The sequence below is a fragment of the Mycobacterium sp. 29Ha genome (assembly GCF_032883055.1).
GTDB lineage: Bacteria > Actinomycetota > Actinomycetes > Mycobacteriales > Mycobacteriaceae > Mycobacterium > Mycobacterium gallinarum.
In genome coordinates this window covers 1-114,143 of record NZ_JAMQTI010000023.1, presented here as the reverse complement: position 1 = coordinate 114,143, position 114,143 = coordinate 1, and the positions used below count along the sequence as shown (strand labels likewise).

The 114,143-nt window shown below is 64.6% G+C and carries 100 protein-coding genes, 1 other RNA gene and 2 pseudogenes; 49 read left to right on the top strand and 54 right to left on the bottom strand.

Features of this window, described 5'->3' with window-relative positions; genetic code table 11:
* The 9 genes and pseudogenes from M1248_RS25375 to M1248_RS25335 form a co-directional block, all read right to left on the bottom strand.
* A pseudogene (locus M1248_RS25375) lies at positions 1–133 on the bottom strand (glyoxalase); the annotation flags it as partial.
* 18 nt (positions 134–151) lie between these two features.
* Positions 152–1,156, bottom strand: a complete 1,005-nt coding sequence (locus M1248_RS25370; RefSeq protein ID WP_317150077.1) for a dihydrodipicolinate synthase family protein — start codon at positions 1,154–1,156, stop codon at positions 152–154.
* 18 nt (positions 1,157–1,174) lie between these two features.
* Positions 1,175–2,260, bottom strand: a complete 1,086-nt coding sequence (locus M1248_RS25365) for a cupin domain-containing protein (RefSeq protein ID WP_014211441.1) — start codon at positions 2,258–2,260, stop codon at positions 1,175–1,177.
* 551 nt (positions 2,261–2,811) lie between these two features.
* Positions 2,812–4,053, bottom strand: a complete 1,242-nt coding sequence (locus M1248_RS25360; RefSeq protein WP_317150076.1) for an NAD(P)/FAD-dependent oxidoreductase — start codon at positions 4,051–4,053, stop codon at positions 2,812–2,814.
* Positions 4,050–4,250: a ferredoxin gene (locus M1248_RS25355; protein WP_014211439.1), complete on the bottom strand. Its 201-nt coding sequence runs from the start codon at positions 4,248–4,250 to the stop codon at positions 4,050–4,052. The genes M1248_RS25360 and M1248_RS25355 overlap by 4 nt, the downstream gene beginning before the upstream one ends.
* A gap of 28 nt (positions 4,251–4,278) precedes the next feature.
* Positions 4,279–5,082, bottom strand: coding sequence for a 3-(cis-5,6-dihydroxycyclohexa-1,3-dien-1-yl)propanoate dehydrogenase (hcaB, locus tag M1248_RS25350; protein WP_083128707.1), 804 nt, complete (start codon positions 5,080–5,082; stop codon positions 4,279–4,281).
* The gene (locus M1248_RS25345; protein ID WP_083128705.1) at positions 5,079–5,384 is read right to left on the bottom strand and encodes a hypothetical protein; all 306 of its coding nucleotides are present in this window, start codon (positions 5,382–5,384) and stop codon (positions 5,079–5,081) included. The genes hcaB and M1248_RS25345 overlap by 4 nt, the downstream gene beginning before the upstream one ends.
* The gene (locus tag M1248_RS25340; protein ID WP_317150075.1) at positions 5,381–5,977 is read right to left on the bottom strand and encodes a 3-phenylpropionate/cinnamic acid dioxygenase subunit beta; all 597 of its coding nucleotides are present in this window, start codon (positions 5,975–5,977) and stop codon (positions 5,381–5,383) included. Before M1248_RS25340 ends, M1248_RS25345 begins: the two co-directional genes overlap by 4 nt.
* Positions 5,974–7,428 (bottom strand): aromatic ring-hydroxylating dioxygenase subunit alpha, encoded by a 1,455-nt coding sequence (locus M1248_RS25335; RefSeq protein WP_083128740.1) that lies wholly within the window; start codon positions 7,426–7,428, stop codon positions 5,974–5,976. The genes M1248_RS25340 and M1248_RS25335 overlap by 4 nt, the downstream gene beginning before the upstream one ends.
* Before the next feature lie 532 nt (positions 7,429–7,960).
* Here M1248_RS25335 and M1248_RS25330 point away from each other — a divergent pair.
* Positions 7,961–8,761, top strand: a complete 801-nt coding sequence (locus tag M1248_RS25330; protein WP_163687432.1) for an IclR family transcriptional regulator — start codon at positions 7,961–7,963, stop codon at positions 8,759–8,761.
* Positions 8,761–9,264, top strand: coding sequence for a hypothetical protein (locus M1248_RS25325; protein ID WP_083128701.1), 504 nt, complete (start codon positions 8,761–8,763; stop codon positions 9,262–9,264). Before M1248_RS25330 ends, M1248_RS25325 begins: the two co-directional genes overlap by 1 nt.
* A 288-nt stretch (positions 9,265–9,552) precedes the next feature.
* On the opposite strand, the gene M1248_RS25320 is transcribed toward M1248_RS25325, so the two are convergent.
* The 6 genes from M1248_RS25320 to M1248_RS25295 form a co-directional block, all read right to left on the bottom strand.
* Positions 9,553–10,356 carry a 2-keto-4-pentenoate hydratase gene (locus M1248_RS25320; RefSeq protein WP_317150081.1) on the bottom strand — a complete coding sequence of 268 codons (804 nt, stop codon included), beginning with the start codon at positions 10,354–10,356 and terminating at the stop codon, positions 9,553–9,555.
* Between the two features lie 88 nt (positions 10,357–10,444).
* On the bottom strand, positions 10,445–11,896 hold the full coding sequence (locus M1248_RS25315) for an aldehyde dehydrogenase family protein (RefSeq protein ID WP_317150074.1): 1,452 nt from the start codon (positions 11,894–11,896) through the stop codon (positions 10,445–10,447).
* On the bottom strand, positions 11,893–13,104 hold the full coding sequence (locus M1248_RS25310; protein WP_317150073.1) for a cytochrome P450: 1,212 nt from the start codon (positions 13,102–13,104) through the stop codon (positions 11,893–11,895). Before M1248_RS25310 ends, M1248_RS25315 begins: the two co-directional genes overlap by 4 nt.
* A gap of 78 nt (positions 13,105–13,182) precedes the next feature.
* Positions 13,183–14,238, bottom strand: coding sequence for an amidohydrolase family protein (locus M1248_RS25305; protein ID WP_317150072.1), 1,056 nt, complete (start codon positions 14,236–14,238; stop codon positions 13,183–13,185).
* Positions 14,235–14,927: a 4-carboxy-4-hydroxy-2-oxoadipate aldolase/oxaloacetate decarboxylase gene (locus M1248_RS25300; RefSeq protein ID WP_317150071.1), complete on the bottom strand. Its 693-nt coding sequence runs from the start codon at positions 14,925–14,927 to the stop codon at positions 14,235–14,237. The genes M1248_RS25305 and M1248_RS25300 overlap by 4 nt, the downstream gene beginning before the upstream one ends.
* A gap of 2 nt (positions 14,928–14,929) precedes the next feature.
* Complete coding sequence (locus M1248_RS25295; protein WP_163736683.1) at positions 14,930–16,054, bottom strand: zinc-dependent alcohol dehydrogenase; 1,125 nt, start codon at positions 16,052–16,054, stop codon at positions 14,930–14,932.
* Between the two features lie 372 nt (positions 16,055–16,426).
* On the opposite strand from M1248_RS25295, the gene M1248_RS25290 reads away from it, so the two are divergent.
* On the top strand, positions 16,427–17,350 hold the full coding sequence (locus M1248_RS25290) for an ABC transporter substrate-binding protein (RefSeq protein WP_163736680.1): 924 nt from the start codon (positions 16,427–16,429) through the stop codon (positions 17,348–17,350).
* Here M1248_RS25290 and M1248_RS25285 read toward each other — a convergent pair.
* Together M1248_RS25285 and M1248_RS25280 are read right to left on the bottom strand one after the other, a co-directional pair.
* Positions 17,325–18,584, bottom strand: a complete 1,260-nt coding sequence (locus M1248_RS25285; RefSeq protein ID WP_317150070.1) for an NAD(P)/FAD-dependent oxidoreductase — start codon at positions 18,582–18,584, stop codon at positions 17,325–17,327. The genes M1248_RS25290 and M1248_RS25285 overlap by 26 nt on opposite strands.
* 17 nt (positions 18,585–18,601) lie before the next feature.
* Positions 18,602–18,925, bottom strand: a complete 324-nt coding sequence (locus M1248_RS25280) for a 2Fe-2S iron-sulfur cluster-binding protein (protein ID WP_083128677.1) — start codon at positions 18,923–18,925, stop codon at positions 18,602–18,604.
* A gap of 470 nt (positions 18,926–19,395) precedes the next feature.
* Here M1248_RS25280 and M1248_RS25275 point away from each other — a divergent pair, with 470 nt between their 5' ends.
* On the top strand, positions 19,396–20,142 hold the full coding sequence (locus M1248_RS25275; RefSeq protein WP_083128675.1) for a FadR/GntR family transcriptional regulator: 747 nt from the start codon (positions 19,396–19,398) through the stop codon (positions 20,140–20,142).
* On the opposite strand, the gene M1248_RS25270 is transcribed toward M1248_RS25275, so the two are convergent.
* The 6 genes from M1248_RS25270 to M1248_RS25245 form a co-directional block, all read right to left on the bottom strand.
* Complete coding sequence (locus M1248_RS25270; protein ID WP_232076430.1) at positions 20,128–20,994, bottom strand: alpha/beta fold hydrolase; 867 nt, start codon at positions 20,992–20,994, stop codon at positions 20,128–20,130. The genes M1248_RS25275 and M1248_RS25270 overlap by 15 nt on opposite strands.
* Positions 20,991–21,806, bottom strand: a complete 816-nt coding sequence (locus M1248_RS25265) for a 3-methyl-2-oxobutanoate hydroxymethyltransferase (protein ID WP_163736672.1) — start codon at positions 21,804–21,806, stop codon at positions 20,991–20,993. Before M1248_RS25265 ends, M1248_RS25270 begins: the two co-directional genes overlap by 4 nt.
* A gap of 142 nt (positions 21,807–21,948) precedes the next feature.
* Positions 21,949–22,263, bottom strand: coding sequence for a hypothetical protein (locus M1248_RS25260; protein ID WP_232076427.1), 315 nt, complete (start codon positions 22,261–22,263; stop codon positions 21,949–21,951).
* A gap of 59 nt (positions 22,264–22,322) precedes the next feature.
* Positions 22,323–23,609, bottom strand: coding sequence for a Rieske 2Fe-2S domain-containing protein (locus M1248_RS25255; RefSeq protein WP_163736669.1), 1,287 nt, complete (start codon positions 23,607–23,609; stop codon positions 22,323–22,325).
* 287 nt (positions 23,610–23,896) lie between these two features.
* Positions 23,897–24,616: an SDR family NAD(P)-dependent oxidoreductase gene (locus M1248_RS25250; protein WP_317150069.1), complete on the bottom strand. Its 720-nt coding sequence runs from the start codon at positions 24,614–24,616 to the stop codon at positions 23,897–23,899.
* A 16-nt stretch (positions 24,617–24,632) separates the two neighbouring features.
* Entirely contained in the window at positions 24,633–25,037 is a 405-nt protein-coding gene (locus tag M1248_RS25245) for a ferredoxin (RefSeq protein WP_317150068.1), read from the bottom strand.
* A gap of 245 nt (positions 25,038–25,282) precedes the next feature.
* Here M1248_RS25245 and M1248_RS25240 point away from each other — a divergent pair, with 245 nt between their 5' ends.
* A complete protein-coding gene (locus tag M1248_RS25240) occupies positions 25,283–26,473 on the top strand; it encodes a site-specific integrase (protein WP_317150067.1) in 1,191 nt (396 codons plus the stop codon).
* Positions 26,474–26,632: 159 nt separating this feature from the next.
* On the opposite strand, the gene ssrA is transcribed toward M1248_RS25240, so the two are convergent.
* The 4 genes from ssrA to M1248_RS25220 all read right to left on the bottom strand — a co-directional run bounded on the left by ssrA (position 26,633) and on the right by M1248_RS25220 (position 30,360).
* Positions 26,633–27,001: a transfer-messenger RNA gene (gene ssrA, locus M1248_RS25235) on the bottom strand.
* 79 nt (positions 27,002–27,080) lie between these two features.
* Positions 27,081–27,932, bottom strand: a complete 852-nt coding sequence (locus M1248_RS25230) for a maleylpyruvate isomerase family mycothiol-dependent enzyme (protein ID WP_317150066.1) — start codon at positions 27,930–27,932, stop codon at positions 27,081–27,083.
* A gap of 54 nt (positions 27,933–27,986) precedes the next feature.
* Positions 27,987–29,174: an acyl-CoA dehydrogenase family protein gene (locus M1248_RS25225; protein WP_163736663.1), complete on the bottom strand. Its 1,188-nt coding sequence runs from the start codon at positions 29,172–29,174 to the stop codon at positions 27,987–27,989.
* Positions 29,167–30,360 carry an acyl-CoA dehydrogenase family protein gene (locus M1248_RS25220; protein ID WP_163736660.1) on the bottom strand — a complete coding sequence of 398 codons (1,194 nt, stop codon included), beginning with the start codon at positions 30,358–30,360 and terminating at the stop codon, positions 29,167–29,169. Before M1248_RS25220 ends, M1248_RS25225 begins: the two co-directional genes overlap by 8 nt.
* A gap of 208 nt (positions 30,361–30,568) precedes the next feature.
* Here M1248_RS25220 and M1248_RS25215 point away from each other — a divergent pair, with 208 nt between their 5' ends.
* The gene (locus M1248_RS25215) at positions 30,569–31,036 is read left to right on the top strand and encodes a hypothetical protein (protein WP_317150065.1); all 468 of its coding nucleotides are present in this window, start codon (positions 30,569–30,571) and stop codon (positions 31,034–31,036) included.
* 147 nt (positions 31,037–31,183) lie between these two features.
* On the top strand, positions 31,184–31,630 hold the full coding sequence (locus M1248_RS25210; protein WP_197905570.1) for an ester cyclase: 447 nt from the start codon (positions 31,184–31,186) through the stop codon (positions 31,628–31,630).
* Positions 31,631–31,634: 4 nt separating this feature from the next.
* Here the strand turns inward: M1248_RS25210 and M1248_RS25205 are convergent, their stop codons facing one another.
* From M1248_RS25205 to M1248_RS25190, 4 genes are read right to left on the bottom strand one after another with little or no spacing between them, the layout of a single operon-like run.
* Positions 31,635–32,447, bottom strand: a complete 813-nt coding sequence (locus M1248_RS25205) for a thioesterase family protein (protein ID WP_317150064.1) — start codon at positions 32,445–32,447, stop codon at positions 31,635–31,637.
* Between the two features lie 50 nt (positions 32,448–32,497).
* On the bottom strand, positions 32,498–33,646 hold the full coding sequence (locus M1248_RS25200) for an SGNH/GDSL hydrolase family protein (RefSeq protein ID WP_163736654.1): 1,149 nt from the start codon (positions 33,644–33,646) through the stop codon (positions 32,498–32,500).
* Positions 33,643–34,296, bottom strand: coding sequence for a DUF3159 domain-containing protein (locus M1248_RS25195; protein WP_163736651.1), 654 nt, complete (start codon positions 34,294–34,296; stop codon positions 33,643–33,645). Before M1248_RS25195 ends, M1248_RS25200 begins: the two co-directional genes overlap by 4 nt.
* Entirely contained in the window at positions 34,293–36,185 is a 1,893-nt protein-coding gene (locus tag M1248_RS25190; protein ID WP_317150063.1) for a S9 family peptidase, read from the bottom strand. Before M1248_RS25190 ends, M1248_RS25195 begins: the two co-directional genes overlap by 4 nt.
* Positions 36,186–36,241: 56 nt before the next feature.
* Here M1248_RS25190 and M1248_RS25185 point away from each other — a divergent pair, with 56 nt between their 5' ends.
* Complete coding sequence (locus M1248_RS25185; protein ID WP_232076751.1) at positions 36,242–37,003, top strand: MerR family transcriptional regulator; 762 nt, start codon at positions 36,242–36,244, stop codon at positions 37,001–37,003.
* Positions 37,004–37,100: 97 nt separating this feature from the next.
* Here M1248_RS25185 and M1248_RS25180 read toward each other — a convergent pair whose 3' ends face one another.
* The 8 genes from M1248_RS25180 to prfB all read right to left on the bottom strand — a co-directional run bounded on the left by M1248_RS25180 (position 37,101) and on the right by prfB (position 44,993).
* On the bottom strand, positions 37,101–39,386 hold the full coding sequence (locus tag M1248_RS25180) for a putative bifunctional diguanylate cyclase/phosphodiesterase (RefSeq protein ID WP_317150062.1): 2,286 nt from the start codon (positions 39,384–39,386) through the stop codon (positions 37,101–37,103).
* Between the two features lie 66 nt (positions 39,387–39,452).
* On the bottom strand, positions 39,453–40,274 hold the full coding sequence (locus M1248_RS25175; protein ID WP_174262195.1) for an EamA family transporter: 822 nt from the start codon (positions 40,272–40,274) through the stop codon (positions 39,453–39,455).
* 53 nt (positions 40,275–40,327) lie between these two features.
* Positions 40,328–40,822, bottom strand: coding sequence for an SsrA-binding protein SmpB (gene smpB, locus M1248_RS25170; RefSeq protein ID WP_163686646.1), 495 nt, complete (start codon positions 40,820–40,822; stop codon positions 40,328–40,330).
* A 2-nt stretch (positions 40,823–40,824) separates the two neighbouring features.
* Entirely contained in the window at positions 40,825–41,721 is an 897-nt protein-coding gene (gene ftsX / locus M1248_RS25165; RefSeq protein WP_317150061.1) for a permease-like cell division protein FtsX, read from the bottom strand.
* The gene (ftsE, locus tag M1248_RS25160; protein WP_163738558.1) at positions 41,721–42,410 is read right to left on the bottom strand and encodes a cell division ATP-binding protein FtsE; all 690 of its coding nucleotides are present in this window, start codon (positions 42,408–42,410) and stop codon (positions 41,721–41,723) included. The genes ftsX and ftsE overlap by 1 nt, the downstream gene beginning before the upstream one ends.
* A 36-nt stretch (positions 42,411–42,446) precedes the next feature.
* Entirely contained in the window at positions 42,447–42,911 is a 465-nt protein-coding gene (locus M1248_RS25155; protein WP_232076422.1) for a hypothetical protein, read from the bottom strand.
* Positions 42,908–43,888, bottom strand: coding sequence for a mechanosensitive ion channel family protein (locus tag M1248_RS25150; protein WP_163736637.1), 981 nt, complete (start codon positions 43,886–43,888; stop codon positions 42,908–42,910). Before M1248_RS25150 ends, M1248_RS25155 begins: the two co-directional genes overlap by 4 nt.
* Complete coding sequence (gene prfB / locus M1248_RS25145) at positions 43,878–44,993, bottom strand: peptide chain release factor 2 (RefSeq protein WP_317150060.1); 1,116 nt, start codon at positions 44,991–44,993, stop codon at positions 43,878–43,880. The genes M1248_RS25150 and prfB overlap by 11 nt, the downstream gene beginning before the upstream one ends.
* A 162-nt stretch (positions 44,994–45,155) precedes the next feature.
* Here prfB and M1248_RS25140 point away from each other — a divergent pair, with 162 nt between their 5' ends.
* The gene (locus tag M1248_RS25140; RefSeq protein WP_317150059.1) at positions 45,156–46,532 is read left to right on the top strand and encodes an FAD-dependent oxidoreductase; all 1,377 of its coding nucleotides are present in this window, start codon (positions 45,156–45,158) and stop codon (positions 46,530–46,532) included.
* Between the two features lie 5 nt (positions 46,533–46,537).
* Here the strand turns inward: M1248_RS25140 and M1248_RS25135 are convergent, their stop codons facing one another.
* A complete protein-coding gene (locus tag M1248_RS25135) occupies positions 46,538–46,900 on the bottom strand; it encodes a hypothetical protein (RefSeq protein WP_317150058.1) in 363 nt (120 codons plus the stop codon).
* A 100-nt stretch (positions 46,901–47,000) separates the two neighbouring features.
* On the opposite strand from M1248_RS25135, the gene hisN reads away from it, so the two are divergent.
* The 4 genes from hisN to M1248_RS25115 all read left to right on the top strand — a co-directional run bounded on the left by hisN (position 47,001) and on the right by M1248_RS25115 (position 52,046).
* The gene (hisN, locus tag M1248_RS25130) at positions 47,001–47,789 is read left to right on the top strand and encodes a histidinol-phosphatase (protein ID WP_317150057.1); all 789 of its coding nucleotides are present in this window, start codon (positions 47,001–47,003) and stop codon (positions 47,787–47,789) included.
* A gap of 78 nt (positions 47,790–47,867) precedes the next feature.
* Complete coding sequence (locus M1248_RS25125; RefSeq protein ID WP_317150056.1) at positions 47,868–49,301, top strand: wax ester/triacylglycerol synthase family O-acyltransferase; 1,434 nt, start codon at positions 47,868–47,870, stop codon at positions 49,299–49,301.
* Between the two features lie 114 nt (positions 49,302–49,415).
* Positions 49,416–50,813: an acyl-CoA dehydrogenase family protein gene (locus tag M1248_RS25120; RefSeq protein ID WP_317150055.1), complete on the top strand. Its 1,398-nt coding sequence runs from the start codon at positions 49,416–49,418 to the stop codon at positions 50,811–50,813.
* 21 nt (positions 50,814–50,834) lie between these two features.
* Positions 50,835–52,046 (top strand): acyl-CoA dehydrogenase family protein, encoded by a 1,212-nt coding sequence (locus M1248_RS25115; RefSeq protein WP_083128580.1) that lies wholly within the window; start codon positions 50,835–50,837, stop codon positions 52,044–52,046.
* An 81-nt stretch (positions 52,047–52,127) separates the two neighbouring features.
* On the opposite strand, the gene M1248_RS25110 is transcribed toward M1248_RS25115, so the two are convergent.
* Positions 52,128–53,126: an acryloyl-CoA reductase gene (locus M1248_RS25110; protein ID WP_163736608.1), complete on the bottom strand. Its 999-nt coding sequence runs from the start codon at positions 53,124–53,126 to the stop codon at positions 52,128–52,130.
* A gap of 98 nt (positions 53,127–53,224) precedes the next feature.
* Positions 53,225–54,202, bottom strand: a complete 978-nt coding sequence (locus M1248_RS25105; RefSeq protein ID WP_163736605.1) for an esterase family protein — start codon at positions 54,200–54,202, stop codon at positions 53,225–53,227.
* A 273-nt stretch (positions 54,203–54,475) separates the two neighbouring features.
* Between M1248_RS25105 and M1248_RS25100 the strand changes: the two genes are divergently transcribed.
* The 11 genes from M1248_RS25100 (at position 54,476) to M1248_RS25050 (ending at position 64,388) form a co-directional block, all read left to right on the top strand.
* Positions 54,476–55,033 carry a TetR/AcrR family transcriptional regulator gene (locus tag M1248_RS25100; protein ID WP_163736602.1) on the top strand — a complete coding sequence of 186 codons (558 nt, stop codon included), beginning with the start codon at positions 54,476–54,478 and terminating at the stop codon, positions 55,031–55,033.
* Positions 55,034–55,075: 42 nt separating this feature from the next.
* Positions 55,076–56,248 (top strand): acyl-CoA dehydrogenase, encoded by a 1,173-nt coding sequence (locus M1248_RS25095; protein WP_232076420.1) that lies wholly within the window; start codon positions 55,076–55,078, stop codon positions 56,246–56,248.
* 12 nt (positions 56,249–56,260) lie between these two features.
* Positions 56,261–56,650, top strand: coding sequence for a nitroreductase/quinone reductase family protein (locus M1248_RS25090; protein ID WP_163736596.1), 390 nt, complete (start codon positions 56,261–56,263; stop codon positions 56,648–56,650).
* Between the two features lie 77 nt (positions 56,651–56,727).
* A complete protein-coding gene (locus tag M1248_RS25085) occupies positions 56,728–57,831 on the top strand; it encodes a homogentisate 1,2-dioxygenase (protein ID WP_163736593.1) in 1,104 nt (367 codons plus the stop codon).
* A complete protein-coding gene (locus M1248_RS25080; protein WP_317150054.1) occupies positions 57,832–59,013 on the top strand; it encodes an alpha/beta hydrolase family protein in 1,182 nt (393 codons plus the stop codon).
* Positions 59,010–60,215 (top strand): CaiB/BaiF CoA-transferase family protein, encoded by a 1,206-nt coding sequence (locus tag M1248_RS25075; RefSeq protein WP_317150053.1) that lies wholly within the window; start codon positions 59,010–59,012, stop codon positions 60,213–60,215. The genes M1248_RS25080 and M1248_RS25075 overlap by 4 nt, the downstream gene beginning before the upstream one ends.
* Complete coding sequence (locus M1248_RS25070; protein ID WP_317150052.1) at positions 60,212–61,120, top strand: hydroxymethylglutaryl-CoA lyase; 909 nt, start codon at positions 60,212–60,214, stop codon at positions 61,118–61,120. Before M1248_RS25075 ends, M1248_RS25070 begins: the two co-directional genes overlap by 4 nt.
* Before the next feature lie 105 nt (positions 61,121–61,225).
* Entirely contained in the window at positions 61,226–61,837 is a 612-nt protein-coding gene (locus tag M1248_RS25065; RefSeq protein WP_163736582.1) for a TetR/AcrR family transcriptional regulator, read from the top strand.
* Between the two features lie 24 nt (positions 61,838–61,861).
* Positions 61,862–63,100 (top strand): acyl-CoA dehydrogenase family protein, encoded by a 1,239-nt coding sequence (locus M1248_RS25060; protein ID WP_317150051.1) that lies wholly within the window; start codon positions 61,862–61,864, stop codon positions 63,098–63,100.
* A complete protein-coding gene (locus M1248_RS25055) occupies positions 63,097–64,056 on the top strand; it encodes a phosphotransferase family protein (RefSeq protein WP_317150050.1) in 960 nt (319 codons plus the stop codon). Before M1248_RS25060 ends, M1248_RS25055 begins: the two co-directional genes overlap by 4 nt.
* Complete coding sequence (locus M1248_RS25050) at positions 64,053–64,388, top strand: DUF6285 domain-containing protein (protein WP_317150049.1); 336 nt, start codon at positions 64,053–64,055, stop codon at positions 64,386–64,388. Before M1248_RS25055 ends, M1248_RS25050 begins: the two co-directional genes overlap by 4 nt.
* Before the next feature lie 52 nt (positions 64,389–64,440).
* Here the strand turns inward: M1248_RS25050 and M1248_RS25045 are convergent, their stop codons facing one another.
* Positions 64,441–65,070, bottom strand: coding sequence for a class I SAM-dependent methyltransferase (locus tag M1248_RS25045; RefSeq protein WP_317150048.1), 630 nt, complete (start codon positions 65,068–65,070; stop codon positions 64,441–64,443).
* Between the two features lie 52 nt (positions 65,071–65,122).
* On the opposite strand from M1248_RS25045, the gene M1248_RS25040 reads away from it, so the two are divergent.
* From M1248_RS25040 to M1248_RS24955, 18 genes and pseudogenes are all read left to right on the top strand, one after another.
* Positions 65,123–65,521: a nuclear transport factor 2 family protein gene (locus M1248_RS25040; RefSeq protein WP_163736563.1), complete on the top strand. Its 399-nt coding sequence runs from the start codon at positions 65,123–65,125 to the stop codon at positions 65,519–65,521.
* An 11-nt stretch (positions 65,522–65,532) separates the two neighbouring features.
* Positions 65,533–66,066: a YceI family protein gene (locus tag M1248_RS25035; protein WP_163736561.1), complete on the top strand. Its 534-nt coding sequence runs from the start codon at positions 65,533–65,535 to the stop codon at positions 66,064–66,066.
* Positions 66,067–66,082: 16 nt separating this feature from the next.
* Positions 66,083–66,481, top strand: coding sequence for a response regulator transcription factor (locus M1248_RS25030; RefSeq protein WP_083128525.1), 399 nt, complete (start codon positions 66,083–66,085; stop codon positions 66,479–66,481).
* Positions 66,482–66,645: 164 nt separating this feature from the next.
* Positions 66,646–67,017 carry an NADH-quinone oxidoreductase subunit A gene (locus tag M1248_RS25025; protein WP_163736558.1) on the top strand — a complete coding sequence of 124 codons (372 nt, stop codon included), beginning with the start codon at positions 66,646–66,648 and terminating at the stop codon, positions 67,015–67,017.
* A complete protein-coding gene (locus tag M1248_RS25020) occupies positions 67,008–67,562 on the top strand; it encodes a NuoB/complex I 20 kDa subunit family protein (protein ID WP_014208709.1) in 555 nt (184 codons plus the stop codon). The genes M1248_RS25025 and M1248_RS25020 overlap by 10 nt, the downstream gene beginning before the upstream one ends.
* A complete protein-coding gene (locus M1248_RS25015) occupies positions 67,559–68,266 on the top strand; it encodes an NADH-quinone oxidoreductase subunit C (protein WP_163736556.1) in 708 nt (235 codons plus the stop codon). Before M1248_RS25020 ends, M1248_RS25015 begins: the two co-directional genes overlap by 4 nt.
* Positions 68,266–69,618, top strand: a complete 1,353-nt coding sequence (gene nuoD / locus M1248_RS25010; protein ID WP_163736554.1) for an NADH dehydrogenase (quinone) subunit D — start codon at positions 68,266–68,268, stop codon at positions 69,616–69,618. The genes M1248_RS25015 and nuoD overlap by 1 nt, the downstream gene beginning before the upstream one ends.
* A gap of 61 nt (positions 69,619–69,679) precedes the next feature.
* The gene (gene nuoE, locus M1248_RS25005; RefSeq protein WP_163736551.1) at positions 69,680–70,549 is read left to right on the top strand and encodes an NADH-quinone oxidoreductase subunit NuoE; all 870 of its coding nucleotides are present in this window, start codon (positions 69,680–69,682) and stop codon (positions 70,547–70,549) included.
* Positions 70,546–71,862, top strand: a complete 1,317-nt coding sequence (gene nuoF / locus M1248_RS25000; RefSeq protein WP_163736546.1) for an NADH-quinone oxidoreductase subunit NuoF — start codon at positions 70,546–70,548, stop codon at positions 71,860–71,862. Before nuoE ends, nuoF begins: the two co-directional genes overlap by 4 nt.
* Complete coding sequence (locus tag M1248_RS24995) at positions 71,863–74,250, top strand: NADH-quinone oxidoreductase subunit G (RefSeq protein WP_317150047.1); 2,388 nt, start codon at positions 71,863–71,865, stop codon at positions 74,248–74,250.
* Positions 74,251–74,258: 8 nt separating this feature from the next.
* A complete protein-coding gene (gene nuoH / locus M1248_RS24990) occupies positions 74,259–75,497 on the top strand; it encodes an NADH-quinone oxidoreductase subunit NuoH (protein ID WP_317150080.1) in 1,239 nt (412 codons plus the stop codon).
* Positions 75,478–76,014 (top strand): annotated as a pseudogene (gene nuoI, locus M1248_RS24985) (NADH-quinone oxidoreductase subunit NuoI); the annotation flags it as partial. The gene nuoH and the pseudogene nuoI, both read left to right, overlap by 20 nt.
* Positions 76,011–76,775, top strand: a complete 765-nt coding sequence (locus M1248_RS24980; protein ID WP_317150046.1) for an NADH-quinone oxidoreductase subunit J — start codon at positions 76,011–76,013, stop codon at positions 76,773–76,775. The pseudogene nuoI and the gene M1248_RS24980, both read left to right, overlap by 4 nt.
* Complete coding sequence (gene nuoK, locus M1248_RS24975; protein WP_083128479.1) at positions 76,772–77,071, top strand: NADH-quinone oxidoreductase subunit NuoK; 300 nt, start codon at positions 76,772–76,774, stop codon at positions 77,069–77,071. Before M1248_RS24980 ends, nuoK begins: the two co-directional genes overlap by 4 nt.
* 6 nt (positions 77,072–77,077) lie before the next feature.
* Positions 77,078–78,988 carry an NADH-quinone oxidoreductase subunit L gene (gene nuoL / locus M1248_RS24970; RefSeq protein WP_317150045.1) on the top strand — a complete coding sequence of 637 codons (1,911 nt, stop codon included), beginning with the start codon at positions 77,078–77,080 and terminating at the stop codon, positions 78,986–78,988.
* Positions 78,982–80,565, top strand: coding sequence for an NADH-quinone oxidoreductase subunit M (locus M1248_RS24965; protein WP_163736534.1), 1,584 nt, complete (start codon positions 78,982–78,984; stop codon positions 80,563–80,565). Before nuoL ends, M1248_RS24965 begins: the two co-directional genes overlap by 7 nt.
* On the top strand, positions 80,562–82,139 hold the full coding sequence (gene nuoN / locus M1248_RS24960; RefSeq protein WP_163736530.1) for an NADH-quinone oxidoreductase subunit NuoN: 1,578 nt from the start codon (positions 80,562–80,564) through the stop codon (positions 82,137–82,139). Before M1248_RS24965 ends, nuoN begins: the two co-directional genes overlap by 4 nt.
* 68 nt (positions 82,140–82,207) lie before the next feature.
* Entirely contained in the window at positions 82,208–82,984 is a 777-nt protein-coding gene (locus tag M1248_RS24955) for an enoyl-CoA hydratase (protein WP_317150044.1), read from the top strand.
* Here M1248_RS24955 and M1248_RS24950 read toward each other — a convergent pair.
* Positions 82,981–83,664, bottom strand: coding sequence for a PIG-L deacetylase family protein (locus M1248_RS24950; protein WP_317150043.1), 684 nt, complete (start codon positions 83,662–83,664; stop codon positions 82,981–82,983). The genes M1248_RS24955 and M1248_RS24950 overlap by 4 nt on opposite strands.
* Before the next feature lie 5 nt (positions 83,665–83,669).
* Positions 83,670–84,272 (bottom strand): TetR/AcrR family transcriptional regulator, encoded by a 603-nt coding sequence (locus M1248_RS24945; RefSeq protein ID WP_163736513.1) that lies wholly within the window; start codon positions 84,270–84,272, stop codon positions 83,670–83,672.
* A 45-nt stretch (positions 84,273–84,317) separates the two neighbouring features.
* Between M1248_RS24945 and M1248_RS24940 the strand changes: the two genes are divergently transcribed.
* Together M1248_RS24940 and M1248_RS24935 are read left to right on the top strand one after the other, a co-directional pair.
* Positions 84,318–85,451, top strand: coding sequence for a phosphotransferase family protein (locus M1248_RS24940; protein ID WP_163736510.1), 1,134 nt, complete (start codon positions 84,318–84,320; stop codon positions 85,449–85,451).
* The gene (locus M1248_RS24935; protein ID WP_317150042.1) at positions 85,451–86,563 is read left to right on the top strand and encodes a hypothetical protein; all 1,113 of its coding nucleotides are present in this window, start codon (positions 85,451–85,453) and stop codon (positions 86,561–86,563) included. Before M1248_RS24940 ends, M1248_RS24935 begins: the two co-directional genes overlap by 1 nt.
* Before the next feature lie 43 nt (positions 86,564–86,606).
* Here the strand turns inward: M1248_RS24935 and M1248_RS24930 are convergent, their stop codons facing one another.
* Positions 86,607–86,975 (bottom strand): DUF4345 family protein, encoded by a 369-nt coding sequence (locus tag M1248_RS24930; protein WP_317150041.1) that lies wholly within the window; start codon positions 86,973–86,975, stop codon positions 86,607–86,609.
* Between the two features lie 36 nt (positions 86,976–87,011).
* On the opposite strand from M1248_RS24930, the gene M1248_RS24925 reads away from it, so the two are divergent.
* Positions 87,012–87,773 (top strand): helix-turn-helix domain-containing protein, encoded by a 762-nt coding sequence (locus M1248_RS24925; RefSeq protein ID WP_317150040.1) that lies wholly within the window; start codon positions 87,012–87,014, stop codon positions 87,771–87,773.
* Here the strand turns inward: M1248_RS24925 and M1248_RS24920 are convergent.
* The 3 genes from M1248_RS24920 to M1248_RS24910 are packed head-to-tail and all read right to left on the bottom strand — an operon-like array spanning position 87,730 to position 91,771.
* On the bottom strand, positions 87,730–89,217 hold the full coding sequence (locus M1248_RS24920) for an NAD(P)/FAD-dependent oxidoreductase (protein ID WP_317150039.1): 1,488 nt from the start codon (positions 89,215–89,217) through the stop codon (positions 87,730–87,732). The two genes, M1248_RS24925 and M1248_RS24920, sit on opposite strands and share 44 nt — an antisense overlap.
* 9 nt (positions 89,218–89,226) lie before the next feature.
* Positions 89,227–90,759 carry an NAD(P)/FAD-dependent oxidoreductase gene (locus M1248_RS24915; protein ID WP_317150038.1) on the bottom strand — a complete coding sequence of 511 codons (1,533 nt, stop codon included), beginning with the start codon at positions 90,757–90,759 and terminating at the stop codon, positions 89,227–89,229.
* A gap of 40 nt (positions 90,760–90,799) precedes the next feature.
* Positions 90,800–91,771, bottom strand: coding sequence for a TIGR03617 family F420-dependent LLM class oxidoreductase (locus tag M1248_RS24910; protein ID WP_317150079.1), 972 nt, complete (start codon positions 91,769–91,771; stop codon positions 90,800–90,802).
* Positions 91,772–91,799: 28 nt separating this feature from the next.
* On the opposite strand from M1248_RS24910, the gene M1248_RS24905 reads away from it, so the two are divergent.
* On the top strand, positions 91,800–93,167 hold the full coding sequence (locus M1248_RS24905) for a flavin monoamine oxidase family protein (protein ID WP_317150037.1): 1,368 nt from the start codon (positions 91,800–91,802) through the stop codon (positions 93,165–93,167).
* On the opposite strand, the gene M1248_RS24900 is transcribed toward M1248_RS24905, so the two are convergent.
* Positions 93,157–94,125: an alpha/beta hydrolase gene (locus M1248_RS24900; RefSeq protein WP_317150036.1), complete on the bottom strand. Its 969-nt coding sequence runs from the start codon at positions 94,123–94,125 to the stop codon at positions 93,157–93,159. The genes M1248_RS24905 and M1248_RS24900 overlap by 11 nt on opposite strands.
* Before the next feature lie 109 nt (positions 94,126–94,234).
* On the opposite strand from M1248_RS24900, the gene M1248_RS24895 reads away from it, so the two are divergent.
* Together M1248_RS24895 and M1248_RS24890 are read left to right on the top strand one after the other, a co-directional pair.
* On the top strand, positions 94,235–95,206 hold the full coding sequence (locus M1248_RS24895) for an NADPH:quinone oxidoreductase family protein (RefSeq protein ID WP_163736489.1): 972 nt from the start codon (positions 94,235–94,237) through the stop codon (positions 95,204–95,206).
* 62 nt (positions 95,207–95,268) lie between these two features.
* Positions 95,269–96,042, top strand: a complete 774-nt coding sequence (locus M1248_RS24890) for an endonuclease/exonuclease/phosphatase family protein (protein WP_232076418.1) — start codon at positions 95,269–95,271, stop codon at positions 96,040–96,042.
* Here the strand turns inward: M1248_RS24890 and M1248_RS24885 are convergent.
* From M1248_RS24885 to htpG, 3 genes are all read right to left on the bottom strand, one after another.
* The gene (locus tag M1248_RS24885) at positions 96,033–96,785 is read right to left on the bottom strand and encodes an alpha/beta hydrolase family protein (RefSeq protein ID WP_163736483.1); all 753 of its coding nucleotides are present in this window, start codon (positions 96,783–96,785) and stop codon (positions 96,033–96,035) included. The two genes, M1248_RS24890 and M1248_RS24885, sit on opposite strands and share 10 nt — an antisense overlap.
* A 13-nt stretch (positions 96,786–96,798) precedes the next feature.
* On the bottom strand, positions 96,799–98,370 hold the full coding sequence (gene mbtM, locus M1248_RS24880; protein WP_317150035.1) for a long-chain-fatty acid--ACP ligase MbtM: 1,572 nt from the start codon (positions 98,368–98,370) through the stop codon (positions 96,799–96,801).
* A gap of 122 nt (positions 98,371–98,492) precedes the next feature.
* Positions 98,493–100,430, bottom strand: coding sequence for a molecular chaperone HtpG (htpG, locus tag M1248_RS24875; protein WP_317150078.1), 1,938 nt, complete (start codon positions 100,428–100,430; stop codon positions 98,493–98,495).
* 209 nt (positions 100,431–100,639) lie between these two features.
* Between htpG and M1248_RS24870 the strand changes: the two genes are divergently transcribed.
* Positions 100,640–101,314 (top strand): isoprenylcysteine carboxylmethyltransferase family protein, encoded by a 675-nt coding sequence (locus tag M1248_RS24870; protein ID WP_317150034.1) that lies wholly within the window; start codon positions 100,640–100,642, stop codon positions 101,312–101,314.
* 17 nt (positions 101,315–101,331) lie between these two features.
* On the opposite strand, the gene M1248_RS24865 is transcribed toward M1248_RS24870, so the two are convergent.
* The coding region (locus tag M1248_RS24865; RefSeq protein WP_317150033.1) for a non-ribosomal peptide synthetase at positions 101,332–114,143 on the bottom strand (12,812 nt) is incomplete at its 5' end.

The following is a 114,143-nucleotide window of genomic DNA, read 5'->3' as shown; positions in this document are numbered from 1 at the left end:
CATCGATCCGCAACAGAACCGACCCACTGGCCGCCTCCACCGCCTCCATCCCCAATACCTCCGGACCGAACTCCAACCACTCCTTCGCATCCGGAGACTCCACACCCACATAACCCAACGCCTTCACCAACATGTGCTGTCCTCAGGCGATTCAGTGGTTCGAGACGGCAAGTGACGCATAGCGCTGCTGGAGTGCGGCCCAGTTCTTGCCGGCCTCGCGCCCGCCAGCCAAATAGGACTCCGGCACTTCGGTGTACGGCGGTCGGGTGGGCCCCGTGCGCATAAAACCGGCCGCCTGGAATTGGGCGTTGTCGATCTGGATGCTGTACTTGAGGAATTCAGCGAAGTTGCCGCCGGGGTAGAGCGTCTCGAGAGCGGCCTCGAGTTCGTCGGTGAGCGTTTGGCAGTCTTCCCAGCGGCGGGCTCGGATTAAGTCGCGCAAGTGGGTTACCGGCGCAGGACCGCAGGCCACATTGCCCGACCAGCAGGCGGTGACCTCCTCTGGGAATAGCCGGGCAAAGTAGTACCAGTCGGTCTCAAGCGGCAGTAGCCGCACACGACCGCCGACGGCGCGGAGGTCGGAGAGGAAGGCGGAGCCACTGAGCAGTCCGAGATGCTTGGCAGCGACAACCTGTGGTATCTGGCTAAGCGCCTCGTATGCGGGGGTCCCGATCTTTCCCTTGAAGGCGCCCGGGTTGTCGTAGACCACCAGTGCCAGGTTCGGCACTGCCTCGGCCACATCGCGATAGAAGCGCACAATTCCGGCGTCGTCGAGGGGCAGCCACATCGGACGACCGACGAACAAACCGTCGGCGCCGAGCTCGCCGAGCCGACGACCTCGAGTGATCGTATCGCGGGTGTTTAGCGTCGTCGCTCCAGCGAAAACCGGGATTCGCCCCGCGACGGCATCGACGACGGTGGCGACGAAGCTTTGCAACTCGTCCCATGTCAGCGAGGCACACTCGCCGAAGGTGCCTGTGGTCATAAGCACGTCGACCCCGCCGCGGACCATCGAGTCGGCAAGCGTCGCCGCCTCGTCGAGGTCCACGGAGAATGATGTGTCGGGCTGGTCGGCCGTCGGGATGGAGGGCGTAGGAATGATGCCGACGACCCCGGTGATGTCATCAACGGTCAACTTCGTGTCAGGCACAGGCATTGCCTTTCTGGTGAAACGTCAGCGGGCTCGGAGGTTGGCGGGTACTGGGGGAAACGGGTGCGCCCCCAATGACAGCTCGGGCTCTTCGTAGTACAGATCGAGTGCCTTGAGCGTGGGGATGTCGTTGACCGAGAACAGCACGGCATCTTCCGTCGACCGGTTGACGAAGTGATGGGTGCTCCAGTTAGGCACCGCGAAACTGTCGTGGGGCCCCCAGTCAAGCTCCACGTCGTCGACGACCGTCGTTCCTTCGCCACGCACGACGAAATAAACGGCACTCGACGTGTGGCGATGGGCGTCGGTCCGCTGGCCGGGCCGCAGCAATTGCACCCAACAATCGAGCGTTGGCATGGTCGATCCGCCTGTGACGGGGTTGGCATACCGCAGGACGACGCCGTCGTAGGGACTGCCCGCAAGGCCCGCCATCCGCTGGAGCTGCCGCTCGACGTCGCGCCAGGGATAGCGGAACGGAAAGTTCGCCGTCTTGACCTGCTCCCACGCAGGGCGCAGCAGGCCCCCGCGGTCGGCGAGATGCTCTCCCGGCTCGTCGCGTTGAGGTTGGCGCTTCTCGCCGTAGGACTCATAGAAGGGAACATTGAGCCCGAGCACCAATCCGATATCGAGCACGTCGAGCCAAACGACGTTCTCCGAGGTGGCGTTCTCGTGGTCGTGCCACGTCCAGCGAGGGGTTAAGACAAGGTCGTAGTCCTCCATTTGGCACGGCTCGCCGTCCACCACAGTAATCAGGCCGGGGCCGCCTTGAATAGCGAACCGCAGCGCTGCCATGGTATGGCGGTGCGCATAGGCAATCTCGCCGGGCTTGAGCATCTGCATGCCCATGTTCATGGTGTGCGTGGTTCCCCGGGCATCCGGATTGATGAACGAGAGATTGCGTCGCGCCGTCAAACTTTCGGGCATCACGTCGCACGACTTCAGAAGCTTCGCGTGAACATCGTGCCATCGCCACAGAAAGGGAACACCGGCGGGCTTGGGGCCGCCGACGACGCTTTCCAGCATTTCGTCGTATATCCATTGCCCACGTAAGTTGACAGCCTCGAGCTCGACGTCGAATTCGCGGAGCTCTGAAGTCTCGGCGGTGGACATTAGCTACCTTCTCTGGTTGGCAGAATGACACTCTGTCAATTAGAGATTATCGGCACCCGCCGGTTGCGTCAATACCGCACGGGCCGCACTGAGCTGACCTCTTGGGTCAGTACCCCTAACGGGGCGAAAGGTCGAGTTATGCAGCACGCTAGACGAATTCACCGACTCCGCCGCCATCCAGGTCATCCGGTGCCGCAATTCGTGGTGGTCGCGGGTGCTCCCGGATGGACTTGCGACCGTGTTCGTTGAGCTGCTCGCGCGCCGATCTGCGGAAAGACTATCTCTCTTCAGCCAGCACGTCGGCGGCCCCCGCGCCGACTCGCGCCAGCTCCGCTAGTCATCTCGGATCGGTACACAACGTAATGAGGACACAGTTGGCGCTGGGAGCAACTCGAGATCGGGTGAGGCGAGATAACGGCAAGGTGTTGATCTTGAGGGCCGTTTTCCCCGCTGGTGAGACGTTGTCGAATTAAGATTGCGACGCCGCAGCGAGCATCTTCGGTTCACGTCAGTGCCACGTCTGATGCGGCGGCCAACCACGTGTGGCCGCACTATGGTGATCGCGTCGCGGCGGTGTCGGGTGGGTTCGTCAACAATTCGAGCCTCCCCCGCACACTTTCGAGATCGCTGCCGGCCAGCAGTGCACGCCTGCACTCGATCAGTGCTCGAGGCCAGTTCACGACCGCGGCGCCGCTCAGACGTTGCTCGCCATCGGGGTAGAGCGCTGTGAATCGATTGTCCGACAATCGATCTCCGACGACGAGTGGCTCACTTAGGTGAGTTGTTTGGCCGCAAAACTGGATCTTCCAGTCGTACTGGTCGCTCCATACGTACTCGACGGGCTCGTAGCAGCGCAGATCGTCGGGGTGCGAGATATTGTGCGCGACGCAAGAGGCCTGGTCGACCGCGTTTGTCCAGTGTTCGATGCGCATCATCACGCCGCGGGCGCGATGAAACCAACGCGACACGTCGCCGACTGCGTAGACGTTTTCTGACGTGACGGCACGACAGAACTCGTCGCAGACCAGGCCGTCATCGACGGCCAGTCCCGACGGCATCAGCCAGCCGTCGTTCGGCACGGCGCCGATGCCCACCACCACCGTGTCGGCTTCCACGACGGTCCCGTCCGTGAGGCCGACCTCCAAGTTGCCGCGCTCCCCCTCAATATTCTCGACACCGACGCCGAATCGCGTGTGCACTCCGTGGTCTCGGTGCAAATCGACGAACCACCCACCGATCTCTTCGGTAAGCACCCGGCTCATCGGCACCGGCACCGGGTCGACAACCGTCACTTGCAGCCCCAGTGACCGCGCGGTTGACGCGACCTCGGCCCCAATAAATCCTGCCCCGATCACCACGAGGCGGGCACCGGCAACGAGGTCGGCCCTTAGCCGCAGACAGTCCTCTAGGGTGCGTAGCACATGAACGCCCGGTCCCTGGCCCCACGGGGATGGTCGCGCGCTCGCTCCGGTGGCCACCACCAGGTGGTCGTAGTGCAGGGGCTCATCATCGGCGAACTCAACCTCGCACGCTGCGACATCCACTCCGATCGCGCGGCGGCCGAGGCGAAGCTCGATGGCGTCGGCGGCGGCAGCGTCTCTGGTGAGTAACGTCGCAGCCGCGATGTCACTCGTACCCGCAAGCAACGCTTTGGATAGCGGCGGTTTGTCGTAGGGCAGTGCAGTTTCCTCGCCCACGAGGACGATGTCGCCGTCGTAGCCTTCCGATCGCAGCGCCTGGGCCGTGCGGACCCCGCCGACAGAACTGCCGACGATGACGACCCGTGACGTCATTCGTCTACGACTTCCAACGCTGCCACCGGACAGCTGCGCGCAGCCTCCTCGACCCGGGTCCTGTCCGCGGAAGGGACCTCCGTCTTCCGGACCAACACGAGTCCCCGGTCGTCGATGTCGAAGTAGTCCTCGGCGGCTACGACACAGTTCGCGTATCCCTGACATACCGCGTGGTTAGCCTTTATGACTCCGTCCATGTGCTTTCCTTCCCAATGTTCGTCGGGTTCAATTGCGCTGGGGTGCAGGTCCGAGGCCGAAACCGCCGTCGGGGCGGATCGTTTCGCCGGTAAGCCCGCGGGAGCGGTGCGAAGCGAGAAAGACGTAACTCCACGCGTGGTCGTGACCCGATAGGGCCACGTTGAGCGGTGTGCGAGCAGCCAATTCGCGGGCCCGGTCGGGTGCAGCATCCAGACGGCGGGCGCCAAGGTCGAGACTGTCGAGTCCGCGCAGGTCGGTGTTCAACGTTCCCCCTGGGGCAACACCGTTCACACGGATCCTCGGCGCGAGTTCGTGAGCCAGTGCGGTGACGAGGCCACGCACCGCGAACTTCGACGCGACATACAGCAGGCCGCCACGTCCTGGATAAAATGATGAAGCGGACTCGGTGAGGATGATCGAGGCGCCGTCCTGGCCCATCAATGCCGGCACTGCAGCCTTGACTGAGTGGATATGACTCAGGACGTTGATACGAAACATCTCGTCGAACGCCTTGTCGATTCGCTCGGGGGGGATGTCCTGAAGACGACGGTAGAAATCGAAGATCCCCACGCAGTTCACCAATGTGTCGAGTCCGCCGAACGCGTCGGCAGCGACCTGCACAGCTTCGTCGTTGGCGGTGTGGGTGGTCCCATCACCCTCGATTACCGGGATGTCGGGCAGCTGATGGCGCAGCGCCGAGCACTTATCGCTGTCGTACTCGAGCACGGCGACCTGGGCATCCTCGTTCAGGAACGCGTCGACGGTGGCCCGACCGATACCCGAACCTCCGCCGACGATCAATGCGCGTTTGCCCGCCAGCCAGCCAGTCATACCTCGTCGCCCAGAATCAAGGGAGTCCCTGCGTTCCCCACCATGGCCGCTAAGGTGGCTGGGTTCTGCCAGGTCAACGCCTCGATCTCCAAGGCATCCAGCGACACCCACTGCGCCGATTTTGGCGCCTGAATCAACAGCCGAGCTCCGTTGCGAGTGGTCACTCGGCGCACGACGACCTCTGCGAACTCGTTGGCGATGTTAAGTGCATCGCCGGTCGCCCCGGCCAGCAGCGTAGCCAGTTCCTCGCACGCCGATTGTGGTGGTGACTGCGCGCCCTCGCCGGGTCGATTCGAGCTCATAGGAATACCGCCAGATTCTGCATTCGAAGCACTGATTCATCGACGGCGATTGTGCGCCGGGCGAGTTTGAGGGCGTTGCCATCGCGACGTAGGAGATCCTCACGACCGCATGAAAGGAGCGTGGACTCATTGACGTCGCCGCGGCTGCGGAACAACAACTCAGCGCTGTCGACCGCGAGGTAGTCGGCGTCGTCGGTGAGGAATGTGCGCACGTTGGTGATGAAGTGACGCAGGCGCGACGGCGGATCCTCAGTCCAGGCGTGCTCGGTGGCGAATCGCGCAACCCGACGACTGAGTGAGTATTTGTTCTCGTCGAAATGCGCCATTCCTGCTGAGCTATCGAATCCGGCGCCGGCGGCGGTGGTGATCCGCACCGGCATGTAATAGTGAATGTCCTCGGTAAGAACACCCAGCCACCTGTCGTAGTCTTGGGCATCGAGAAGGTACGCCTCGTTGACGAGGAAGCGATGCGCCTCCAGATGGCGAGAATCGTCGAACGGCAAGGCTTCCCCCACACGTTGGGCGCGGGCTGCGTGCGCACCAAGTACCGATGGGGCCATGGGTCGACCAGTGCGCTGATCCTCGACGGTCACAGCATCACCGACGTCGGAGCCGACTCCGAGTCGATACCGGCAACGGCCCGGCCATTGGTCTGCACCATTGGCTCAATACCTTGCGGGTTGTCGGTGAGCACAGTAGCCGGGTCGACTCGCAGCGGCGGCATGTCGAGGTAGTCAGCCCAGAGCCTCAATAATTGCCGTTGATTGTTCTCGTTGTAACCGAGCTGAGCGTATCCAGGCCCGTGAAACTGAGCGCTGCTTAGGGTGTCGACCACCCGGGCATCGTCTGCGAGCAGCCCCATCCGGCTGTTCAGCCGCAGTCGGCGGGCCATCGAACCCCCCGCGGTGTTGGTCAGCGACACCCAATTCTCGACATCGTCTTGTTCGAACATTCCCGTCGAGCCGAAACACATCAAATAAGCCTTGTATGAGGCCGCCTTAAACGCTTCCGGGGCATCAGAATCCACCGCAAACCAGGACAGCACTTCAGTCTCGTTCTCGCTAATGGGCTGCCATACTCGAATCGAAATGAACGGCAAGACGTGCTCGCCGTCCTCGACTTTCGGCCAGTTGTGCACGAAGCTGATGTTCGGAAAGCACGTCGCCGCCGAGATCATGAACCCATCGGCGCCCACCACCTGTCGCTGCTGCTCGGTCCAGGTCGCCTTGGCACGACTGATCATTTCCGCCGGGTAGCCGACATAGCTCATCCGGTCTTCGAAACTCCCCTCAGGCAGCTTGTATGTGGTCCCCCCACCTCTGCCCGCCCAATAGGTTGCGCCGTCTTTGCGCTTGTGAGCCTTCGGCTCTCGGAACAGGCCGATCTCGACCACCGACGTGTGCGTCTGCGGCGTGTGGTACATGTCCCCGGCGAAATTCTCAGCTGCGATCTTCCAGTTCGCTTTTACCCGCCAACGCTGGGGACCCTGCACCTCGAGACCGTTGGGGCCCTGCTTGGTGTAGAAATCGAGATAGAACCTGAAATCACCCAGGTAATCTTCAAGCGATTCTGCGTCAGGATCCATCGACAGGAAGATCAACCCGTTGTAACTGGCCACACTCGGCGCTGGCAACAGGGTCTGACCCGCCTTGTTGAACCCCGCCTCCCCTCCGTAGGCCTCTTGGTGAAAAGGCAGTCCGATAATGCGGCCGTCGTTGCGGTAAGACCACCCGTGGTAAGGGCATCTGAAATTCGACGCGTTCCCCATCTCCGCCCGACAAATCTGCATACCGCGATGGAGGCACATATTGAACATCACCCGGACCTCGCCTGCAGAATCACGAGCGACGATGAACGAATCCTGTAGCACTTGCCTGACCACGTAGTCGCCCGGCTGCGGAATTTCGGACTCGTGCGCGACGAACAACCACGCCCGACTGAACAGCCGCTCCTTTTCGAGCGAGAAAATCTGCTTGTCGTTGTACACGTGCGCCGGAATCATGCCAGTGCGTACTGCCGCCAACACCTCACCGTGATCCTGCATCTTCAACTCCATGACTCAGCGACGGGACCCAATCCTCGACTGAGGCGCCTTCACTGTTATGTAGAACACGACTCTGTCTAGCAGAGAGTATGCCGTCAATTTGCCGGTGTAGTCAACCGGCCTCGCTGAGCTGTCGAACTGTCGCGCAGCCCGCTTCGTTGCCTTCGACGAAACGTCCACAACGGCATTCACCGCCCGAGGCAGTATGTCTTCCTTGCCCACGCGATTTGCGACGAGTGGGCACAGGGCCCGTAACGAAAACGACCGGCCCGGTACTGCTGCGCACGGGCAGGCATGCGTGGGATGCCAGCAGCTGTCAGCGGTACTGGCCGAGCAGATTTCGTCGGAGATTTTGCGCCGCCTACGGATTGGACTGGTCACCGACGACGACGCCGCGGGAAGCAAGTCTGCGGACCGCCCGGGCCGACGGCGGTGCCAGATGTTGTGCGGTGAGGCGACATTACGCCGCCGATGCCTGAGCGTCGCGATTCTTCGAGCTGCATTCGGCTTTCACCGCGGTAAGGTCTCTGTCATGCAGAAACCTCCTGTCGCGGGCATGGAGCATGACAGCACCGGAAAGCTCCCGCAATATCCGATCGAGTCTGTCGACAATGCTCTTCGCCTAATCCTCCTCCTCGGAGACCGCTCTGAGATCCGGCTCACTGACGCCAGCGAGTACCTGCAGGTCGCTTCGTCGACCGCGCATCGCCTGTTATCCATGCTTCAGTACCGCGGTTTTGTCCGCCAAGATCCGATCAGCAGGGCATACCAGCCCGGACCGTCCTTGACGAACGTGGCGTTCGCTGTGCACTCCAGGATGGACATACCGCGCACCGCCGCGCCGATTCTGCGCCACCTCGCGGAGACGTTGCAAGAAACCGTGCACGTAGGAACGTTGGACGGCAGACTCGTTCGCTTCATCGCGGCACTCGAAAGCCCTTCTGCTGTTCGAGTGATTTCGCGTTTGGGTACTACACGTGCTGCCCATTGCACGTCGACAGGTAAAGTCCTACTCGCCGGACTATCCGATGACGAGCTTGACCAGTTGTATCCCGACCCACATTTGGAGCCACTCACCGAGCATTCCGTGCGTACCCTCACCGAACTGCGCGCTCAATTGGCAGAGGTCAGAAAGAGTGGGTTTGCGACCAGCAACCAGGAAAGTGAGGAAGGCGTCGCGTCTGTTGCCGTGGCCGTACCCGTAGGAGGTTCCCAGATGAGGCTGGCACTCAATGCGTCAGCGCCCAGTTATCGATTCGGGCCCTCAGATATCCGCAAAGCTCGCACTGCCCTAACAGACGCCGCCGCCGAGCTAGCCCGCAATCTCGGCTGATGACGTCCAAAAAAGTGGAAGCCGACAGTGAAATGCTCAGCGGCGCCCCAGATTTGCCTGGCTTCATTGCCACCCTCGACGCGTTCCTAAGCATGGAGAAGCAACGGAATGCCGAACCGATGTTCGCGGCGGTCCTCACCGACGACTTTCAGATCGGTTTTCGTGGTGGTTACCAGTGGAAAGGCCGCGATGGTCTGCAGACGTACCTTGACCAACGGGCCGGGATCTTCGACGAACGCCTGGAACTGCGCCACGTACTTTCCTACATCCCGGCGAAGGAGGGTGTGGTCGAGCTGACGACCCATCTTGAGTTCTACTTTCGACGCTGGAAAGCACCCTCGTTGGTCAGCGAAGAATTCACCGGGTCGGCCTTTCGCACGTGGCTGATTCGCATAGCTGACAACGAGATGCGCGTGAAGCAGGTGATTATCGATGGATTTGCCAATCTCAACGAAAACGCACGGGCGGTGTTTGCCATCCCAGGTGAAGGGTTCGACGAATAAGCGCTACAGCGACGAAGGCGGTAGACGTCCACCGACGCCGAGGCGCACGATCAAACCTCGCTTCTCAATAGCAAGATGTCGATCTCGTCGAAATGAGACATCGCAATCAGGCGCTGTAGGGCCTCACGGGTTATTGGAACACTGACCTCTCCCCCTTGCGACGCCGGCGACCGGGATCGATGCCCACCATCCCGGCGACGTCCAAGTACCGCGGTAATGCGCATTATGTGCTGCATTAGGTCGGTGCCATGTTCCCCGCACGAATGATGGCGACTTTCGCCCTTCCCATCATGCCTCTGAGAACGTGGCGGAAACCGATCCCAGAGGCTCGATCTCCGCTTCGACATGAACGCCGGGCCTGACCGCGGCCATGGGTCCAAGCGCTCCCGAAAGAACGATCTGGCCAGCGCGAAGTGGCTGCCCGTACGCAGCAGCTGTCCTGGCCAACCACATCAATGCAAGGATCGGGTCACCCAGACAGGCCGCCCCAGAGCCCGCTGATACCGGAACGCCATCGGCCGACATTCGCATGACGACGTCCCGGGGCTCGAATTCGTCGATTTCGAGCCGGTTCTCCCCCAGAACGAACAGCCCGCTGGAGGCGTTGTCCGCCACGGTGTCAGCGATACTCAGGTCCCAATTCGCTATGCGGCTGTCCACGATCTCCAGTGCCGCAACGGCGTAGCGAATCGATCTTCGAATTTGATCTTCGCTTGACACGTCTCTGTCGATATCTTCCGCGAGTACGAAGGCGACTTCGGCTTCGACTTTGGGCTGCAACAACTTTCGATAAGGAACGAGCGTCTCGCCGGATGCGTCCATGTCCGCAAATAGGACACCGAAATCCGGTTGGTCGACGCCGAGTTGTTGCTGCACTGAAGGAGCGGTCAGGCCGATCTTTCGACCGATTACCACTCCTCCCGCCGCCACCCGGCGAGCGTTGAGCTCCTGCTGAACCGCATACGCCGAATCAATGTCCTCCGCGCCGATCAGCGTGCGCACCGGTAGTGCTGGTTGCCCTGTCACGAAAGCGGTTTGGATACGGTCTGCGGCAGCTCGGATGATGCTGATATCGCGAACTGTGGTTGTCATATGTGACCTTCCCTTTTTGGCGGCAACGTCATCGACGTTCTGGACAGGGTTGATGGGGTTCGCGCAAGTGTTGCCAGGCAAGCCCTTCTTACTGCCGAGGGCTTTTCGCATGCCGGTCGACGTCGGCCACCCCGGCAATGGACTTGAGTCGAAGATGGGAGGAGATATCGAGCGAGCCGCCGACTCCGCTGTCTTTGTATCCCTCGGCTGGGTCGGAGACACCGTGGCTCCGCGCGTTAATCGAGATGCGCCCGGTATGCATATTGCGCGCCAACGCCGTCGCACGCTCGACGTCACGACTGAACACCGCACCGCCAAGCCCATATGACGAATCATTGGCCATTCGTGTCGCGTCCTCATCTCCGTCATGAGGAACCACGACCAGCACGGGCCCGAATATCTCTTCGCGGAACACGCGCATCGTACGGTCGACGTCGACGATCACCGTGGGCTCGACATAGAAGCCGGTCGCAATGGACGGACGGCCACCTCCGAGGGTCACCCGAGCTCCTTCTGCACGAGCCGAGTCGATGTAGTCCTCGACACGTGCACGCTGCGCCGCGCTGACAAGCGGACCGAAGACTGTCCCTGGATCCAGCGGGTCACCCACCTGAGCACTGGCCAAGCCTGATGTGACGACCTCGAGTACATCGCTGAAGCGTGCGCGAGGCGCAATGACACGCGTGCACGAGTAGCAGACCTGCCCCGCATTCGGCAGGCAGGTGGTGACCAAGTTGTCGGAGAAGAGCTCGAGGTCCGCATCGTCGAGCAACACGGCCGCCGACTTCCCACCCAGCTCCGCTACGACCGGCTTTAACAAATGCCCTGCACGCGAGGCGATTACGCGACCGGCATCCGTGGAACCCGTGAAGGACACCATGTCTATGTTCGGATCGTCAACCACCGCGGACCCTGTCGTGCGGCCACCGGTGACGACGTTGATCACACCGGGAGGGAATCCGACTGCCGCAGCGAGCTCCCCGATGAGCAATGAGTCCAAAGGTGTTTCCTGCGCAGGTTTCACGACGACCGTGCACCCTGCGGCGAGAGCCGGAGCCAGCTTGTGGGCTAATAGTGACTGGGGCGCATTCCACGGGATGATGATCCCGACGACGCCCACCGGTTCACGTCTGACGATGTTCTTCCCGTCGGCACTGGCAACTTCGGGCTCGAACGATTCGGCTTCCTCGGCATAGTGACGGTAGAGAGCTATGGGACGAGTGCCATTGGTACGACGTGACCTCGAGATGACGGCTCCATTCTGGGCCGTCACGAGGTGCGCGATCTCCTCCCGTCGTTCATCGAAACGGTCGGCCAGCGCGGCGATCAGGGCTGCACGATCTTTGGATGGCGCTTCGGCCCACCCCCGCAGCGCGGCGTGCGCCGCCACCGCCGCTGACGCTACATCGGCGGGGCTCCCGTCTGGGACGCTCCCGACCCAGTCCTCGGTGGCCGGATCGGTGAGGTCGATGAAGGCATCGGAATTGGACGTCCGCCAGACACCATCGACATAGATATGGCTGTGGCGACTGCCAATCACGCCGATTCTCCGGAAAGTACTGGATTCTTGACCGCAGCGGGCGTGAAAGTCGCAGGGACACTACGGAATCCACGCAACACGTTGTTGAGCTTGCGGATGGGCTCGCCAATCGTGATCGTCTCGACGCGCTCGATCATCGATTCTAATACCGCTTGGAGCTCGATCCGGGCCAACACCTGACCCGCGCAGGCATGAAGACCGGTTCCAAACGTCAGATGACCCGCGGCGTTTCGGTGAATGTCGAATTTGTCTGGCTCCGGATATTGGCGCTCATCGCGATTGCCGCTTCCATAGATGACAGCAACCCGCTCACCCGCGGCGATCTCAATTCCGCTTACCTCGGCGTCCACCGCTGCGACACGGGAGAAGAGCTGCGCAGGTGCTTCGATCCTCAACACCTCATTCACGACGGCGTTGACCCGGTGGGGTAACCCGCGGAGTTCGTGCCACTGCTCAGGATGCGTCCCGAGCAGCCACACCATCGCCGCAAGCGCATTGACGGTCGTGTCCATCCCCGCCGTAAGGTACGCCGAAAGTAGGTGCAGGCAGTACTCCTCGGGGATGATCCCAGCGTCGGCCGCTTCGTATACCGCGGCACCCATGCTGCCCGGCGCCAGTTGGTCCCTCGTTGCGACGGTGCGGATGTACTCGAACTGCTCTGCGATGTCGGCCAGGCCTGCGGAGGTGCGATCACTTGGCGGCCCAAAGGCGTTGAACGCACCGCTGGCCCAGCGCAGCAACTCCGAGCGAGCATCAACGGGGAGGCCGATCAGCTCTCCGACGACCTCTACGGGAAAGACCTGACTGAAGTCGGTCACCGCATCGAAGGAGCCTCTTCTGGTCATCTCGTCGACAAGCGATTGAGCTCTGGGCCGAATGATCTTCTCCACATTGCGAATTGAGCGAGGCCCCAAACGATCCTGGAGAACACCGCGCAGCATCTCGTGGCGTGGCGGGTCGGACGCGATGACGCTATGTCTACGGACCTCGTTGAACTGATTGTTGAAGCCGACACCTTTGCCGGATATGAATCGCGTGTGGTCAATGAGGACTGCCCGCACGTCGGCATACCGCGCCACCGCGAGCACGCCATTAGCGGTCAGGCGGACGACCGGCCCCAGCTCACGCATGCGGGCGTACGTGGGAAACGGATCACGCAACACCTCGTCGGAGAAGATATCGACGTCGAACTCTGGGATCGTGCTCACCGACTCTCGGCTCCTTCTGTTGTATTGGGTTGCCCCCCGCTTGCCGTGCGAGACCTATCCATGTCGCCCGTCCCCTCATCAGAAGCGGACGTCGGCTACGGCGGATCCGGTGCCGGCGAGATCTTTACTGGCCAAATGCCGGTCCAGCCGGGGATACACCCTGCGCGCGTTACCCTCCACCACTGCGTGGTGTTCTCTCTCACTCAAATCGAGTTCGTTGATGTAGACCAGCGTGTCGTCCCATGCGACACCGGTGTCCGGGTCAACTCCGCGAACCGCGCCGAGCATTTCGGACGCGAAGAGCAGGTTCGCCGGACCGATCACCCGGTGCAGCAGATCGATTCCAGCCTGGTGATAGACGCAAGTGTCGAAGTACACATTTTCGAGGAGTTCGCTTGGGTCTGGTCTGCCCAGCCGAGCCGCCAAGCCGCGGTAACGGCCCCAGTGGTACGGGACGGCGCCACCTCCGTGCGGGATCACAAAGGTCAGCTTCGGAAATCGCTGGAACAAGTCCGACTGCACGAACTGCATGAAAACGCTCGTGTCAGCGTTGAGGTAGTGCGCGCCGAGCGTGTGGAAGTTTGGATTACACGAGATCGAAACATGCACCATCGCAGGCACTTCCAACTCGATCATGGCCTCGTACAGCGGGTACCAGTATTCGTCCGTCATCGGGGGCGACGTCCAGTACCCGGCCGTCGGGTCCGGGTTGACGTTGCACCCGACGAAACCGAGTTCATCCACGCAACGTCGTAGCTCGTCGACCACCGGACGCAGGTCTCCACAAGGTGTCTGTGGCAACTGAGCCACTGGCGCGAAAGCGTCGGGATAAAGTTGCGCCACACGGTGGACCAGGTCGTTGGACGCACGGGCCCACGCGGTGGCGGTGGCCTGGTCCGCTATGTGGTGCTCCATCCCGGAAGCTTTCGGCGAGAACAGCATCAGATCACCACCTCGCTCGCGAAGCACGCGCAGCTGATTGTTCTCGACGCTCTCTCGGAGCTCGTCTTCACCGATCCTCGGCGCTGCCGGTGCCGGCACGCTGGGATTTTCCAACGCCGCGAGCTGTTGGTCACGAAACGCCTGATGCGCCGGCGGTGCCGTGGTGTAGTGACCGTGGATGTCAATGATCACCGCACGGCGTCCTCGTAGTCGACATAGCGCAACCCCGCGCAGGCAAGGTCGGCACGCATGTTGTTGACGTCGAGGCTGAGTTCACCGTGCATGTAACGCTTTCGGTTCTCAGCTTCCTTGGTCTCGCGCAGCTTGGATGCCGCTGCGACGGCAGCGGCCTCTGTGCGGGGGACGACGACGACACCGTCGTCGTCGCCGACCACGACGTCACCCGGTTCGACCCATGCGCCGGCGCACGTGATCCCAATATTGACCGAACCAAGGCGTTTTTTAACCGTCCCCTGTGCTGAGACACATTTTGACCAGACCGGGAACTTCATGGCGGCGAGTTCAGCGACGTCCCGGCATCCGGCGTCGATCATCAGACCACCGACACCCCGGGCCGCGAGTGCCGTGGCCAGCAGTTCACCGAAATACCCATACTCCGAGGGCTCTTCGGGAGCGATCACCAAGACATCGCCTGCCTGACACTGCTCCACCGCCACATGGACCATCCAGTTGTCATCTGACGGGACACTGACAGTCACCGCCGATCCGCAGACCCGTGCACCGGTGTAGATCGGCCTCATGTACGCAGCGAGCAGCCCGGTGCGGCCCTGTGCTTCATGAATGGTCGCAACTCCGAACTGGGCGAGTTCATCCCGCACCGCGGGATGGGCGCGAGGCGGATTGCGGATGACGACAGACACCGTCAAGACTCCCTTCCCAGCCAAGGCATCAGCGAAATGTGGATCACGTCGGCGTCCTCTGTGTCACCAGCCAGCGCTCGGATAGCCCTGTCGACCTGATCGAGCGGGAATTTGTGCGTCGACAGCCGCTCCAGCGGAAACCTGTGCGACGCAAGCTGTTTGAGTGCAAGTTCACACGCGCGGTAACTATGGCCGCGTGCGCTTCTGATCGTGATGGCCTTCTCCGTGAGCTTTTTCACCGGGAAATCAGGGAACGCGGCAAGTTCCCCCTGGATGAGCATTGTGCCCTCACGGCGTTTCAAGGCGTCGATACCGAGCAACACCGGTTCCACACCAGCCCGCGAGGTGCAGTCGAGCACGAAGTCGACGCCGCGCCCGTTGGTCAGATCCATGATCCGGTCGTAGGGAGCTTCTGCGTCGATGTCGATGACCTCGTCTGCACCGAGCTCCAACGCGAGGTCCAGGCGAGCTTTGTCCCGAGAAGCGCCCGTAACGATGATTTGGGACGCGCCGGCTTGCTTGCAAGCCACGACTTGCGACAGTCCCTGCTGGCCCGGCCCTTGAATCAGAACAGTGTCGGCGTAACCGACACCCGCGGCGATCAGTGCCCACTCGATGCCGTTCGACAAGGGAGTAACGAGACCGGCCAGTTCAGCATCGACACTTTCGGGCACCTTGTGTACCACGGCATTCCACGGCAAGTACATGTATTCGGAGAAGCCACCCCACAGCGTTCCGGCGTTGTTGGCTGAGGTGTAACCGTATCTGCGCGCATCGGCGTTCGTTCGCCAGTCCGTTGCCTCGCAGTGGCGGTACTCGCCGATTCGGCACCATTCGCACTGATAGCAACCAACGTAATGCTCGACGAAGATTCGGTCGCCTTCGCCCACACCGTGCAACCGCGTGAACTTCTTTCCCACCGCGGCGATGATGCCGACGTTCTCGTGGCCCATAATCACCGGCTCGTCGAACGGCGGTTTGGAATACATCTTGACATCCGTGCCGCATATCCCCGCGACCTCGACCTTCAGCAGCGCGGAATCATCGGACAGTTCCGGCCGGGGCAACTCCCGCAACTCTGTGGTGTTCGGCGCCGTACGTACAGCAGCCAGAACGCGCTCGACCAACTCATCCTCGCAATCACCTTATGGCACGATGGTCATGCCAATTTACCATCTGCAGCGTCGGCCGCCCTTGCCGGTAACTGCCCGTTTTCCAAGGCGTTGCCACGCCGCCTGTCCTTCGACCCTCGGGAATGATCGTTTCGGCAACACACTCCGCGACACGATCCGGATACGGTGCCTCAGCATCAGCGCGATGTGCTCAAACCCGGCGCCTAAGACTGCCGCGCGCGCCGCAGGGCGATCCGCAAATCGCCTGTTCTGCCGCGGTGATGCTTCCGAATAATGGCATGACTTGCTACTGTCCACAGCGACCGTGACACAATGGTCATGCCAATTTACCAATTTGCTATCCAAGCCGCCAGTGCCCGGAGACTGATGCCCGAAAACCGCCGCGTGCTGACCACGCTGACGCGCTCTCAAGGAGCCAACCAAGCCGTCAAGGACGGCTCGGTAGCTCCTGCAGGATTTCAGCTGAAGTTCGAGGAAATACCCGTGTTGGTCAAGGGGTTCCGCCGAATGGTTCGGCACCTGGAGTTCGACGTCAGCGAGATGGCGCTCACGACCTACCTGACCGCACGTGAACACGGTGTCGCCTTCACCGCCTTACCAGTCTTTCTCGTGCGGGGGTTTCACCACGGGGCCATCCTGTACAACCGGGACTCGACGATCCGACACCCGAAAGACCTCGAAGGCCGGCGGGTCGGCGTCAACCGCGGGTATACCGTCACCACCGGTGTGTGGGCGCGCGGCATTCTCGCCTCGGAATACGACGTCGACCTCGACCGAGTGACTTGGCTGCTTTCCGGCGACGAACACGTGGAGTCGTACGTCCCTCCGTCCAACGTGGTCTCCGCCGGCCCCAGCGCAGACATGGCCGATATGTTGATCGCAGGCGAAATCGATGCGGTCATCGGCGTCGACGTCGACCATCCTGATATCGCGCCGTTGATCGCCGACCCCCACGGTGCCGCAATCACCGCCCTGCGTGATCGTTCGTTTTACCCCATCAATCACCTCATAGTCCTCAAGGACGAGGTGCTGCAGCGCTACCCGGACGCTGCGGCTGCAGTGTACGCAGCATTCAGTAAAGCTAAGGAGCGCTATGTCGCTCGGCTCGCCGACGGACAGGTGACCAGCCCAACCGATCGGATGTACGCCGAGGTGATGAAGACGACGGGCGCAGACCCGCTGCCCTATGGTGTCGAGCTCAACCGGCCAATGCTCGAGCAATTGTTGGACTTCGCACTGGCGCAACACATTTTGAGCCGACCGATCAAGATCGATGACGTATTCGTCTAGCTTCCGCGGGTGCGGGACGGATCAGTTCGCGAAGCGAAACCGAGACATCGCGGGCATCCTGGGCCCGGATTGTGGATCCTTGGGTGAGCACCTTTTGTACTGCCATGTAGTCACCTGGCGCGTTGACGGAGTCAACCGCCATCAAAGCGTCGTCGTGGTAATAGAGCACGGAGAATGACTCACGTTCGGGAGCGCCGCGAACCAAGTAATAGTCGTGTCCCCTCGACAGGCCGGCGATACGAAGCTTGAGATCGAACTGTTCGGACCAGAACCGCGGCACCGGCAGGTCTGACTCCACCCTGCCCGTCAATGTCGCGGCAGCCGCTTTGGCCTGAATTATGGCGTTTTGAACCGACTCCAAGCGCACTTTGCCGCTGCCGGTACGCCAATCGGGTTGAACAGTGCAATCGCCCGCCGCTACGACGTTCGGATTGCTGGTACGTGCGAAGCGGTCGACGACAATGCCACCGTCACAAACAAGATCCAGTTGGTCCGCCAGTTCGGTCCGTGGCACGACTCCGATACCGATAATTACAAGATCTGCGGGAAGGCTGCTGCCGTCTGATAATTCCACCGACTGCACGCGCGCATCCTGCCCGGTCAACGACATTACTTCCGCGTTCAGACGTATGGTGACGCCGCGGCGCGCGTGCGCATCGAGGTAGAAGTCGGAGACCACGGGTGCCACGGCTCGCCCCATCAACCGATCGGCAGCCTCAACAACGGTCACCGTTTTACCTTGGGCACGCGCAACCGCCGCGGCTTCGAGTCCGATGAACCCGCCGCCGACCACGACGACGGATTCTGCTTCGCCCTGGAGCTGTCGCAGCTTCGCGGCGTCATTCGCTGTCCGGAGATAGATCACCCCATCGAGATCGGCGCCCGGCACGGCCAGTCGTCGCGGACTGGCGCCAACAGTCAACGCCAACTTGTCGAACCACAGCGTTTCTCCTGACGCCGTAAGGGCGACTCCTGACGGCCCCTCGCCCTCGAGTTCAAGCCAATTGACAAGCTCACCCGTGAGTACCGAAATGTCCTGGTCGGCCAGATACTTCGGGGCACGGAGTAGTAGCTGTTGGAAGCCGATGCCGCCTTGCAAGTAGGACTTCGACAATGGGGGCCGTTGGTACGGCGCGTGCGGCTCCTCGCCCACTAGTGTTATTGGTCCGCCTTCTCCTGCTTCACGAAGCGAAAGGGCCAGTTGCATTCCTGCTTGACTGGCACCGACGATCAACGTCCCTGCGCTCACCCTCACTGCTCCTCAGGGATGTGAACGATCAGGCCGTCGAGCGACTCGATCATCGTGATCTGACAAGACAATCGGCTGGACTCACGCCGCTCGGCGGCAGCACCGAGTTCGAGCACGTCCTCTTCCATTTCCTCAGGCCCACCAACGTACACAGCGAACTCTTCGTCGACATAGATGTGGCAGGTGGCACAGCTGCAGTTTCCGCCACACTCGCCGACGATGCCGGGGACGCCGCTGCGTACTGCGGCGGCCATGACCGACTCGCCGGGATGCGCGTCCACCACGCGCTGCACACCGTCCAAAGCGATGAAGACAACCTTCGGCATCTAATGCTCCAGTCAAAAGATTAAGGACTGACCATAATACCTTGCGGTTGGCACCTACGGGGTACGGGACGGAAAAGGATGCCCATCGACGCGAACGGCTGTGAATCGCACGCAATCGTGGCGAGCTGCCACAGGGATTTCCGCCGCTGCTCGCGGCGGATCGACTGATGACACGGGTTCTGCCCTATTAGAATTCCGCTATAGCAGTGGAATGGCGGACCAGCCAGTCACATTAGTTGTGGCACATGGGAATCGACTGCGAATGATTCGTACGATCGTGGAACAGATGATGCCCGCGCAGGTACGTGCCCTGGACATACCGACCGGAGCGGCGCTGCGTCATGACACAGGCGATAAGCTAGTGCCACTGTTACGAGGAGGCGTCTACCTCTAAGCCCCCCGCCACGCCGGCGCTCAAGTGGCGGATGGCCGCCATACTGCCGGGGCGATCTTGGCCTTATCATTGGTCCATGCCTGCATCCGAGAGTCCCGCGACGACCCCACCGCCGGCTGATTCGATGTTCAGCCCGGTCAGTCCGGGCCGGGCCTCGGCGATGATTGTCGACCAGATACGTGTGTTGATTCGGGAAGGTCAGCTGCGGCCGGGCGACCGCCTGCCTGCCGAACGTGAACTTGGTGACAAGCTCGGGGTGAGCCGGGTTACGGTGCGCGAAGCACTGCGCGGCCTCGAGGCGAACGGCATGGTGCGCATCAAGGTCGGCGCCCACGGCGGCGCGTTTGTGACGGCGCCAACGAGCCAGCGTATTGGTGAAGGCATCGAGGATCTGCTCAGCTTGTCGGGCCTGACCGACAAAGATGTGACCGAAGCGCGGCAGGTTTTCGAGATCGGAATCATCCCGCTCGTGTGCGAGCGTGCGACTGAACAGGACATCGACGAACTGACAGAGATCTGCAACCGGGGCGACGCGGCTTTGAAAGAGGGTTTCTATCCGATGGAACTGTCAGCGGAGTTCCATACACGCGTCGCCCAGGCCAGCCATAACAAGGCAATCGCGATGCTGGCTGACTCTTTCCACGGACCCACTCTGCTCTCGATGCGCCACGTCCAGCAGTCACACCCGGAGATGGGTATCCGAGGCATTCGGGAGCACCGCCAGTTTGTGGCGGCGATCAAGAAGCGCGATGTTGACAAAGCGACTTCCGTGATGCGTACCCATATCGGCCGAACGGCAAAGCACGTCTCAAAGGGCAACTGAGCCCAGAAAACTCATGACCCGCGCCGGCGCAGTTTCGGCGGTCTGGGCTGCGACCGGAACGTCCCAATACTCGTTGATGGGAAGGCACTCCTGTAGATAACGCGCCGCCGAGGGCGCATGCGATGCATCTTCACCCGGCACGATGAGCGCGGGCACGTCCGATACCAGTAGGTCATCGGGTTCAGGGCCAGGCACGGTGTCACGGTCGAACAACAGAGCCGCCATCGCCGCGACAGTGATCTGGTATTGAAGGCTGCCGAGATCACGGTACTGCGCGGCGAAATCAGGGTCGGAGCGCAACACGCTGACCCACGGACCCAGTCTGGCGTCTGAGGTGAAGTTGCCGTCGGTCGTCGCCGCAAGGTCGGCAACACCGGCCAGCCCCTGCTCCGCGGCGTAGGCAAGGTGGGCGCGGAACCGTTCGAGCTGCTTTCGCCGGTACTGTACGCCGCCGGCCGGCGAATACAGCACCATCCCTCCAACGCGCTCGCGATGAGCGCTCGCGATGCACGCCGCGATCGAGCAACCAACGCAGGCACCCATGATATGCACTCGGCCCAGCCCGAGATGGTCCAACAGGCCGACACCCTGTCTCACGTAATGAGCCCATGAGACACGCTCGACGCGCCCCCCAGACTCACCGGCCTCACGCTTGTCGAACGTGATGCATTGGAACCGCTCCTGCAACTGTGACAGCATCCGCGTTCGACGATAGAGGCCGTGCGTCTCCCACGCGTCCATCGAGGCGGCGAAGCCGCCAGGCGAGAACATCAGCAGCGGCGGCCCCGAACCCGCTACCGCATAACGGGTTTCAATGCCATCGATCTTCGCCGAAGCCACGCTCAACGTCAAAGACCTCCCTTGATCTGGCGAGCAGCCCGCACGTCATCTGCATACGCCGTGATGGCGTCCAGCGCGATCTGGGCGACGTTGGCATAGGTATCTGGTGGGCTGTCGAGACCATCGACGCTGTAACCGATGGCGGCCGTGGCCATCCGGATCCGGCCGTCCAGCCACGGGCCGCCACCGAATCCACCGAGCACCGGGATGGACACCGCCTCGGCCACTGCCGCTCCAACGACGGGTCCCGAATTCGTGAAGTTCAGCAGCACCGCGCCCGCATCAGCGAGACGACGAGCCTCACAAACCATCTCGTCGAGAAATTCGTCTGAAACCGCATCCTTGGCGCTCGGTGTGGCGCTATACCTCGCACCGTATTTGAGAGAAGTCTGCGGTGTGATCCCGAACTGAGCAAACACGGGAATCCCTGCACGCGCCACCGCCGTCACGGCATCTAGATGATCGCATGCCCCGTCTAGCTTCACCATGTCGACGCCGGCTTCCTTGGCGAGACGAATTGCCGCCCGCACAGCACTCTTTCGCCCGTCCTGCAGCGGACCGAACGGGAAATCACAGGACAGCAAGGCGCGCCGGACACCGCGGCGCACTGCCTGACACACCACGACCATCTGATCCATGGTGATTTCAAGCGGACTCGGCTGACCCCACAGGTTGATTCCCACAGTGTCACCAACCGACACCAAGTCGACGCCGGCACGATCGACTATCCGAGCCATCTGGTAGTCCCACGCCACCACACCGACGATCTTCTGCCCTCGCAGTTTCATGTCCTGCAGGTCAGTGAGTTTAACGTTCGTGCCCACGACGGATCCTTTCAGGCTCGCAGCGATGGCAGATCGGAAACGTCTTCTTCGTAAGCGCTGACGACGAGTACGCGCGTGTGAGGCCGCAACACAGCCACGGTCTCACTCGCCGCTGCGCCTTCCCCAACGACGACGCCAGCGGTCATGATCGCGCGAACCGTGCTCGCCGCACTGATGATGTTGCTGCAGCGGCATCCCCACCGGTGGTGGAGACCATGACGACCACATCGGCGTCGGCAAGTTCCTCCGCAAGAGTGGTGACGGCGCCGTCGGTGTCGAGCAGCGAAACCCAACGCCGCTCCCCCGCATGCCCTCTCGGTTCGGCTACCGACAGGAAGCGTGCATGTGCCCGCGACTGAGGTGAAACCCGCTCGATGATCGCTCGTGCACCACCGTCGAGCGCAATGACGCGCACGCCCTTCCGCCCGGCGATCGGACGGTTGATCCGATATCTCATCTCGGCAGCAGATGTCGGCCGCGCACAACTACGACCGAGAATTGGCTGGAGCGGACTGGTCATACCGATGTCTGCCGCACGCCTTCGCGCACCCTGAGATCTTCTCGGCACGACTCGCTGAACGATGCGTCACGCGGGAGGACGACGGCGGCAGACCGAACACGATGATGCTCTGGGTCGACACCTGGTGGAGTCATACCCTTGTCGCGCAACGCTTCAGCCGCCCGCTTCAACTTCTGCCGCGCTTTGATGATGCCACTGTCGGCAGACACCAACCGCTCCTTGGTCCGATCGACGATCGGCCCCATACTCTCCTGCAGCGACGAGTCTTGGATCGCGATACCCCGCACGCCCGAGTACGTGTCTCCACGCTTCTGCGCCGCACGATCCATCAGATAGTCGTTGTCCTTATTCGCCTGCGGTCGGTACGTGCCAGGGATGTTGGCACTGTGCACCCCGTGCCCGACCTTCATCGCCTGAACTTCCTGCGAAGTCAACGGTCTCACGGGGTGATAGTCAAACGAGTACGCCCAACAGTTCTCATCGTCGATGGGAATCCAAAAGTGGCCGTGGACAGGATGATCCCCTCGTGGCGGCACCATCGTGAAGCACGGCATCACCCACGGCGTGATGCGCCAGTAGTAGTTGTCGGCGTCAGCGGTGCGGCGGGCACCAACGAACAAACCACCCTCGGACTCCGCGACCTCGAAGAACGGCTTGAGGTCCGCCATGTTGTACTCGTTAGCCTTGCTGCCTTTGAACAGCGGGTCCGACTTCAGGCCCCCGGAATGCAGGAACGACACATGACTGGAATCGATGCCACCCTCGAAGGCTTGCAGCCAATTGCACTCCTGCCATCGTTTGGACGTGAAGGTCTGATCGGCCGGCACGAGAGCAAATTCGAATTCCGGTAACGGCGGCTGCTTCGCGGGGTCGCCCATGTAGGTCCACAGCACGTCCCCGATCTTGACCAGCGGGTAGGACGTCAGTTTGACGTGCGCACAAAAGGTGGACCCCACAGGTTCGGACGGCACCTCGACGGCTTGTCCCGTGACGTCGTACTTCCAGCCATGGTAGGGACATCGAAGACCGCCCTCTTCGTTGCGGCCAAACCACAGTGAGGCGCCACGGTGCGCGCAGAACTCGTCGATCAGGCCGAAGTTGCCGTGACTGTCACGAAAAGCGATCATTCGCTCGTTCAGCAGCTTCACGCGTACCGGTGGGCAATCATCCTCCGGCAGCTCCTCGGCGAGCAAGGCTGGAATCCAGTACTGGCGGAACAACTCACCCATCGGCGTCCCCGGCCCGGTCCTCGTCAAAAGCTCGTTGATCTCTGCGCGTAGCACCGTTACCTCAGCTAGTTCTCTCCCACCATCCGGCGGTGACGCCCCGATCACACTGTCCTAATTGTAATACCATTAGGCATTCGGGAGCAACCAGACGCCAAGCTCGGCTCGAAATCATGGACGTTGGTCGAGCCTCACGCCGATGGTGCGCGGGTCGTCCCGCGACGGGCCGCCAAAGACGCCCGAACCTGAATTTGCCGTCGGCGGTGTGGGTGAGCGCAGACTTGCGCCGTGGAGGGATCATCGCCGGCGACTCACTTAGTCAAGAGCTCACGGTACGGCGGAGCTTAAACAAATACCCCCCCGCCATCGACGATCAGGACTTGACCGGTGATGAACCCGCTGCCGCCGCTGCACAGAAATCGCACCACGGACGCGACATCCCCGGGTGAAAGCGTCCGCTTGATCGACCGACGGTTGACCGCCTGCGCGACGTAGATGGGATCGTTGAGTTCGTTTGTGGCCTCGTCGTCCACGAGCCCTGGGGCGACTGCGTTGACGGTGATTCCGCGCGCGCCCAGCTCTCGGGCTGCAGCGCGGGTGAGGCCCTCGACCGCAGCCTTGGAGGCGACGTAGTGCGGAAAACCGAGTGTTCCCGTCCGCGCAGTCGTCGAGGACACGTTCACAATGCGACCGCCCCGCGCTGGCACCGCCGGCAAAATGGCTTTCATCGCTTGCCACGTACCCCGCACATTGATGCGTAGAACGTCGTCCCATTCTTGGATGGTCAACTCTTCCAAGGTCTTCTTGGCCCCAAGCGCCCTATACATCGCAGCGCAATTGACCAAGCCGTCTATCTGGCCGAAGCGCTCCACGGTGTCTTTGACGAGTCCAGCCAGGCCGTCTTCGTCGGTGACGTCGAGACGGTGATAGATCACCGTCGGCCGCCAGGGCGGTGGCGCGAGGTCGGCAACCACCACGTTGGCGCCAGCGTCCACGAGATCTGCAACCACTTCATCGCCTATGCCACTAGCGCCGCCGGTTACCACGATGACGGTGCCGGCCACGTCGAACGGGTCCCGGTCAGCCACGGCAGCGGATCAAAGGCGAACGACGGGAGGGGTCGGCATCAGTGAGGTGCGCCGAGCTAGATGCGTGGCGTCCGTTACCGAGGACAACCGCATCTGCGAACAGGGCCCTGTCTTCATTGCCACTCATGCCCTGCCGCGCGCAGGTCGCATATTTCATCAGCTTCTCTGTCTGCGCGGTGTTTTCGAGACGTGCTAGTGGTCGGCCGCGGACATCTGCTCGAGTGCGAAGCGCTGCGACCGGATAGCTGCGCGCGGACTCATCGACATGCTCACGCTCGGAGCTCTCGATCTCATCGCGTAGCAACATGACGATGCCATCATCGTCCAAATCAAACACATCCGGCGCAGCGACAAAGTATCCCTCGCGCCGTTCCTGGTCTGCATGGATCTTGATCACGGGAATCCTGGTTCAAATATCTGACGGGCTGTTTCTGCTAAACAGAGCTTTGTTCTGTAAAATAGCAGTGGATATTACCTGGGTCAATCGACAACGACTGGTCAAACCACGAGCATTCGAGGAGCCATTAAGTCCTTGTGCGCCAATTTGTTCGGCTATATTCGCGCCCTTGCGCCTCTTGGAACAGCTGGGTGGGCGCGAGCGTTTCACTTGTGTTGCGGAGGCGGGACGTTGGAGGCGAGTCAATGGCGTCGGTGACAGCGTACGAGACCAAGGCCGGCCGAAGGTGGCGCGTGCGTTACCGGACACCGGACCGACGGCAGACCGATAAGCGCGGGTTTGCGACTAAGCGAGACGCCCGGGCATTCGCCGCAACTATCGAAGTACGAAAAGCGATGGGCACGTTCGTATCCCCGGCAGCCGGACGTGTGACTGTGGACGAACTTGCGGCAGCGTGGCTGGAAAAAAAGAAGCACTCCGCGGCCTCGTCTCACTACCGCACGCTGGAGTCAGCCTGGCGGACCCATGTTCACCCGGTCTGGGCGACGCGGTCCATCGTCGAGATCACCACGATCGAGGTCGAGGGCTGGGTCACCGCGATGGCACGTCGAGGACATGGGACGACCACAGTGCGTCGCGCGCACGCCGTGCTGTCAGGAATTTTGAGCGATGCGGTGAAGTCCCACCGGCTGGCCGTCAATCCAGCTCGCGGTGTGGAGAACCTGCCGCGCCGGGTCGCGCGCCGACACCGCTACCTGACTGCGTCTGAGGTTCACGCCTTGGCTGTCGAGGCGGGAGAGCACCGAGTGTTGGTGCTGCTGTTGGCGTTTTGTGGTCTGCGATGGGGGGAGGCCATTGCACTACGGGTCGGCGACGTGGAATTCCTTCGGCACCGAATCCTGGTCTCGACCAATGCGGTGCAACTAGGAGGGGGCCATCAGATTGGGCCCACAAAGGAACGCCGTTCGCGAACGGTGCCAATTCCGCAATTCGTTCTCGACGAGCTCTCACGCCTTTGCGTGGGCAAGGCACGCGACGCCCTGATCTTCCCGGGCCCTAATTGCGGCTACCTCCCCCGTCCGCGCTCCTCTACTGGGTGGTTCGCCGCGGCGTTGCGACGAGCCGGGTTGCCGTCGATCACTCCGCACGATTTGCGACACACCTGTGCTTCGTTGGCGGTATCGGCCGGAGCCAACGTGCTCGCGCTACAGCGCATGCTTGGGCACCGCAGCGCAAAAGTGACACTCGATGTATATGCCGACTTGTTCGATTCCGATCTCGACGATGTGGCGTCGAACTTGGACGACGCATACGCGCAGAAAAATGTGGGCACGACGTGGGCAGGAAGCGCGGGAATCAGTACGAGCTTTCACGCAAAAAGCCGGTTGATCAGCGAAGACGCCGACGACATACCGCCCTCGGTGGAGGTAGGGTAACCCTCCGACCGATAAAGCACCTGCACATATGTGCTGCCGTCCTTGCGTGTGCCGGGCCTTAGAGACGCGATGCCGCCGGCGTAACCGCAACATGTTGATGAAATGTTGATGGGGAACAGAAAACAGGCCAGGGATTTTGTCCCTGACCTGCTGTTACTTCGGTGGAGCTGCCGGGAATCGAACCCGGGTCCTACGGCATTCCCTCGAGGCTTCTCCGTGCGCAGTTCGCTATGCCTCTACTCGGATCTCCTGATCACGCGAACAAGTCAGGATGACGATCCCAGTCGCTGTTTGATGTCCCCACGGATTCCGCGACCGAACCCGTGGGTGGGTCCCTCTAGCTGATGCCAGGGTCCGGGCCGAGGGCGCTCCCGGTCTGACAGACTCACAGTCGCTTAAGCAGCGAGTGCGAAGTCGCGCTGATTGGAATCGGCGCTTAATTGGTTGCAACGACGCTTACGGTGGTCTCTTGCCTGCACCGGCACGCTTCCCTTGATTCGATGCGCGAAGTCGAAACCGTTCAGCCCCTCGCACCCCTGCCGACTTTCAGCAGGACATTTCATTCTACCTTTGAGCACAACACCCGCCAGCGAATAAATAGTCCCAGCTAGATCACGTAGTTCAAGTGCTCGACGACACGCCTGCCCACGGCCTCGTCACCGCCGTACTCGATCGCATCCGCGTGCTCGGCCAGCGGCACTCGCCCGCCGGCCAGGCGGGTGAACAGCAGGCCGTCGAGCTGGATCGTCGTCGTCGGATCGTCGTCACCGAAGTCATCGACCACCTTGGCCCTGCCGTCGACCGCCAAATTGATCGTGCGGCCCAGCGGTCCCGTCAGCTCCAACGAGACCCGCGACCCGTCGGGGGCGCCGGCCAGCTTGCCGACCACGAAGCCCATGCTGGTCGCCATCTCATCCAGCGCGAGGTCGCCCGCGGGCCCGACAAGCTCCCCCGTACTCGCAGGCGCGCCGATGGCGTCGCGGATGTCGTGTTCGTGCATCCAGCAGTCGAACGTGCGCACCCGCATGAACCGCCCGTAACTGTCCGGCCCGGCCGGGGTGAAACCGACCTCGTTCCACTGGGTATTCGACAGATCCGACAACGCCTGACGCCGCTGCGCCGTCGTCGAACGGAACGTCTCGAGCAATTCCGCCCCACTGAGGTCGCGCAGCGAGCACACCCAACGCTCGTTCATTACGCCGATGTCGTTGCGCACATGATCGAGCGTCGAGACGTCGATGTCGACCACCGGGGTGTCGGCGCCCTGCAGCATCGACTCGACACCGATGACGTGGGCGATCACGTCGTGCACATTCCAACCGGGTAGCGGCGTCACCGTCTGCCACTGGCTGTCGTCGAGGTCGGCGACCAGCGCGTCGAGGTCCCTCCACACCTCGAAGAGGCCGGCGAGGACGGCCGGCTTGTCGAGCACGGTCACGGGGCGCGAGGGGCTGCTCACGGAGCCGACGCTAGCCCTCGTGGCCCACGAGCGTCCGCGAAATGCTCGGCGCCGTCAGACGGCGGTGCCATCGGCCACCCACGGCACCTTGTCCGCGGTCGAGCCGTCGAGCACGATCGACGCGACCCGGTCCCGATGCTCCTCGGCGCTACCCAGCAGCACCGCATTTGTGGTGGCGCGCTTGTAGTAGAGGTGCGCCTGATGCTCCCAGGTGAACCCGATGCCGCCGTGCACCTGGATGGTGTCGGTGGCGACGTGACTGAGGGCCGCCGAGCAGACCGCTTGCGCGATGCTCGTCGACAATTCCGCGTCGTCAGATCCGTCGCTCAGCGCCCAGATCGCGTGGTAGGCCGTCGATCTGGCGTGCTCGACGTCGACGAGCAAATTCGCGAGGCGGTGCTTCACGCCCTGGAACGACCCGATCGGCCGACCGAACTGCAGGCGCGTTTTCGCGTACTCGACCGACAGGTCGAGCAGATGCTGCGCGGCGCCGACCTGTTCGATCGCCAGCAGCGCCGCGCCGACCTGCAGTGCGTGGTCGAGGACTCGCTGAGCCGCGTCGGGCCCGGCGATCAGCGTGGCCGGTGCGTTGGCGAAGGTGACGTTGGCCGCCGAGCGCGTGAGGTCGAGTGTCGCCAGCGGGGTGCGGTCCACTCCGTCTGCCGTGGCGTCGACGGCGTACAGCGCGACCCCGTCGGGTCCGCGCGCGGCCACCAATAGCGCGTCGGCGAAACCGCCGTCGACGACCTGATTGACCGTGCCCGACACCGCGTCGCCCGCTGCGGTCACCGAAACTGCCTCAGGGTCGAAGACGCCCACACGATCCACGACCGCGACCGCGGCGGTACGGCGTCCCTCGACGAGGTCGCCGAGCAGCTCGTCGCGCGCGGCTCCGGACTCCGCCGCGACCAATGCCGGGATCGCGAGGTAGACAGTGCCGAAGAACGGGCCGCACGCCAGTCGCGCGCCGAGCTCCTCGATAGCCACCGCCTGATCGACGAGCGTGCCGCCGACTCCCCCGTCGGCTTCGGGAACCGACAGGCCGAGGACCCCAAGCTCGCCGCCGAGCCGCGCCCACACCTTCGGGTCGAACGGCGGGTCGGACTCCATCAGCGTTCGGATCTTGTCCTCGGCGAAGTGGTCGCCGCTGAACTTGCGCACCGCATCGCGCAGCTGATTCTGCTCGTCGGTGAACTTGTACTCGCGTTGGACGTCGGGCTGATCCGCAAGCTTCTCAACCACGCGGAATCTCCTTCCAGGGCATGCCGGCGTCGGCACGCATGTCGCCGGGCAGTCCGAGAATGCGCTCGCCGAGGATGTTGCGCATGACCTCCGACGTGCCGCCCTCGATGGTGTTCGCACGGGCGCGCAGATACTTCTGCTGGATCGGCCCCTGCCAGTCCCGTTCGCCAGTGGGCGTGCCCCCGTGGTAGCCGCGATACAGAAGTCCTTCTGGCCCAAGGAAATCCATGCACCACTCGTAGATGTGCTGGTTCAGCTCGGCGCCGACCAGTTTGCCGATCGACCCCTCCGGACCCGGACCGCCGACCGTGGCGGCGGCGCGCGAGCGCTCCGAGGTGAGCCGCTGCGCCTCCGAGCGCAACCACAGCTGCGTGAGCCGATCCCGCAACACCGGTGTGTGACGCTCGGGGCGCGACGCCCACAGCGCGGTGGCGTCGGAGATGGTGCCCGCGCCGCGCCGGCTGCCGCTGCCGCCCAACGCGGTGCGCTCGTTCATCAGCGTCGTCATCGCGACGTTCCAGCCGTTGCCCACCTCGCCGAGGCGATGCTTGTCCGGGATGCGCGCGTCGGTGAAGTAGACCTCGTTGAACTCGGCCTGCCCCGTGATCTGACGCAGCGGACGCGTCTCAACACCCGCGCCGTGCATGTCGATGACGAAGTAGGTCAACCCCTTGTGCTTGGGCACATCGGGGTTGGTGCGGGCCAGCAGCAGACCCCAGCGGGCGCGATGGGCCAGGCTCGTCCACACCTTCTGGCCGTTGATCACCCATTCCTCGCCGTCGGGCACAGCGGACGTGGCCAGACCCGCCAGGTCAGATCCGGCGCCGGGCTCGGAGAACAGCTGACACCACAGGTCCTCGGTGGTGGCCAGCGGACGCAGCCATTGACGCTTCACCTCCTCGGTCTGCGCGTGCTCGCGGATCGTCGGCGCGGCCATGCCGTAGCCCATCGGGTTGAGCCCGAGCGGCACCGGTCCGCCGGCGCCCTGCAGGATGCGGTCGGCGACGGCCTGCAGACCGCGGGACACCCCGAGCCCGCCGAGGCCTTCGGGAAAGTGAACCCACGACAAGCCGGCGTCGTAGCAGGCGCCCAGATACTCCTGGACCGGAGCCGTTTTGGGATCGTGGTCGGTGACCACACCCCGTGCCAGATCGGCGACCTTTTCGGCATCAGCGTCGTTGCTCATAACCAGTCACGATAGGAACTCGACACCCGTCGAGTTTCACCGGCCCCCGATAGTGCCGCCGGGAGGGTTCTGGGCCGTTGCCAGCCAAACGATCGTTTAGTATTCGTTATTAAGGTTTGTCTCAGTTGTCACACGGGTAACAGGAGTAACAAGGGAGGCGTGGCTCGCCACACTCCATAACAAAGAAAGAGTGGAATGGATTATCCGAATGCACACTGTCCTGTACTGCAGCCCCAATGGCCTCGTATATGAAACCCGCGCCTATACCAAGGCCGATATCGACCAGCTCGTTCAGACTCAGGGTTTGCACTGCTTGAGCAGTGCGGATCGACAGTTCGATTTCTGGTTCTCCGCGTCCCCGCGCAAGTGCCAACGCCAAACCAACACCATCGCCACCGAACTACTGATGGCGACGACGAACTTCTCCGCCAGAACCGTTCCGCTGCTGCGTGGCTGCGTGGTCATCGCCACCCATGACTCAGACGGCGACCTCGACGGGCTCAGCTGGCAACAACTCGACCTGCTGGCCGCGAAGAACCGCGCGATCACCAATCGTCAGGCGCGCGTTCTCGCCCGCCGCATCGCGCGGGATGCGCGCAAGCAGCGTCCTGAGGCCGACCGCATCGCGGCCCGCCCCGCTCCCGCCGCACCTGCCCAACTCGCGTCCACTCAATAGCCGCTACGAGCCGGACGACTTCGGACTCGATGCGGACGAGCTACGCGAACGCTTCGCCTTCCTCCCGCAGTTGTGACCTGGCGGTGGGTGCCCGGAATTCACGCCGGACGTCTCTGGTTGCCGTTACCGAGCACAGGGAGGAAGACGATGACTGGAACAGAGGTGTCAGGCCACGACGAGGCTGAGGCTCTCAAGTCGGTGGTCAGGCGCAACACGGAGCAGGTGCAGGGTCAAGGCGATTTCGCTCTGTTCGAGGAGTTGTTCGCCGACGACTTCGTCGATCACACTCCCCAACCCGGTACCACGCCTGACAAAGCGGGTGTATTGGTCCTGTACAAGCGGTTACGCGGCGCATTCCCCGATTTCAGACCCGAGATCCATTGGCAAACAGTCGATGCCGGAATCGTCACCACGTTCAAGACGTACCACGGAACCCATCTCGGTGAGTTTCTCGGCATCGCCGCGACCGGCAGGGTCATTCAATTCGAAACGGTCGATGCGATGCGAGTTCGCGATGGACGAATCACCGACCATTGGGGTGTAGCCAACCTCTACTCCGTCTTGCAGCAACTCGGCCAGCTTCCGAACCCCTGACCCGTCACTGCGGAGGCGGGGCAAATCCCGACTGCGCCACCGAAACGGATGTGCTGCTGCCGATCTCGCCGTCCTCGTCGAAAAGGATGGCGGATCCAGTCGCGATTCCGTCCTGTGTGGAATGACTGTGCGACGCCATACCGATATGCACACCCTCCGCGAGCCGGCTCAGCGTCAGCGTGTAGTCGGCGTTGATGAACTTCAGACCCTCTGAACTCCAATTCACCAGGGACGCCGTCACATCCGCCGCCATGGCTGCACGCGTGAAGGGTGTCAGCGGCGTGTCGTCGAGCAACGGCTGCGTCAACCGCAGCCATGTGTACTTCTGACCGCCGTCGCCCGGCCAGTCTTCGTCCGGATTTTGAATCGACAGTCCCCAGCCATAGGTGCGGACGAACAACGGATTCTCGTGTGGCTGCGCATCCGCTGGAAATGACGGCATTTCGACATGGGGTGACCAGATGGTCCCGCTCGGCTGGTCGCCACGACGCAGGAAAAGACCCGTCGCCTGGCCGACGATCTTGCCCTCCTGGCGAACGACGGCCTCCACCAGACGTAACCGCTTTCCGCCGCGAATCTCGCGGGTGTGCACCTCCACGGGTTCAATGGCGGCCGGTCTCGGCAGGTCGACGGTGAGCCGGGCTGGCAAAAAGTCCGGATCGTCAACGAATTTCTCGACCGCCCAGCCCAACAGTCCGCCGACCACGTGTCCGCTGATCAGTGCGCCCCAGCCACCCCTGGCGAAGGCACGAGGGTGGAAGGTGTCGTCACGACGCTCGAAATACGCGGTGCCCGGCGTGCTCGTCGACTCGGCCAACGGGCTGCTCCTACAATTCGGCAATCTAACTAAATCGCCACCAGTATCACCTAGAGCAGCAGCGCCCTGGCGAACCGCTCCCCGATCAGTCGATGCGTCGCCGCGTCGGGATGCAGGTTGTCGGGCAACGGATGCGCGTCGGCATCTGCCGGACCGTAGAGGGCCAGACCGTCGAGGTAGCTGATCGCAGGGTCGTCGACCTGCCTGCGCGCGACGATCGCGGCCAACTGATCGCGAATGTACGTGAGCGTCAGCCTCCCCAGCCCGCCTGGCCGATCAGCCTGCGCCGGATCACCCGTCGCGACGAAGCGGACCTCGCCGCGGGCCAGCGCGGCGACGTCGAAAGCGCCTGGCCCCGGGGTGGTTTCGTGGATCGGGCAGTACAGGGGGCCGACAACGATCAGCGGCGTATCGGAATGTCCGTCGCGGATGGTGTCCAGGAAACCGTGCACAGCGGGACCGAAGGCACGCTGGGACATCAGATCCGCGTTCACGAGGTTGATGCCCAGCTTGACGCTCACGATGTCGGCGGGCTGGTCCCGGATGGCACGGGCGACGAACGGATCGAGCAGCGCGCTTCCGGAGAATCCCAGGTTGACCAGATCCACACCCGCCGACCCGGCAGCGAGCGCAGGCCACGTCGTCGTCGGACTCGAGGCGTTCGACCCCTGGCTGATCGAACTGCCGTGGTGTACCCAGCGCCTTCGCTCCTCCGGTAGCGCGCCGATCGGGGCGTCGGCGCGCAGCGCCACCAGCTCGATGCGCTCGTAGTGCGGCAGCCAGATCTCGACGTCGTTGTCTCCGGCGGGCAGGTCGAATCGGACTGTTGCGACGGGGCCCGGGTCCACCCGGGTGTCCCCGGTGGCCGGGTCGACGCGCACCACGTCGCCACCGCTGGTCGCCGCCTGCCGGGCCAAGCGGCCATTGACGACGAGATCGACTGTGCCGTCGGGTCGTTCCGGTACGCCGACCAGCACCACGCGCGTACGGATGACGTCGAGCTCGATCGCACTCGCGGCCGTCCGGAGCGCGAAACGCACTCCGGACGGCTGTGATTCAGCACCGAGCAACTGCGGGTCGTCGCACTGCGCGCGGGCTCGAGCAGGGAGTCGGTGCGGCAGCCAGCCTCGCCCGGTGCGCTGGAGCTCGGCGAGTCCGCGCAGCAGGCCGACCTCGATCTGGTGCTGGATCAGCTTCACGCCTCCACTGTTTGGCCGACCATCCGCTCGTTGGCCTCATCGTCGACGCGCCGCCGATTGGCGCGGCGCACCGCCCAGTACACCACCAGCAACGCCAGCGCCAGCAGCGGATAGCCCATCGCGATCCGCGCGAACGCCAGCCACCCCGCGGACCCCGCGTCGTACAGCGAATCCTGGACGACGAACCGCGCGGCGAAGACCGCGGCGAACGCCAGCGTCGCCATGTCGAATGCGTGTAGCACCGTCTTGTCACTCCGCCACGCCGGATCCGGGCCTGCACTGCGCATTAGATTCCACGCCACTCCTATCAGCGGACGTCGCACGATGAGGGACGCGGTGAACACCGCGGTCATGGCCAGGCTGAGCCAAATCCCCGGCAGGAAATAGTTTTCGGCGGACCCCGTGTAGTACGCGATCAGCGCCGCGACGACGACGCCGAGCAGCCCCGACACCGCCGGCTGCAACGGCTCCTTGCGGAGCAACCTCACGACGATCAGTCCTGCGCCGGCGCCGACGGCCACCACGACGGCCGCTGTCAACCCCGCGATCGCATCCACGATCACGTAGGCGATTGTCGGCACGCTGGCGTACACCAGTCCCGACACACCGCCCATCCGCTCGAGCACCGTCGGGGTGTGGGCGTCGGTCATGCGTTTTTCCGCTTGCCGAGGTGCCTGGCCAGGAATCGGTCGACGGCGTTGAACATGTCGATCACGTTGTCCGGGTTGACGAATCCGTGGCCCTCGTCCTCCTTGACCATGTACTCGACCTCCACCCCGCGACTACGCAGCGCCTCGACCAGGTTGTCGGATTCGGCCTGCACGACACGAACGTCGTTGGCGCCCTGGACAACAAGCAGCGGCGTGCGGATCTGGTCGACCTTCGTGATCGGGGATCGAGCCAGCATGTCGGCCAACTGCTCCGGGTCGTCGGGGTTGCCGACGAACAGATGCCAGTTGTTCGCCAGGTGCGGACGCGCGATCTCGGGCAGCGTCCGCATGAAGTTGGACAGATCGGAGATGCCGACGTAGTCGATCGCTGCGGCGAACACCTCCGGGGTGAACGTGACACCGACCAGCGTCGCGTAGCCGCCGTAGGAGCCACCGAAGATGGCGACCCGATCCGGGTCCGCGTAACCCTGTTCGACGGCCCAGTTGACGCCGTCGATCAGATCGTCGTGCATCTTGCCCGCGAACTGACCGATCGCCGCCTTCTGGAAGGCCTTGCCGTATCCCGCCGACCCGCGGAAGTTGACCTGCAGCACCGCGTATCCGCGATTGGCGAGCAACTGGACGGCCGGCGCGTACATCCATCCGTCGCGCGCCCACGGTCCGCCGTGCACCACCAGGACGAGCGGCAGGTTCTTCGACGGCACCCCGACCGGCAGCGTCAGATACGAAGGCAAGTCGAGCCCGTCGCGCGAGGGAATCGTCACCGGGAGCATCGGCGCCAGCTGCGCTGGATCAAGATGCGGATAGGGACGGTACAGCTCGCGGCTTTCGCCGGTTTCGTGGTCGTAGAGGAAGGTGACGCCGGGTTCGCGGTCGTGATTGAAGCTGACTACCCAGTTGCGTCCCTTGAGGTCGGAGGACAGCGCGCCGATGTCACCGTCGGACAATTTCTCCAGACCCGAGAGCACCTCGGCGAAATGCGGGTCGAGTGCCTGAATGACCTGTCGCTCACCGAGATAGCGGACGCCGAGCAGCTTGCCGGTGGCCCGGCTCTGGATGAGCGGCTCCGGTAGGCCGGCCCACACCTGGGCCCGGGTGTCGACGTCGAACGTCGGGTGGCTGTCGACGGCGTACTGCTTGCCGTCGGCGACGTCGAGCCGCACGAGCCGGGTGCGGTCGGTGCCCTCGTTCGACCCCATCCAGATCCCGGTGCCGTCGGGCGTGACCACCATGGGATACATGCCCATGGTGTAGTCCTTGCCGTCGTAATGCGCGATGGAGCGCAGCGATTCGGCCTGCTTGTCCCACTGAAGGACTTCCAGATCGCCTTCCCGGTTCAGCTTCGTCGCGAACAGATCACCGCGACGGCTCGCCAGCCAGCCGATCACGTCACCGGGGTTCTCGGCGAGCATCGTCAGCTCACCCGAGGCGATATCGAGCTCGTAGGCGTCCATCTGCGTCGGGCCGCGCTTGTTGGAGTGGACGAGCGCCTTGCCCGGTTTGTCGGGCAACAGCTCGAAGGCCGACATGACCCCGGGGAACGGGGTGAGGTCGACGGCGGGGGCGGCCGGGTCGTCGAGATCGACGCGAAAGATGTGCCAGTTCTCGTCGCCGCCGGTGTCCTGGAGGTACAGCAGCCAACGCGGGTCATCGGTCCACGAGAAGTGCAGGATGCTGCGGGTCTCGTCGGCGGTAACGCGGCGCGCGTCCGCGCCGAAGTCGCCGTCGAGGGATGCCACCCAGATGTTCAGGCGGTCCTGCCACGGCGCGAGGTAGGCGACGCGAGTGCCGTCCGGGGAGATCGCCGCCCCCGCTCGGACAGGCGACTTGAACAAGTCTTCGACGGAGATGCGCTCGGGTTTGTCCATGTCTCCATCGCACACTCGGACGTAACGGCATAGTCAACTCGCGCTGATCAACCATGATGGAACCCGTGGCGTGGAGCACCCGGGAAGTCGCCGAACTCGCCGGCACCAGCCTGCGGGCGGTGCGGCACTACCACCAGATAGGCCTGCTGCCCGAGCCGGAACGTCGCAGCAACGGCTACAAGCAGTATGGCGTCGCGCACCTCGTCCGGTTGGTGCGCATCAAACGGCTGACCGACCTCGGCTTCTCCCTCCCCCAGATCGCCGCGATGGGCGAATCCGACGATCATCCCGAACAGGCGCTGCGCGAGCTGGACGCCGAACTGACCGAGACGATCGACCGCCTGCAGCGCGCCCGCGACGAACTCCGCGAGCTGCTGGAGCACGCGGCGCCGACGGATCTGCCCCCCGACTTCGTAGCGCCAGACACCGCGGCGAAGATGACCGACGCCGATCGCAAACTCGTCGTCGTGCTGAGCCGTGTGCTGGGACCGCGCGGCAGGCGAACCTACGCGGACATGATCCGTGAGACACCGGATGACCCCGCGGCGACCGAACTAGACAATCTGCCTGCCGAGGCCGACGAGGCGACCCGTCGCGACCTCGCCGAACGACTCGCCCCCTACATCCGGGCGATCAACGACGCGCACCCCGAACTCGCGGAGTTCCGCTCGGATGCACCGCGAGGAGAACGATTCGCCGAGGAGGCGATCGGTGCCGCAATGGTCGACCTGTACAACCCGGCACAGTTGGACGTGCTGCGCAGGGCGGGCGAGATCGTGCGCAATCTCAGTGCGCGAGAGGATCATCCACGCGGATGAACACGCTCGGTCCGCGACGAGCGGCCCCAAAATGCACGCAGTTGGCGGCGTGTCGCGGGGCAAACACGGCCGCTCGCGGAAATCGCGTCGTCAGAACTCAGACCCGCCCGACGCGCGCCGGCGTCACGCTCAGTTCGGATATCGGCACCGGATACCCGTACAAATGGCCCTGGGCCAGGCGGCCACCCGCGCGGTACACCGCGTCGGACTGCGCGGCAGACTCGATGCCCTCGACGATCACGGTCAATCCGAGCTCGTCGCACAGTCCGATGACCGAGCGGTACAGCGTCAGGTCCCGTGCCTGATCGGCGGTGGCCAGGCCGCGGTCCAGCTTGACGATCTGCACCGGCAGGGCGTGCATGTACATCAGCGAATTGAACCCCGCACCGAAGTCGTCCAGCGCCACCTTCACACCGAGCGCATTCAGTCGTTTGATCTGCGCCGCAGCCTGGGCGAGGTCGACGATGGGCAGCGTCTCGGTGATCTCCACGACCAGGCGGTTCGGCGGGAGGTGATGTCGCGTCAGCGCGAGTCGCACCTGCTGCTCGAAGGTGGGGTTACCCAGCCGGCCCGCGCCGATGTTCACGTGGATGTCGAGGTCCAGGCCTGCCTGCTGAACGTCACGACATGCGGTGTCGAGTACCAGCGCATCGAGGTCTGCCGCCAGCCCCGCCGCCTCCGCCGCGGCAACGAACGTCTCGGGTGATATCTCGATTCCGGTCGGTGTGGTCCACCTGGCCAGAGCTTCGACGGCGACCGGGTTGCCCTCGGGCAACTGCACCACCACTTGATAGACGAGCCGGAAGCCGGGCGGGGCCTCGCCGTCGGCATTCCGCAGTGCCGTCGGAAAATCGATGGTCGAACCCGAAGACGGTTGATAGACCACGGCGGTGTCCTTGCCGAGCCGCTTGCCGGCATACATCGAGATGTCGGCCTGCCTCAGCAGATCGTCGGACGTTTGGGGCACGCCGTCGGCTCCCGGCCTGACCAGACCCATGCTGGCCTTGACCCGCACCGCAGAACCGTGCAGCGCGAAGGGATCCCGCAGCGCGACGCGCAGGCGCTCCGCGGCATCTTCCAGCTGTTCGGATTCGCCGTCGATCAAGATCGCGAACTCGTCTCCGCCGATCCGTGCCAGCGTGTCGTTGTCGCGCACACAACGTTTGAGGCGCTCCCCTATCGCGCGGAGCAATTCGTCGCCGGCCGCGTGACCGAAGCGGTCGTTCACCTCTTTGAAGTCATCGAGGTCGACGAAGATCAGCATGAAGCGGCCGTCGCGCATGGCGTCGTCGAGCCGCTCGGTGAACAGCAGGCGGTTGGGCAGCCCGGTCAACGCGTCGTGGTACAGCTGGTGGGCCAGTCGACGCTGCGCGTCGTAGAGGCGTCTGATCAGCAACCACTGTGCGCGCGTCTCGATGAGCTGCCGGGTGGCGACGAGTGCGACCATCACGACGGCCCCGCAGACGAGAAAGACGTTCAGCCGCTGTCCGATCAAGACGTGGAAAGCGAACAACGTTGCGGTGCCGAGAAATCCCACGTACGGCAACAGGAGCCGCAGCCAGTCCAGGGCGTCGCGGTTGACCTCGATCGGCCGTGGCGGTGTCAGCTCCAGCATTCCGTACGCGATCAGCAGGAGCCCGAGAACGAATCCGATCCCCACCCACAGGTCGCCGCGTTCGAAGCCCACGGTTCGCAGATAAGCGACCAGCCTGTCTGAACTCACCAGCATGACGGTGCCTGCCGCCAGCAGAAGAAAGTTCGCACGATAGGGGCGATCGCGCCGGTACCACGTCGCGATCAGGACCGCCGCCGCGACAACCACCAGTTGGATCGCGGCGTACACGATCACCGCGACGGTGTTGCCGGATCGAGGTAACGACGCTCCTGTCGAAGCACCGACTCCCGCCGCTACCGCCAGAATCGCGAATGCCAGAGCCGCCACCAGACCGTCGATGACTGTGACGATGCGCGTCGTGCGCACCGGGTCGCTGCGCCATGCGGTCTGGCCGACCCCGGCGAACGCAAGCAGCGCGAGCGCCCCCAGAGCCAACAACGCGGACAGGAAATATGCAGCGACGGCCGGCCACGGCGCGGTACCGGTCGGTGTTGCGCCATTCGACCACCAGATCACGTCGCCGACCAGGTTGCACACGATCGTTGCAACACCCAGCAGCCGCCACGCCCGCGCGATGCCGGTCACCCGCCGCGCCACCGCCACACCGGTGACCACCACCGCAATGCCGGCTATCACCAACAGCGCGAAATGCACCTGCCGCGCTGTGGCCTCGCCCCACAGTGCCAACGCGTTGACACACAGCAGCACCAGGACGCCGGCAAACAGTCCGAGGCGCAACTGGCCGTTCGTCACCGACACCCGGTTCATTTCATCCCGCTATCTCGCGAAACCTGGATGCAATGATGCCCTACCTGAGCAAACTGCATACATCGGTTACCCCGCCGCGATCATCGCGACGGCCGCCAACGCCAACGCCATGCCGACCGCCTGCCAGCGGGTCACCCGCTCGCGCAGCACGACAATCGCCAACACCACGGTCGCGGCCGGATACAGCGCGATCAGCACCCCCGCCAACGACAGCATGCCGGACTGCAGTGCGAGCAACGTAGCGACGTTGGCGACGGTGTCGAGCGCCGCCGCTGTGAGCGCAAGCCGCAACGGCACACCCCGTTCAATGGTCAGGTTCGCGGTGAGCACCGCTGCCAGCAGCACGATCGCTGTGGCGGCGAGCCTGCCGAACACCAGCGGCCACAGCTTGGCATCGACCGGCACTTGGTCGAGCAGGACGAAATTCATGCCGAACGCTACGCCGGAACCCACCGTCAACCACGCGACCTTCACGGTGAACCTGTGCCGCGTGTCGTCCTCGTCGGTATCTGTCGCTCTTCGCGCAAGCGGCTCATCGGTGGCATCCCGGCTGACGAGCACCACCGCCACCAACGCCACAACGACACCGACGGCGGCCAACGGACCCGGACGCTCACCGAGTGCCAGGCCGACTCCAACGGGGATGCCCGCGACCAAGATCGCAGTGAGGGGTGACACAACGGAGATCGGACCCGCGCCCAAAGCGGCGTAGAACCACCAGACGCCGAACGCCTGCGCGACACCGGAGGCCAGCCCCCACACCACGGCCGGGGTCGAGACCACTCCCCCGACCGGTATGGCGATCACCGTCAACAGGATCAACGCGACCGGGTAGGAGATCACCACCACGCGCAGCGCGGCGACCCGGCGTGAGGCGATACCTCCCACGAAATCGCTTACGCCGTAACCGAACGCCGCGATCAGCGCGGTGACGAAGCTGATCAGGTCATGCCCTTGGCCCGGCGGCCGAGCTCCCGGGTGATCTCCCGCTGCGCGTCGCGCTTCGCCATGTCCTGCCGCTTGTCGCGGGCTTCCTTACCCCGTGCCAGCGCCAACTCGACCTTGACCTTGCCGTCGGAGAAGTAGAGCGACAGCGGCACCAGAGTGAGGTTGCCGTCGCGGATCCGGCCGATCAGATTGTCAATCTGGCTGCGGTGCAACAACAACTTACGATTGCGCCGCGGCGTGTGGTTGGTCCAGCTGCCGTGGTGATACTCCGGGATGTGCAGGTTGCGCAGCCACACCTCACCGTCGTCGATCGTGGCGAACGAGTCGGCCAGCGATGCCTGCCCGTCCCGCAGGCTCTTCACCTCGGTACCCACCAACTGCACTCCGGCCTCGAACGTCTCGAGCACCGAATAGTTGTGCCGCGCTCTACGATTCGTGGCGACGACCTTGTTGTTGGCAGACCGTGTCGGGTCAGCTTTTTTCGCCATGGCTATCTTCGGACGTACAGCCGCAGCGTGACATACGCGGTGACGCCCGACATCGCCAGACCGAGGAACAACATCCAGGGCGCACTGAAGTACAACACGTCCGCGTAGTCCACCTTGGCGATCAAATTGGCCCGATAGAACTGGTCGAGAGCGCTTTCCAGGAACAAGGCGCGAACCAGAATGAGCCCGACGATCGCGATCACCACACCGACGAACGCCGCCAGCATCGCTTCGACCAGGAACGGCAGCTGTGTGTACCACCGGCTGGCGCCGACGAGTCGCATGATGCCGATCTCTGTTCGCCGGGTGTAGGCGGCGACTTGAACCATGTTGGCTATCAGGAGAATTGCTCCGATCGCCTGTACAAAGGCCACCGCGAACGCCGCGTTCCTGACGCCGTCGAGGACGGCGAACAGCCGGTCGATCAACACCTTCTGGTTGAGCACCTGCTGCACCCCGGGCTGGCCGGCCATCGCCTCGTCGAACTTCTGATGCTGTTCAGGGTCGTCGAGCTTGACGATGAACGACGACGGGAACGCATCCTGTCCGGCGAATTCCTTGAATTCCGGGAACTTCTTCACAGCGTCGGCGTACGCCTCTTCGCGGTTGAGGAAGCGCACCGAGCGCACATCGTCGCGGTCCTCGATCTGCTGACGCAGCGCCTTGCACGGATCTGCGTCACACGTGGGGTCGTTGGCGGAGACGTCGTTGGTCAGAAAGACCTGGCTCTCGACGCGATCCAGGTAGATGTCGCGCGACTGGTCGGCCAGCCGCACCACCAACAGGCCGCCGCCGAACAAGCCGATCGAGATCGCGGTGGTGAGGATCATCGCGATAGTCATCGTCACATTGCGACGAAAACCGGTGAGGACCTCATTGATGAGGAATCCTAAGCGCACTAGCGATCCATTCCGTAGACGCCGCGCTGCTCATCGCGAACCAGCCTGCCCAATTCCAACTCCACGACACGCTGGCGCATCGAGTCGACGATGTGGTGGTCGTGGGTTGCCATCACCACCGTCGTCCCGGTGCGGTTGATGCGCTCGAGTAGGTCCATGATGTCCTTGCTGGTCTCAGGGTCGAGGTTGCCGGTCGGCTCGTCGGCAAGCAGCACCAGCGGCCGGTTGACGAACGCCCGGGCGATAGCCACCCGCTGCTGTTCACCACCGGACAGCTCGGTCGGCAGCCGGTTGGCCTTGCCGGACAGGCCGACCATCTCCAAGACATCGGGCACCACACGGTTGATCACCTCTGAGCGCTTCCCGATGACCTCCAGCGCGAAGGCGACGTTCTCGAACACCGTCTTCTGCTGCAACAGCCGGAAGTCTTGGAAGACGCAGCCCAGCACCTGCCGCAGGTCCGGGATGTGGCGACCGGCCAGCTTGTTGACGTGAAATTTCGACACTCGGATGTCGCCTGAGGAGGGAGTCTCCTCGGCGAGCAACAACCGCATGAAGGTGGACTTGCCCGAACCTGACGGGCCGATGAGGAAGACGAACTCACCCTTGTCGATCTTGACCGACACATTGTCGAGCGCGGGCCGCGCCGACGACTTATACATCTTCGAGACATGGTCAAGGGTGATCATCACGGCACGCCAGTGTAGCGGTGTCTGTCCGAGGGCCTAGCTCTGCGGAGCCGTGGTCGCCGGGGCTGGGCCCGGCGCGGCCGGTGCCGGGCTCACCTGAGTCGGTGTGACGATCGTCTGGGTCGTCGGTGGCAGCGGCCCGAATCCGTCGGGATCCACGACGGTGGTCGTAGGCGTGGTCGGGGTGGTCGTCGTCGGTGAGGTCGGTGACGTCGGACTGGTGGTATCCGTCGGGCTGGTGGTGGTCGGTGTCGTGGTCGTTGTGGTGGCGGTCGTGGACTCGGAAGTCTCCTTGGGCCGTCGCACGTTGGTGCGGGGCACCCACGTGTAGTTGGGGTCGGGCACGAAGCCGGGCGGCACGACCGCAGGCGCGGGCGGCTCGGGCTTCGGAGCGGGTTCGACGTTGTGATACACCCAGAACAGCGCGAAGAACGCGACGATGAGCACCGCCGTCGAGACCCGGATCCGGCCCCCGAGCTTGACCTTCAGCCACGATGTCATTTGCGGTCCTCCGGCGGACCCTGCGTTTCGCCCTCCGCACCGCCGGTCGTCGCCGGATGCACGATGGCCTCCACCATCGGCTTCGCGCCTTCGGCGGGCGACGCGATCCCAGCACGCCGCAGCGCACGGACAACCAGCACACGTATGCGGCGTCCCACCTCGAACTGCTTGCCCGGCAAGGTGCGGGCCACCATCCGCAGATTGACGGTGTCCAGTTCGATGCTCTCCACACCCATCAGCTGAGGCGCGTCGAGGAGGAGCGCGCTCAGGCTGGGATCCTCCATCGCCTTTTCAGCGACCCCGTGGAGCAGATCGTTGACGACGTTGAGGTCCGCCGACGTCGGCACCGGGATGTCGATGACGGCGCGCGCCCAGTCCTTGGAGAGGTTGATCGTCTTGACGATTTGACCGTTGGGGATGGTGAACATCTCGCCCTCGCTGGAGCGCAGCTTGGTGACGCGAAGCGTGACGTCCTCCACGGTGCCCTCCGCGGGCAGCGCGATACCGGCGACGGTGAGCGACACCAGGTCACCGAAGCCGTACTGCTTCTCGGTGATGATGAAGAACCCCGACAGCAGATCCTGGACGACGCGTTGAGCGCCGAAGCCGAGCGCGGCGCCCAGCACCGCAGCCGGCGCGACGAGCGAGCCGATCGGGATCGCGAGGATCGACGTCACCTGCATGATCACGATGACGAAGAGCAGCGCGACCGTCACCCAGGAAATCACCGACGCGACGGCTTGACGGTGCTTGGCACTCTCGGTGCGCACCAGTTGGTCGCTTTCCTGATACTCGGCGTCGATGCGCTTCACGATTCGCCGCGCCGACCAGTTGATGAACCTGGCGGCCAGCAGACCGCCGATCAGGTAGAGCGCGATCGGCACGCCGCGCTCGAGGATCCACACGCCGATGGTGCCCTGCCAGAAACCGGTCCACCGGTCTCCCAAGGCGAATGCGATCAGGTTGCTATTCGTCATCTCGTCTATTGCGCCAACGAATTCCGGCCTCGAGGAATCCGTCGATATCACCGTCCAGTACCGCGGCCGGATTACCGACCTCGTACTCGGTGCGCAAGTCCTTTACCATTTGATACGGGTGCAAAACATAGGAGCGCATCTGATTTCCCCACGAGCTTCCGCCGTCGCCCTTCAAGGCGTCCATCTCGGCGCGCTCTTCTAAACGCTTGCGCTCCAATAACTTTGCCTGAAGAACCCGCATTGCCGAGACCTTGTTCTGCAACTGCGACTTCTCGTTCTGGCAAGTGACCACGATACCGGTCGGGATGTGCGTGAGTCGAACCGCCGAGTCCGTGGTGTTCACCGATTGGCCGCCCGGTCCGCTGGATCGGTAGACGTCGACGCGCACGTCGGCCTCGGGAATGTCTATGTGGTCGGTGGTTTCGGTGACGGGCAGCACTTCCACTTCGGCGAAAGACGTTTGGCGCCTGCCCTGGTTGTCGAACGGGCTGATGCGCACCAGTCGATGGGTGCCCTGCTCCACCGACAAGGTGCCGTACGCGTACGGCGCGTGCACCGCGAACGTTGCGCTCTTGATGCCCGCCTCTTCGGCGTAGGACGTATCGAACACCTCGACGGGGTAGTTGTGCTGTTCGGCCCAGCGCACGTACATCCGCATCAACATCTCGGCCCAGTCCGCCGCGTCGACGCCGCCTGCGCCGGAGCGGATGTTCAGCAGCGCCTCACGCGAGTCGTACTCGCCGGACAGCAGTGTGCGGACCTCTATCGCCTCGAGGTCCTCGCGCAGCTTCTTGAGTTCGGCGTCGGCCTCGGCTTGGGCTTCCGCCGCGCCCGCCCCCTCTTCTTCGGCGGCCATCTCGTAGAGCACGGGCAGGTCGTCGAGGCGCTGCCGGAGTTCCTCGACGCGGCGCAGCTCGCCCTGGGTGTGGGACAGCTCACTGGTGACCTTCTGCGCCCGGGACTGGTCGTCCCACAGGTTGGGGTCAGAGGCCTCGTGCTCGAGCTTCTCGATGCGGACACGCAGGCCGTCGACGTCAAGCACCCGCTCCACCGTCGTCAGGGTGGAGTCGAGTGCTGCGATATCGGCTTGCCGGTCGGGATCCACGGGAATTCAGGGTACCTGTGGAAGAACCCGACACTGTTATCCCTGACTGGCGGCAATTCGGCAGGGTTCGCCTTTAGCATCGGAGATGGCAACCAGCCCTGCCGCGACGCGACAGCCCCTTGCGCGCGGCCGGGCAGCAACAACCTTCAACAAAAGGTATTCATGCGCCCCTACCACGTGGCGATCGTCGGCTCCGGCCCCTCGGGCTACTTCGCTGCCGCTTCGCTTCTGAAATTCGCCGACGCCTCGCAAAAAGAGGGAATCGACGCGGACGTCCGCGTCGACATGCTGGAGATGCTGCCCACGCCGTGGGGGCTGGTGCGCTCGGGCGTCGCACCCGACCACCCGAAGATCAAGTCGATCAGCGCCCAGTTCGAGAAGACCGCGCTGGATCCCCGTTTCCGGTTCTTCGGCAACATCGTGGTCGGGGACCACGTGCAGGCTGCCGAGCTGGCCGAACGCTACGACGCGGTGATCTACGCCGTCGGCGCGCAGTCCGATCGGTCGTTGGGTATTCCCGGCGAGGATCTGCCCGGCAGCGTGCCCGCGGTCGACTTCGTGGGGTGGTACAACGCCCACCCCCACTTCGAGGAGATGGCACCCGATCTGTCGACCGGGCGAGCCGTGGTGGTCGGCAACGGCAACGTCGCGCTGGACGTGGCACGCATCCTGGTGACCGACCCCGACGTGCTGGCTGCCACCGACATCGCCGACCACGCGCTGAAGTCCCTGCACGACCGCGGTGTCGAGGAGGTCCTCATCATCGGCAGGCGCGGTCCGCTGCAGGCCCCGTTCACCACGCTGGAACTGCGGGAACTCGGCCACCTCGAAGGACTGGGCGACGTCGACGTCATCATCGACCCCGCCGACTTCGCCGATATCTCCGACGAGGATCTGGAAGCCGCGGGCAAGACCGTCAAGAACAACATCAAGGTGTTGCGCGGATACGGCGAGCAGACACCGAAGGGCGCCAAGCGCCGCATCGTGTTCCGGTTCCGCACGTCGCCGATCGAGATCAAGGGCACCGACAAGGTCGAGTCCATCGTGCTGGGCCGCAACGAACTCGTCGAAGAGGACGGACGCGTCGTCGCCAAGGACACCGGCGAACGCGAGGAGGTACCTGCCCAGCTGGTGGTGCGCGCGGTCGGCTACCGCGGGGTCAAGCTGGAAGGCCTGCCGTTCCACGAGCGCAACGGCACGATTCCGCACACCGATGGCCGGATCGAGGGCCGTCGTAACGAGTACGTCGTCGGCTGGATCAAGCGAGGCCCCACCGGAGTCATCGGGAGCAACAAGAGTGACTCGCAGGAAACCGTCGACACGTTGGTCGCCGACCTGTCGTCGGCGTCGCTGTCAGATTTCGGCAGTGATCATGCCGAGCGGCTGGCGGAATGGCTGGTCGAGCGTCAGCCCAAGGTGATCACCGATGATCACTGGAAGCTGATCGACGAACACGAGCGCACCTCGGGTGAGCCCCACGGACGGCCGCGGGTGAAGGTGACCAGCGTCGCGGAGCTGCTGCGCATCGCGCACGGCTGAAGCCGCTAGTAGATCTCGGGCCCCGGCGGTGGTGGCTGCGGCGGGGCCGCGGTCGGCGCGAATCGCCAGTTGTCCGGGTTCTTGGGCGAGTACACGACGGGAAACAACGTAGACATCGTCGGCCACTGGTCGACGTCGACCGCCATGCGCTGATAGATCACATGCTCGTCGACCGTCGGGCCGTTGATGACGCCGGTGATCGTCACGAATTGCTCGCCGGTGACGTCCTCCGGCCGCGGACTGACGCCGGTGACCAGCAGCTGGCCCTGCACCCAGTCGCTGCCCGCACCGCGCCGTCTCATGATCCAGGGGGCGGCGATGGCGACGAGCACCCCGACCATGACCAGGACCATCGCGATTTCCCACACACCGACATGGTAGGACGTGTTGCATGACGACCCGAAGACGAACGCGAGTGAGGATCGCAGCGAGGAACGAGCGAGGACCGGAGCGAGCGGGAGTCGAGGCATGACGGAAGTCGGTGATGACATCCGTAATGATGTTGCCTTCGCGCTGCAAATGGCCGACGCCGCCGACGCGCAGACGCTGGCTCGTTTCGGCGCGCTGGATTTGCGGGTCGAGACAAAACCCGACCTCACTCCCGTGACGGACGCCGATCGCTCGGTCGAGGAGCTGGTCCGAGAGGCGCTGGCGGCGCACCGGCCCGACGACGTCGTGCTCGGTGAAGAATTGGGCGGCACAGCGGTTTTCAGCGGCCGCCAGTGGGTCGTCGACCCCATCGACGGTACGAAGAACTTCGTCCGCGGCGTTCCGGTGTGGGCCACGTTGATCGCGTTGCTCGACGACGGCGTGCCCGTGGTGGGTGTCGTCAGCGCTCCCGCGCTGCACCGGCGCTGGTGGGCCGGCGGCGGCGAAGGTGCGTTCACATCGTTCGGCGGGCAGACGCGGCGCATCTCGGTGTCCGGCGTCGACGACATCGCCTCGGCGAGCCTGACGTACTCCGATCTCACCACCGGGTGGGACGGTTTGCGCCCACAATTCCTGGAGCTCACCGACGAGGTGTGGCGAGTTCGCGGCTACGGCGACTTCTGGTCCTACTGCTTGGTCGCCGAGGGCGCCGTGGACATCGCCGTCGAACCGGAGGTCAAGCTGTGGGACCTGGCGGCCCTCGACATCCTGGTGCGGGAGGCGGGCGGCACGTTCACGAGCGTCGCGGGGCAACCTGGCCCTCACGGTGGAAGCGCTGTCGCCACCAACGGGAAGCTGCACGACGCTGTGCTCGCGCGTCTTCGATAGCCCGATATCTGAGTTCGAATGGCGTCATCATGTGATGACGCCGTCGCGTCGATCGATTCTGCTCAGAGGGGAGCATCCGTGCAGCAGCTGAGCTGGACCGATGACATGATGTTGCGGGCCGAGCGTCCCGAAACTCCGATGCAGATCCAGATGCTGCTGATCTACGACCCGGCAACGGCGCCCGGCGGGCGGGTCACCTTCAAGGGCATCCTCGAAGAGGTCGACAGCCGGTTGCACCTCGCGCCGACCTTTCGGCGGCGGCTGACCGAACTCCCCGGCGGCCTGCACATGCCGTATTGGGTGGACGACCCGAACTTCGATCTCGAGTACCACGTCCGCCACATTGCGCTGCCGCAGCCCGGAGACTGGCGCCAGTTGTGCATCCAAATCGCGCGCATCCACGCCCGGCAGATCGACCTGCGTCGTCCGCCATGGGAGATGACCGTCATCGAGGGGCTCAACGCGGTTCCCGGTGTCCCGCCGGGATCGTTCGCGGTCGGCGTGAAACTGCACCACTGCGCCGCCGACGGCATGGAAAGTGTCGAGCTGCTGGCCGCCCTGCACGATCTCGCACCCGACGGTCCTCGCCCCGCACCTCCCGAAACACCCTGGGAGCCAGACGAACTACCGTCTACGTCCACTCTGGTGTCCAAGACTGCGGTCAATATCGCGCAGTATCCAATGCGCGCGGGCAGCGTCGTCGTGCCAAGTGCGCTGAAGGCGTTCCGCCAGGTCGCCGGGCTGCCCGCCAAGGTGGCCGGTGGCGTCGCCGCGGCGCTCGGTGGCGACCCGCCGTCCCTGTTCGCCCCGACCACTCGGTTCAACGGGTCCCCTTCTCCCCACCGGGTTTTCGAGGCTCGGTTCCATGACCTCGCCGACTTCCAGCGCATCAAATCGACCGTGCCGGGGGCGACGATCAACGACGTCGCGGTGGCATATGTCGGCGGGGCGTTGAGGCGCTACCTCGAAGACCATGACGAGTTGCCGGAGGAGTCACTCCTCACTGCGTGCCCCGCATCGATACGGGATTCCAGTGAGAAAGGGGCGGGCGGAAACCGGTTGTTCGGCAGACTGCAGTCGCTGCAGACGACTATGTCGGATCCACACAAGCGGCTTCTGTCGATCGTGGCCGAGGCATCCGCGTTCCGCGAGAACTCCGATATGTCCAACACCAACCGGCTGATGGAGCTCGTCGGCCTCGTTCCCACCACGCTGCTCGGCCTGACCATCAAGGCGGCCTCGGCGCTGCCCTTCAGCAGTCCGCCGATCGCCAACACCAACTTGAGCAATGTGCCCGGACCCGCAGAGCCGATCTATTTCAACGGCGCACGCCTGATCCGGGTCACCGGATTGGGGCCGTTGATCGGGGGCTTGAACCTGTTCCACGTCATTGCGAGCTACAACGGAACCGTCTCGATGGGCGTCACCGCGGACCGCGACGCACTACCAGACCCCGCGCACTACGCCGAGTGCATGCAGGCCGCGTTCGACGAGCTCTTGGCTACGGTCTGACGTGTGAACTACACAACATTCCCACCGAACTTACTGGTGAGTCAGTTGACATACCTTACTCTGGAGTCAGTTCCGAAAATGTGAACGTCAATCTTTCTAAGCGAGGCGGTCGACATGACCAATACCCTGCCGTCGAACAATGGATCCGCACCGCGGCGAAAGCGCAAAGGCAACGAAAGTGCGGTCGGCCTGCGCAAGCACAAGCGCACCGCGACAGACGTGGCGCTGGCACTGGTCACACCGCTGGTCGGCCAGGAGTTCCTCGACCGCCACAAACTGCGCGAGCCGCTGAACGGCGGTCTCAAGTACGGCGTCAAGCAGGTGTTCTCGGTCGCCGGCGCCGCGAGCCGTCAGTTCAAGCGCGCCTCCGGCGCCCAGGGCGGGCCGACCCGGCTGAAAAAGAGCGGTTCTGACTACTTCGACCTCACGCCCGACGACGAGCAGCAGATGATCGTCGACACGCTCGGTGAGTTCGCCGAAGAGGTCATGCGCCCCGCGGCCCACGACGCCGACGAGTCCGCGACCTATCCACCCGATCTCGTCACCAAGGCCACTGAACTCGGCATCACGGCAATCAACATTCCCGAGGACTTCGACGGAATCGCCGCCCATCGCGCAGCCGTCACCAATGTGCTCGTAGCCGAGGCGCTGGCCTACGGCGACATGGGACTCGCGCTGCCCATCCTGGCGCCCGCAGGCGTCGCGTCGGCTCTCACGCACTGGGGCAGCGCCGACCAGCAGGCGACCTACCTGAAGGAGTTCGCCGGCGAGAATGTGCCGCAGGCGTGCGTGGCGATCTCCGAGCCGCACCCCCTGTTCGACCCGACCGCGCTGAAGACGACGGCGGTGCGCACCCCGAGCGGCTACCGTCTCGACGGCGTAAAGTCTTTGGTGCCCGCCGCCGCGAACGCCGAATTATTAATTGTGGCAGCACAACTCAACGGCAAGCCCGCGCTGTTCATCGTCGAATCGTCGTCACGCGGCGTATCCGTCAAGGCGGACCCGAGCATGGGTATCCGCGCCGCCGCTCTCGGACAGGTCGAACTGGACAACGTCATCGTCCCGCTGTCAGCGCGTCTTGGCGAGGGCGGGGCCAGCGATCAGGACTATTCGGATGCCATCGCGCTGTCCCGCCTCGGCTGGGCGGCGCTTTCGGTCGGCACGGCGCATGCGGTGCTCGACTACGTGGTGCCATATGTCAAGGAGCGGCAGGCATTCGGCGAACCGATCGCGCACCGGCAGGCGGTCGCGTTCATGTGCGCCAACATCGCGATCGAGCTCGACGGTCTGCGATTGATCACCTGGCGCGGCGCCGCACGCGCCGATCAGGGTCTGCCGTTCGCCCGGGAAGCTGCGCTGGCCAAGCGACTCGGCGCCGACAAGGGCATGCAGATCGGACTCGATGGAGTGCAACTGCTCGGTGGCCACGGCTACACCAAGGAGCACCCGGTCGAACGCTGGTACCGCGATCTGCGGGCGATCGGTGTCGCCGAGGGTGTCGTCGTTATCTAGTCTTCTAACGAAAGTCGAATCATGGCAATCAATCTGGAACTGCCGAAGAAGCTCGAAGCAGTGATCGACATGGCGCACAACGGCGCCGCCGAGATGCTGCGGCCGATCTCACGCAAATGGGATCTGCGGGAACACGAGTACCCGGTCGAACTCGACACGCTGGCCACCCTCTTCGAGGGTATCTCGGGCGCCAACGCCATCGCCTTCGCGGGCGCCGAAGCGTTCGCGGCCGGAGAAGCCAGAGACGTCAACCACAATGGCGCCAACATGTCGGCCGTGCTCAACGTGATGGAAGTCAGTTGGGGCGACGTCGCATTGATGTTGTCGGTGCCGCGCCAGGGCCTCGGCAACGCCGCGATCTCCAGCGTGGCGACTCGTGAACAGCTCGACAAGCTCGGCAAGGACGTATGGGCCGCGATGGCGATCACCGAACCGGGCTTCGGGTCCGACTCGGCCGCGGTGACGACCACGGCGAAGCTCGACGGCGACGAGTACGTCATCAACGGCGAGAAGATCTATGTCACCGCGGGATCGCGCGCCACCCACATCGTGGTGTGGGCGACCCTGGACAAGTCGATGGGCCGCGCGGCGATCAAGTCGTTCATCGTGCCGCGCGAACACCCCGGCGTCACCGTCGAACGCCTCGAGGACAAGCTCGGCATCAAGGCCTCCGACACGGCCGCCATCCGGTTCGACAACGCGCGCATCCCGAAGGAAAACCTGCTCGGCAGCCCGGACGTCGAGGTCGAGAAGGGCTTCGCGGGCGTCATGGAGACCTTCGACAACACCCGTCCGGTGGTGGCCGCGATGGCCGTCGGCATCGCGCGCGCCGCGCTCGAGGAGCTGCGCAAGATCCTCACCGAAGCCGGTGTGGAGATCTCCTACGACAAGCCCTCGCACGCGCAAAGCGCGCCCGCCGCCGAGTTCCTGCGGATGGAGTCCGATTGGGAGTCGGCGTATCTACTGATGGTGCGTTCGGCGTGGCAGGCCGACAACAACATCCCGAACTCCAAGGAAGCGTCGATGGGCAAGGCCAAGGCCGGCCGCGTCGCCAGTGACATCACGCTCAAGGCCGTCGAATTGGCAGGCACCGTCGGCTATTCCGAGCAGACGCTGCTGGAAAAGTGGGCCCGCGACAGCAAGATCCTCGACATCTTCGAGGGCACCCAGCAGATTCAGCAGCTGGTGGTTGCCCGTCGGCTGCTGGGCCTGTCGTCGTCCGAGCTGAAGTAGGTTTCTTTTCGCCGAGTGTGGGCTCGATACACACCCTGGGCGCATTTCGCGTGCGGGTAACCCACGTTCGGCGAGCTGAACTCAGAATCCGTCGTGCACGACCACGCGCGTGCGGCCGGTGACGCCGCCGCCGATGATCGTGCGCAGCGTGTGCGGCGCCTCGAGCACCGAGACGTCCTTGGTGATGCTGCCCAGGTGACGCGGCTTGAGCTCGCCCGCGAGTTGACGCCACACGTCGCGACGCGCCCCGATCGGCAGCTGTACTGAATCGATGCCAGCCAGGGTTACGCCGCGCAGAATGAACGGCATCACCGTCGTCGGTAGGTCAGCCGACCGGGCCAGACCTGAAATCGCCGCAGTCCCACCGTAATTCAATGTGCTCAACGCGTAGGCCAGGGTGTCGCCGCCCACGCTGTCGACGACGCCGGCCCACTGCGACTTGCCGAGCGCCCGCACCTTCTCCCCCTCTGCGGGTAGCCGACCGATCACCTGCGTGGCGCCCAGTTCCATCAGCCAGTCGTGGGCTTCGGCCTTACCGCTGGACGCGACCACCTCGTACCCGAGTCCAGCCAGCAGATCGACGCTGACGCTGCCGACCCCGCCCGTCGCACCGGTAACCAGAATCGGGCCGTCGGCCGGCTGTATGCCCGCCGCACGAATCGCGTTGACGCTCATGGCCGCAGTGAATCCCGCCGTGCCGATAGCCGCGGCCTCGGCGGTGGTCAACTCGTCGAGCTTCACCAGATAGTCGGCGGGGTAGCGCGCGGTGTCCGCGTAGCCGCCGTGGCGACCGGTGCCGATGTCGTAACCATGGGCGACGACGCGGTCACCCACGGCGAATTCAGGGGACGAGCTCGAGGTGACCGTTCCGGCGACATCGATGCCGGGAATCAGCGGGTACGCCCGCGCGACTCCGCCCTTCGGCGTGATCGCCAGGGCGTCCTTGTAGTTGATCCCCGAGTATTCGACGCCAATCTGGACATCGCCGTCGGGCAGGAAGGACGCGTCGACGACCTCGTGCTGCAGCGTGATGGATCCCTCGGCGTCCTGGTGCGCGACCAACGCATTGACTTCAGACATGGAACCCATTCTCATCTGGGCCCACACCGAAGGTAGGGGAACGCAAAAGTCCCCGATCACCCGGGCAAGTCCGAGTGTCGGGGACCTTTGCGTCGGCGCTACGAGCCCAGGGTCGAGATCAGGTCGGGCTTCATCTGCTGAAGTTGCTGGCCCCAGTACTCCCAGCTGTGCGTGCCGTAAGGCGGGAAGTTGAACACGGCGTTTTTGCCGCCCGCGGCGATGTAGTTGTCGCGGAACGTCTCGTTCGTCCGGATCGTCAGACCCTCGAGGAAGGTGGCGGGGAGGTTCGCGCCGCCCAGTTCGTTGGGCGTTCCGTTGCCGCAGTAGACCCACAGGCGGGTGTTGTTGGCCACCAGCGCGGGGATCTGAAGCATCGGGTCATTGCGCTTCCACGCGCTGTTCGGGTCTTCGGTCGGGCCCCACATGTCGTTGGCCTTGTATCCGCCGGCGTCGCCCATCGCCATGTTGATCAGGAACGGCCACTGTCCCTCGGACGGGTTGAGGAAGGCCGACAGCGACCCGGCATAGATGAACTGCTGTGGATGATAGACCGAGAGGATCATCGCCGAGTTGCCCGCCATCGACAGGCCGACGGCGGCGTTGCCGGTCGTGGACACTCCGCGTTCGGCGGCCAGCCAGTTCGGCAGCTCGCTCGTCAGGAAGGTCTCCCACTTGTAGGTCTGGCAACCGTTCTTGCCACAGGCCGGCGCATACCAGTCGCTGTAGAAGCTGGACTGACCGCCGACCGGCATGATGATCGACAACGGGGTGTCGAAGTACCACTCGAACGCCTGGGTCTCGAGGTCCCAGCCGTTGAAGTCGTCGCGGGCACGCAGACCGTCGAGCAGGTACACAGCCTTCGACCCGGTGCCTTTCTGGAACTGCACCTTGATATCGCGGCCCATCGACGGCGAGGGGACCATCAAGTACTCCACCGGCAGACCGGGCCGCGAGAACGCCTCAGCGGTCGGAGACTGCCCCGTGAGGCCCACTACGCCGGGCAGCAGGGCCGCCGCTACGGCAGCCATGGTGAGCCGGCGCGCCCAGGGACGTCGAATCTTGTCAATGAAGCTCATACTGCAAACCCATCCATCTTCCGATTTCCGCTTTTCCCACGATCGAGCAATCGTCATCGACAGCGCAGCGGATTGCTGCGTTGTCGTGCCCGCTCGACTGAGCCCGGTGGCCCATGGAGCGGACCGAGAAAATTTCAGTTGTCGCGTGTGCAGTAAAACATGTGACCAGCGCGAGGAGAAAGTCCGAACGGCGGCGTCGGCGAGATTCCCGTGAACAATCTGTCTGGTGTCGATGCCGACGTGACCGGCCGTGGGCACCGTAGGCTTCGGGGTATGGCAAAGGCTCGCGCCACTCGCCTGGCCGTGGAGGACTGGATCCAGGCCGGCTATGCGGTCCTTGCCGAGGAAGGCATCAAGTCGCTGAAGGTTGACCGGTTGTGCACCCGCCTCGGCGTGACCAAAGGCAGTTTTTACTGGCATTTCGCCGATATCGCGAGCTATCGCGTCGCGCTGGTCGACGCGTGGGGCGCCTCCAGAGACGAGGAACGGCGCCACTTCGGCACGTCGACTGACGTGCCTGCCCGGGAGCGGCTCTCGCAAATGATGACAACGCTGGTTGACGCTCGGCATTGGACACTGGAGCGCGCAATGCGGGAATGGGCCCGCACCGACGAGAGAGTGGCCGCCAGCGTCCGCGCCGCGGACCGGCGTGTCGTGGCCGCGGTGCGCCAGGCATTTCTCGACTACGGGTTCGATGCCGAGGAGGCCGACCTGCGCGCAACCGCCACTTTTGCGGTCGGAATAGGGTTCCTGCATCTGTCCGGGGCGAAACCCAGCGCCCGGGGAGCCGCGCGGCGGGAACGCTTCCTCGACATCATGCTGACGCGCTGAGACACACTTTCCATACTAAAAGGTATGGTAGCGTTGAGGATCGTGACCGCGGTTTCGGCCACCCCGGCCATCACCCCCGAGTTTGTCGCCCGGCTGGCCGAGCGCGCGCCAGAAGCCGAGCGGATACGCCGCTTACCTGCTGAAACGGTCGCCGACGTCACCGCTTCGGGCTTTACCGAACTGCTGGTGCCCGCCCGCTTCGGCGGTCAGCAGGCCGCGTGGCCGTCGATCCTCGATCCGGTTCGGCGGATGGCGCACGGCTGTGCGTCGAGCGCGTGGACGCTTGGCTTCTATGCCCTGCACAACTGGATGCTTGCGCTGTTCGACGAGCGTGCTCAGGAGGAGGCGTTCGCGACGCGCCCGTTCCTCGCGCCCGCGCCGCTGGCGCCGACGGGCCGAGGGGTGCCGTCCGGCGACGGCATCCGGTTGACCGGCCGGTGGTCGTGGGCGACGGGCGTGATGGACGGCAACTGGATCATGGTGGGTGCGATCTGCGGCCCCGATGAGGATCCGGCCGCTATTTATCCGGCGCTGGCCCTACTACCCATCTCCGACGTCCGCATCGAGGACGTCTGGCACACCGACGGCATGCGGGCCACTGGATCCAACGACGTGGTCATCACCGATGCGTTTGTCCCCCACCACCGGCTTGTCCGCGTCGCCGATATCTATTCCGGCACCGCGCCGGGCGCCGGGCTTCACGACGCCGACACCTACCGTTGGCCGATGGTGCCCGCCCTGTCGCTGTTGGCGGCCATGCCGGCACTGGGCAGCGCGGAGCGCGTCGCGGAGGTCTACGCCGAGCGGCTCGGCGAGCGCATCCTCGCGTACGAAGGCGTCACGCAGAAGGAGAAGCCGCTGGCGCAGGCACGGCTTGGCGAGGCGCGCGTCCGGCTGCGTGCGCTGCGCGGACTGCTGGCCGACACCGTCGGAGATATCGAAGCCGTTGTCGCGTCGGGTGACCCGGTGCCGCGGCCGGTACGAGCCGAGGCCCGCCTCGCCGCCGCGCACATCGTGCGCGAGTCGCGGTCGGTGATCGCCGATCTGCTGGAGGCGTCCGGCGCCAGCGTGCACTTCGCCGACAATCCGCTGCAGCGCATCAAACGCGACGTCGATGTTCTTGCCGGTCATGTGGTGTTCGACTACGACACCAGTCGCGAACTTGCCGGAGCGCTCACACTGGGCATGAAGGTCTCGCGCACCGCGATGGTCTAACAAAGGGGAATCATGGCCGACGATCTGCGTGATCGGATCACGAAAACCTTCCAGAAGAACGTCGCCAACCGAATGATGCGGCTGATGCCGTTCCAGACGCTGCTGGAAACCACCGGCCGCAAGAGCGGTGAGCCCCGCCGCACGCCTCTGGGTGGACGCCGCGAGGGCGACCAGTTCTGGTTCGTCTCGGAATTCGGCGACAAGTCGCAGTACGTCAAGAACATCCAGGCGAATCCGAAGGTCCGCGTCCGGATCAACGGCAGGTGGCATCGCGGCACTGCGCACTTGGTGCCCGACGACGACCCGCACGCACGGCTGCGCTCACTACCTCAGTTCAACAGCTTCGGCGTGCGGACGTTCGGCACCAACCTGCTGACCATCCGGGTCGACCTCGAGAGCTGATCCGAGGGTTGACCCCTGCCCGAAAGTAAAACTAAACTCATTTTTAGTTCGGATCGCCCATTGTCGATGGAGACACCATGGAATCCTTTGTTCACCTCCGAAAAGGCCGTACTCCCCGACGACTGCACGCCGATCTGGATGGGCTGAAAGACGACGAACTCGGGCGCGGCGGCTTCACCGGCCGCACGGCGAACATGTATCGGCGCAACGACCCGACGGCATTCCGCTCGGTCGGCCCATTGCGGCCCGTCGACGTGCTGTCGTCGGAGCTCAAACCGAGCGACGCGAGCGACGCCGCCGGCGGTCCACTGCTGATGTTCAGCAATGCCGACTGCCTCGTGATGCTGTCGCGGCGCAGCGAGCCGATGCCGTTCTTCGTCCGCTACGTCGACGGCGACCTGCTCAGCTTCGTCCACAAGGGCTCGGGTCTGCTCGAGACGGAGTTCGGGCCCCTGCGCTACCGCGAGGGCGACTGGGTCTACATACCCAAGGCGTGCACCTTCCGCCAGGTGCCCGACGAAGAGTCGACACTGCTCATGATCCAGGCCACTGACGAGTTCCGGGTCCCGGCACCGGGGTACCTCGGTCGGCACTTCCCCTTCGATCCATCGCAGGCCGTCATCCCGGAGGCGTCGCCCATCGACGACGATGGGCGTGACGAGTACGAGGTCCGGCTGATCCACTCCCCAATAGATGGGGTGGGGACGACTTCTCTCTTCTACCAACATCATCCGCTGGACGTGGCGGGCTGGCGCGGCGACAATTTCGCGTTCACCTTCAACATCGACGACTACAACGTGGTGACGTCGAACAGCGTGCACCTGCCACCCACGGTGCACCTGTTCATGGAGGCCACCGGCGTCTACGTGATGAACTTCCTGCCCAAGCCCGCCGAAAGCGTGCCAGGCACCGAGCGCACGCCGTGGTACCACCGCAACGTCGACTTCGACGAGATCGCGTTCTTCCACGGTGGATCGCTCTACGGGATCCCGATGCCGCCCGGCTTGGTTTCCCATGCGCCGCAAGGGGTTCACCACGGTGCACCAGAGAAGGCGCGCGAGCGGGCCCGCCGCAAGTTCGATGACTACGACAAGGTCGACTGGTCGGTGATCGCGATCGACACCAGGCGTCGCCTCGTCCCGTCCGAAGAGGTACTCGCCAACGATCTGGGGCAGCACTAGATGACCACCGCGGTGAAGTACGAGTACGACCGAATCCCCTATCTGGTCGCTTACCAGAACAATTCGGGCGTCCGCGACGTCTACGGCGGCGTCGCCGAGCTCGTCATCCTCGAAAGCCATCTGCTGCGTCCGAAGGACAAGCCCTCAGACACCGTATTGGTGTTCATGCATCCCATCGGCGGGGGCGCGTACCTGCCGATGATGAACGCGCTCGCCCGGGCGGGGCACCACGTCATCTATTGCAACAGCCGCTTCCGCGGCACCGACTCCGCGCTGCTGATGGAGAAGGTGGTCGAGGACCTGGGCGAGTGCATCAAGGATGCCAAGAACCGGCTGGGCTACTCGAAGGTGGTCCTCGCCGGGTGGAGCGGCGGCGGATCGCTGTCGGTGTTCTACCAGCAGCAGGCGCAGAACCCGACCGTGACGGCCAGCCCCTCCGGTGACGGCCCCGACCTCACCAAGCTCGGCCTGATCCCGGCCGACGGCATCATGCTGCTGGCCGCGCACGTCAGCCGCCACGGCACGCTGACCGAATGGCTGGACGCGTCGATCCTCGACGAGTCCGACCCGTCCAAGCGCGACCCCGAGTTGGACCTGTACAACCCCGACAACCCCAACCAGCCGCCCTACACCGCGGAGTTCCTCGAGCGCTACCGGGCCGCCCAGATCGCACGCAATCGCCGAATCACCAAGTGGGTCAAGGGCAAACTGGCCGAGTTGAAGGCGCAGGGCCGTCCCGAGGACGAGTTCGCGTTCGTCGTGCACGGCACCATGGCTGACCCGCGGTGGCTCGACCCCACGGTGGATCCGAACGAACGCACCCCCGGACAGTGCTATCTGGGCGATCCTCAGGTGGTGAACAACAGTCCCGTCGGATTGGCCCGGTTCTGCACACTGCGCAGCTGGCTCTCGCAATGGAGCTACGACGACGCCAACGGTGATGCGGTCAAGTGCGGGCCCGACATCGCCGTGCCCGCGCTGGTCATCGGCAACATGGCCGATGACGCCTGCACACCCAGCCACACACAGCGTCTGTTCACCGCGATCGGGCATTCTGACAAGGAGATGTACGAGATCCCCGGCGCGAACCACTACTACTCCGGACCCGATCAGCGCGGCACGCTGCGCGAGGCGGTCGGAATCTGCACCGACTGGCTACACAGGCACGAGTTCTCGACATGACGGTCACCGGCCCGCTCGACGGCATCCGCGTTATCGAGGTCGGCACGCTGATCTCCGGACCGTTCGCCGGACGGCTGCTCGGTGACATGGGCGCCGAGGTCATCAAGATCGAGCCGCCTGGGGCCCCTGATCCGTTGCGCACCTGGGGGCAGGCCGAACTCGAGGGTCACCATTTCTTATGGACGGTGCACGCGCGCAACAAGAAGGCCGTCACGCTGAACCTGCGCAAGGATGCCGGACGCGAACTGTTCCTGGACCTCGTCGAGCGCTCCGACATCATCGTGGAGAACTTCCGGCCCGGCACGCTGGAGAAGTGGAACCTCGGCTACGACGTGCTGCGTGAACGCAATCAGGGCATCATCCTGGTACGGGTCTCCGGATACGGGCAGACCGGACCCGAGGCGCACAAGGCGGGTTACGCGTCGGTCGCCGAGGCGGCCAGTGGCCTGCGGCACATGAACGGGTTCCCCGGCGGTCCGCCCCCGCGACTCGCCCTTTCGCTCGGCGACAGCCTGGCCGGGATGTTCGCCGCCCAGGGCGCACTGGCCGCGCTGTATCGACGCTCGGTCACCGGCAAGGGACAGGTCGTCGACGCCGCGCTCACCGAATCCTGTTTGGCCGTACAGGAATCCACCATTCCGGACTACGACGTGGGCGGTGTGGTGCGCGGACCCTCTGGTACCCGACTGGAGGGTATCGCCCCGTCGAACATCTACCCGACCGCCGACGGCAGCTGGGTCGTCATCGCCGCCAACCAGGACACCGTGTTCCGTCGGCTGTGCGCCGCAATGGGACAACCCGAGCTCTCCACCGACGACCGATTCGTCACTCACGTTGCCCGGGGCCGCAATCAGGATGAACTCGACAAGATCATCGGCGACTGGGCGGCCGCCAGACAACCTGCCGACATCATCGCGACCCTTTCGGAAGCCGGGGTGATCAGCGGACCCATCAACACCGTCGCCGAGGTCGTCGAGGATCCACAGCTGCAGGCCCGCGGGATGATCGCCGACCACTGGGACGAACGCATCGGGCGAAGCGTCAAGGGTCCCGGCGTGATACCGGTGCTTTCGGATACACCGGGCACGATTCGTAACGCCGGCTCGGCCCGGCCCGGCCAGCACAATGACGAGATCTACGGTGGTCTGCTGGGCCGAAGCGATGCCGAGATCATGCAGCTGGCAGAGGAGGGCGTGTTATGAGTGTGCTTCCGACGCATGTCGACATTCGCGACGTCTCTCTGCGCGACGGACTACAGATCGAGGATCCGATTCCGTTGTCGGCCAAGCTCGAACTGCTCGCGGCCGTCGCCGCCACCGGCGTGCGGGAGATGGAGGCGACGGCGTTCGTCTCGCCATCGAAGGTGGCCGCGCTGGCCGACGCGGCCGAACTCGCCGCCGAGCTGCACAACTTCGGAGACATCGAGTTCTCGGCGCTGGTGGCCAGTCCCAACGGCGCCAAGCGCGCGATCGCGTCGGGTTTGCGGTCGATCGAGTACGTGGTGTCGGCCGCCGACGGCCACAGCCAAGCGAACGTAGGTCGCACCACGGCGGAAGCCACCGCGCAGATTCCCGAGATCGTCGCGATCTCCCACGACAGCGGCGTCACCGTCGAGGTCATCATCGCCACGGCGTGGGACTGCCCCTTCGACGGCCCGATACCACCGCAACGCGTGCTGGACATCGTGACCGCCGCCCGCGACCACGGCGCCGATCGCCTCGCGATCGCCGACACCATCGGCACCACCACCCCGCGCCGGGTCAGCGCTCTGGTGGCGCAGGTTCGTCCCCTGATCGGTGACATCCCGCTGGGGGCGCATTTCCACAACACCCGCGGTGCCGGACTGGCCAGCGCCTACGCCGCAGTCGAGGCCGGTGTCACCCGGCTGGACGCGTCAGTCGGCGGGCTCGGCGGCTGTCCGTTCGCGCCGGGCGCCAGCGGCAACATCGCCACCGAAGACCTGGTTTATCTGTTACGGGACAGCGAGATTGACGTCGACGTCGACCTGGAGGGCGCCATCGCCGCCGCCCGCGTCGCTCAGAAAGTCGTCGGGCACGACCTACCGAGCTCGCTGCTGCGTGCCGGCGACCGGATTCTCGGCGACTGACGTGAAGGGACTTGCTCACGTCTCGGCTGTAACCGCATGGCGGAAATGCCGGCCAAAACTCGCCGTCAGGTTACACGCGCGGTCGTTCAGGGCCGGGATGTGACCGTGCCAGCCGAAACCCTCAGTGCCAAGGGTCGCCAGACCAGGGAGGCTATCGAGCAGGCCGCCCGGAAACTCTTCGCCGAGCGCGGGTTTCACGGCACCACCCTTGGTGACATCACGTCGGCGGCCGGCAAATCACCGGCGGCGTTCTATCGCTACTTCGCCGACAAGGAAGATCTGCTGGCCGTCCTCGCTGAGTCCTTCCTGCACGAGGTGGTCGCGCCGTCCGGCCTGAGCGTCGAGCTGCCGGAATCCCCGGACGACGATACGTTCTTTCGCACCGTGGTCACCGGCTACTGGAACATGTTCAAGCAGAACATCGGGATCATGATCGCGGTCGCCCAACTCGCGGCCACGCAGCCCCGCTTCGCCGCGGTGCAGAACGAATTCCGCCGTTTCGGCATCGACATCGTCGCCGCTTCAGTGCGCCGTGCCCAGGAACAGGGCCACGGTGCCGATCTGCATCCCGAGCACACCGCCGCGGCGATCGCGTTGCTCTTCGAGAACTTCACCACTGTTTTCGTCGGCACATCCGGTCTCGGGCTCGAGATGAGTGACGAGGACGCAATCGCCACGCTGTCGAGGATTTGGAAGAAGACGCTGTACGGGTTCTAGAGACCCTGGACGTAAGGAGACACAGTGGATTTCGCCCTCCCGGAGCATCTTCCGGGCCTGCTCGCCGAGATGGATGCGTTCATCGAAACCGAGATCAAGCCGCTGGAACGCGAGAACATGCAGTATTTCGACCATCGCCGGGAGTACGCTCGCACCGACTGGGAGAACGGCGGCATCCCGCGCCGGGAATGGGAGGACCTGCTCGGCGAGATGCGCAGGCGTGCCGATGCGGCCGGTTGGCTGCGTTACGGCCTGCCGTCGCAGTTCGGCGGCCGCGACGGCTCCAACATCGACATGGCTGTCATCCGGGAACACCTGGCGCACAAGGGACTCGGTCTGCACAACGATCTGCAGGACGAATCGTCTATCGTCGGGAACTTCCCGCAGGTCATCATGATGGACCGGTTCGGCACCGATGCGCAGAAGGACGAGTGGATCAACGCCATGTTGACCGGAGAGCGGTCGATGGCGTTCGGGCTGACCGAGCCCAACCACGGGTCGGATGCCACTTGGCTGGAAACCACCGCGATACCGGACGGTGACGAGTGGGTCATCAACGGCGCCAAGCGGTTCAACACCGGTGTGCACCGCGCCACCCACGACCTCGTCTTCGCCCGTACGTCCGGTGAGCCGGGCCAGGCTCGCGGCATCACCGCGTTCCTGGTCCCGACCGATACGCCGGGCTTCACGGTGCCGTACTACTGGTGGACCTTCAACATGCCGACCGACCACGGCGAGGTCGAGCTCAAGGACGTTCGAGTGCCTATCGATGCGGTGCTCGGTGAAGTGGACCGTGGCTTGGAGGTCGGCCAGACGTTCCTGCACGAGAACAGGATTCGGCAGGCCGCCAGCAGCCTTGGCGCCGCGCAGCACTGTATCGACCGCGCGGTCGCCTACGCGGGCGAGCGCATTGTGTTCGGCAAGCCGCTGTCGGTGAACCAGGCTGTGCAGTGGCCGCTCGTCGAATTGCACACCGAGGCCCAGATGGTGCGGCTATTGGTGAGGTACGCGGCCTCCGAGTTGGACCGCAACCACCACATGGAGGTCTCCGACAAGGTGTCGATGGCCAACTATCGCGCCAACCGGCTCGTGTGCGATGCGGCCGATCGGGCGATGCAGGTGTTGGGCGGCATCGGCTACAGCCGTCACGAGCCGATGGAGCACATCTACCGTCATCACCGCCGGTACCGAATCACCGAGGGCGCCGAGGAGATCCAGATGCGACGGGTGGCGCAGCGGCTCTTCGGATTCGGGCGCAAGTGAAGGATCAGCTCGAGGCCGTGCTCCGCACGGAACTGGGCGACGGCGTGGTCGTCGAGAACCTGCGCGCCCTCACGGGCGGGGCGAGCAGGACGACGTGGGCATTCGACGCGGTCACCGATGAGCGGCGGCCGTTGATCCTGCGCACCGGGCCGCCCGACGACGTGCACGCAAGCATGGAGCTGGAGGCCGCTGTGCAGAAGCGTGCAGCCAAAGCCGGCGCCCCTGTCCCCCAGATCGTGACCGCCGATAATTCCCCTGCCGCACTGGGCAACCCGTATCTGATCTGCAACGCGATCGCCGGCGAGACGATCGTCAGGCGGATCTATCGCACCCTCGACGACGCGGGCCGGGACCGGCTGTTGCATCAGTGCGCCCAGGCGCTGGCGGCCGTCCACCGGGCAGACACCGATGTGCCCGGACTCGACGGGTTCGACGACCTTGCCGAGTGGCGGGACCGGCTCGACGAAATGAAGGACACCACAGCAACGTTCGAGTGGGCGTTCCGCTGGCTGGCCGCGAATCGTCCTGCGCCCACCCGGCAGGTGCTCGTGCACGGCGACTTCCGAATGGGCAATCTGATCGTCGACGAGAACGGGTTGGCGGCGGTGCTGGACTGGGAGCTGGTTCATACCGGCGAGGTGTACGAGGACCTGGCGTGGTTCTGCATCCGCGCCTGGCGCTTCGGTGCGCCAGAAGACATGGGCGCGGGTGGTCTCGGCAGCGTCGAGAGTTTCCTGTCGGCCTACGAAGCCGCCGCGGGAACCGAGCTGGATCGCGACGTGTTCCGCTGGTGGCTCACCGTCGCGACCCTGCGCTGGGGAGTCATCTGCCGATTCCAGGCCGAACGGCATCTATCGGGCCTGAACCGGTCGGTCGAATTGGCGGCGATCGGTCGCCGCGTCGCCGAAACCGAATGGGACGTGCTGGATCTGCTCACGGGAGGTGGTCCGAGATGAGCGGGCTGTACGGCCGACCGACCGCGGCCGAACTGGTCGGGGCGGTCGCTGATTTCCTTGACAACGATGTGCGCGGCGCCGTCGGGCCGCCGGTCAACTTCCACGCCCGCGTCGCCGCCAATGTATTGCGCATCGTGGAGCGCGAACTGCGAGACGGGTCCGCCGATGACGTCGCCGCTGCACTCAACGGGCTGGGCTACGCGGACGAAACCGAGCTCGCGATGGCGATCCGCGCCGGCGACCTCGACGACCGGCCCGACGAACTGCTGGCCGGTCTGCGCACGATCGTGCGACGACGCCTCGACGTCAACCACCCCGGCTATGCCGAGTGAATCGGGCGCGCAAACCGACCGCCACGGGCGATACGCGCGCCGAATTCACGAGTCAGAGGCGGCGGATGCGGGCCAGCCAGGCCGGTTCGTCGACCACGGTCCCGACCGGCCGACCGATCGCGTCGGCATGCGGTTCCTGGACCACGCCGCGATAGGTGGTCTCGTCCAGCGCCTCCAGCGTCCAGCCGTCTCGGAACGCCTCGCGAACCACCGCCTCACTGACCTCGGGGCCGAATCCGCGGCCCTTGTCGGACAGCGCCAGCACGTGCACCACCGCGCCCGGCCTGCACACGGCGTGCAGACCGGCGACGTATCGGACGCGGTCCGTGTCGTCGAATATGTGGAACAGCGCGCTGTCGACAATCGTGTCGTAGCGCGGCTCGTCGCCGAGGTTCATCGCGTCGGCGACCTCGAAGTGGGCGTCGACGCCTTTAGCGGCCGCGTTCTCGCGGGCCTGCTCGATCGCCGTCGGGGCGGCGTCGACGCCGAGCACGTCGTACCCGAGGCGGGTGAGCAGGATCGTGTGCTCGCCGGTCCCGCAGCCGGCGTCGAGTACGGCACCGCGGATGAGACCGGCCCGTTCGACGCCGACGATCGCCGGCTGAGGTTCGCCGATCACCCACGGCGCGGTTCGGGTCTTGTAGGCATCGTCGAATCGGGAGAAGGTTGGGGTGGAATCCATGAAGTCCAGGGTTCTACCTCAACCTTGCTTTAGGTCAAGAGAGGTCAGGTGAATGTCCGTTACGGAATCGAGCGTGCTCGTCGACGTTGCCGATCGGCTCTTCGAGGCGATCGCCAACAGCGACATCGTCACGGTGAAGCAGCTGTTCAGCGATGAGGTACTGGTCTGGCATTCGGGCGACACCCGAGACAGCGCGAAAGATCGGGCGGCGCGGATCATCGACTGGTTCATCAATGCGACGACCTCCCGCCGCTACGAGGTACTCGATCGCCAGTTCTTCGACGGCGGTTTCGTACAGCAGCACATCCTGCATGCCGACAGCCGCAACGGGACATCGATCCATATGCGTGTCTGCATCGTCATCAAAGTGGGTACCGCCGGACTGATCACCCGCATCGACGAGTACTTCGACCCGGCGGAAATGGCCCCACTGCTCGATACGTCCAACTGATAGGAGACGACATGGCAAGCCTCAGCGAATTTTTCAGCGACCCGGCGTCGGCCGGAACCTGGACCGCCGTCGCAGATCAATCGACCGTCACGGCGACGAGCAAGTCACTCTGGGGTGTGATGCCGGTAAAGGTACGGTTCACCGAGTTCGACGCCGAGGGCCAAGTCACTGCCCCGCAAACGGTTTCCGGCCGCGTCGACGTCAAGGCGGCATCGCTACGCAGCGGCATCGGCAAACGCGACGAGCATCTGCGCTCCGCCGACTTCTTTGAAGCCGACAAGTTTCCAGACATCAGCGTGGTCGTCAGCTCGGCGGATTCGGTGACCGCCGACACCGTCGGACTGCGCGCGCAGCTCACCATCAAGGGCACGACGAAGCCGGTCGAGTTGAAGGCGAAGGTGACGCCCGTTGGCGACGGCGGAATGCGGCTGACGACGAAGACGACCATCAACCGTCAGGACTTCGGAGTCGACGGCAACCTGATGGGGATGATCACCGACAACGTGACGATCTCCGGCGACCTCGTGTTCCGACGCGCAACCTAGCCGTACGATCGGGCGCATGGTCGAGCAATCACCACTTCGGGTCCTTGTCTACAGCGACAATCCCAGGACTCGAGAGCAGGTGCAGCTCGCGCTTGGAAAGCGCGTGCACCCGGACCTGCCGGAGCTGACGTACGTCGAGATCGCCACCGGTCCGATGGTCATCCGACAGATGGACGAGGGCGGTTTCGATCTGGTGATCCTCGATGGCGAGGCCACTCCGACGGGTGGTATGGGAATTGCCAAGCAGCTCAAGGATGAGATCGCCGACTGCCCGCCCGTCCTCGTGCTCACCGGACGCCCCGACGACGCTTGGCTGGCCAACTGGTCGCGCGCCGAGGCCGCTGTCCCCCATCCGATCGACCCGATCCGGCTGGGCGACGCGGTGGTTTCGCTGCTGCGCACACCCGTGCAGTAACCCAAAACACCAAACTCGCTGTCGCACTTGCCCATTCGCGGCACGACGACATAGCGGAAGTGTGATCTTAGCCATACTAACCCCAAGGTGTGGCGCTCATCCCCATGCCCGCTAGGGTGTGGGTAAGCTCACATCGACAGCCCACGAGGGAGCGTTTGCTCGGCATGGATTTGTACACCCCGATACTGGTACTCGGCGGAATCGCGGCGGTGTTCGCGGTCGGCTCGGTCGGCATTGCTCTGCTGGTCGGCCCGAGGCGCTACAACCAGTCCAAACTCGAAGCCTACGAGTGCGGCATCGAACCAGTCCCGGGACTGGCCAGTGCCCACTCGGCGGGCCAGCGATTCCCGATCAAGTACTACCTGACCGCGATGTTGTTCATCATCTTCGACATCGAGATCGTCTTCCTCTATCCCTGGGCGGTCGCTTTCGACAATCTCGGACTGTTCGCGCTGGTAGAGATGCTTCTCTTCATGGTGGTGGTGTTCGTCGCCTACGCGTACGTCTGGCGGAGAGGTGGCCTGGCATGGGACTAGAAGAGAAACTGCCCGGCGGAATCATGCTGTCGACGGTCGAGAAGGTCGCCGGCTACATCCGCAAGGGCTCGCTGTGGCCGGCGACGTTCGGGCTGGCCTGCTGTGCGATCGAGATGATGGCGACCGCGGGCCCGCGGTTCGACATCTCGCGTTTCGGCATGGAGCGCTTCTCGGCGACGCCTCGCCAGGCCGATCTGATGATCGTCGCAGGTCGGGTGAGTCAGAAGATGGCTCCGGTGCTGCGCCAGATCTACGACCAGATGGCCGAGCCCAAGTGGGTGCTGGCAATGGGCGTGTGTGCGTCCTCGGGCGGGATGTTCAATAACTACGCGATTGTGCAGGGCGTCGACCACGTCGTCCCGGTCGACATCTATCTGCCCGGCTGCCCGCCGCGCCCGGAGATGCTGCTACACGCAATCCTCAAGCTGCACGACAAGATTCAGGAGATGCCACTCGGCGTTCACCGCGAGGAGGCGATTCGCGAAGCCGAGAAGGCAGCCCTGTCGGTCACGCCGACCATCGAGCTCAAGGGTTTGCTGAGGTGACGGAACACAGCAATGGCACCGGTCACGGCCCGCAGGCTGACATCGATCCGCCCGAGGTCATCGGTGTGCGCCGCGGCATGTTCGGCGCCCAGGGCTCCGGTGACACGTCCGGTTATGGCCGCCTCGTCCGCTCCGTCGCGCTGCCGGGCAGTTCGCCACGCCCCTACGGCGGTTTCTTCGACGAGGTGGTCGACACACTGGCCGCGGCACTGGGCGAGGACGGCTACGCGGAGTCGATCGAGCGGGTGGTGGTCTATCGCGATGAGCTGACGCTGGAGGTTCGGCGTGAGCAGCTGCCCGCGGTGGCCCAGGCGCTGCGCGATGATCCCGGCCTGAAGTTCGAACTGTGCCTTGGGGTCAGCGGCGTGCACTACCCGGACGACGAAGGGCGCGAGCTGCACGCGGTGTATCCGCTGATGTCGATCACGCACAACCGTCGCATCCGCGTGGAAGTCGCCGCTGCCGACGCCGACCCCCACATCCCGTCGCTGTACGCGGTGTATCCGACCGTCGACTGGCACGAACGCGAAACCTACGACTTCTTCGGCATCATCTTCGACGGCCATCCCGCGCTGACGCGCATCGAGATGCCCGACGACTGGGTAGGCCACCCGCAGCGCAAGGACTACCCGCTAGGCGGTATCCCCGTCGAGTACCACGGCGCTGAGATTCCGCCGCCCGATCAGCGGAGGTCCTACAACTGATGAATTCACCGGACAATCCGGCCAATCCTTCTGATTCGGGCGGAACCGAAACCGTGGTCGTCGTCGGCGGCCAAGACTGGGATCAGGTCGTGGAGGCCGCGAAACAAAACGCGGCCTCCCACGCCGGGGAACGCATCGTGGTCAACATGGGCCCCCAACATCCCTCCACGCACGGGGTGCTGCGCCTGATCCTGGAGATCGAGGGCGAAACGATCGTCGAGATCCGTTGCGGCATCGGCTATCTCCACACCGGCATCGAGAAGAACCTCGAGTTCCGCACCTGGACTCAAGGTGTCACGTTCGTCACCCGAATGGATTACCTGTCACCGCTTTTCAACGAGACGGTGTACTGCCTGGGTGTCGAGAAGCTCCTCGGCGTCACCGACGACATCCCCGAACGCGCCAGCGTTATCCGCGTGATGATGATGGAACTCAACAGGATCTCCAGCCACCTGGTCGCCCTGGCCACCGGCGGCATGGAACTGGGCTCCATGGGCGCGATGTTCTACGGATTCCGCGAACGCGAGCAGATCCTGTCGCTGTTCGAAACCATCACCGGGCTACGGATGAACAACGCCTACATCCGCCCCGGCGGGGTGGCCATGGATCTGCCCGACGAGGCCATCGGCCAACTACGCGACATGCTCACGTTGATGCCCAAGCGGCTCAAGGACCTCGAGGACCTGCTGTCGGAGAACTACATCTGGAAGGCGCGCACCCAGGGCATCGGCTATCTGGGTCTGGAAGGGTGCATGGCGCTGGGCATCACCGGTCCCTGCCTGCGCTCCACCGGACTGCCCCACGACCTGCGCAAGTCGCAGCCCTACTGCGGGTATGAGACCTACGACTTCGACGTCATCACCGACGACGCCTGCGACTCCTATGGCCGCTACCTGATCAGGGTCAAAGAAATGCACGAGTCGCTCAAGATCATCACCCAATGCGTCGACCGACTCGACGTGCCCAATCCCGGACCGGTGATGATCCAGGACAAAAAGCTGGCCTGGCCCGCCGACCTCAAACTCGGCCCCGACGGGCTCGGCAACTCCGAAGAACACATCGCCAAGATCATGGGCCACTCCATGGAGGGCTTGATCCACCACTTCAAGCTTGTCACCGAAGGCATCCGCGTCCCCGCCGGGCAGGTCTATGTAGCGGTCGAATCCCCGCGCGGCGAACTCGGAGTACACATGGTCTCCGACGGCGGCACCCGGCCCTACCGCGTGCACTACCGCGACCCCTCCTTCAACAACCTGCAAGCCGTCGCCGCCATGTGCGAAGGCGGCATGGTCGCCGACGCCATCACCGCGGTGGCATCGATCGACCCGGTAATGGGTGGGGTGGACCGCTGATGAGCGCTTGCGCGAAGAAGAGACAACCGCTGATGAGCGCCTGCGCGAAGAAGAGGCTGTTATGACTGTGTTCCTCGAGCTCGGTCAGCGCCCCGATGAGCCGGGCCCGCCGATTCACGGCGCCAAGATATATCCAGCCGAGGTGGCGGCGCGCCTGGCGGCAGACGCCGAGACGGTCATCGCCCGCTATCCGCAGAGCCGTTCGGCGTTGTTGCCACTGCTGCACCTCGTCCAGTCCGAAGACGGATGCCTGACACCCGCGGGTATCGCGTTCTGCGCCAAGCAGTTGGGGCTGACCGACGCCGAAGTCACCGCGGTAGCCACCTTCTACTCCATGTACCGCCGCACGCCGACCGGTGAATACCTGGTCGGCGTGTGCACAAACACGCTGTGCGCGATCATGGGCGGCGACGCGATTCTCGAAGCGCTCGAAGACCACCTGGGTGTACACGCCGGCGAAACCACCGAAGACGGCAAGGTCACCCTCGAGCACGTCGAGTGCAACGCCGCATGCGACTACGCACCGGTCGTGATGGTCAACTGGGAGTTCTTCGACAACCAGACACCGTCATCCGCCCGCGACCTCGTCGACGGCTTACGCGACGGCACGCCGCCCATGCCGACCCGTGGCGCGCCGCTGTGCAAGTTCAAAGAGACTGCGAGAGTCCTTGCAGGCCTGCCCGATCCGCAGGCAGCCGCCGCGCAGACCCCGACCGGGGACGCGACGCTGGCCGGGCTGCGGATCGCCAAGGAACGTGGCATGGAGGCGCCCGCCGCCGACGCGGTGACGGATTCTCACAGCGGGCCTGACGACGAGAAGGTCGCGACCGAGGCGACAAAGGATCAAGCGGCCCCCGCACCGTCCGCCGACGTACCGGCCAAGCCGAACGAACCCGAAACCGACCCGGACGCAACGGAATCGAAGACATGACACCACTGACTCCCGTTTTGAGCCGGTTCTGGGACGAACCAGAACCCTGGTCGATGGAAACCTACCGCCGGCATGACGGCTACCAGGCACTCGACAAAGCGCTCAAAATGGACCCCGACGACCTCATCGCCACCGTGAAGGATTCGGGCCTGCGGGGGCGCGGCGGCGCAGGCTTCCCGACAGGCACCAAATGGTCGTTCATCCCGCAGGACGACTCCGGCGCCGGCGCCAAGCCGCACTACCTCGTCGTCAACGCAGACGAGTCCGAACCCGGCACGTGCAAAGACATTCCGCTGATGCTGACCACCCCGCACTTCCTGGTGGAGGGCGTCATCATCGCGGCGTACGCGATTCGCGCGCATCACGCGTTCATCTACGTCCGCGGCGAGGTGGTGCCGGTACTTCGGCGACTGCAGGCGGCTGTCGCCGAGGCGTACGAGGCCGGCTATCTGGGAACGAACATCCTCGACTCGGGCTTCGATCTGGAACTGATTGTGCACGCCGGGGCGGGCGCTTACATCTGCGGTGAGGAGACAGCGCTGCTGGACTCCCTGGAGGGCCGTCGCGGGCAGCCGCGCCTGCGCCCACCGTTCCCCGCCGTCGCCGGTCTGTACGCCTCTCCGACGGTGGTCAACAACGTCGAATCCATCGCCAGCGTGCCGCCGGTGCTGCTCAACGGAGTGGACTGGTTCCGGTCGATGGGAACCGAGAAATCCCCGGGCTTCACGCTGTACTCGCTGTCCGGTCACGTCACCACCCCCGGCCAGTACGAGGCGCCGCTGGGCATCACGATGCGCGAACTGCTCGACTACGCAGGCGGTATCCGGGCCGGCCACAGTCTCAAGTTCTGGACGCCGGGGGGTTCGTCCACACCACTGCTGACCGACGAACACCTCGACGTGCCTTTGGATTACGAAGGCATGGCGGGGGTCGGAACGATGCTGGGCACCAAGGCGTTGCAGGTCTTCGACGAGACCACCTGCGTCGTCCGCGCGGTGCGCCGCTGGACCCAGTTCTACGCTCACGAATCGTGCGGCAAATGCACACCGTGCCGGGAGGGCACTTACTGGCTGGCGCAGATCTATGCACGGCTGGAGACCGGCACGGGTACCGAAGCCGATATCGAGAAGTTGTTGGACATCGCCGACAACATCAACGGGAAGTCGTTCTGCGCGTTGGGTGACGGCGCGGCCGCGCCCATCCTGTCGTCGATCAAGTTCTTCCGCGACGAGTACTACCAGCATCTGTCCGGCGGCTGCCCGTTCGATCCGCACGCCTCGGCTCTGATGGCAACGGAAGGGGTGGGGGTCTAGATGACCGTGACCGAACCGGCCCACGACGCCCCGCCCGTCGAAATGGTGAACCTCACCATCGACGGTGTGGAGGTCAGTGTCCCCAAGGGCACCTTGGTGATTCGCGCCGCCGAGCTGATCGGCATTCAGATCCCGAGGTTCTGCGACCACCCACTGCTCGACCCCGTCGGCGCGTGCAGGCAGTGTCTGGTCGAGGTCGAAGGCCAGCGCAAGCCCATGGCCTCGTGCACGATCACGTGCACACCCGACATGGTGGTGAAGACCCAGCTGACGTCGGAGTCCGCCGACAAGGCACAGCAGGGTGTCATGGAACTCCTGCTAATCAACCACCCACTCGACTGCCCCGTGTGCGACAAGGGCGGTGAATGCCCGCTGCAAAACCAGGCGATGTCCAACGGCCGCCCCGAAACCCGCTTCGAGGACGTCAAGCGCACCTTCCCGAAACCGATCAACATCTCGTCGGAGGTGCTGCTCGACCGGGAGCGCTGCGTGCTGTGCGCGCGCTGCACCCGGTTCTCCGAGCAGATCGCCGGCGACCCGTTCATCGATCTGCTCGAACGCGGTGCCCTGCAACAGGTCGGCATCGCACCCGGCGAGCCGTTCCAGTCGTACTTCTCCGGCAACACCGTGCAGATCTGCCCGGTCGGTGCCCTCACCAGCGCGGCCTACCGCTTCCGCGCCCGGCCGTTCGACCTGGTCTCCAGCCCCAGCGTGTGTGAACACTGCGCGTGCGGGTGTGCCGAACGTACCGATCACCGCCGCGGAAAGGTCATGCGCCGGTTGGCCGGTGACGACCCGGAGGTCAACGAGGAATGGAACTGCGACAAGGGACGGTGGGCGTTCACCTACCCGACCCTGGGCGATCGCATCACCACCCCCCTGGTTCGCGAGGACGGTGAACTTCGACCGGCGTCGTGGTCGGAGGCCATCAGCGTGGCATGCGCGGGGCTGGCCGCGGCACGCGGCAACGCCGGAGTGCTGGTCGGTGGGCGACTGACCGTCGAGGACGCCTACGCGTACTCGAAGTTCGCCCGAATGGTGCTGAATACCAACGACATCGACTTCCGGGCCCGCGCTCACAGCGCGGAAGAAGAGGAGTTCCTCGCCGCGCACATCGCAGGCCAGCCGCTGACAGTGACCTACGCCGACCTCGAGAACGCACCCGCGGTGCTGCTGGCCGGGTTGGAGCCCGAAGAAGAAGCACCGATTGTGTTCCTGCGGTTGCGTAAGGCCGTCCGCAAGCACGGGTTGCAGGTGAAGTCGATCGCGCCATTCGCCACCCGGTCGCTGGGCAAGCTGCGCGGCGAACTGATCGCCACGATGCCCGGCGGTGAAGGCGCGGCACTCGACGCGCTTGCCGATGACGCTCAGCTGAAACTGCGCGGTGCCGTCATCGTGGTCGGTGAGCGCCTCGCCACCTCGCCCGGAGCGCTTTCAGCCGCAGGCAGATTGGCCGCAGCGACCGGTGCTCGACTGGCATGGATACCGCGACGAGCCGGTGAGCGCGGCGCGCTGGAGGCGGGTGCGCTGCCCGGCCTGTTGCCCGGTGGCCGACCGGTCAGCGATACCGCGGCCCGCGAGCAGACCGCCGCCGGCTGGCATGTCGGTGAGCTACCGAGCACCCCAGGACGCGACACCGCGGGCATTCTGGACGCCGCCCGCACGGGCGAGCTGGGCGCGCTGCTGGTCGGCGGCGTCGAGCTCGCCGACCTACCCGATCCGGACGCGGCGCTGGCAGCGATCGACGCAGCGCCGTTCGTGGTGAGCCTCGAGCTGCGCGAGAGTGACGTCACCGAACGCGCCGACGTGGTCTTCCCGATCGCGCCCGTCGTCGAGAAGGGCGGAGCGTTCATCAACTGGGAGGGCCGGATTCGCCCGTTCGAACCCGCGCTGCAAACCAACGCCACACCCGACCGGCGGGTCCTGCAATTCCTCGCCGACGAGCTCGGCGTCGACCTCAACATGCCGACGGCACTGGCCGCCGGTGAGGAGTTGGCGCAGCTCGGGCTGTGGGCGGGCGAGCGGACGGGCGCGCCGACGGTGTCGTCGTCGCAGCCCGAAAAGCCCGGCGAAGGCCAGGCGGTGCTCGCCGGTTGGCGGATGCTGCTGGACGACGGACGCCTGCAGGACGGTGAACTGCATCTCGCAGGCACCGCCCGCCAACCGGTCACTCGGCTGTCGTCGGCCACCGCGGCCGAAATCGGGGCTGCGGACGACGATCTGGTGACCGTGCGCACCGAACGCGGCGAAGTCACGCTGCCCCTGGCGATCACCGAGATGCCCGACGGCACCGTGTGGCTGCCGATGAACTCACCCCAGTCGGCGGTGTACCGGCAGCTCGGTGTGACCACGGGAACCGTCGTCTCGATCGAACGGGCCCACCTGTGACGCCGGATATGACCTACCCCGACCCCACGCTCTTCGGGCACGACCCGTGGTGGCTGATCGTCCTCAAGGCTGTCGCGATCTTCGCGTTCCTCATGTTGTCGCTGCTCGTGGCGATCCTCATGGAACGCAAGATCCTCGGCTACATGCAGATGCGGCCCGGCCCCAACCGTGTCGGCCCATGGGGCCTGCTGCAATCGCTGGTCGACGGCGTCAAGCTGGCCCTCAAGGAGGGGCTGATTCCCGCCGGCGTCGACAAGTTCATCTATCTGGCAGCGCCGGTCATCTCGGTGGTCCCCGCGTTCATCGCATTCTCCGTGATTCCGATGGGCGGTGAGGTGTCGATCTTCGGCCATCGGACCGCCCTTCAACTGACCGATATGCCCGTCGCGGTGCTGTTCGTCCTGGCCGCCACGTCGATCGGGGTCTACGGAATCGTGTTGGCGGGCTGGGCCTCCGGCTCCACCTACCCACTGTTGGGTGGGTTGCGCTCCAGCGCTCAGGTGATCTCCTACGAGATCGCGATGGCCCTGTCCTTCGCGGCGGTCTTCATCTACGCGGGCACGATGTCGACGTCGGGCATCGTCGCCTCGCAGGCGGGCCTCTGGTTCATCTTTCCGCTGCTGCCATCGTTCATCATCTACCTCGTCTCGATGGTCGGCGAAACCAACCGGGCCCCTTTCGATCTGCCCGAGGCAGAGGGCGAACTCGTCGGCGGATTCCACACCGAGTACTCGTCGATCAAGTTCGCGATGTTCATGCTCGCCGAGTACGTCAACATGTTCACGGTGTCGGCGCTGGCGACCACGCTGTTCTTTGGCGGATGGCACGCCCCGTGGCCGATCAACATGTGGGACGGCGCCAACACCGGCTGGTGGCCACTGCTGTGGTTCGTGGCGAAGGTGTGGGGCTTCATGTTCATCTTCTTCTGGCTGCGAGGAACGCTGCCCCGCATGCGATACGACCAGTTCATGGCGCTGGGCTGGAAGGTCCTCATTCCGGTCTCGCTGGTCTGGATCGTGATCGTGTCGTCCGTCCGGACCTTGCGCAACGAGGGCGTCGATCAACTGACCACCTACCTGATCACTATCGCCATCGTGGTCGGATTGCTGGTGCTGTTCGCGTTGTGGAGAACGGTGCGCGCCAGAAACATTCGGAAGATCCCTGAGCCGACAGCGGAGCCGGGCACGTTCCCGGTACCACCGCTGCCCGACAAGGAGATGGCTTCAAAGGAGAAGACGCATGCCTAAGTTCCTCGACGCGATCGCGGGTTTCGGGGTCACCTTTTCCACGATGTTCAAGAAGCGAATCACCGAGGAGTACCCGGAGAAGCCGGGCCCGGTCGCCAAGCGCTACCACGGGCGGCACCAACTCAACCGCTACCCCGACGGGCTGGAGAAATGCATCGGCTGCGAGTTGTGCGCGTGGGCCTGCCCCGCCGACGCCATCTTCGTCGAGGGCGCGGACAACAAAGAGGACGAACGGTTCTCCCCCGGTGAGCGTTACGGCCGCGTGTACCAGATCAACTACCTGCGCTGCATCGGCTGCGGGCTGTGCATCGAGGCATGCCCGACCCGGGCACTGACGATGACCAACGAATACGAAATGGCCGACGACAACCGCGCCGATTTGATCTGGGGCAAGGACAAACTCCTCGCCCCATTGAAGTCCGGCATGCTTCCCCCGCCCCATCCGATGCAACCGGGAAGCACCGACGAGGACTACTACCGCGGCAACATCAAGCCCGTCACCGAGGATGTGACGTGACACTGGAGTTTCTCGCATCAGCGGCCGCCGACGTCGCCGGCCACACCTCCACCACCGAAGCAGTCCTGTTCTGGGTGCTGGGCACCGTCGCGGTCGCCGGCGCGGTCGGTGTGGTCGCCGCACCGAAAGCGGTGTACTCGGCGATGTTCCTGGCCACCACGATGATCGTGCTCGCGGTCTTCTACATCGCGCAGGACGCGCTGTTCCTCGGCGTCGTGCAGATCGTGGTCTACACCGGCGCCGTGATGATGCTCTTCCTGTTCGTGCTCATGCTCATCGGCGTCGACACCTCCGAGTCGCTGGTCGAAACGATTCGGGGACAACGCGTTGCGGCGATCGTCGTCGGCCTGGGCTTCGGCATCATGCTCATCGCGGGCATCGGCAGCGTCTCGGTGGGCGGATTCGTCGGCCTAGAGGAGGCTAACGCCGGCGGCAACGTCCAGGGTCTGGCCGCCCTCATCTTCACCGAGTACCTGTGGGCTTTCGAGCTGACCGGTGCGCTGCTGATCACCGCCGCTCTTGGCGCGATGGTGCTGGCACACCGCGAACGCTTCGAACGACGCAAGACCCAGCGTGAACTGGCGCAGGAGCGTTTGCAGCCGGGCGGGCACCCGACGACGTTGCCCAACCCCGGTGTCTACGCACGTAACAACGCCGTCGACATGGCGGCCCGTCTTCCCGACGGTTCGGCGTCCGAGCTGTCGGTGAGCGCGCTCCTGCAGAAGCGAACCGTGACCAGCGACGGTGGTGACGACAAGTGAACCCGGACAACTACCTGTACCTGTCGGCGTTGTTGTTCACCATCGGCGCCTCCGGTGTGCTGTTGCGCCGCAACGCCATCGTCATGTTCATGTGTGTGGAGCTGATGCTCAACGCCTGCAACCTGGCGTTCGTGACGTTCTCACGCATGCACGGGCATCTCGACGGCCAAATGGTCGCCTTCTTCACCATGGTGGTCGCCGCCTGTGAGGTGGTGATCGGGTTGGCCATCATCATGACGATCTTCCGTACCCGCCGTTCGGCCTCGGTCGACGACGCCAGTCTGCTGAAACACTAAGGTGCGATGACGATTCCAGTGTGGCTCACTATCGCCCTGCCGCTGGCGGGCGCGACGATACTTCTGTTGGGCGGACGGCGCACGAACGGCTGGGGCCACCTGCTGGGCACCGCGGCCTCACTCGGCGCCTTCGTGGTCGGCGCGGTGCTGTTCACCGACATGCTCGGTCGCGACGCCGAACAGCGCACCGTGCATGAATCGTTGTTCAGCTGGGTGCCCGTCGCCGGCCTGCAGGTCGACTTCGGGCTGCACCTCGACCAGCTGTCGATGTGCTTCGTGCTGCTGATCACAGGGGTCGGCTCGCTGATCCACATCTACTCCATCGGCTACATGGCCGAAGATCCCGAGCGGCGACGCTTTTTCGCCTACCTCAACCTGTTCCTGTCCGCGATGCTGCTGCTGGTGCTCGCCGACAACTACTTAGGGCTGTACGTCGGCTGGGAGGGCGTGGGCCTCGCGTCATACCTGCTGATCGGGTTCTGGCAACACAAACCATCGGCGGCGACCGCGGCGAAGAAGGCCTTCATCGTCAACCGTGTCGGTGACATCGGCCTGGCCGTCGCGCTGATGGTGATGTTCGCCTATATCGGGTCCATCTCCTTTCAGGGCGTCTTCGCCGCCGCGCCGAATGTCAGTGAGGGCGTGCTCACCGCGATCGGCCTGTTGCTGCTGCTGGCGGCGTGCGGCAAGTCCGCACAGGTGCCGCTGCAGTCCTGGCTCGGCGACGCGATGGAGGGCCCGACACCGGTGTCGGCGCTCATCCACGCCGCGACGATGGTGACCGCGGGCGTCTACCTGATCGTGCGATCCGGCCCGGTCTTCGACCTCGCGCCGTATGCGCAACTCGGTGTCGTGATCGTCGGCGCGGTGACGCTGCTGTTCGGCGCGATCGTCGGCTGCGCCAAGGACGACATCAAAAAAGCGCTCGCCGCGTCGACGATGAGCCAGATCGGCTACATGGTGCTGGCGGCCGGCCTCGGACCGGCCGGGTACGCGTTCGCGATCATGCACCTGCTCACCCACGGCTTCTTCAAGGCCGGCCTGTTCCTCGGTGCCGGCTCGGTTATGCACGGGATGAACGACGAGGTCAACATGCGCCGCTACGGCGGCCTGCGCAAGGCGCTGCCGATCACCTTCGCCACCTTCGGGCTCGGTTACCTGGCGATCATCGGCGTGCCGCCGTTGGCCGGCTTCTTCTCCAAGGACGGCATCATCGAAGCCGCGCTCGGCGCGGGCGGCGTCAAGGGCTACCTCCTGGGCGGCGCGGCGATCCTCGGCGCAGGCATCACCGCGTTCTACATGACCCGGGTGATGCTGATGACGTTCTTCGGCGAAAAGCGTTGGGCGCCTTCGGGGGCGAGCGAAGCGACGGGAGAAGCCGAGTTCCATCCGCATGAGTCACCGAAGGTCATGACGTGGCCGATGATCCTGCTGGCCATCGGATCAGTCGGCTCCGGCGCGGCGTTCGCCATCGGCGGCACGCTCGAGCACTGGCTGGAACCCGTCGTCGGCGCACACGAGATCCACCACGTCGCCCCGGTGTGGGTGGTCACCACCGTGATCCTGGCCGTGGTGGCCGTCGGCATCGCGATCGCCTACCGCATGTACGGCAAGCGTGAGATTCCCGTCGAGGTTCCCGCCGGGTCGGTACTCGCCGTGGCGGCACGCCGAGACCTCTACGGCGACGCACTCAACGAAGAACTGTTCATGCGGCCGGGTCAGCTGGTCGCCAGGGGGTTGGTCGAAATCGACGATGAGGTAGTCGACGGCGCGGGAACCGGATTGGCGGCGCTGGTGTCCCGCTCCTCCACCGGGCTGCGTCAGTTGCAGACCGGGTTCGCCCGCTCCTACGCGTTGTCGATGTTGGCCGGCGCCTTACTCGTCGTCGGCGCGATCCTGGCGGTGCAACTGTGGTGACCTCATTCCCGTGGTTGACGGTGCTGTGGGTGGTGCCGATGGTGGGCGCCGCGATCGTGATCCTGCTGCCCGCGTCGCTGCGCGCGGCCTCCAAGTGGCTGGCGCTGATCGTCTCGGTGGTGGTGCTGGCCATCACGGTGCTGCTCGCGGTCAACTTCGATCCCGCCGGAGACCAATACCAGTTCGTCGAATCCCATAAGTGGATACCGTCATTCGGCACCGGCTACATCCTCGGTCTGGACGGCATCGCACTCGCGATCGTCGCCCTCACCGCGGTGCTGGTGCCACTGCTGCTGATCGCGGGCTGGAACGACGTCAGCGACCAGGCCGCCTGGGGCGGACGCTCCACCCACGCCTACTTCGCGCTCACGCTAGCCGTCGAGGGCATGGTCATCATGTCGCTCGTCTCGCTGGACATCCTGCTGTTCTACGTCTTCTTCGAGGCGATGCTGATCCCGATGTACTTCCTCATCGGCGGCTTCGGGGGATCTGGAGGAAGCCGAACCCAGGCTTCTAAAGCAGCCGTGAAGTTCCTGCTGTACAACTTGTTCGGCGGTCTGGTCATGCTGGCCGCGGTGATCGGCCTGTACGTCGTGACCGCGGGCAGCGACGCCTTCGAGTCGGGCACGTTCGACTTCCGCTTGATCGTCGAGGCGGTGTCCAGCGGCGAGTTCGTCGTCAATCCGGCCGTGATGAATCTGCTGTTCCTCGGCTTCATGTTCGCGTTCGCGGTGAAGGCTCCGCTATGGCCCTTCCACCGCTGGCTGCCCGACGCCGCGGTCGAGGCCACGCCCGCCAGTGCCGTGCTGATGATGGCGATCATGGACAAGGTCGGCACGTTCGGCATGCTGCGGTACTGCCTGCAGTTGTTCCCCGACTCGGCAACGTATTTCCGGCCGATGATCATCACGCTCGCCGTGATCGGGATCGTCTACGGAGCGATCGTCGCGATCGGCCAGACCGACGTGATGCGCCTGATCGCCTACACGTCGATCTCCCACTTCGGCTTCATCATCCTCGGCATCTTCGTGATGACCAGCCAGGGCCAGTCCGGGTCGACGCTGTACATGGTCAACCACGGCCTGTCGACGGCGGCGCTGTTCCTGATCGCGGGATTTCTGGTGTCGCGCAGGGGCAGTCGCCTCATCGAGTCGTACGGCGGGGTGCAGAAGGTCGCACCGGTGCTCGCCGGCACCTTCCTGGTATCAGGCCTGGCGACCCTGTCACTGCCGGGTCTGGCACCGTTCATCAGCGAATTCCTGGTACTGGTCGGCACGTTCACCCGCTACCCGGTATTCGCGGTGTTCGCGTCGACCGCGCTGGTGCTGTCCGCGGTCTACATCCTGTGGATGTACCAGCGGATGATGACCGGGCCCGTCAAGGACGGCAACGACAAGCTCCGCGACCTCGTCCCACGCGAAATCCTGGTCGTCGCACCGCTCATCGCGCTGCTGATCGTGCTGGGCGTCTATCCCAAACCCGCGTTGGACGTGATCAACCCGGCGGTCACTCACACGCTGACCACCATCGACCAACCTGATCCGGTTCCTCAGTTCGCAGAAGGGCCGACGCGATGAACCTGCAAACGCCCGTCGTCGAATATGACCTGCTGTCCCCGATGCTGATTGTCTTCGGCGTGGCCATCCTCGGTGTCCTTGTCGAGGCGTTTCTGCCGCGCCAGCGCAGGTACACCGCTCAGCTCGTACTGTGCCTCGGCGGCCTGATCGCCGCACTGGTCGCCGTCGTGATGCTGGCCCGCGATCTGCACGGCACGATCGGCCACACCGCGATCATGGGCGCCGTCGTCATCGACAAGCCGGCGTTGTTCCTCCAGGCCACGATCCTGCTCGTCGGGGTGCTGGGCATCCTGCTCATCGCCGAACGTCAGATCGGGTCAGAACCGGAGGGCGGCAACGGATCTCGAGGGTTGGACGGGTTCACGCCGCAGGCGTCCGCGATTCCCGGGTCGGTCGCCGAACAGCTCGCCACCAAGGCCGGGGTGATCCAGACCGAGGTGTTTCCGCTGACCATGTTCGCGGTCGGCGGCATGCTGCTGTTCCCCGCCGCCGACGACCTGCTGACGATGTTCATCGCGCTCGAGGTGCTGTCGCTGCCCCTGTACCTGCTGTGCGGCCTCGCCCGCAGGCGCCGTCTGCTCTCGCAGGAAGCCGCGCTCAAATACTTTCTGCTCGGCGCCTTCTCGTCTGCGTTCTTCTTGTTCGGTGCCGCGATGCTGTACGGCTACTCGGGGACGCTGGATCTCCGTGAGATCGCCGCGGTCGTATCCGCCGGGTCAGGCAAGACGTCACTGGCCCTGATCGGTACCGCGATGCTGCTGGTGGGCGTGCTGTTCAAGGTCGGTGCTGTGCCGTTCCACTCGTGGATTCCCGACGTATATCAGGGCGCGCCGACCCCGATCACCGCGTTCATGGCCGCCGCCACCAAGATCGCCGCCTTCGGTGCGATGCTGCGGGTGTTCTACGTCGCGCTGCCCGAACTGCGCGACGACTGGCGGCCAGTGCTGTGGGCGATCGCGATCCTGACGATGGTCGTGGGCACGGTCACGGCCATCACGCAGACCGATGTGAAGCGCATGCTGGCGTATTCGGCGGTGGCGCATACCGGGTTCATCCTCACCGGTGTGATCGCCGAGAACGAGTCTGGGTTGTCGTCGACCCTGTTCTATCTGTTCGCCTACGGATTCAGCACCGTCGGCGCGTTCGCGGTGGTGAGCCTGGTCCGCAATGCTGCGGGTGAAGAAGACACCGCGATGGCGCGCTGGGCAGGGCTCGGCAGACGATATCCCGTCGTGGCGGTGGTGTTCTCGCTGTTCCTGCTCGCGTTCGCGGGTATCCCGTTGACGAGCGGATTCGTCAGCAAGTTCGCGGTCTTCAAGGCAGCAGGCGAGGGCGGCGCGATACCGCTGGTCATCGTCGGCGTGCTCGCCAGCGCCGTCGCCGCGTACTTCTACGTGCGGGTCATCGTGTTGATGTTCTTCACCGACCCGCCCGACGACGCACCGACCGTCGTGGTGCCCAGCGTGCTCAGCACCGCCGTTGTCACGGTCACCGCGGCCGTCACGTTCGCCCTCGGCGCGCTGCCACAGCCGCTGCTGGACCTGGCGAACACCGCCAATCAATTCCTGCGGTAGCTTCGCGCGATACGCCGCTACCAGGTTCGCCGCTGGCAGCGCACAGACGAGAAGGCGAGTTTGCCAGCATGACTCCTACACGAATCGTCGCCCGGACCGACATCGGCGCGGTCCGAGTGCTGACGCTCAACCGCCCCGAAGCCCGAAATGCCCTGAGTCGCGACCTGATCCGCGCGACCTACACCGCGTTGACCGACGCCGACGCCGACGATTCGGTGCGCGCCGTCGTACTCACCGGCGCCGACCCGGCGTTCTGCGCAGGCGTCGACCTCAAGGAGGCGCAGCGCTTCGGCACCGAGTACTTCGCGGAATTCCGGTCACACAGCTGCATCGAGGCCACCGGGAGAATGCGCACCCCGATCATCGCCGCGATCAACGGGGCGGTGTTCACCGGTGGTCTTGAAATGGCGCTCGGCTGCGACTTTCTCATCGCATCGGAGCGGGCGGTGTTCGCCGACACGCACGCCCGCGTCGGCATCCTGCCCGGCGGCGGCATGACGGCACGCCTCCCCCAGCTCGTCGGCCTCGGGATGGCCAGGCGCCTTTCGATGACCGGCGAAGTAATCGATGCGGCGCGCGCCGAGCACATCGGACTGGTGACCGAGGTCGTCCCCCACGACCGTCTTCTCGACCGGGCGCTGGAGTTGGCGGCGCAGATCGCCGAGGTTCCCGGCCCAACGATGCTGGGGCTCAAGGAGATCTACACGACGGGCGCGGCCGCCGTCATCGATCCGGCGCTGGCCGCCGAAGACAGCATCGCGAACGCGCAGAGCCGCGATTTCGCTGGTCTCGGCGATCGGTTCCGTGCGGTGACCGAGCGCAACAAGGGTCAGATAGAGGGCTAGCGCGGACGCTTGAGAATGAACTCGACCGTGCGGCGACCATTGAACTCCGGCCGCGGCTCGGTCGTCATGTCCACCTGCTGGCGCGCCTGTTCGAGCACAGGCGTATTCGGGTCGAGCGCCGAAAGGTAGACCTCGTGCGCGGCGAGCGAGGCGACTGCCCGCTCGTAGCACTTGTCGTCGATCACCTCGGCATGGGTCGCGTCGGGACCGTTCTCGAACAACCACCGTGGCGGGTCGGACAGCGAATCGTAGGCGTCGGCAACGGCATTGGAGAATTCGATGTGGTCGCGCTGATTCGGCGCGTCGGGCGCCCATCGAGGGCCGCTGTAGATCGTGACGACCACATCGGGCGCCAGGTCGCTGATGGTCTCGGCGATCTTGGCCCGCAGTTCAGGCGTGTTGCGGATGTCGCTGTCGGGAAAGTCCCAGAAGTCGACGTGCTCGACGCCGACGATGGCGGCCGAGCGACGCTGTTCGCCTTCGCGCAACGGGCCGGCCTGCTCCGCAGGCATACCGGCTATGCCTACTTCGCCCCGGCACGCCAACGCGTAACGCACGGTCTTGCCCGACGCCGTCCACTTGGCGACTGCGGCGGCGACGCCGTACTCGGGATCGTCGGGATGCGGCACCAGCACCAGCGCGCTGTCCCAGTCGGAAGGGAACGGTTGAAGATCAGCCACGCCTGCTATGCGACCACACCGTGGACGACGATCGCGGTGGTCTGGTCAACCCAATCGGCGCCGAGGGGCTCGTCGGGCCACAACAACATCCGCAGCAGGGTGGCACCGCCGATCACCTCGACGAGCCTGTCCGGATCGATGTCGGCATGTACCTCGCCGCGCACGACGGCGTCGGCCAATCGGGTACGCACAGCGGCGTACGCACCGGTGAAGCGTTCCATGACGCGGGCGTTGAGATCGGCATCGGCGGACATGTCGGAGATCAGTCCGGGCAGCGCAGCGCGCACCAGCGGGCTGGTGAACACCTCTCGGGTGGCGTCGATCATCGCGCGGATGTCGGCGGTGATGTCGCCGGGCGGCGTCTCGATCGCAGTGGGCGCTGCGGGGAAGGCCGCCTCGTGCACCAGCTCCGCCTTACTCGACCACCGGCGGTACAGCGCCGTCTTGGTGGTGCCCGCCCGCTCGGCGACGGCGGCCATCGTGAGATTCGAATAGCCGATTTCCACAAGTAGTTCGGCGGTGGCGCGAAGTATGGCAGCGTCAATGCGTGGATCGCGGGGCCGCCCGGCGCCCGGGGTCTTGTCAACGATCGACGCGTCTGATTTCATATCGCTACGGATCGTATCGTAATTACCGGCCGAAGGAACAGTCTGATGCCAAGCGAACCGGCTGTCGAAGACATCAGCCGTCTAGAACACTCAAGCCGCGACCTGACGGCGCTACCCGAGGTGATGTCGCAATGGCTGTCGACTGTGATGCCCGGCGGGGCCGTTCCCGAGATCACCGTGGAAAGCGGGGTGGACTCCAACGGGATGTCGTCGGAGACCATCATCCTGACTGGCCGCTGGGACGAGGACGGCGAACGCCGCGAGCAGAAGTTCGTGGCCCGGGTCGCCCCCGCCAAGCAGGACGTACCGGTGTTCTCGTCCTACCGCATGGACCATCAGTTCGACGTCATCCGCATCGTCGGTGAGAAGACCGATGTGCCGGTCCCCCCGGTGCGCTGGCTGGAAGCCACCGGCTCGGTGCTGGGCACACAGTTCTTCCTGATGGACTACGTCGACGGACGCGTGCCACCCGATGTGATGCCATATACGTTCGGCGGTAACTGGTTTGCCGACGCCCCCTACGAGAACCAGCGCGAACTGCAGGACAGCACCGTCGAGGTGATCGCCAAGCTGCATGCCATCCCCGAGCCGGAAAAGGTGTTCGACTTTCTCGACGACGGGTCGGAGCCAAACGCGTTGCGGCGCAACTTCAACTGGTTGAAGTCCTGGTACCAGTTCGCAGTTCCCGACATCGGCACCTCATCGCTGGTGGAGCGCTCCCTCGAGTGGCTGGAGGCGAACTGGCCAGAGGACGTCGCCGCCACCGATCCCGTTCTGGTGTGGGGCGACTCCCGCATCGGCAATGTGCTCTACGACGGATTCAAACCAACCGCCGTACTCGACTGGGAGATGGCCACGCTTGGTCCGCGCGAGATGGACGTGGCATGGATTATCTTCGCTCACATGGTCTTTCAGGAGCTGGCCGGACTGGCTGGCCTGCCCGGACTGCCCGACGTCATGCGCGAAGAGGACGTGCGCGCCGTCTACTCCCAGCACAGCGGCGTCGAGCTGGGCGACCTGAAATGGTTCTACGTGTACTCCGGCGTGATCTGGTGCTGCGTTTTCATGCGGACCACCGCGCGGCGGGTCCGCTTCGGCGAGATGGAAGCACCCGAGGACATCGAATCGCTGTTCTACCACGGCTCTGTACTCAAACGACTCATTGGAGATGACGCCTGATGCTCGGCCCCACCGACGAATTTCCTATCCACCAGATCCCGCAACCCATTTCGTGGCCAGGAGCGTCTGACCGGAACTTCTACGACCGCTCGTATTTCAACGCTCACGACCGCACCGGCGACATCTTCCTGATCACCGGCATCGGTTACTACCCCAACCTCGGCGTCAAGGACGCATTCGTCCTCGTCCGCCGCGGTGACACCCAGACTGCCGTCCATCTCAGTGACGGCATCGACCAGGACCGGCTGAACCAGCATGTGCTGGGCTACCGCGTCGAGGTCAGCGAACCGCTGCACAAATTGCGGATCATCCTCGAGGAGACCGACGGCATCGCCGTCGACCTCACCTGGAACGGGCTCTTCGATGTGATCCAGGAACAGCGCCACGTGCTTCGGTCGGGGACGCGCGTGACGCTGGACGCGCAGCGGTTCGCCCAGGTCGGCAGTTGGGCCGGGTCGATCGCCATCGACGGCGACGAGATCAAGGTCGATCCCGATGTCTGGATCGGCAGCCGTGATCGTTCTTGGGGTATCCGGCCGATCGGTGAGGCCGAACCCGCGGGACGGCCGGCGGATCCGCCCTTCGAGGGCATGTGGTGGCTGTACGTGCCGATGGCGTTCGACGACTTCGCGATCTGCCTGATCATCCAGGAGGAGCCCAACGGGTTCCGCAGCCTCAACGATGTCACGCGGATCTGGCGCGACGGGCGGGTGGAGCAGATGGGCTGGCCGAGAGTCAAGATCCACTACACCTCGGGCACGCGTGTCCCGACCGGCGCGACGATCGAGGCCACCGCGCAGGACGGCTCCCCCGTGCGTTTCGACGTGGAATCCAAGCTGCCGGTGCCTATCCACGTCGGTGGCGGCTACGGCGGCGATTCGGACTGGCTGCACGGCATGTGGAAGGGCGACAAGTTCACCGAACGCCTCACCTACGACATGACCGATCCGGCGATCGTCGGGCGTGCGGGCTTCGGGGTCATCGACCACGTGGGCCGCGCGGTGTGCATCGAGAACGGCAAGTCCGTCGAGGGCTGGGGCCTGTTCGAGCATGGCGCGCTCGGGCGGCACGACCCGTCGGGCTTCGCCGACTGGCTCACCGTCGCCCCTTAGCACTCGCGATTTCGGTGTAATCAGTCGCGGTGAGCGCGACCAACTACACCGAAATCGCAAAGAGGGCGGCCGCGGCGACGGCTTCGACCAGAAAATAGAACCAGTTCGGGTAGAACGCCGTTCGTTCGTCGAGCACCGCTGACACCAGGCGGCCGAACGCCATGCCGGCCAACGCCGCGCCGACGGTGATCAGGATGCCCGTCCGAACCGCGCCGTCGGCAACCACCGCGTATCCGAGCACCCCCGCGATCGCGAGCCCGAACCCGCCGTAGACCGCGCGGACCTCCGAGCGCGCGGCCGCCGACCCGAGGGTGATGCCGAACGGACGGATGATCGCGTCCGGGACCGCGAGCGCATAGCAGCCCATACCCGCGAAGAACACGCCGATTACGGCGATGACCGCGATCGTCACGGTAGCCTCCTGTGCGATTGAGGTAGGAGCTTCAGCATGACGGCACACACGGCGGCGGCGCTTCCACAAACCTGCTGCCCCACCGTCTGGCTGTGGCCGGGCCAAGCGCTGTATGCCGGTCCGAGCCTGAACCTGGAACCCCATTCGGGGTCGGTGTGGTGCTTGGCCGTCGGTATCGACGGGCCGTTGTCGGTGACGACGCCCGACGGCTCCGTCCGCGAAGGCGCCAGTCTGCTCATCCCCCCGCGGCTGACTCACCAACTGACGTGCCGCGGCCGCGGGCTGGTGTCCTGCTACCTGGAGCCGACATCCGTGCGCGCCGAGTCCTGCCGGACGCGGATGTCGGAGTGGACCGGCGAGATCGGCATGGTCCACACGGCCGAGACGGAGCTGACGTTCACTCCGGCCGACGACGAAAGCGCTTGCCGCTGGCTCGACTTGGCAGCACCAGCAGCGCAGCGGAATATCGATGCACGCATCGCGGCCGCAGCCCACCGGATCCGTACGGACCCTGCGACGGCGGTGCCGTCCCACGAACTCGCCACCGAAGCCGGGCTCTCAGAGTCGCGGTTCCTGCACCTGTTCCGCGCCGAAATGGGAACGAGCCTGCGGCGCTACCGGATCTGGGTGCGACTCATGCATGCGGGCACCGCGATCGCGGGCGGCGCCAATCTGACCGAAGCCGCGATGAAATCCGGCTTCGCGAGTCCCTCGCACCTGGCCGACCGATTCAAGTCGACCTTCGGGCTCTCGGCTAGCCGACTGCTTCAGACTGGGCTTGCGGTGCGGACGCCGTAGTCGAACGGCCGAACACCATCGACTCCTCGATGTCCTCGAACGGCTTACCGATGGCGTCCCGCAGATAGTTGTGCGTCACTTCCCACGGCCCATCAACGCCGGACTTCGGCAGCGCACCCTGCCCGCGCTGCACGTAGCCTGACTGCAGGTTGAACACCGGCTGCTCTGCCATGTCGACATCCCCGAGATGCGGGTAGGCATGTGTGTAGCCATGGGAATCCATGTACGCCAACAGCTTCGCCACCGAGCGGGCCGTCATGTCGGCGCCGAGCGTCCACGACGCGTTCGAGTATCCGAAGCACCATGCCGCATTCGGCACGTCCTCGAGGAGGTGACGCCGGAACGCAAACCGATCGTGGGGGTCGATCTTTTCACCGTCGATGCTCACCGTGACTCCGCCCAGGGCCTGCAACTGAATGCCGGTCGCGGTGATGATCACGTCCGCATCGATGCGTCGGCCTGACTTCAACACGATGCCGGTGGCGTCGATGTGGTCGATGTGGTCGGTCACGACATCGACGTCATCCCTGCCGACAGCCTTGTAGAAGTCGCCGTTGAGGATGAAGCACATCCGCTGATCCCACGGGTTGTACGGCGGCGTGAAATGGGTGTCGATGTCGTATCCCTCGGGCAGGTACTTCTCCGCGCCGCTGCGAAGCAGACGCTTGCTGAACTCGGGCGCCTTTCGTGCGACCAGCCAGAGCACCGAACCGAACAACGACAAGATCACGCGAGCGACCGCATGGGAGATTCTGCGCGGCAGCACTTTCCGGATACCGTTGATCACCGGCTGCACCCGCTGCAACGACAGCAGGTATGACGGTGTGCGCTGCAGCATCGTGACGTGCGCGGCTTTCTCGGCCAGCGAGGGGATCATGCTGATGGCCGTCGCGCCGCTGCCGATGACCACCAGCCGCTTGCCCGCATAGTCGAAGCCCTCCGGCCAGTGCTGCGGATGCACCACCTCGCCGTTGAAGTCCTCGATGCCGGGGAACGGCGGTGTATAGGGCTCGTCGTAGTTGTAGTAGCCGCTGGCGAAGAACAGGAACCGTCCGCGGTACGTCCTCGGCTCGCCGCTCTCTTCCGTCTGGACGGTCCAGGTGTCGGTGGCCGAATCCCAGTCGGCGGAGATGACATGGGTGTTGAAACGGATGTGCTCGTCGATGCCGTGCTTGCGTGCCGCGTCGGCCATGTATTGCCAGATGTCGCCGCCATCGGCGATCATCTCCTTGTGCGTCCACGGCTCCCACGGAAAGCTCAGCGTGAAGATGTCGCTATCTGACCGAATACCGGGATACTGAAACAGATCCCACGTACCACCGAGCCGCTCACGCCTCTCCAGGATCGTGTAACTCAGGGTCGGGTTCTGCTCACGAATGCGGTAGGCCGCACCGATACCGGAGAAGCCCGCACCGATGATCAGCACGTCGCTGTAGTCAGTCATGAGAACCTCCTAGGCGGACTTCACTGCCCTGTCGTGCGCTCGGCCGAACACCATCGACTCCTCAATACGGTCGAAACGGTGGTCGATGGCGTCGAGCACATAGTTGTGCCGCACGTTCCACGGGCGATGGGTGCCCGACTTTGGCAGCACATGTCCAGAACGCTGGACGTAACCGGCGTTGATGTTCCAGGCCGGCTTTTCGGGCATCGGCTTGTCACCGAGATGCGGGTACGCATGTGTGTAGCCATGGGCGTCCATGTACGCCAACAGCTTCGCCACCGCTCGCGCCGTCAGGTCGACGCGCAACGTCCAGGAGGCGTTGATGTAACCGACGCTCCACGCCGCGTTGGGGATGTCCTCGAGCATGTGCTCCTTGTAGACGAACCGGTCCTGTGGCTTGACCTCTGTACCGTCGACACTCAACGCGACACCGCCGAGCGCCTGCAGCTGGATCCCGGTGGCGGAGATGATGATGTCGGCGTCGATTCGCTTTCCCGAGCGCAGCACGATTCCGGTGGCGTCGATGTGGTCGATCGCGTCGGTGACCACGTCCAGGCGGCCGTCCGCGATCGTTTCGTAGAAGTCGTTGTCGAGAATGGCGCACAGTCGTTGATCCCACGGGTCGTACCGTGGCTTGAAATGCGTGTCGACCGGATAGCCCTGCGGCAGATGACGTTTCGCGCTGCTGCGGACGTAGGACCTGCTGAGCCGCGGGAACGTCCTCGCGAAAGCGTAGACGACCACCGTGAAAAAGGTGTTGTAGAGACGGGCCGCGGAATAGCCGAGTCGACCCGGCAGCAGCTTGCGCAGAAATTGCACGATGGGGTTGATGCGAGGCGTCGACAGAATGTACGTCGGTGACCGCTGCAGCATGGTGACGTGGCCGGCCTTTTCCGTCAGCGAGGGAATCATGCTCACCGCCGTCGCGCCGCTACCGATCACCACGAGCTTCTTGCCGGTGTAGTCGAGCGATTCGGGCCAGTGCTGAGGATGGATCACCTCGCCCGAGAACTGTTCGAGGCCAGGGAAGTCCGGCCGGTACGGTTCGTCGTAGTTGTAGTAGCCGGTGCCGAAGAACAGGAAGCGGCACCGGTAGGTCGTTTCGTCGCCGTCATGGTCGGTGCGCACGGTCCAGGTGTCGGTGCTCGAGTCCCAGTCGGCCGACAGCACTCGGGTGTTGAACCGGATGTGCTCCTCGATGCCGTGCTTGCGGGCCGTCTGGACCAGGTATTCGCGGATGTCGTCACCGTCGGCCACGTTCTCCGGACGCCGCCACGGTTCGAAGGGGTAGCTCAGGGTGAAGATGTCACTGTCGGACCGGATACCCGGATAGCGATTCAGGTCCCAGGTACCGCCGATGCGGGCGCGGCGTTCCAGCACCGCATAGGTCAGGTTCGGGTTCTTCTCGTGGATTCGATACGCGGCCCCGATCCCGGAGATCCCCGCGCCGATGATCAAGACATCGAAGTACTCGCCGCCGACCGTCGGACCCCTGCCCTCCGGGTGGGGGCCCACTTCACGCAAGCGCTCATCGAAGTCCATCCGCAACCTCCTTTGGTTCGGCTGGGTACCACGATATGGGTCAGGACCCGAGCGCGTCCACGATCGACGCCAATGACTCCACCGCGATCGGTCCGGGCTGGTAGAGGCAGATCTGGTCCGCGACGCCGTCGACCCGGCCGCGGATGTGTGCGGCGACCTCGGCGGGACTTCCGCAGGCCGCGATCGTGTGCAGGATGTCGTCGTCGATGAGCTTGCCCATCTCCTCCCAGCGACCCTGCTTGGACAGCGTGTTCAACTCCGGCTGCAGGTCACCCCACCCGTGCACGTCCAGGACGGGTCGGTACGCGGGCGTCGATCCGTAGAACCCCAGCAGGCGGCGAGCGGCCGTGTGGTCTTCGCCTACCGACACGATGATCTCGGGGACGATCGCGAGGTCTGCCGCGTCGCGCCCCGCAGCCGCCAGTCCCTTCCGGACATTGGGCATGGTCACCTCGTCGAGGAAGCGCCTCGACCCGAACGGCATGACCAGCAGGCCATCAGCGACCTCGGCGGTCGCCCGCGTCAGCAACGGACCCAGCGCGCCGAGGTAGATCGGGGGCGGACCGAACGGATTCGGTCCCGGGTTGAAGGTCGGTGTCATCAGGGTGTGCCGGTAGTACTCGCCGCGGAAATCGAGACGTTCGCCGTTGTTCCACGCGGCGAAGATCGCGCGCAGCGCGCCGACCATCTCCTTCATCCGCGCGACCGGCTTGTCGAAGTCCGTGCCGTAGCGCTTCTCGATCTGGGCGCGCACCTGCGTGCCAAGGCCGAGCGTGAAGCGCCCCTGCGCCAGCAGCTGCAAGTCGTTGGCCTCATGCGCGAGCTGAACAGGGTTGCGCGGGAACGCGATTGCCACGTTCGTCATGAGATCGAGGCCACCGACGGTGGACGCGACCGCCAGCGGGGCGAACACGTCGTGCGGTCCTTCGAACGTGAATACGCCACTGGCTCCCGCCTCGCGCAGCGCATGCGCGCGTTCGATCGCATCCGTCGGGCCGAACAACGCTGTCATGATCTTCACAGCGTGAGAGCCTAGTGGCGTGACCATCCCGACGAATGCCGACGTCGTCGTCGTCGGTGCCGGGTTCGCAGGCTTGGCGGCCGCGCGCGAACTGGACAAACGCGGCCGCGACGTCGTGGTGCTCGAAGGCCGCGACCGCGTCGGCGGCCGATCGTCGACGGCGACCATCGCCGGCGTCCCCGTCGACCTGGGCGGCACTTTCGTCGGCCCGACCCAGGACGCGGTCATCGCGATGGCCGACGAGCTGGGGTGCCAGACGGTGCCGACCCACAGCCGCGGAAAGAACCTCATCCGGTGGCGCGGCAAGGTCCGCGCCTACCGCAGCACGATTCCGAGGCTGTCCATCCTCGAGCTACTCGACGTTTCCCGTATCCAGTGGCGGTTCGAGCGGGTGTGCCGGCGGGTGCCGGTGGACGAACCGTGGACGTCGCCGATCGCCGACATCCTCGACTCGAAGACGCTGGACCAGTGGCTGCGATACGTGCACGCCAGCGCCGGGACCAGGGACCTGATGACGATCATGGCCAGGGTGACGTGGGGGTGCGAGCCCGATGCGGTGTCGATGCTGCACGCCGTGCGCTATGTCAAGGCCGCGGGCGGTCTCGGCCGGATGCTCGACGTCGAGGGCGGTGCACAGCAGGACCGCTTCCCCGGCGGCACGCAGCAGATCGCGATCCGGATGGCAGAAGAGCTGGGTCCGCGTGTGGTGCTGGACGCCGCGGTGCGCACAATCGAACGCCAGACCGACGGCACGTTGGCAGTCACCTCGGACAAGGGGACGGTCACCGCGAAGGCCGTCATCGTGGCCATTCCGCCGGAGCATCGCAAAGGCATCGCGTTCCTACCGGAGCTGCCGCCCGAGTACGGCAAGCTCGCACAGCACTGGCCGCAGGGCAACCTGAGCAAGGCGTACGCCGCCTACGAGACGCCGTTCTGGCGTGCCAACGGCTGTTCGGGCGAGGCCTTGTCCGACGAGGGCCCGGTCTTCATCACGTTCGACGTCAGCCCCGGCGACTCCGATGTTCAAGGTCCCGGCGTCCTACTGGGATTCACCGACTCGCGGACGTTCGACCCGCTGCCCCCCGCCGACCGACGCGACCGCGCGCTGACCGGATTCGCGGCGTTGTTCGGTGATGCCGCGCTGCACCCCATCGACTACCTCGATCACTGCTGGAGCGCAGAGCAATTCGCGCCGGGCGGCCCGACCGCAGCGGTGCCGCCGGGCTCGTGGACGACGTACGGGCCGTGGTTGCGTAGGCCGGTCGACGGCATCCACTGGGCCGGAACGGAAACCGCCGACACGTGGACGGGCTTCCTCGACGGTGCGATCCGCTCCGGTCAGCGCGCGGCCGACGAGGTGGACCGGGAACTGTCGGCTAGGAGCTGACCCGGCGTTCCTCGGCGACCGAGTCGATGAGCCAGCGCAGGTGTTTGTTGACCGCATCTGGACGCTCGAGGATCGCGCAGTGACCGCCGGACAGTTCGACGAACTGCGCGAGATTCGGCACCTCCTTGGCGATTCGGCGCGACGACACCATCGGCAGCAGCCGATCCTGCTCGCTGCCGATCACCAAGGTCGGCACCGACAGGTTCGTCAACCCGATGTGTTGCGGTCCGAGTTGGTCGACGAGCGTGCGGGCCCAACCGCCTCGTCCGGCGGGCGGGGTCGCGGTGAACAGTTCGTAGATGAACTCCGCGATCGCAGGATCGGCGTCGCGGCCGACCGCCAGGGAAGACACGAATCGTCGGCTCGTGCGCGTAGCCACTCGCAGCAGCGGCGCCTCGCCGAACGTCTTGAGCAATGTGCCCGCAGTGAGGACGCGGGCGGCGGCCAACGGGGGTGGCACCGGCAGAAAGTTCACATGACGCAGCAGGTCGCCGGTGGTCGTGTTGATCAAAGCGGCGGCGTCGACGCGCTCTGCCACCTCGTCCGGATAACGCTCCGCCCACGACGAGATCGCGATGCCGCCCATCGAATGCCCCGCGATGACGGCGCGCTCCCCCGGTTTCAACGTTGCCTCGAGCACGGCGTCGACGTCGCCGGCCAGGCAGTCCAGGCTGTAGCCGCTGCGCCTGGCGGGTATTGCGCTGCGGCCGTGGCCGCGGTGATCGAAGGCGATGACGCGGTGATCCTTGGCCAGGTCAGCGATCTGGTAGGCCCACACGCGAAGGGCGCAGGTGATGCCGTGAGCCAGCACTACGGGGTAACCGTCCTCGGGCCCGAAGACCTCGGCGTGCAGCCGGATACCGTCCTTGGAACGCACGCCGACGCTGCGTCCGCGGCCCAACGCCTCGGCCGCGGCGAACCTTCTCGCCCGCGATCGGCCTCGTTGACCTACCGCCATGGGTGCTCCCCTCGCGCTCGGCAACATTGCCGGGTTCATCAGCCTACCGGTCGGTTGGTCAGAGTTGCCGCAGGAGTTAAATGATGGCGTCGACGAATGAAAGGCCACGATGCGCGCGATACAGATAGCCAGCCTGGACGGACCGCAAGCCGCGAAGCTCGTCGAGATCGACGAACCGTCCGGCGACGGCGCTGTCCTGATCGAGGTACACGCCGCCGGGGTGGCCTTCCCCGATGCGCTGCAGTCACGCGGGCTCTACCAGTACAAGCCCGAGATGCCCTACACCCCCGGCGCCGAGATCGCCGGCGTGGTGCGCAGCGCACCTGACGGCGCACACGTCTCCGCGGGCGATCGGGTGTGCGGCCTGACAATGCTGTGCGGGGCGATGGCCGAAGTCGTTGCGCTGGCACCGGATCGGGTGTTCAAGCTGCCCGACTCCGTGTCGTTCGAGGCCGGCGCCGGCCTGCTCTTCAACGACCTCACCATGCATCACGCGTTGCTCACCAGGGGCCGCCTCACCGAGGGTGAGACCGTGCTTGTGCACGGTGCGGCGGGCGGTATCGGGACGTCGACGCTGCGGCTGGCACCGGCGTGGGGCGCGTCGCGCACCATCGCGGTGGTCAGCACAGAGGACAAGATCGCGGTCGCCGAGGCGGCCGGTGCCTCCGACGTCATACTCGCCGATGGGTTCAAGGATGCGGTCAAAGAACTCACCGCGGGCCGCGGCGTCGACATCGTCGTCGACCCGGTCGGCGGCGACCGGTTCACCGATTCGCTGCGTTCGCTGGCGCCGGGCGGGCGCCTGCTCGTGGTCGGATTCACCGGCGGCTCGATCCCCGAGGTCAAGGTCAACCGGCTGCTGCTCAACAACGTCGACGCGGTCGGTGTCGGTTGGGGCGCCTGGGCAGGCACGCATCCGGGCTATCTGCTCGAACAGTGGGCCGAACTCGAACCGCTGCTGGCGTCGGGCAAGGTTTCCGCGCCCACCCCCGAGATCTATCCGCTCGAGCGCGCAGCCGATGCAATCGCGTCGCTGGAAGACCGCAGCGCCAAGGGCAAAGTCGTCGTCAAGCTGCGGTGAGGCTGCTTCGGCGGCGACGCCGCGTCACGGTCCGGCGTTTCGATGCGGCGACAGCTGCGTGGGTGGATGTCGATGACGTACCGGCCACCGACCGCGACGAGTTGACCGTCGCGACATTCAACATCTGGTTCGACGACTACCACGCACAGCAGCGCTACCACGCGATCGCCGATCTGCTGGGTGAGCGCATGCCCGATGTCGTTGTCCTGCAGGAGGTCACGCCGGTGGCGCTTGACATCTTCCTCGAACAGGCGTGGATACGCGAGGCGTATCTGACCGCGTCGGTGGTCGACGGTGGCACCGGCAACTACGGAATGCTGATGCTGTCGCGGGTGCCCATCGTGCGGGCCACGTACTCGCAGCTGCCGACGCGCCAGACGCGCGGATTCCTCGAAGCGGAGCTGGCCCTCGACGGCGCCCGGCAGATCGTCTGCTGTGTGCACCTGGACAGCGGCAAGTCCTCGGCACGGCTACGCGGGTGGCAGTTGCGCAGGATCTTTCGTGCGCTGCGGACCGCCGAAAATGCCGTGGTGCTCGGCGACTTCAACATGCGCGACGCAGAAAACGAACGGATCGCCGCGCCGTTCTGCGACGTGTGGCCCGCGCTGCGGCCAGCAGACCCCGGCTATACCGAGAACACATCGATCAATCTGATGCGCTTCGACGCTCGGAACAAGAAGCGACACGTGCGGTTCGACCGCGTGCTTCTCAAGGGAACCCGCTGGCGCGCAGCCGGTATCGAATTGCTTGGAACGCAACCGATCTCCCCTGAGCTGCCGCGGGTGTTTCCCTCCGACCACTTCGGCGTCGAGTGCCGCCTCGTCCGTCAGAGGTAGGGGTCGGCCCAGGCGCTGATGATCTTGGCGGCTCGCGCCGCCTGGTTCTTGCCGGTGAGCAGGTGGTCGGCCCCTTCGAGCGAGACGAAGCTGCGGGGATGCCTGGCCGCGCGGAAGATCTCGCTGGCGTTGGCGATGCCGACGGTGTTGTCGGTGGGCGAATGCATGACAAGCAGCGCCCGGCGCAGGGTCCGGATCTGCTCGCGAAGATCGGCATTGCGAACGTCTTCGATGAAGTGCCGCTTGAGCGTGAGCGCCTTTCCGCCGGCCAAGAACGGCGCCTCACCGTCGGCCTCGATCCGCGCCACCAGCGCGTCGTAGTTCTTTTCGACGTGTCCGGGCTCGTACGGCGCGCCGACACTCGCGACCGCCGCCACGGTCGGGCATTCGTGCGCGGCCGCGATCACCGCCGAGCCGCCGAAGGAGTGGCCGACGAGCAGCCGAACCTCGCGACCCGACTCGTTCATGAACTCGACCGCGCGAACGGTGTCGTCGACCTTGTGCGAGAACGAACCGTCACCCCAGTCCCCCTCGGAATCGCCGAGGCCGAGGTTGTCGAAACGGAGCACACCGATGCCCTCGCTGGCGAGCTGCTTGCAGATCCGGCTGGCGGCGGGACTGTCCTTGCCGAGAGTGAAGCCGTGCGCGAAGACAGCCCATCCGCGCAGGTCGCCCTCGGGAAGATCGACGAGCCCCGCCAAAACGGGGCCCGTGGTGCTTGGAAATCTGACACGCTCGGCCACGCGCGTCATCCTGTCACCCGAACTCGCCGGCCTCCAGGCCGCGCTTGACCTCCAGTCGACGCAGCTTGCCCGACGTCGTCCTCGGCAGCTTGCCCGACGTCGTCCTCGGCAGCGAGCCGGGGCGGACGAAGACGACATCCGACGGCACGACACCGCACTCGGATGCGACGCGCTGCACGACTTGGGCGCGAAGGTCCGCCTCGTTGGATCCTCGGAACTCCGCGACGATAATGACGCCCGCACGTATCGACCGCTCTCCGAAACCAATCGCGACGACGGCGCCCTCGCGCACCCCAGGGACCGTCGCGGCCACCTGCTCCACCTCGGCGGGGAAGATGTTGCGGCCCGCGACGGTGATGAGTTCCTTGGCGCGCCCGCACACCACCAGCGCACCGTCGACGAGGTAACCCAGATCCCCGGTCGCGAACCATTCGTCGGCGCCCAATGTGGCGTCACCGATGTAGCCCGACATCATCGACGTGCCGCGAATCATGACCTCGCCAACCTCGTGCCCGGCGTCCTGCGTCGTCGTCTCGTCGCCCGATTTGATGCACACCGACATCCCCGGGATCGGCTCGCCGAGCACCGCGTTGCCCGACTCGTCGGCAGTAAGGCCACATCCCGGTTCGGGAACCGTTACTGCACAGGTGGATTCGGCCAACCCGTAGGACGGCGCCAGTGCGCCGGCGTCGAAACCGAAGCGGGCCATCTCGGTGGCGAAGCGCGCGGTGAGTTCGCAGTCGACGGGTTCACCGCCGTTGAGCGCGAACCGCATGGCGCTCAGGTCGACGTCGGTGACACGGCGCGAATACTTGCCGATCATGCCGTAGGCCATGTTCGGCGCTGCCGTGATGGACGCCCCGCTCTCGGTGAGCCAATTCAGCCATCGGAACGGCGACGCCTGAAACGCCGTCGTCGGCGCCTGCCAGACGGCTGTGCCCGCCAACGCCCCTGCGAGAAGCAAGCTCAGCCCCATGTCGTGATACAGCGGCAACCAGGAGCATCCGACGTCGGCTGTGGACACCCCGATGCGGGCGTTGAGCCCGCTCAGGTTGGCCAGCACGGCGTCCGGCGAAAGCTGTACCGTCCGCGGAACTCCCGTCGACCCCGCAGTGCCCTGCAGGATCGCCACCGGGGCGAGGCGGTCAGGCGGTACGAACGTCGTCGATCGACCCGCGGGTGCGACGGAGTCGAGTTCCTTGACGACGAGCGGCCCCTCGGAGGCCGACAGCTGCTCGAGGTGGGCGCCGTGGCTGAGCACGTGGCTGACACCCATGCCCGCAAACCTGCCGAGCGTCGTGCGCGCCCATTGATCGGTGTCGGCGCCGCGGACCGGCCCGTGGGTGATCGAGACGGCCGCGCCGGCCTGGAAGGCGCCCAGAATCGCGGAGATGAACTCGACCGTGGGTTCACCGTTCAGGCCGTCCGCGGCGACATCGTCGTTCAGCAGCCATTCCGCGACGTTCTGGGACCGCGCGTGCACCTCCGGCCATGGATGACGGGTCCGCTGCCCGTCAACCAGGACGGCCAAGAATTGGCCACTGCTTGATAGCCGGTTGGCTAAAGCCGTTGCCAACGAGTTCATTGCCACCCTCATAGCCTTGGTGTTTGGAGAACCGTCAAAGTCGATACGGTTCGTGATCACCAAAGCTAATGTATGCAGGTTTGCTGTGAACGCGCACGGTCGCCAACTGGCGGGCAGCGCAGCTACACGGTACGAGCCAACTGATCTGCAAGCAATCCGGCGAACTTCGCCGGATCGTCTGGCATGTCGCCTTCGGCGAGAAGTGCTGTGCCGTAGAGCAGTTCAGCAGTATCGGCGAGTTGCTGCAATTGGGCATCGCCGCCGCTTTTGTGCGCCTGCTGCAGCCCTACGACGAGTGGATGCTTCGGGTTGAGTTCGAGAATCCGCTTCCCCACCGGAACCGCTTGTCCGGACGACCGGTACATGCGTGCGAGGGCCGGTGTCATGCCGTAGGCGTCGGTGATCAGACAGGCAGGTGACTCGGTCAGGCGCGTCGACAACCGCACTTCCTTGACGTACTCGCCCAAAGTCTCCTTCAGCCAGGTCAACAGCTCGGCAAAATCTTGCTCCTGCTCCTGGCGCTCGGCTTCGTGCGCCGCCTTTTCATCCTCGGAGTCGAGGTCGACGTCGCCTTTGGCGACCGATTGCAACGGTTTGCCATCGAATTCGGTCACCGATCCCACCCAGACCTCGTCGACCGGGTCGGTGAGCAGCAGCACCTCATAGCCTTTGGCTTTGAACGCCTCGAGATGCGGCGACTTCACAAGCTGCTCACGCGACTGTCCCGTGGCGTAGAAGATCTGCTCCTGACCGTCCTTCATTCGCTCGACATACTGGGCCAATGTCGTGAGTGCCTCGTCGCTTTGTGTCGAGGCGAAAGACGAGATATTCAGAAGGGTTTCCTGGTTGTCGAAGTCCGACATCAGACCTTCTTTGAGGACCGCGCCGAATTGCGTCCACAACGTGGCATAGTCCTGCGGGCGCTCGGACTGCATGGTCTTGATCGTCGACAGAACTTTCTTGGTCAGCCTGCGACGGATTGCAGACACCTGCCGATCCTGCTGCAGCATCTCACGGGAGACGTTGAGCGACATGTCCTCTGCATCGACGACCCCTTTGACGAAACGCAGATGTCTGGGCAGGAGTTCGTCACAGTCAGCCATGACGAACACGCGTTTTACGTACAGCTGTATGCCGGTCCTGGCGTCCCGAGTGAACATGTCGAACGGAGCATTCGACGGAATGAACAAGAGCGCTCGGTACTCGAAGGTCCCTTCGGCCTTCATCGGGATCACCTCGAGCGGGTCGTCCCATGCGTGCGCAATGTGCTTGTAGAACTCCTTGTACTCGTCCTCGGAGACCTCGTCTTTGCCTTTGGCCCACAGCGCCTTCATGGAGTTGAGTGTCTGCGTTTCGACGGTGAGCTGTTCGTCGCCACCATCCTCGGTGGCCGGAGCACGTCGTTCGACCTGCATCCGGATAGGCCAGGCGATGAAGTCGGAATACTTCTTCACCAGCTCCCTGATCTTCCACTCCGATGTGTAGTCGTGCAGCTCGTCCTCCGCGTCTTCGGGCTTGAGGTGCAGGCTGATCGACGTGCCTTGCGGAGCATCACCGACAGATTCGACGGTGTAGGTACCGTCTCCGCTCGACACCCAGCGGGTGGCGCCACTTTCGCCTGCCTTGCGCGTCAGCAACTCGACCTTGTCGGCAACCATGAACGTCGAATAGAAGCCGATGCCGAACTGACCGATCAGATCCTCGGACGCAGCGGCGTTCTTTGCCTCACGCAGCTTTTGACGCAGCTCGGCGGTACCTGACTTGGCCAGAGTGCCGATCAGATCCACCACCTCGTCGCGCGTCATGCCTATGCCGTTGTCGCGAACGACGAGAATCCGCGCATCCTTGTCCGCTTCGATCGCGATGTGGAGGTCGGAGGCGTCGACGTCCAGTTCCTTGTTACGCAGCGCTTCCAGCCGCAGCTTGTCGAGTGCATCGGACGCGTTCGAGATCAACTCGCGCAGGAACGAGTCCTTGTTGGAGTAGACCGAGTGGATCATCAAATCCAGCAGTTGGCGGGCCTCCGCCTGAAACTCCAGCTGCTCGACATGTGACGTCATGTGATTTCGCTCCATACAGTGCAGACCTTCGATGACAGGACCGGTCGATAATATCGAGCATGCTTTTCTCAGCGCCCGGGCAACGCGTGCGCAGGGGGTTCGCGCACATCTTCTGGGTAGGCAGCGGTAGTTTTGGCCGGGAGTACCGGCTGCCCGCTCCCGACGTGCGCTATTGAGTTGCGGTACCGGACGAACGTCAAGGAGGATGCGTGAATAACGTGCCCAAGATGTTGGCACTCGGACTCGTTGAGCCTGTGGTGTTCGGGTTGATCTTGTTCTTGGCGGCAGGCACATTCGACTACTGGCAAGCGTGGGTTTTCCTGGTGGTGTTCGCGGTTTCGGGGTGGGTTCCCAGCATTTACTTGATGCGCACGAATCCCGTTGCGCTAGAGCGGCGGATGCGTGGTGGACCCACTGCGGAGACTCGAACCACCCAGAAGATCGTTATGGGGAGCTCATGGCTGTCGCTCGCAGCGATGTTGGCTGTCAGCGCCCTCGACCACCGCTTTGGCTGGTCGTCAGTACCCACGGCGCTGTGCTTGATCGGCGACGTTCTGGTGGCTGTCGGCCTAAGTGTGATGATGCTGGTGGTCATTCAGAACAGCCATGCGGCCGCCACGGTCCGAGTCGAGGCCGGGCAGAAGGTCATCTCCACCGGATTCTATGGAATGGTGCGACACCCCATGTACACCGGCAATGTGATCATGATGGTCGGTATCCCGCTTGCGCTCGGCTCCTACTGGGGCCTCATCTTCGTCATACCCGGGGTGATAGTACTGGCCTTCCGCATCCGCGACGAGGAGAAACTCCTCCGCCAAGAGTTAGACGGATACCGCGAGTACACAGAGAAGGTTCGCTATCGGCTCGTGCCTGCACTCTGGTAGCAGCCGCGCACACCGTCTCACCGAGGTGGCATGTCGCCCAGCAACCGACTCAAGCCACCAACCGACGGCGCGTCGAATAGCGCAGTCACCGTCAATCGGACACCAAGTGCATTGTTGATCGCTGAGATGGCGCGCATCGCGGACAGCGAATCCCCGCCCAGGTCGAAGAACGACTCCTGGAGGCCAACGCGGTCGAGATCCAGCACCTGAGCGTAGATACCGACCAGGATCTGCTCGACCAAGGTGGCGGGGGCGCGAGAATCGTCAACGGCGTCGTGGTGGTCGGATGCGGGCGTCGGCACCACCGGCTGGGAGACCGCTCGGCCGTTTTGCCCGTCCAGCCGAGCGAGCTCATCTTCGCTCGTCGCCAACGGCTGTGTGGGATCGGCGGCCATGGTCACCAGCACCTGCTTGAACTTTTCGATCAGCGCATCGATCGCGGCTACATCGAAAAGATCAGTGCGGAACTGGATGCGAAGGTCCAGTTCGCGTCCAGGCACCGCTTGGATCGTGAGCGGGTAGTGGTAGTAGTCGCGGTTGAAGACTTCGGCGATGACCAACTCGTCGAGGCTCCCCGCCGCGGCGGCACCGGTCGGGTAGTTCTCATACACGAAAACCGTGTCGAACAGTCTGTCCTGACCGGCGATGCGATGAATGTCGCTGAGCGCCAGGTGCTGGTGTTCGAGCGTGTGGTTGTGTGCGGTTTGCAGCTGCTCGAGCAGGTCGGCGGCCGTTGTCGCCGATGTGATGCGCGCCCGCACCGGCACAGTGTTGATCAACAGCCCCACGATCGAGTCCGCGCCGATCACTTCGGCCGGCCTACCCGAGACCACGGCGCCGAACGCGACATCGCGCTGACCGGTCAGCGAGCACAGCAGCTGCGCGAACGCAGCCTGCAACACAGTGTTGACGGTGGTGTGGTGCGAGCGCGCCAGCTCGCCAAGTGCCTGTGTCGTCGCTTCCGGAACCCGGAACGACGTGAAGTCTCGCGGGCCGACCCCTAGGCGATCCAGCGGACCCACCAAAGTCGGTGTTTCGAAGCCGGCCAACACCTCGCGCCACGCCGCCTCGGCAGCGCCGCGGTCCCGGTCCGCCAGCCAGCCGACAAACCGGCGATACGACACGGCTGCGGGGAGCCGGTGCCCGATATAGCTGGCGAAGACTTCCTGCAGCAGGATCGAGAGCGACCAGCCGTCCATCAAGATGTGGTGATTGGTGAGCACGATCCGGTGCCGATCTGGTGCGGTGCGGATCAATGCCGCCCTGAAGGCGGGCTGTTCGGCAAGGTCGCAGACCGCCGCGCGTTCGTCGGCGCAGAGCTGTTGGATCTGCTCGTCGATATCGATCACGCCGGCGCTCAGGTCGACAAACTTCCAGGGTGTCTCGGGATCGGTCGGGATGATCTGCACCGGCTCGTCAAACTGGTCGCTGAATCGGGCCGCCAGGTGGGGATGGCGGTTGACCACCGTGTGCACTGCGTCCCTCAGCCGGTTCCCGTCGAGTGCGCCGTTCACCGTGATGTCGAGCTGAACCGCGTACACATCGTCGCCCGATCCGTGGGCAACGCTCGCGTGAAAGAGCAGCCCCTGCTGCAGCGGGGTCAGCGGCAGTACGTCGGCGATCCTGTTTCGCCGCTCGAGTGCGTCGATCTGCTGTTGACTCAGCCGGGCCGGCGCGATGTCGGACGGGGTGAAACCGCCACCGCCGCGGCGTACGTGCGCGCAGATGCCGACCAGCGCCTCGAACCACAAGCGACTCAACCGACTGACCTGTTCCTCTTCAACCGCAGAGGGTGCCCACGTCCAATTGGCCTGTAAATGCGGCCCAGAGAAGGTGTCGGCGGTGCTGGCGTTGAGGTCAATGGTGTGTGGAAGCGCCAGGGGTATAGCCAGCGCAGCGCTGGCAACCGCCCCGGCGTCGGGGGTTACCCGCCAGAACTCATCGGAAAGTTCACCGGCAGCAGCGCCGAGCCGCCCCAGGTAATTGAATCCGATCTGCGGATCGGGCCCGTCTAGTTCGACATCGGGGTTCAGGTAGCGCAGCACACCATAGGTGAGGCCGTCGGGCAGAGCGCGCAGCTGCTCTTTTACGTCCTTGATGACAGCGCCCAGCACCGCATCACCGGCGATGACCTGTGTCCACGACAGTCCACCGACGGTCATCGCCACCGGATACTTGGTCGTGAACCAGCCCACTGTGCGGGACAAGTCCAAATCGTCGGCCAGGTCGTCCGCGCGCCCATGGCCCTCGACATCGATACCGATGGGTGCGCCACGATTCTTCAAGAACTCCGACAGCGCCAATCCAAAAGCGATCAACAGAACGTCTTGCACCCCCGCATGAAACGCCGCCGGCACCTCTCCAAGCAGCATGCGGGTCGTCTCGGCATCGAGCTCTGCCGACAGGTGCGCAGCATGGGCGAAGGTATCCACCGCAGGTTCGACGGCCGGCAACGCCGCAGGTGTCGCGGCCACCCGCCGCCACACCTCGGCTTGCTCCACCACTTCCGGATCCTGCGCATGTTCTGCGAGCAGTGCCGCCCACCTGGCGAACGACGTCCCACCCGCCGACAGTGCGACCGGCTGCCCGCTCCGATGTTGAGCCCAGGCAATATTCAAGTCTTCCAACAAGATTCGCCAAGACACCCCGTCGACCGCCAGATGGTGAACGACCAAAGCCAACTGGTTGTTGGAGGAGGCCCATACGGCGCTGACCATCGCGCCGGCCGCTGGGTTCAACCGTGACCGAGCTTCGACAACCGCCGCATCGGACAACACATCGACCGCCTGCAGGCACCCGCCGGCATGCACCGAACCGACCTCGGCCACCGTCAACGACCATCCCTTGGCGCTATCGTCATGGACGCGGGCCCGCAACATGGCATGCCGATTTAGCATGGCCTGCAACACCACCACCACATCGGCTTCGGTCACCCCATCGGGCGCCTGCACCACCATCGTCTGATTGAACTGATCGACCGAGCCATCCACACTCCGCAGCCAACGCATAATCGGCGTCGCCAGCACCTGCTCGACATCCTCGTCAATCCGCTCACGCGCACCGCTTATAGACGCGAGCACCGGCACGAGCTGCGCAACCCGGGCCAACCGCGAGACAGTCTGTTCGACGAAAACATCTCGCGCTCTGAACCGAACCCCGGCCGGACCGGCTCGCGATACCACCTGCATCGACAAGATGCTGTCTCCGCCGAGTTCGAAGAATGAGTCGTCGACCCCGACTCGTTCGAGCCCGAGCACCTGGGCATAGACACCGGCCAGGATTTCCTCGATGGCGTTGCCCGGGGCGCGGTAGTGGTCGACCTCTTGGTACTCCGGTGCGGGCAGGGCGCGGGTGTCGAGTTTTCCGTTGACGGTCAACGGCAGGGTATCGATGGCCATCACCGAAGCGGGGACCATGTAGGCCGGCAGACGCTCAGCGAGCTCGGCGCGAGCGGTGGAGGCCTCCGCGGTGCCGGTGATGTACCCCACCAGGCGCTTGTCTCCCGGACGGTCCTCGCGGGCGATCACGACCGCTTGTTTGACCCCGCCAATCGCCGACAGCGCGGCCTGAACCTCACCCAACTCGATGCGATACCCGCGGATCTTGACCTGCTCATCAGCACGCCCGACATACCGCAACTGACCATCAGCACCCCAGCGCACCAAATCCCCAGTGCGATACATCCGCGCTCCCGGCCCGCCGAACGGACACGCCACAAACCGCGACGACGTCAAATCCGACCGACGCAAGTATCCACACGCCAGCCCCGCGCCAGCCACATACAACTCGCCGATCACCCCCACCGGCACCGGACGCAACGACCCGTCGAGCACAAAGAACCCGAGATGAGCCAGCGGCACCCCGATCGGACTGACACTACTGTCGACGTCGCTATCGCCGATCTCGCGGAACGAGGCATGCACCGTCGTCTCGGTGATGCCATACATGTTGATCATCCGCGGCAACCCCGGATGACGATCAAACCAATTCCGAAGACGGTGCGGCTCAAGGGCTTCCCCGCCGAACACCACCGTTTCCAGCTTGAGCTGACCCGACCGCTCGGGTACCAGCGCATCAGCGGTCTGCAAGGCATAAAACGCCGACGGCGTCTGACTCAACACACTGACCTGCTCAGCAACCAGCAACGCGTGCAACTCTTCTGGTGAACGCACTACCGCATCAGGCACCACCACCAGCCGCCCGCCGTGCAGCAGCGCCCCGAAGATCTCCCACACCGAGTAGTCGAAGGCCAACGAATGGCACTGCGTCCACACCTGCCCCGCCGACAAATCCAGATCGCCGTCCAACACCTCCAGCAGCCGGATCACATTGCGATGAGTGATGGCCACCCCCTTGGGCACACCCGTGGTGCCCGAGGTGTAAATGATGTAGGCGATCTCATCGGGGGCCGGCTGCGCTAACGCGGTGCTCGGATACCCCTGGATCCCGGGGTCATCGATATCGATAATCGGCAGACCCGAACCGCCCAGCCGATCAACCAGCGCCGCGGTGGTCAGCGCGGCGACCGGCGCAGCATCGCCGAGCATGAACTCCATCCGCGCCGAGGGATGCGCCGGATCCATCGGCAGATACGCCGCCCCGGTCTTGAGCACCGCGAAAATCGCCACCACCGCCGGGGCCGAACGCTCCACCAACACCGCCACCGACTGGCCCGGACCCGCACCCCGATCAGCCAACACATGCGCCAACCGATTCGACGCCTCATCAACCTCGCGATACGTCATCGCGCGACCCTCAAACGTCAACGCCGCCGCCTCCGGCGTCTGCGCCACCTGCGCAGCGAACACCGCCGGAATCGACACCGCCGCAGGGACGTCCGCAGCCAACACCGCCCGATTACCCCACCCCTGAAGGCGGGCATGCTCACCAGCATCCAACACATCCACCGACGACAACCGCCGCGCCGGATCGGCGGTCATCGCCACCAACACCCGCCGCAACCGCCCGATCAACGCCTCAACACTGGCCGCGTCGAACACATCGGTGCGGAACTCCACCCCCCCACCAATGCCCGCCGGCTCACCAGCCGCAGTCCACCGCTCAGCCAACGAGAACGACAGGTCCATCCGGGCGGTATGAGTGTCCGCCGACAGCGGCGTCGCCGCCACATCCCCTAAAACGAACCCGCCAACACGATCCTCCTGCCCGGCGAAGTTCTGCCACGACAACATCACCTGCACCAGCGGATGATGCGCCAACGATCGGGTGGGGTTGAGCCGCTCGACGAGCACCTCGAAGGGCACATCTTGATGGTCGTAGGCGGCAAGGCTGCGCTGACGCACCTGCGCCAGCACCTCAGCAACGGTGGGATCCCCAGCCAGATCCACCCGCAACACCAACGTGTTGACGAAGAAACCCACCAATTCATCGAGCGCGGGATCACGCCGCCCGGCGATCGGGAAGCCCACCGCCACATCAGAACTCGCGCTGACCTTGCACAGCAACACCGCCAACGCAGCCTGCATCACCATGAAACTGGTCGCATTGTGCTCACGAGCGATCTGGGCAACTTGTTGCTGCAACTCGACCGGCCAGTCCACGACCACATTCGCACCGCGGTAATCCGCCTCCGCCGGATAAGGGCGATCGGTGGGCAGCTCCAACCGCTCGGGCAGACCAGCCAGCGCATCTTCCCAATACCCCACCTGCCCGGCGATGCGGCTCCCAACATCATCGAGATCACCGAGCTGCGCGCGCTGCCACAGCGTGTAATCGACATACTGCACCGCCAACGGCGCCCACCCCGGCGCCTGCCCCGCACACCGGGCCGCGTACGCCACACCCAAATCCCGCACCAACGGAGTGATCGACCAACCATCAGCCGCGATATGGTGGGCTGCGGCGACGAGCACGTATTCTTCTTCGGCGATCGTGAAAAGTTTGGCTCTCAAAGGGATTTCGGTCGTCAGGTCGAACGGGTGACGCACCTCCGCCCCGATGGCCTCATCCAGCCGGCCAGCCGACCAGCCGGTGGCATCAACAACCTGCCAGCCGAAGTCGGCCCGCTCCGCGGGCATCACCACCTGATGCGGCAACCCCTCGGGCGCCACAAACAGAGTGCGCAGGCTTTCATGACGGTCCACCACATCGGCCAGCGCCGCACCCAACGCGTCGACATCGAGAGCTCCGCTCAGTCGCAACGCGACCGGCATGTTGTAGATCGGTGACGGTCCGTGCAACTGATCGATGAACCACAACCGGCTCTGCGCGAACGACAAAGGGATATCCGTCGGTCGCTCAACAGCCACCAACGGCTCGAGCCCATCGCCCTCTTCGCCGATGCGAGGTGCCAGTTGCGCCACCGTCGGCGCCTCGAACAAAACGCGCACCCCAAGATCGGAATCCAGACCGGCGTTGATCGCAGCAACCACCCGCATCGCCGAAATGCTGTCGCCCCCGAGTTCGAAGAACGAGTCATCGACCCCGACCCGCTCGATCCCGAGCACGTGGGCGAAGATTCCGGCCAGAATCTCCTCAACCGCGCTGGCCGGCGGGCGGTGAGCTCCAACGGAATACTCCGGAGCCGGTAAGGCGCGGGTGTCGAGCTTGCCGTTCGGTGTCAACGGCAACGTATCGATGGCCACCACCGCCGCGGGAACCATATACCCCGGCAACCGCTGAGCCAACGCCGAACGCATCCCCGCCACATCAGCAGTCCCGGTCACATACCCCACCAACCGCTTATCACCAGGACGATCCTCGCGGGCGATCACCACCGCCTGCTCCACCCCGTCCAACCCGGTCAGCGCAGCCTGGATCTCCCCCAACTCAATGCGATACCCACGGATCTTGACCTGCTCATCAGCACGACCCAAATACCGCAACTGACCATCAGCACCCCAACACACCAGATCCCCAGTGCGATACATCCGCGCCCCAGGCCCACCGAACGGACACGCCACAAACCGCGACGACGTCAACCCGGACCGGCCGACATACCCACTCGCTACACCGCGACCGGCCACATACAACTCACCGACCACCCCGGCAGGCACCGGCCGCAACCAGTCGTCCAGCACGAACAACGCCGCCCCGAGCACTGGTGAACCGATCGGCGGCGCACCAGAGCCCGCAGTCAACGGCGCACTGATCGCCACGCACATCGTCGTCTCGGTCGGGCCGTAGGCATTGATCATCACCCGACCCGGCGACCACCGATCCACCACCTCAGCCGGACACGCCTCACCAGCCACCACCAACGCCATGGATCCCAAACCTTGAGGTGAGATCGCCGCCGCCGCTGAAGGAGTCTGGGTGAGAACGCTGACCTGTTCACGAACTAACAAGTCGTGCAGGTCTTCTGGTGAGCGGACCACCGACTCGGGCACCACTACGAGTCGGCCACCACGCAACAGCGGACCGAAAATCTCCCACACCGAGACGTCGAATGCCAGTGAATGGCATTGGGACCACACGCCCGCCGACGGCAGGCCGGCGTCCAGCGACTCCAGCAGCTGGGTCACATTGCCGTGCGTGATCGCCACACCCTTGGGCACACCCGTCGTACCCGACGTGTAGATCAAATACGCAATATCATCGGCGGCTCGGGCGGGTAGCCCGGTGCCGGGATACGTCTCGATCATCGGATCCTCGACATCGACGACCGACACCCCGGACCCATCGAACCGACCGGCCAGCGCTTCGGTAGTCACCGCGGCGATCGGCGCGGCATCGCCGAGCATGAACTCCAACCGCGACGACGGGTGCGTGGGATCCATCGGCACGTACGCCGCCCCAGATTTGAGCACCGCCAAAATCGCCACAACAGCCTGCGCCGAGCGCTCAACCAGCACTGCCACACACTGACCCGGACCCGCACCCCGATCAACCAACAAACGCGCCAACCGATTCGACGCCTCATCAAGCTCGCGATACGACATCGAACGGCCCGCAAAGGTCAATGCCACCGCCTCCGGCGCATGCGCCACCTGCGCAGCGAAGACCGCCGGAATCGACACCGCGGCAGACACATCCCCGGTCAATATCGCGCGATTACCCCACCCATCCAACCGGGCATGCTCAGCGGCTTCGAGCACATCCAGAGACGACAACAGACATGACGGGTCGGCTGTCATCGTCCCGAGCACCCGCTGCAACCGCTCAATCAGCGCCTCGATTGTGGTCGCGTCGAACACATCGGTGCGGAACTGCACGGTCCCGCCGATCCCGGCAGGCTCACCGTCCGGGTTCCACCGTTCAGCCAAAGAAAACGCCAGATCCAAGCGGGCGGTGTGAAGGTCCACCGGCAGCGGCGCAACCTGCAGTTCACCCAGGGCCAGCCCGGCGATCGGATCGTCGTCCTGCTGGTTCTGCCACGCCAACATCACCTGGGTGAGCGGGTGATGGGCCAACGAGCGGCTGGGATTGAGTCGTTCGACGAGCACCTCGAACGGCACGTCTTGGTGCTCGTAGGCGGCCAGGCTGCGGTGACGCACTTGGGCGAACAGGTCAGCGACGGTGGGAGCACCGGCCAGATCCACTCGCAGCACCAGCGTGTTGACGAAAAAGCCGACCAGGTCATCGAGCGCGGGGTCGCGCCGGCCTGCGATCGGGAAACCGACTGCGACATCGGTGCTCGCGCCGTGTGTCGAAAGCAGAACGGCCAAGGCAGCTTGGACGACCATGAAGCTGGTCGCATCGTGCTCGCGGGCCACCGCGTTGACTCGCTGTTGCAGCTCGGCAGGCCAGTCCACGAGTACGGCGGCGCCGCGCTGGTCGGCGATTGGCGGGTAGGGGCGATCCATGGGCAGCTGGAGCCGCTCGGGCATTCCGGCCAGCGCATCTTCCCAGTACGCCAGCTGCCCGGCGATGCGGCTCTGGTTGTCGCTGAAATCACCCAGTTGTGCGCGCTGCCACAGCGTGTAGTCGGCATACTGCACCGCCAACGGCGCCCACTCCGGTGCTCTCCCCGCGGACCGGCTGGCATATGCCACACCCAAATCGCGTACCAGCGGTGACATCGAAACCCCGTCGGCAGCGATGTGGTGCACCACGGTCACCAGTACGTGGTCGGCATCGGCGACACGGAAGAGGGTGGCCCGCAACGGTATTTCGGCGGCGAGGTCAAACGGGTGGCGCGCCGCGTCACCGATTCCCTCCTCCATCTGAACAGGTGACCAGCCGGTCGCGTCGACGACCTGCCAACCAAAGTCGGCACCCTCAGGTGGCACCACCAACTGATGCGGCATCCCCTCGACCGCTGGGAATATCGTCCGCAGGCTCTCGTGACGGCCTACCACGTCGGCCAGAGCCGCACCCAACGCGTCGGCGTCGAGATGGCCGCTCAATCGCAGCGCCACCGCGAGGTTGTAGACGGCTGATGGTCCCTGCAATTGATCCAGGAACCACAACCGGGTCTGGGAAAAGGACAGCGGAATCACCGATGGCCGCTCACCTGCGACCAGCGGACCGAGCCCACGGCCGCCTGCGCCGATGAGGGGTGCCAACTGGGCGACCGTCGGCGCCTCGAAAACCGTGCGCACCGCCATACCGACATCAAGGGCGGTGTTGATTGCGGCGATGAGCCGCATTGCCGATAGCGAATCCCCGCCGAGTTCGAAGAACGAGTCGTCGACTCCGACGCGTTCGAGCCCAAGGACCGAGGCGTAGATGCCGGCCAGGATTTCCTCGATGGCGTTGCCTGGGGCGCGGTAGTGGTCGACCTCTTGGTATTCCGGTGCCGGCAGGGCGCGGGTGTCGAGTTTTCCGTTGACGGTCAGGGGCAGGGTGTCGATGGCTATCACCGCGGCGGGGACCATGTAGGCCGGCAGACGCTCAGCGAGCTCGGCGCGAGCGGTGGAGGCCTCCGCGGTGCCGGTGATGTACCCCACCAGGCGCTTGTCTCCCGGACGGTCCTCGCGGGCGATCACGACCGCTTGTTTGACCCCGCCAATCGCCGACAGCGCGGCCTGAACCTCACCCAACTCGATGCGATACCCGCGGATCTTGACCTGCTCATCAGCACGCCCGACATACCGCAACTGACCATCAGCACCCCAGCGCACCAAATCCCCAGTGCGATACATCCGCGCTCCCGGCCCGCCGAACGGACACGCCACAAACCGCGACGACGTCAAATCCGACCGACGCAAGTATCCACACGCCAGCCCCGCGCCAGCCACATACAACTCGCCGATCACCCCCACCGGCACCGGACGCAACGACCCGTCGAGCACAAAGAACCCGAGATGAGCCAGCGGCACCCCGATCGGACTGACACTACTGTCGACGTCGCTATCGCCGATCTCGCGGAACGAGGCATGCACCGTCGTCTCGGTGATGCCATACATGTTGATCATCCGCGGCAACCCCGGATGACGATCAAACCAATTCCGAAGACGGTGCGGCTCAAGGGCTTCCCCGCCGAACACCACCGTTTCCAGCTTGAGCTGACCCGACCGCTCGGGTACCAGCGCATCAGCGGTCTGCAAGGCATAAAACGCCGACGGCGTCTGACTCAACACACTGACCTGCTCAGCAACCAGCAACGCGTGCAACTCTTCTGGTGAACGCACTACCGCATCAGGCACCACCACCAGCCGCCCGCCGTGCAGCAGCGCCCCGAAGATCTCCCACACCGAGTAGTCGAAGGCCAACGAATGGCACTGCGTCCACACCTGCCCCGCCGACAAATCCAGATCGCCGTCCAACACCTCCAGCAGCCGGATCACATTGCGATGAGTGATGGCCACCCCCTTGGGCACACCCGTGGTGCCCGAGGTGTAAATGATGTAGGCGATCTCATCGGGGGCCGGCTGCGCTAACGCGGTGCTCGGATACCCCTGGATCCCGGGGTCATCGATATCGATAATCGGCAGACCCGAACCGCCCAGCCGATCAACCAGCGCCGCGGTGGTCAGCGCGGCGACCGGCGCAGCATCGCCGAGCATGAACTCCATCCGCGCCGAGGGATGCGCCGGATCCATCGGCAGATACGCCGCCCCGGTCTTGAGCACCGCGAAAATCGCCACCACCGCCGGGGCCGAACGCTCCACCAACACCGCCACCGACTGGCCCGGACCCGCACCCCGATCAGCCAACACATGCGCCAACCGATTCGACGCCTCATCAACCTCGCGATACGTCATCGCGCGACCCTCAAACGTCAACGCCGCCGCCTCCGGCGTCTGCGCCACCTGCGCAGCGAACACCGCCGGAATCGACACCGCCGCAGGGACGTCCGCAGCCAACACCGCCCGATTACCCCACCCCTGAAGGCGGGCATGCTCACCAGCATCCAACACATCCACCGACGACAACCGCCGCGCCGGATCGGCGGTCATCGCCACCAACACCCGCTGCAACCGCCCGATCAACGCCTCGACACTGGCCGCATCAAACACATCGGTGCGGAACTCCACCCCCCCACCAATGCCCGCCGGCTCACCAGCGGCCGTCCAGCGCTCAGCCAACGAGAACGACAAGTCCATCCGGGCGGTATGAGTGTCCGCCGACAACGGCACCGCAGCCACATCACCTAGGGTTAGTCCGGCGGTGGCGTCCCGTTGTCCGGCGAAGTTCTGCCACGCCAGCACCACCTGCACGACTGGGTGGTGGGTTCGGCTGCGCGTCGGGTTGAGCCGCTCGACGAGCACCTCGAAGGGCACATCTTGATGGTCGTAGGCGGCAAGGCTGCGCTGACGCACCTGCGCCAGCACCTCAGCAACGGTGGGATCCCCAGCCAGATCCACCCGCAACACCAACGTGTTGACGAAGAAACCCACCAATTCATCGAGCGCGGGATCACGCCGCCCGGCGATCGGGAAGCCCACCGCCACATCAGAACTCGCGCTGACCTTGCACAGCAACACCGCCAACGCAGCCTGCATCACCATGAAACTGGTCGCATTGTGCTCACGAGCGATCTGGGCAACTTGTTGCTGCAACTCGACCGGCCAGTCCACGACCACATTCGCACCGCGGTAATCCGCCTCCGCCGGATAAGGGCGATCGGTGGGCAGCTCCAACCGCTCGGGCAGACCAGCCAGCGCATCTTCCCAATACCCCACCTGCCCGGCGATGCGGCTCCCAACATCATCGAGATCACCGAGCTGCGCGCGCTGCCACAGCGTGTAATCGACATACTGCACCGCCAACGGCGCCCACCCCGGCGCCTGCCCCGCACACCGGGCCGCGTACGCCACACCCAAATCCCGCACCAACGGAGTGATCGACCAACCATCAGCCGCGATATGGTGGGCTGCGGCGACGAGCACGTATTCTTCTTCGGCGATCGTGAAAAGTTTGGCTCTCAAAGGGATTTCGGTCGTCAGGTCGAACGGGTGACGCACCTCCGCCCCGATGGCCTCATCCAGCCGGCCAGCCGACCAGCCGGTGGCATCAACAACCTGCCAGCCGAAGTCGGCCCGCTCCGCGGGCATCACCACCTGATGCGGCAACCCCTCGGGCGCCACAAACAGAGTGCGCAGGCTTTCATGACGGTCCACCACATCGGCCAGCGCCGCACCCAACGCGTCGACATCGAGAGCTCCGCTCAGTCGCAACGCGACCGGCATGTTGTAGATCGGTGACGGTCCGTGCAACTGATCGATGAACCACAACCGGCTCTGGGCAAACGACAAAGGGACAACCGCAGGCCGAACAGCAGGGCGCAACGGCTCCAACCCGCCGGCGCCGGCGCCGATATGTGGCGCCAGCTGAGCGATGGTCGGCGCCTCGAACAAGACGCGCACCCCAAGGTGGGAATCCAGACCGGCGTTGATCGCAGCAACCACCCGCATCGCCGAAAGCGAATCCCCGCCGAGTTCGAAGAACGAATCATCGACCCCGACCCGCTCCAAACCCAGAA

Excerpts from the sequence above, each read along its gene's own strand:
- M1248_RS25370 (WP_317150077.1), bottom strand. The coding sequence starts at position 1,156 with ATGCCTGTGCCTGACACGAAGTTGACCGTTGATGACATCACCGGGGTC.
- M1248_RS25365 (WP_014211441.1), bottom strand. The coding sequence starts at position 2,260 with ATGTCCACCGCCGAGACTTCAGAGCTCCGCGAATTCGACGTCGAGCTC.
- M1248_RS25360 (WP_317150076.1), bottom strand. The coding sequence starts at position 4,053 with ATGACGTCACGGGTCGTCATCGTCGGCAGTTCTGTCGGCGGGGTCCGC.
- M1248_RS25355 (WP_014211439.1), bottom strand. The coding sequence starts at position 4,250 with ATGGACGGAGTCATAAAGGCTAACCACGCGGTATGTCAGGGATACGCG.
- hcaB (WP_083128707.1), bottom strand. The coding sequence starts at position 5,082 with ATGACTGGCTGGCTGGCGGGCAAACGCGCATTGATCGTCGGCGGAGGT.
- M1248_RS25345 (WP_083128705.1), bottom strand. The coding sequence starts at position 5,384 with ATGAGCTCGAATCGACCCGGCGAGGGCGCGCAGTCACCACCACAATCG.
- M1248_RS25335 (WP_083128740.1), bottom strand. The coding sequence starts at position 7,428 with ATGCAGGATCACGGTGAGGTGTTGGCGGCAGTACGCACTGGCATGATT.
- M1248_RS25330 (WP_163687432.1), top strand. The coding sequence starts at position 7,961 with ATGCAGAAACCTCCTGTCGCGGGCATGGAGCATGACAGCACCGGAAAG.
- M1248_RS25325 (WP_083128701.1), top strand. The coding sequence starts at position 8,761 with ATGACGTCCAAAAAAGTGGAAGCCGACAGTGAAATGCTCAGCGGCGCC.
- M1248_RS25320 (WP_317150081.1), bottom strand. The coding sequence starts at position 10,356 with ATGACAACCACAGTTCGCGATATCAGCATCATCCGAGCTGCCGCAGAC.
- M1248_RS25290 (WP_163736680.1), top strand. The coding sequence starts at position 16,427 with ATGCCCGAAAACCGCCGCGTGCTGACCACGCTGACGCGCTCTCAAGGA.
- M1248_RS25280 (WP_083128677.1), bottom strand. The coding sequence starts at position 18,925 with ATGCCGAAGGTTGTCTTCATCGCTTTGGACGGTGTGCAGCGCGTGGTG.
- M1248_RS25275 (WP_083128675.1), top strand. The coding sequence starts at position 19,396 with ATGCCTGCATCCGAGAGTCCCGCGACGACCCCACCGCCGGCTGATTCG.
- M1248_RS25260 (WP_232076427.1), bottom strand. The coding sequence starts at position 22,263 with ATGAGATATCGGATCAACCGTCCGATCGCCGGGCGGAAGGGCGTGCGC.
- M1248_RS25240 (WP_317150067.1), top strand. The coding sequence starts at position 25,283 with ATGGCGTCGGTGACAGCGTACGAGACCAAGGCCGGCCGAAGGTGGCGC.
- M1248_RS25220 (WP_163736660.1), bottom strand. The coding sequence starts at position 30,360 with ATGAGCAACGACGCTGATGCCGAAAAGGTCGCCGATCTGGCACGGGGT.
- M1248_RS25215 (WP_317150065.1), top strand. The coding sequence starts at position 30,569 with ATGCACACTGTCCTGTACTGCAGCCCCAATGGCCTCGTATATGAAACC.
- M1248_RS25210 (WP_197905570.1), top strand. The coding sequence starts at position 31,184 with ATGACTGGAACAGAGGTGTCAGGCCACGACGAGGCTGAGGCTCTCAAG.
- M1248_RS25195 (WP_163736651.1), bottom strand. The coding sequence starts at position 34,296 with ATGACCGACGCCCACACCCCGACGGTGCTCGAGCGGATGGGCGGTGTG.
- M1248_RS25190 (WP_317150063.1), bottom strand. The coding sequence starts at position 36,185 with ATGGACAAACCCGAGCGCATCTCCGTCGAAGACTTGTTCAAGTCGCCT.
- M1248_RS25185 (WP_232076751.1), top strand. The coding sequence starts at position 36,242 with ATGGAACCCGTGGCGTGGAGCACCCGGGAAGTCGCCGAACTCGCCGGC.
- M1248_RS25180 (WP_317150062.1), bottom strand. The coding sequence starts at position 39,386 with ATGAACCGGGTGTCGGTGACGAACGGCCAGTTGCGCCTCGGACTGTTT.
- smpB (WP_163686646.1), bottom strand. The coding sequence starts at position 40,822 with ATGGCGAAAAAAGCTGACCCGACACGGTCTGCCAACAACAAGGTCGTC.
- ftsE (WP_163738558.1), bottom strand. The coding sequence starts at position 42,410 with ATGATCACCCTTGACCATGTCTCGAAGATGTATAAGTCGTCGGCGCGG.
- M1248_RS25155 (WP_232076422.1), bottom strand. The coding sequence starts at position 42,911 with ATGACATCGTGGCTGAAGGTCAAGCTCGGGGGCCGGATCCGGGTCTCG.
- M1248_RS25150 (WP_163736637.1), bottom strand. The coding sequence starts at position 43,888 with ATGACGAATAGCAACCTGATCGCATTCGCCTTGGGAGACCGGTGGACC.
- M1248_RS25140 (WP_317150059.1), top strand. The coding sequence starts at position 45,156 with ATGCGCCCCTACCACGTGGCGATCGTCGGCTCCGGCCCCTCGGGCTAC.
- hisN (WP_317150057.1), top strand. The coding sequence starts at position 47,001 with ATGACGGAAGTCGGTGATGACATCCGTAATGATGTTGCCTTCGCGCTG.
- M1248_RS25120 (WP_317150055.1), top strand. The coding sequence starts at position 49,416 with ATGACCAATACCCTGCCGTCGAACAATGGATCCGCACCGCGGCGAAAG.
- M1248_RS25115 (WP_083128580.1), top strand. The coding sequence starts at position 50,835 with ATGGCAATCAATCTGGAACTGCCGAAGAAGCTCGAAGCAGTGATCGAC.
- M1248_RS25110 (WP_163736608.1), bottom strand. The coding sequence starts at position 53,126 with ATGTCTGAAGTCAATGCGTTGGTCGCGCACCAGGACGCCGAGGGATCC.
- M1248_RS25105 (WP_163736605.1), bottom strand. The coding sequence starts at position 54,202 with ATGAGCTTCATTGACAAGATTCGACGTCCCTGGGCGCGCCGGCTCACC.
- M1248_RS25100 (WP_163736602.1), top strand. The coding sequence starts at position 54,476 with ATGGCAAAGGCTCGCGCCACTCGCCTGGCCGTGGAGGACTGGATCCAG.
- M1248_RS25090 (WP_163736596.1), top strand. The coding sequence starts at position 56,261 with ATGGCCGACGATCTGCGTGATCGGATCACGAAAACCTTCCAGAAGAAC.
- M1248_RS25085 (WP_163736593.1), top strand. The coding sequence starts at position 56,728 with ATGGAATCCTTTGTTCACCTCCGAAAAGGCCGTACTCCCCGACGACTG.
- M1248_RS25080 (WP_317150054.1), top strand. The coding sequence starts at position 57,832 with ATGACCACCGCGGTGAAGTACGAGTACGACCGAATCCCCTATCTGGTC.
- M1248_RS25075 (WP_317150053.1), top strand. The coding sequence starts at position 59,010 with ATGACGGTCACCGGCCCGCTCGACGGCATCCGCGTTATCGAGGTCGGC.
- M1248_RS25070 (WP_317150052.1), top strand. The coding sequence starts at position 60,212 with ATGAGTGTGCTTCCGACGCATGTCGACATTCGCGACGTCTCTCTGCGC.
- M1248_RS25050 (WP_317150049.1), top strand. The coding sequence starts at position 64,053 with ATGAGCGGGCTGTACGGCCGACCGACCGCGGCCGAACTGGTCGGGGCG.
- M1248_RS25045 (WP_317150048.1), bottom strand. The coding sequence starts at position 65,070 with ATGGATTCCACCCCAACCTTCTCCCGATTCGACGATGCCTACAAGACC.
- M1248_RS25040 (WP_163736563.1), top strand. The coding sequence starts at position 65,123 with ATGTCCGTTACGGAATCGAGCGTGCTCGTCGACGTTGCCGATCGGCTC.
- M1248_RS25035 (WP_163736561.1), top strand. The coding sequence starts at position 65,533 with ATGGCAAGCCTCAGCGAATTTTTCAGCGACCCGGCGTCGGCCGGAACC.
- M1248_RS25030 (WP_083128525.1), top strand. The coding sequence starts at position 66,083 with ATGGTCGAGCAATCACCACTTCGGGTCCTTGTCTACAGCGACAATCCC.
- M1248_RS25025 (WP_163736558.1), top strand. The coding sequence starts at position 66,646 with ATGGATTTGTACACCCCGATACTGGTACTCGGCGGAATCGCGGCGGTG.
- M1248_RS25020 (WP_014208709.1), top strand. The coding sequence starts at position 67,008 with ATGGGACTAGAAGAGAAACTGCCCGGCGGAATCATGCTGTCGACGGTC.
- nuoD (WP_163736554.1), top strand. The coding sequence starts at position 68,266 with ATGAATTCACCGGACAATCCGGCCAATCCTTCTGATTCGGGCGGAACC.
- nuoE (WP_163736551.1), top strand. The coding sequence starts at position 69,680 with ATGACTGTGTTCCTCGAGCTCGGTCAGCGCCCCGATGAGCCGGGCCCG.
- nuoF (WP_163736546.1), top strand. The coding sequence starts at position 70,546 with ATGACACCACTGACTCCCGTTTTGAGCCGGTTCTGGGACGAACCAGAA.
- M1248_RS24995 (WP_317150047.1), top strand. The coding sequence starts at position 71,863 with ATGACCGTGACCGAACCGGCCCACGACGCCCCGCCCGTCGAAATGGTG.
- nuoH (WP_317150080.1), top strand. The coding sequence starts at position 74,259 with ATGACCTACCCCGACCCCACGCTCTTCGGGCACGACCCGTGGTGGCTG.
- nuoL (WP_317150045.1), top strand. The coding sequence starts at position 77,078 with ATGACGATTCCAGTGTGGCTCACTATCGCCCTGCCGCTGGCGGGCGCG.
- nuoN (WP_163736530.1), top strand. The coding sequence starts at position 80,562 with ATGAACCTGCAAACGCCCGTCGTCGAATATGACCTGCTGTCCCCGATG.
- M1248_RS24955 (WP_317150044.1), top strand. The coding sequence starts at position 82,208 with ATGACTCCTACACGAATCGTCGCCCGGACCGACATCGGCGCGGTCCGA.
- M1248_RS24945 (WP_163736513.1), bottom strand. The coding sequence starts at position 84,272 with ATGAAATCAGACGCGTCGATCGTTGACAAGACCCCGGGCGCCGGGCGG.
- M1248_RS24940 (WP_163736510.1), top strand. The coding sequence starts at position 84,318 with ATGCCAAGCGAACCGGCTGTCGAAGACATCAGCCGTCTAGAACACTCA.
- M1248_RS24935 (WP_317150042.1), top strand. The coding sequence starts at position 85,451 with ATGCTCGGCCCCACCGACGAATTTCCTATCCACCAGATCCCGCAACCC.
- M1248_RS24925 (WP_317150040.1), top strand. The coding sequence starts at position 87,012 with ATGACGGCACACACGGCGGCGGCGCTTCCACAAACCTGCTGCCCCACC.
- M1248_RS24920 (WP_317150039.1), bottom strand. The coding sequence starts at position 89,217 with ATGACTGACTACAGCGACGTGCTGATCATCGGTGCGGGCTTCTCCGGT.
- M1248_RS24915 (WP_317150038.1), bottom strand. The coding sequence starts at position 90,759 with ATGGACTTCGATGAGCGCTTGCGTGAAGTGGGCCCCCACCCGGAGGGC.
- M1248_RS24910 (WP_317150079.1), bottom strand. The coding sequence starts at position 91,771 with ATGACAGCGTTGTTCGGCCCGACGGATGCGATCGAACGCGCGCATGCG.
- M1248_RS24900 (WP_317150036.1), bottom strand. The coding sequence starts at position 94,125 with ATGGCGGTAGGTCAACGAGGCCGATCGCGGGCGAGAAGGTTCGCCGCG.
- M1248_RS24895 (WP_163736489.1), top strand. The coding sequence starts at position 94,235 with ATGCGCGCGATACAGATAGCCAGCCTGGACGGACCGCAAGCCGCGAAG.
- mbtM (WP_317150035.1), bottom strand. The coding sequence starts at position 98,370 with ATGAACTCGTTGGCAACGGCTTTAGCCAACCGGCTATCAAGCAGTGGC.
- htpG (WP_317150078.1), bottom strand. The coding sequence starts at position 100,430 with ATGACGTCACATGTCGAGCAGCTGGAGTTTCAGGCGGAGGCCCGCCAA.